The following is a 112,576-nucleotide window of genomic DNA, read 5'->3' as shown; positions in this document are numbered from 1 at the left end:
CGTGCTGGACACCGCCCCGGCCTACGGCACCGCCGAGCAGGTGCTGGGCGAGGTGCTGCCGGCGGCACACCGCTTCCGCATCGTCACCAAGACGCCGCATCTGGCCGGGCTGCGCGACCACGGCGACATCCGGCGCGCCGTGCTCAAGGCCTTTTCGGCGTCGCGGGCGAAGCTGCGCCGCGATCGGCTGGCCGGCCTCCTGACCCACAACGCCAACGACCTGCTGCGGCCCGGCGGCGCGGCGCTGTGGGCGGCGATGGAGGATCTGAAGCGGGCCGGCGAGGTCGAGCGGATCGGCGCCTCGGTCTACAGCGCCGGGCAGCTCGACGCCGTGCTGGCGCGCTATCCGCTCGACCTCGTACAGCTGCCCTGGAACGCGGTGGACGGGCGGATCGGCCCGCCGCTCCTCGCGGCGCTGGGCAAACGCGGCATCGAGCTGCACGCCCGCTCCGTGTTCCTGCAGGGGCTGCTGCTGGCCCCGCCCGGCCGTGCCGCCGGCGTCTCGCCCCGGGCCGAGGCCCTGGTCGGGCGCTGGCGCGGCGCCGTCGCCGCGGCGGGGGCCGAGCCGCTGGCCGCGGCGCTGGGCGCCGTGATCGGGCGGCCGGAGATCGGCACCGCCCTGGTCGGCGTGACCCGGCCGGAGGAGCTGGCCGGCATTCTGAAGGCCGTTGCCGCGGCCTCGCCGCCGGTCGCCGCGGTGCCGTCGACCGACGATCTGGTGCTGAACCCGGCGCTGTGGCCGTCCGGCGGCCGCCCGGCCGCGATTCTGACCGGCGCCGCCGTGGCGCTGCGGCCGACGGCATCCGGCGAGACCACGGTGCTGGCGGTGCTGGCGAAGGAGGGCGGCGCCCCGGTCGGCGCCGTCCGGCTCGGCCCGATCGACCGCGCCGCCGGCGAGGCCGCGATAACCTTGGAGAACGCGGAGACCATTCCTGCCGCCTGGCAGGACGAGGCGGTGGCGCTGACCGCGCGACTGGCCTTCGAGCAGCTGGGGCTGCGCCGCCTGATCGCGGCGGAGGCGGGTCCCTTCGCCCGCGCCGGCTGGACCGCGGCCGGAGGGCGCTTCATCCTGGACGACAAGAGCTACTGGGAGCGGACATGACGGTGCTGGCGATCCTGCAGGCGCGGATGTCCTCGTCGCGGCTGCCCGGCAAGGTGATGGCCGATCTGCTCGGCGAACCGATGCTGGCGCGGCAGGTCGAGCGGCTGCGGCGCTGCCGGAGGCTCGACACGCTGCTGGTCGCGACCAGCACCGAGGCCGCCGACGACGCCCTGGCGGATCTCGCCGCCCGGATCGGCGTCGGCTGCTTCCGCGGCAGCCTGGACGACGTGCTGGACCGCTTCCATGCCGCGGTCGCTGGACAGGGGGCCGGACCGGGGGCGGACCAGATCGTGCGGCTGACCGCCGACTGCCCACTGACCGATCCGGGGCTGATCGACGCCCTGGTCGAGCTGCATGTCGCCGGCGGCTACGACTATTCCTGCAACACGCTCACGCCCCGGTATCCGGACGGGCTGGACGCCGAGGTGATGCGCACCGAGGTGCTGGAGGCGGCGTGGCGCGAGGCGGCGCTGCCGTCGGAGCGCGAGCATGTCACCCGCTTCATCTACACCCGGCCGGAGCGGTTCCGCCTGGGCAGCCTGGTCGGCGAGGCGGACCTGTCCGACCAGCGCTGGACCGTCGATACGCCGGAGGACCTGGCCCTGGTGCGGGCGGTCTATGCCGGGCTGTACCCGAAGAACCCGGCCTTCGGCACCGAGGACATCCTGCAGTTCCTGGCGGCGCATCCGGAGATCGCCGCGCTCAACCGCGTCCACCGGCGGAACGAGGGCCTCGAGCGCTCGCTCGCCCAGGACGCCGCCGCCCAACAAGACTTGGCCAGATCGTGAGGACCAAAGTGTCAGAACGCTATGCGGCATCCGAGGCGATGCTCGACCGGGCCCGGCAGACCATCCCGCTGGGCGCCCAGACCTTCAGCAAGAGCATCACGCAATATCCGCTCGGCGTGTCGCCCTATTTCGCCGCCCGCGGCCAGGGCAGCCGGCTGTGGGACGTCGACGGCAACGAATACATCGACTTCATCAACGGCCTGGCGTCGGTGACGCTGGGCTACAACGACCCGGACGTCACCGCCGCGGTCAAGGCGCAGGTCGGGGACGGCACCATCTTCAGCCTGTCGAGCCCGCTGGAGGCCGAGGTGGCCGAGCGGCTGGTGGCGATCGTGCCCTCGGCCGAGATGGTGCGCTTCGGCAAGAACGGGTCGGACGCCACCGCCGGCGCCGTCCGCGTCGCCCGCGCCCATACCGGCCGCGACCATGTGCTGGTCTGCGGCTATCACGGCTGGCAGGACTGGTACATCGGCGCCACCGCCCGCAACCGCGGCGTGCCGGAAGCGACCCGGGCCCTGACCCACACCTTCCCCTACAACGATCTGGCGGCGCTGGACCGGCTGCTGGACGAGCATGCCGGCCAGGTGGCGGCGATCGTGATGGAGCCGATGAACGTCGCCTTCCCGGCGGCGGGCTATCTGGAAGGCGTGCGCGAGCGAGCGACAAGGCACGGCATCGTGCTGGTGTTCGACGAGACCATCACCGGCTTCCGCGTCGCCAATGGCGGGGCGCAGGAGCTGTTCGGCGTCACCCCCGACCTGACCACCCTGGGCAAGGGCATCGCCAACGGCTACCCGCTGTCGGCGGTGTGCGGCCGGCGCGACCTGATGATGGAGATGGAGGAGATCTTCTTCTCCTTCACCATGGGCGGCGAGACGCTGTCGCTGGCCGCGGCCCGGGCGACGCTGGACAAGGTGGTGCGCGAGCCGGTGACCCGGCACATGGCCGAGCTGGGCACCAACCTGCGCGACGGCACCGCGGCGCTGATCGAGCGGCATAAGCTGGGCGAGGTGCTGTCGCTGTCCGGCCACCCGTCCTGGACTTTCCTCCTGATCAAGGACCAGCCGGACGCCAGCGCCTTCGAGATCAAGACGCTGTGGCTGCAGGAGATCTTCGCCCGCGGCCTGCTCTCGCTCGGCAGCCACAACATGAGCTATGCCCACAGCCCGGCCGATGTCGACCGCGTGCTGACGATCTATGACGAGGTCTTCGCCCTGCTCTCGGCCGCGATCGGCCAGCAACGGGTGCGGGCGGAGCTTCGCTGCGAGCCCCTGGTGCCGCTGTTCCGGGTGCGATAGGGCCACGCAAAAACGAAACCACCCCGCCGGCCGGGACGTCCGGCCGCTCGGGGTGGTCCCTTTCGCCGCCCCTGCCGGCGGCGAATCAGCCGGGCTGTCAGCCGCCCGAACCGGTGGTGCCGGTGGTGCCCGTCGTGCCGGTGGCCGGCGCCGCCGGCGGCGGCTCCTCGGCCTTGCGGCCCTCGAAGGCGGGCAGCGCTTCCAGCTGCTCCTTGGTCATGGCGGTCTTCACGCCCTCGTCGGGCCGGGCGCCGATGGTCAGCTTGTCGAGCGGGATCGCCACGGATTTCGAGCCGATGCCGAGGAAGCCCCCGACATCGATGACCACGGCATCGACGGCCTTGCTGTCCTTGTCGACCAGCACGTCCGAGGTCTTGCCGATCGAATCGCCGTTGGCGTTGGTGACGCTGGCGCCGATCAGGTCCGAACCGAGGATATGCGTGTCCGGAAGCTGCTGCTGACCCTCCGGAACCGAGCTGCCCGGGGTCGCCGCCGAAGGAGCGGTCGTGGAGGGGGCGGTCGTGTCGGCGGGAGGTTGCTGCGTCGTCGTCTGCGCCATAGCCGGCAGGGCCAGCAGGGCGACGGCGGAAGCAGCCGCCATCAGGGTCTTGCGCATGATCGGTCCTCCTTTCGTCGAGGATCTCATGGAGATACCTGGGCAACAGGAGGTTCCGGGGCGCAGTTCCCCGAAACGACGAAAGCCCGGCGAAGCGCCGGGCTTTCGGTTCGGATCGGAAACTCTACTCGCCGCTCGACGGCTCGGTGGTCTCCTCCGCCGCCTTCACCTTGCGCGGCCGGCCGGGCCGGCGCTTCGGTGCGGGGGCCGGAGCCTCCTCCGCCGCGACGCCGGGCAGGCCCGGCTGCGCCGAGGCCTCGGGCTGGGGCGGCTGGGCGGGCGCGGGTGCCGGTGCGGCAGGCGCCGGCTGGTCCGGGGGCGCAGCCTCGGCCGGCGCGGCGGCCCGCGGCGGACGGCCGCGGCGCGGCCGGGCGATTATCGAAGCCGGCAGAGCGAGCTCGGTGTCGAGGCCGCTGTCCTCCTGGTCCCGCGGGTCGGCGCCGAAGCTGGCCGACGATGCGGCGAGATCGACCGGCGCCGGATCGAGCGGGCTCGGGATATGCGGCTGCGGCGCGTTCACATCCGGCGCCGCAGGCGGCTGCGGCCGCTCGTTGCGATAGTCCGGACGGCCGTCGCGCTGGCTGCCGAAGCGGTCGCGCTGGCCCTGATCGCGGTCGCGATTCTGGTCACGGGGGCCCTGGTCGCGCGGCGGGCGGTTGTCGCGGAACCCCGGGTCCCGGTCGCGGTATCCCTGGTCGCGGTTCTGGCGGTCGCCGTCGCCGCGGCCTTCGAACTCCCGGCGCGGCGGCCGGTCGCCGCCCTCGCCACGGCCCTCGAACTCCCGGCGCGGCCGGTCGCCGCCCTCGCGCGGTTCGTATTCGCGGCGCTGCTGCCGGTCACCGCCCTCGTTGCGCGCCTCGAAGTCGCGGCGCTGCGGCGGCGGGCTGGTCAGCGGGTCGTAATCGGCATCGACGCCCGGCTGCTCGCGGCTGCTGTCCTGGCCGCCGCCCGGCTGGTGCGGCTGGCCGCCATAGGCCTCGTTCATGGCGTTGATGATGCGGACGTAGTGCTCCGCATGCTGCTGGTAGTTCTCGGCCATGACGCGGTCGCCCGACGCCTGGGCGTCGCGCGCCAGCCCCATGTACTTGTCGTAGACCTGGAAGACATTGCCACGGATGCGGATGTCCGGCCCGTTGCTGTCGATGGTCTGGTTGCGGTTTGGCAGCGCGTTCGGCCGGCGCTGCTGGCTGCCGCCACCGCCGCCGCCACCCCCACCGCCGCCGTTCCTGCCGCGCGCACGCCGCGAATTCGGTCCTGGTCTCATCAGCCTTGCTTCTGCAGATCGCTGTTTCCGCGCTGCCGTCCCTCGCCGCCGCCTGATGCGGCCGGGCCCAGCGTCATCGTCGCTTCCAGCGCCGGAATGGCGGCCGCCTCAAGCGGTCAAGCCCGGAAATGACGGAATAAGGGGACCCTAACGGCAATCAGGCGTCGGGCCAAATGCTTTTTTCACCCGACGTCGCGATCACGCAACGCGGTATGTCTGCCAGATCGTGCGCCGTGCCGGCGATGTCAAGCCCCGCGCCGCGGAACAGCGCCGCGACGTCGGCCGCCTGGCCGATGCCGAGCTCGACCACCGCCGTGCCGCCCGGCGTCAGCAGGCCCGGCAGCGCCGCGGCCAGGGCGCGATAGGCGTCGAGCCCGTCGGCGCCGCCGGACAGGGCCAGGCGCGGGTCGTGATCGCGCACCTCGGGGTCCAGGGCCGCGATGTCGGCCTCCGGAATATAGGGCGGGTTGGACAGGACGAGGTCGAAGCGGCCGGCCAGCGCCGTCGCCCAGTCGCCGGCCAGGAAGGCGGCGCGGTCCGCCAGGCCCAGCGCGCGGGCATTGTCCCGCGCCGTCCGCGCCGCCGCCTCGCTGCGGTCGACGCCGATGCCGAAGGCGGTGGGCCGGTCGTGCAGCACCGCGAGCAGCAGGCAGCCGGTGCCGGTGCCGAGGTCGAGCACGCGCAGCGGCCGGTCGGAGGGGTCCGGCACGGCGGCCAGCGCCGCCTCGACCAGCGTCTCGCTGTCCGGCCGCGGGTCCAGCGTCGCCGGGCCGAGCGCGAAATCGAGGCTCCAGAACTCCCGCCGGCCAAGGATGCGCGACACCGGCTCATGCGCGGCGCGGCGGTCCAGGGACCCGGCATAGCGCGCGGCGGCCTCCGGCGGCAGCGGCTCGGCGGCGCGCGACAGCAGGCCGGTGCGGTCCCAGCCCAGCGCGTGCATCAGCAGGATGCGGGCGTCGGACAGGGCGCCGTCGATGCCGGCAGCCGCCAGACGCGCGGTGCCGTCGCGCAGGGCCTCGGCGATCCTGGGGGGGCGGAGGGTCATGGCCTGGCCCTCCCGCAACACCACCGAGTCCCCCCTCCCCTCGCGGGAGGGGGGTAGGGGGAGGGGGGCCCCTCGACCAGAGCCGAAGACAATGTTTCGCTGTTCAGGCTTCGAGGCCGGACCCATTCGCGCGCGGACGCGCGCAGCCCCCTCCCCCTGCCCCCCTCCCGCAGGGGGAGGGGGGACTCAAATTGGAAAGAACCGACGGACCTCAGGCTCACGGCTGGTCGGCGAGGGCGGCGAGGCGGGCGGCTTCGTCCTCCGCGATCAGCGCCTCGATCAGCTCGTCCAGCGCCTCGCCCGCCATCACCCGGTCGATCTTGTAGAGCGTCAGGTTGATGCGGTGATCGGTCACCCGCCCCTGCGGGAAGTTGTAGGTGCGGATCCGCTCCGACCGGTCGCCGCTGCCGACCTGGCTCTTGCGGTCGGCGGCGCGCACCGCGTCCTTGGCCGCGCGTTCGGCCTCGTAGAGGCGCGCGCGCAGGATCTTCATCGCCTTGGCGCGGTTCTTGTGCTGCGACTTCTCGTCCTGCATCACCACCACGATGCCGGTCGGCAGATGGGTGATGCGGACCGCGCTCTCGGTCTTGTTCACATGCTGGCCACCGGCGCCCTGGGCCCGGAACACGTCGACCCGCAGGTCCTTGTCGTCGATCTGGACGTCGACCTCCTCCGCCTCCGGCAGCACCGCGACGGTGGCGGCGGAGGTGTGGATGCGGCCCTGGGCCTCGGTCTCCGGCACCCGCTGGACGCGGTGGGCGCCGCTCTCGAACTTCAGCCGGGCGAAGACGCCGCGGCCGCTGATCTCGGCCGAGGCCTCCTTGGTGCCGCCCAGCGGCGTGTCGGCGATGTCCATCACCTCGAAGCGCCAGCCGCGGATCGCGGCGTAGCGCTGGTACATGCGGAACAGGTCGGCGGCGAACAGCGCCGCCTCGTCGCCGCCGGTGCCGGCGCGGACCTCGAGGATGGCGTTGCGGTCGTCGGCCTCGTTCTTCGGCAGCAGCTGCACCTGCACCCGCCGCTCCAGTGCCGGCAGGTGGTCGCGCAGCTCGACCAGCTCCTCCTGCGCCAGGGCCCGCATCTCGGGATCGGATTCGGCCGCGACCATGGCTTCGAGCTGGGCCAGCTCGGCCCGGCCGCGATGCAGCGCCGCGATCTCCTCGGCGAGCGGCTCGAGCTCGGAATATTCCTTGGAATAGGCGGTGAACTGGTCCGGCGACAGCTTGCCGGAGCCCATGCCGTCGCGCAGCTCGGCCACGCGGGACAGGACACGGTTCAGGTTTTCGTCGAGGTGCACGGAAGGCTCAAATCAAGGGAACGGGCCGGTCGGTCGATCGGGCGACAGGCTCGCTAGCGGCCGGACAGGCGGCTCATTCCGCTCATTCCGCCGCCTGGGCCGAGGCCGCCTCGGCGGCGGCGCGCTCGGCCTCGATCTGCTTGGCCTTGTCCTCGACCAGGGACACCAGGTGGTCGACGATGCCCTCGTCCTTCAGCCGGTGGTTCGGCAGGCCGTTGATGTAGACCTGATGCGTGCCCTTGCCGCCACCGGTGAAGCCGATATCGGTCATCGTCGCCTCGCCCGGGCCGTTGACCACGCAGCCGATCACCGAGACGGTCATCGGGGTGGTGATGTGGGCCAGGCGCTGTTCCAGCACCTCGACGGTCTTGATCACGTCGAACTGCTGCCGGGCGCAGGACGGGCAGGAGATGATGTTGACGCCGCGGTGGCGCAGGCCCAGCGACTTCAGCAGGTCGAAGCCGACCTTGACCTCCTCGACCGGATCGGCGGAGAGCGAGACGCGCACCGTGTCGCCGATGCCGGACCACAGCAGCATGCCGAGGCCGATCGAGGACTTCACCGTGCCGCTGCGCAGGCCGCCGGCCTCGGTGACGCCGATGTGCAGCGGGTAGTCGCAGGCCTCGGCCAGCGCCTGGTAGGCGGCGACGGCCAGGAACACGTCCGACGCCTTGCACGAGATCTTGAAGTCGAAGAAGTCGTGATCCTCGAGGATCCGGATGTGGTTGAGGGCCGACTCGACCATCGCCTCCGGGCAGGGCTCGCCGTACTTCTCCAGGAGCTCGCGTTCCAGCGACCCGGCGTTGACGCCGATCCGCATCGAGCAGCCATGGTCCTTGGCCGCCTTCACCACTTCGGCCACCCGCTCCTTCGAGCCGATGTTGCCGGGGTTGATGCGCAGGCAGGCGGCGCCGTTCTGGGCCGCCTCGATGCCGCGCTTGTAGTGGAAATGGATGTCCGCGACGAGCGGCACGGTCACTTCCGGCACGATGTGCTTCAGCGCCGCGCTCGACTCCTCGTCCGGGCAGGACACGCGGACGATGTCGGCGCCGGCGATCTCGAGCTGCCGGATCTGGTCGATCGTCCCCTGGATGTCCGTGGTCCGGGTGTTGGTCATCGACTGCACGGTGATCGGCGAATCGCCGCCGACCGGAACCTTGCCGACATGGATCAGGCGGGATTTCCGGCGTTGAATCTGGCGATAGGCGCGGACGGCGCTCATGACGGAACCTTAGGTGATGCGGCGTTCGTTGCGCGACAACATGGGCCTTTCGGGCCGTTCCCGCAATCCGGCAGGCGGCAATGCGACCATGTGCAGCCGGCCCCGCTCAATTCGCCCTCAATTCGACGCGGCCGGCGTGCCCCGCAGCTTCTGCGGGTCGAGCGCGATGTTGCGCACGACCTGGCCGGGACCGCCGAGCGCCGCCACCGGCTGGCCATCGACCTCGACCTGAAGCCCGCCGGCATTGCCGGTGGTGAGGCGCTGGCCTTCCTGCGGCGGCACGGCATAAGTCTCGCCCGCCGCCATCACCCGGGTCATCACCAGCCCGCCCTGGCGGTCGCGGATCTGGACCCAGCTGTCGGCGCTGGCGCGCAGCATGATGCGGCTGTCGCCGGGGCCCGGCACCTGCGGCGCCGGCGGCTCGTTCGCCAAAGCGGCGCCGAGCGGGCGGTCGGCCAGGGCCATGGTGGCCGGCAGCTGCGGCGGCACCGGCTGGGCCTGGGCGACCTGCGGCGCAGCCGGGGCGGCGGCGGGCGGTGCCGTGACCGCTGCGATCTCGGTCGGCGCGGCCGGGGCCGCGACCGATGGCAGGGCCGGGGTTCCGGCCGGCGCGGTCGGGCCCGGCACGATCGGGCCCGCGGTCATGCGCTCGCCGGGGCCGGGTTCGGCCACGGGGGCGGCCGACTGCAGGCTGGGGCCGCTGTTCGGGGCGGCCGGCTGCACCACCGGCCCGGGATTCGGCTCGGTCTGCGGGGCGCCGTCGAGCAGCGCCGCGAAGCGCGCCGGCAGGGCCGCGATCTCCGCCGCCACGTCGCGGTTGGCCGAGGACAGGTAGTACCAGCCGGCATATGCCAGGCCGCCGATCAGGACCGCGATCATCAGGATCGCGCCGCCCGGGACGCGGCTGCCTTCCGGCACCGGCGCCGGGAACACCAGGTCGGGCTTCTTCTCGACCGCGGTGGATTCGCGCTTGAAGCGGGCGACCATCTGGTCGCCGTCGAAGCCGAGGAGCTCGGCATAGGTGCGGACGAAGCCGATGGCGTAGACCGGACCGGGCAGGTCCTGGTTGCGGCCGTCCTCGATCGCCTGCAGCAGGCCGTGGCGGATGCGCAGCGCCGCAGCCACGTCGTAGAGGCTGTAGCCGGCGATCTCGCGCGCCTGCGCAAGGATGCGGCCGACCGGCGCGTTCATGTCGATCACGTGATCCACCGCCCCGGCATCGAGAGGGTTGTCTGGGGAGTCCGCGGTCTCGTGCACCACGGCGAGGTGTTTGCGATTGCTCTGGGCCATATCGTTCGAGCCGCTTTGTGCTGACCGAAAGTGTTACAGATGAAAGCCGGCACGTCGCCCTGTCATGATGTCGAGGCCCACTCCCCCACGACCGAGACGACTGTCTTTATTAAGACGATTCCGTGCGTACAGCAAAACGAATCCGAGATTCGTCACACTATATTGCAACATCATGGTCGCGGGCATAGGCGCGAATGGCGGGGCGAAGCGAACCGCGGGCATTGATCCGGACCTGGGACAACCAGCGCGAGAAATGGCCGAGATCCAGGCTGCGGACCATAGTCCTGACCGCGCCGATCGACGTCGCCGGCATCGACAGGGTGCGGAATCCCAGGCCCAGCAGGGTCATCGCCTCGATCGGCCGCGACGCCATCTCGCCGCACAGGCTGATGCTGCGGCCGGCGGAGTCGCAGCGCGCCGCCGCCTCGGCCAGGGCCGCGATCAGCCCCGGCGACAGGGTGTCGAAGCGCTGCGCCACCCGGGTGTTGGTGCGGTCGGCGGCGTAGAGGTACTGCATCAGGTCGTTCGAGCCGACAGAGACGAAATCGGCCGCGCGCAGCACCTGGTCGAGCTGCCACAGCAGCGACGGCACCTCGAGCATCACCCCGACGCGGATCTCGTCCGACACCGGCACGCCCTGGGCCGCGGCGCGCGCCACCTCGCGGTCGAACAGCGCCCGGGCGGCGTCCAGCTCGGTCACCTCGGACACCATCGGGAACATCACCCCGAAGGGCCGCCCGGCGGCGCCCTGGATCAGGGCGCGGATCTGCTGGCGCAGCATCGCCGGCCGGTCGAGGCCGATGCGGATGGCGCGCCAGCCCAGGGCCGGGTTGTCCTCGTCGATCTCGGCGAAATAGGGCAGCCGCTTGTCGCCGCCGACATCGAGGGTGCGGAACACCACCGGCCGGCCCTCGGCCAGGTCGATCACCCGGGCGTAGAGGTCGGTCTGGGTGGCGACGCTGGGATATTCCGACCGCACCATGAACGGGATCTCGGTGCGGTAGAGGCCGATGCCGTCGGCGCCGACCGCGTCGAGATGCGGCATGTCGGAGAGCAGGCCGGCGTTCAGCATCAGCGACACGGCGGTGCCGTCGCGCGTCACCGCCGGCAGCCGCGCCTCCTCGGCGTAGAGCTTGCGCTGCCCGGCCTGGACCTGGATCGCCTTGGTGATGGTCTCGATCACGTCCTCGGACGGGCGGACGAAGACATTGCCGTGGTCGCCGTCGACCACGATCGGGTCCAGCGGCTCGATCAGCCGCATCGCCTCGACGCAGCGGCCGACCACCGGGATGTCGAGGGCGCGGGCGATGATCGCGACATGGCTGGTGGCCGATCCCTCCTCCAGCACCAGGCCGCGCAGCTTGCGCCGGTCGTAGTCGAGCAGCTCGGCCGGGCCGATGGCGCGGGCCACCAGCACCATGTCGTCCGGCAGGGTGCCCAGCGCCGCGGCCGAGGTGCGGCCGGCCAGGTGCAGCAGCAGGCGGTTGGCGAGGTCGTCGAAATCGGCCAGGCGCTCGCGCAGATAGGGGTCGGTGACCCGGGCCATGCGCGCCGCCATGTCGTTCTGCACCCGCTGCACCGCCGCCTCGGCCGACAGGCCGGTGTCGATCGCTTCGTGGATCCGGCTGAGCCAGCCGCGGTCCTCGGCGAACATGCGGTAGGTCTCGAGGATCTCGCCGCCTTCGCCGATGCCGCCGGCGCGGTGGTCGGCCACCAGGTCGTCGATCGAGCGGTGCATATGCTCCACCGCCTGGCGGAAGCGCTCCAGCTCCACCGCCGGGTCGTCGGCGACCATCTGGCGGACGGTGATCTGGGTCCGGTGCAGCACCGCGAGGCCCTGGGCCAAGCCGCCGTTCAAGGCGATGCCGTGCAGCCGGGCCGGCAGCGACACGGCGGTCGGGCTCGCCACCTCCTCCGGCCGGGCGATCTCGCCGCCGACGATCAGCTCGGCCACCACCATGGCGATGGTCTCGAGCGTCTCGACCTCGTCCTCGGAGTAGTTGCGCTTCATCTGGTTCTGGATGATCAGCACGCCGCGCACCTTGCCGCCGCGCAGGATCGGCACGCCCATCCAGGATTCGTACGGGTCCTCCCCGGTCTCCGGCCGGTAGGCGAATTTCGGATGGGAGGGCGCATTGGCGATGGCCAAAGGCCGCGCGGTCGCCGCGACCTCGCCGACCAGGCCCTCGCCGACCCTGAGGCGGGTGCGGTGCACCGCGTCGGGGTTGAGGCCGATGGTGGCGAACAGCTCCAGCACGTCGCCCGGGCGGGAGACGTAGCAGGAGCAGACCTCGGCCACCATCTCGGCCGCGATCAGGGTGACGATCTTGTCGAGGCGCGACTGCGCGCTCCCCGACCCCGCCATGACGTCGCGCAGGCGGGCGAGGAGGCGACGCGACGGCCCGATGCCCGGGGCGGGCCCGCCCGCCGGCCGGGTCATCAGGCCTTCTCCATCAGGCCTTGTCCAGGCCGTAGGCGGTGTGCAGGGCGCGGACCGCCAGCTCGGTGTACTGCTCGGCCACCAGGACGCTGATCTTGATCTCCGAGGTCGAGATGACCTGGATGTTGATGCCGTTCTCGGCCAGCGCCTTGAACATGCGCTGGGCGACGCCGGCATGGCTGCGCATGCCGACGCCGATCACCGAGATCTTGACCACGTTCTCGTCCGGGATCAGGTGGCTGTAGCCCAGCGTCTCCTTGTGCTGGGACAGCACCTTGACCGCACGCTCCAGATCCGCCTTGCCGACGGTGAAGGTGAGATCCGTCGCCTGGCCGTCCTCGGAGATGTTCTGGACGATCATGTCGACGTTGATGTTGGCATCGGTCAGCGGGCCGAAGATCGCCGCCGCCACGCCCGGCCGGTCCGGCACGCGGACCACGGTGATCTTCGCTTCGTCCCGGCTGTACGCGATCCCGCTGACGACCTCTTTCTCCACGATCTCGTCCTCGTCCACCACCAGGGTCCCTGGCACATCCTCGAAGCTGGACAGCACCTGCACCCGGACCCGATGGTTCATCGCCATCTCGACCGAGCGGGTCTGCAGCACCTTGGCGCCGAGCGACGCCATCTCCAGCATCTCTTCGTAAGTGATCTTATCGAGCTTGCGCGCCTTGCGCACGATCCGCGGATCGCAGGTGTAGACGCCGTCGACATCGGTGTAGATGTCGCAGCGGTCCGCCTTCAGCGCCGCCGCCAGCGCCACCGCCGAGGTGTCGGAGCCGCCGCGGCCCAGCGTGGTGATGCGGCCGGACCCGGCGACGCCCTGGAAGCCGGCGATCACCGGCACCTCGCCGCGCGCCAGCGATTCCTCGAGCTGCTGCGGGTCGATGTCGAGGATGCGCGCCTTGGCATGCGAGCCGTCGGTGTGCACCGCGACCTGCCAGCCCTGGAACGACCGCGCCGGCAGGCCGATCTCCTGCAGCGCCAGCGCCAGGAGGCCGGAGGTGACCTGCTCGCCCGACGCGACCACGGCATCGTATTCGCGCGGATCATGCAGCGGCGAGATGTCGTTGCAGTGCTTCACCAGCTGGTTGGTGACGCCGGACATCGCCGACACCACGACCGAGACCTGGTTGCCGCGCGCGACCTCCGCCTGCACCCGACGGGCGACGTTCTTGATCCGCTCGACATCGGCGACCGACGTGCCGCCAAACTTCTGAACAATGCGCGCCATCGGCCGCCGCGGGTTTAAAGTGACAGGGGCGCCGCGGGCCGGAATGCCGGCATTGCGGCCGCGAGGCCCGCTACCCATACTGCGTCGCCGAGACCGACGCAATGTCCCCTGTACGGCGTCGCGCCTGCGACGCGAAGTTTGCCGCAACTCAGAGACGAGGACCCTTCTTCATGGCGCAAAGCCCGGCGGCGACGATCGATTCCGCCGAGATCGCCCGCTTCGAGGCGATGGCGGCGGACTGGTGGGACCCGGACGGCAAGTTCCGCCCGCTGCACCGGATGAATCCGCTGCGCATCGGCTATGTCCGCGACCGGATCTGCGCCCGGCTGGGCCGCGACCCGCTGGCGCCGAAGCCGCTGTCCGGCCTCAGGATCCTCGACATCGGCTGCGGCGGCGGTCTGCTGTCCGAGCCGATGGCCCGGCTGGGCGCCACGGTCACCGGGGTCGATGCCGGGGCCGAGGCGATCGGCGTCGCCCGCGCCCACGCCGCCGAGTCCGGTCTCGCCATCGATTACCGCTGCGCCAGCGCCGAGGACCTCGCCGCCTCCGGCATCCGCTTCGACGCGGTGCTGGCGCTGGAGATCGTCGAGCACGTCGCCGATGTCGAGGCCTTCTGCGGCGCCCTGGCGGGGCTGCTGCGGCCGGGCGGCACGCTGGTGATGTCGACCCTGAACCGCACCCGCCGCAGCTGGGCCGTCGCTATCCTCGGCGCCGAGCACCTGCTGCGCATCATTCCGCGCGGCACCCACGAGTGGCGCAAGTTCCTGAAGCCGCACGAGCTGGCGGCGGCCCTGCGCCGGGCCGGGCTGACGGTCGACGACGTCGCCGGCATGGTCCCCGACCCGAGCGGGGGGTGGCGCCTGGCGCCGCACCGGCTGGGGGTGAACTACATCCTCGCGGCGGCCGGGCCGGGCGCCGGATGATCGTCGTCACGGGCAGCGCCGGCTATCTCGGCTGCCGCATCGCCGCCTCGCTGCTCTGCGGATCAGCGACCGGGGCCGGGCCGGTGGCCGGGATCGACCGGATCGACGCGCCGACCGTGACCCACCGCGCCGACATCCTGGACGGCGTCACCCTGCGCCGCGCCTTCCGCGGCGCCCGCGCCGTCATCCACACCGCCGGGCTGAACGGCGGCCCCGGCACGCCGGTGCCGGCCGGGGAGATCCGGCGGGTCAATGTCGGCGGCACCGAGGCGGTGATCGCGGCGGCCTGCGACGCGGGGGTGCGGCGGCTGGTGCTGACCAGCACCACGGCGCTCTATGGCGGCGCGATCCGCGGCGCCGAGGCCGCGGTCTGGGTCACCGAGAGCCTGCCGGCGGCGCCGGAAACGCCGTATGAGGAGAGCAAGCGCGACGCCGAGGCCCTGGTCCTGGCGGCCGCGGGTTCATTCCCGGAGGGCTGCCTCATCCTGCGCTGCGGCCGGTTCTTCCCGGCGCCGCCGAACGACACGGTCAACGACCGGCTGTACCGCGGCGTCGATCTGCGCGACGTCGCCACGGCGCATGTCCTGGCGGCGGAGCGGCCGGGCAACGGCGCGCTTGTGCTGAACATCGCCGCCGCGAGCCCGTTCACGCCCGAGGAATGCGGACAGCTGCGGCGCGACCCGCTGCCGGCGCTGCGCCGCCACCATCCCTTCGTCGAAGGCGCCTACCGGCAGCTCGGCTGGCGGCTGCCGGCATCGGTCGACCGGGTGATCGCCATCGACGCGGCGCGCCGGGCCATCGGCTATGCCCCGCAGCACAATTTCCGCGAAGCCCTGGCCGAACAGCTCTGGCTCGATGCCTGGCCGCGCCGGTCCGGGAGCCCCCCGGGCCAGGGCTGAACCCGGACTGTCCAAGAATTTGTTCTTGCGGGCAGTCCGGGCCGTGCTATCTAATTTTCGTTACTGATACAAGAACATTGGCGCATCGTATATTATGCGCGCCTGTTGGTGAGCCGGGATGAACATCGGAATTTTTACCGAATTGTATCCTCCGAGCATCGGCGGGCAGGAAATTCGCTTTGCCGAACTCGCGCAAGTGTTTCGGGAGCGCGGACATAGTGTCTCAGTATATTGTATAGCCCATGAGAGAGATTTGCCGGGCCATGAAATCCTAGGTGGTATTGAGATCCATCGATTTCCCGTGGACGAGCATTACCAGAGGCCGCAATCGCGCCTGTTGCCTCGGAATCCGATTACCATACTAAAATATGCAACCTGGGTGCGAGGTGTGCTGAAGGCGCGCAGCTTCGATCTCAGCCTGTTCAACCAGTGGCCCTTGGCCCATATCGCCTTTGCCCCCCATGGTGCCCGGAAGCGCGCGGTCGTCGACTGGTGCGAGGTGCGCGACGCCCGCTTCTACCGGCTGATGCAGTGGATGCTGCCCCGCCTGAGCGGGCACAACATGGGTGTCGGCCCGGCGGTGTGCGAGCGGATCGGCACCGCCTCCGGACGGCCGGTCTTCTACCTGCCGAGCGGCATTCGCCGGTCCGTCTATCGCAGCCTGCCGGCCGCGGAGCGCCGCGACATCCTCTATCTCGGCCGCATCACCGCCCACAAGAACCTGGTCTTCCTGATCGATGCCTTCGCCCGGCTGAAGGCGGCCGGGCACAACCAGGTCGGATCGCTGGGCGGCGATGAGCTGGTGATCGCCGGGGACGGGCCGGAGCTGCCGGCGCTGCGCACCCATGCCGCCGGCTCGCCGGCCGCGGGTCAGATCCGGATCCTGGGGCCGGTCAGCGAGCAGCGGAAGATCGAGCTGCTGGGCGCGTCCAGGCTGCTGGCGATCACCAGCCGGCGCGAGGGTTTCCCCCGCATCGTCGCCGAAGCCATGGCCAGCGGCCTGCCGACGGTGACCGCGCGCTTTCCCGAGAACGGCACCCGCGACGTCGTCGACCATTACGGCTGCGGCGTCGTCACCGAGCCGGATGTCGATGCCTTCACCGGCGGCCTGGTCACCGCGGCCGACCGATGGGAGGAACTGTCCCGGCGCGGCCTGGAGCGCGCCGACGAACTGGATTGGCAGGCGCTCGCCGAACAGATCGAGGGCCGGGCGGTGACCGATATTTCGAAGATGAAGGTTCAGGATTCATGCGCATTTTAATGACGGGAGCGGCCGGCTTTATCGGCAGCCAGATCACCCGACGCCTGGCCCGGGACGGCCATGAGATTCTGGCGATCGACAACCTGTCCTTCGGCCGCGAGAGCTCGCTGCCCCAGGAGGCCGTGTTCCGGCGGCTCAACATCGGCACCTGCAGCGGCACCGAGCTCCTGGAGCTGGTCGAGGAGTTCCAGCCGGACGGCGCGATCCACTTCGCCGCGATCCACTTCATCCCCTATTGCATGGCCCATCCGGACGAGACCTTCGCCACCAATGTCCGGGGGACCGAGCTGGTGCTCCGCTCGCTCGAGCGGACGCCGGCGCGCAAGGTGGTCTTCGCCTCGACGATGGACGTCTACGCCCCGGTCGACCGGGTCCATCGCGAGACCGATCAGGCGGCCCCGGTCAACGCCTACGGCCTGTCGAAGCTGCTGGGCGAGGACCTGCTGGCCTATGCCATCCGCACCAACGACCGGCTGTCCGGCGTGGCCCTGCGCTTCGCCAACGCCTTCGGCCCGGGCGAGACCAACCCGCATCTGATCCCCGACGCCCTGAAGCGCATGCACGACCGGTCCCAGCCGGAGATCCGCATGGGCTATCTCGGCGCCACGCGCGACTTCATCCACGTCTCCGACATCGCCGACGCGGCCATCGCCGCCCTGTTCCGCGACACCGGGCGGTTCGAGGTGTTCAACGTCGCCTCCTCGGTGCCGACGCCGGTGCGCGACGTGGTCGAGACCATCCGGCACCTGGTCGGCGATCCGCGGCCGGTGGTCGAGGACGAGAAGCAGTTCCGGAAGTTCGACCGGCCGTCACTCTCGGCCGACACCGCCAAGATCCGCTCGGCGCTGGGCTGGGCCCCGAAATGGTCGCTCGAGGAGGGGTTGCGCGACCTGGTGCAGCGGAGCTTCGGAACCGAGTCCCGCCCCTTGTCCAAGATCGCCTGAATTCCCGCATCTGCCGTCGGGCTTGGCCGTCCTCGTCCATCGGTTGCGTGACTCCGGTGGACGGGGCGGACGGCGGCCCGCCGGTCTCAGCGCCGGCGCTTCCGGTCGAGGCGATAGGCGATGGCGCCGCCGATCAGGAGGCCGAGCAGCAGGGCCACGACGAGAATGCGGCCCTTCTTCGGCGAGCTCGGCTCGATCAGGATCTCCGGCTTCTCCAGCGCCTCCGCCGCGAAGGGCAGGTTCGGCTGGATCAGCATCAGGATCTTTTCCTGGTCCAGGATCAGCCCGATCAGGGTCTGGCGATAGTCGTTGACCGTGACGCTCTGCAGCCGCCGCTGCAGGTATTCGAGCTTGCTCTGGGTCTGCTGGTAGATCGCCTGCTTGATCTGGTCGTCGCTGTACTGGTGCAGATAGCCCAGCGTCTGCCGCGCCACCTCGGCATCTGTGGCGTCGAGCGACAGGGTGGTGATCGGCGAGTTCCGGTCCTGCTCCTGGATCAGGTTGCGGCGCAGGAACTCGGCCACAGCCTGGGCGCTGGTGTCGGCGCTGGTGTCGAGCCCGAGCGCCGCCTTGACCTGGGTCAGGACCGAATCCCCTTCCCAGATCTTCAGCTCGTCGTTCCAGCGGAGCCCCATCAGGCTTTCGACCAGGTTCGGATGATCCTTCAGCGCCGCCGCCGTGCTCACCGCGGTCAACTGTTTGGAAAAACGGTCGAAATAGGTGATCTGCTCGGTGCCCGTCAGGCCGCCGAGGGAGCTGGCGATCATCGAGGAGCCGGCGTTGCGCAGCAGGTCGGACAGCTGCTGCGACGCCTCGGTCGGCATGACCACGAGCCGTGAGGTGTAGCGCGTCGGCGACACCAGGATCCAGGCCACCCCGAGGGCCAGCGCCACCAGGACGACCAGGGCGACCAGCCAGCGGTGGCGCCAGCCGGACGCGATCAGATCCTGGGCGATGGTGGCGTCCGTGCGGTTCTCGATCACCGTCACCTCGGCGGTCTTCGGCACGGGGCCGAGGAGATGCTCGCCGGCGACGCTCATGCCGCGCTCACATTCGGTTGCCGGCGCGCCTCCAGGGTCCGGAGCAGCGTCATGAAGCCATCGACCACGGTCGCGATATTCTCCTCCGCCATGCAGTCCGGGTCATGGATCGGATCGGCGACCCGCCCCTGGAAGGACTGGGCGTAGAGCCAGCCCAGGAAGGCCGCCGGCTCGGCCCGGCCGTCGCGGTCGTCCCGCTGCAGCAGGCGCTCGAAGCCGGCGCGGGTCAGCGTCGCCGGGTCGATCGTGCCCGGCGACATCACCGGGGCGAAGTACATCGGCGCGAGGGTCCCGGCCTTGAGGCCGAGCAGGCCGGCTTCGAGACAGACGGTGCCGGAGGGCGACAGCACCAGCTTCGCCGCTTCCATCAACCGGAAGGTGTCGGCATGGGGGTCGATCAGGCGCACGCCCGGGATCCGCCGCAGCTCGTCATAGTAGCGCGGCGCGCGGACCCCGATCGCGTTGGAGTGCTCCTTGACGTAGATCTCCCAGCCGTGCGGGATCACCCGCGACAGGGCGCGGACATTCTCGATCTGGTTCGCCTTGCGATGGGCGAAGACGTCGATCGACGCCTCCGGCTGCATGTGCAGCGTCATCAGCACGAAGGGGCGCGTGCCCGGAATGCCGTCACGCTCGAACGGCTTCCGCCGGCGGACGCGGTAGGTGTTGACGATCCGGCCGAAGCGCCAGCGCGAGCGATGCGCGAGGGTCGGCAGGGTCTCGTCGCCGTCGGTGGCGTTGGACAGGGCCTGCACCACGGATTCGCCGAGCCAGTGGCGGCGGAAGAACCGGATCTTGTTGTTGAGATGAAAGTAGTAGGGCCGGTAGGCGCGGCCGCGCAATGCCTCGAGGATGGCGTCGGCAGCCTCGCGGTCCGACCGGTCCGGCTTGCGGATCTCGAAGATCTCGGCCTGGTTCAGGTCGGTGAAGAAGCCGAAGCGGTCGGACGGCACCCGGACGGTGGAGGGGGCGAAGTAGGACCGCCCCTGGGCCTTGCACAGCAGCGCCGTGGCCAGCTCGAACGCCCAGGTCTGCTCGCCGAAGGCGGCGCGGATGTCGTGGGCCCGGAGGAAGCGCGAGATTTCCCGCGCGGCCACGGCCAGATAGGCCTTGCCGTGGGCCCGCTTGCACAGCTCGCGATCCATCAGGATGACTTCGTTGGCGGCCAGCCCGCCGGCCTCCAGCTCGGTCAGTGCCGGATCGGCCGGGTCCGGCGGCGCACCCCGGCGCCACTCATCCTTGAAATCGGCGAGACAGAGGATCCTGTCGCGGCGCCAGCCTTCCTTGATCAGCGCGTCCGCCCATCGCCGGCTGGCCGCGATCCAGAAGACCCCGACCCCTTCCCGCTCGAGGCCACGCCCGATCCTTTCGAAGAACATCGTCCGGTAATTATTGGACAAAAGACATATATTCATTATTCCGCGCCATAGGATCGGGGGCACGCTGCCGGCGACGCGATGGTTTGATCGAATGGCCGCCGGCACATAACCCAGTAGCCGCAAAGCGGGGGCGGTGACAAGGCGAACCGCACGGATGACGAGAAGAAATCGACGCCCGGATCAACTGGGGCGGAAAGGCCGGCCGGCGGAACCGTCGAGCCGGGCGCCGTCAGGAATCGGTGCGCGAAACCCAGGGGATGCGGGCGACCCCGATCCCCTCTTCCTCCAGCTCGCGCGCCTCGGATTCCGTCGCCTCGCCATAGATGTCGCGATGCGCTGATTCCTCGTAGTGGATCTTGCGCGCCTCGTCGGCGAAACGGTCGCCGACATACTCGCAGTTTTCCTCGATCTTGCGGCGAAGCGCCTCGAGCTCGCGACGCGCTTCGGCCATGGTGGTGTGGGTCCGGCGGCCGTCCTCCGCTTGGACGCCCTTGGGCGGGCGCCTGGCGATCGCCGGCGCCATCAGCGCCTTCTCGACCGAGCTGCTGCCGCACACCGGGCAGTTGACCTCACCGGCCGCCACCTGCGTGTCATAGGTGCCGCTGTTCCGGAACCAAGCCTCGAAGCCGTGGCCGGCCTCGCATCGCAATTCGTACAGGATCATCGCATTCCGTGCTCCGCTTTCGTCATACGATGGTCCGTCACGGGCCGCAAAGAAAATGACGTCTCAGATTCCGCCGATGCCGCATATCCCCCCTGTGTCCGCGTGGGTCTCGCGATTCGGGCCGCTGGTGCCGAAGACCGGGCCGGTGCTCGACCTCGCCTGCGGCAGCGGCCGCCATCTGCGGCATTTCCGGTCCCGCGGCCACGCCGTCGTCGGCGTCGACATCGACCTGCAGGGCGTGGCGGACCTGGCGGCGGCCGACGGGGTCGAGATCCTGCGGGCGGACATCGAAGCCGGCCCCTGGCCCTTCGCCGGGCGCCGCTTCGCCGGCATCGTCGTCGCCAACTACCTGCACCGGCCGCTGCTGCCGGTCATCGTCGAGGCGCTGGCCCCGGGCGGCGTGCTGATCTACGAGACCTTCGCCCAGGGCAACCAGCGCTTCGGCCGTCCCTCCACCCCCGCCTATCTGCTGCAGGCCGGGGAGCTGCTGGAGGCGGTGGCGGGACGGCTGCAGGTCGTCGCCTATGAGCATGGCGAGATCGCCTCGCCCCGCGCCGCGGTGGTGCAGCGGATCTGCGCCACCGCCGACCGGACGCCGGTGCCGGCGCTGGGCGGGTCGCCCGAACCGCATCCCCTGCCCGCGCCCTGAGCCGGCCTCCAGCCGGCTCAGTTGACAAGGCAAGAGCGCGATTCACGTGTCCGGCGCAAAGCAACCTGCTTTCCGCCGGACACGATCGCGCTCTGAACGCTCCTCATCCGCGATCAAAGCCTCTAGGATCGCCGGGATTTGCGAAAACGTCCGGCTTTTGCAGTCAGGAGGAGACAGGCGTGGCCGAAGGAACGATCGTCTGGGGCGTGCTGGGCGCCGCCAAGATCAACGACAAGGTCGTCCCGCCGATGACCCGGGCCCGGCACTGCCGGGTCAAGGCCATCGCCTCGCGCTCGGCGGAGAAATCCGCGGCCGCGGCGGCGAAATACGGGCTGCCGGCGGCCTATGACAGCTACGAGGCGCTGCTGGCCGACCCGGAGATCGACGCGGTCTACATCCCGCTGCCGAACCATCTGCATGTCGAATGGACGCTGAAGGCGGTCGAGGCCGGCAAGCATGTGCTGTGCGAGAAGCCGATCGGGCTGAACGCCGAGGAGACGCGGCGGCTGATCGCGGCGCGCGACAAGGGCGGCCGACGCATCCAGGAAGCCTTCATGGTGCGCACCCACCCGCAATGGCTGAAGGTGCGGGAGCTGGTGCAGGACGGGACGATCGGCGAGCTGCGCGCCGTCACCGGCGCCTTCACCTATCGCAACATCGACCCGAACAACATCCGCAACAAGGCCGATATCGGCGGCGGCGGCCTCCTGGACATCGGCTGCTACCCGATCACCACCTCGCGCTTCGTCACCGGGCGCGAGCCGCGCCGGGTGGTGTCGCTGCTGGACCGCGACCCGGTGTTCAAGGTCGACCGGCTGGGCAGCGTCCTCCTGGACTATGACGGGGTCCAGGCCAGCTTCGTCTACTCGACCCAGATCCCCGGCTACCAGCGCATGCAGTTCCTGGGCACCAAGGCCCGGATCGAGGTGGAGATCCCGTTCAACGCCCCGAACGACCGGCCCTGCCGCCTGCTGCTGGACGACGGGTCGAGCCTGTTCGGCGAGGGCGTCAAGCCGATCGAGATCCCGGTCTGCGACCAGTACGGCGTCGCCGCCGCGGCCTTCGCCGAGGCGATCCTGAAGGGCGGCGAGCAGCCGGTGCCGCTGGAGAACACGCTGGCCAACATGCAGGTGATCGACGCCGTGTTCCGCTCCGCCCACACCGGCCGGTGGGAGACGCCGTGAGCGAGGTGCCGTCGGTCGCCGAGCCGGCCGCCATCACCCGCGAATCGCTGAAGAACGGCGTGCTGCAGCGCATGATCGCGGCCGGCGACCCGACCGCGAAGGTGCTGTCCTTCGAGGCGCTGGCAGAGTCGCGCCGGGCGCTGCTGGCAGCGGAGGGCACGGCCGGCGGCGACGTCTGGGTGTTCGGCTACGGCTCGCTGATCTGGAACCCGGCCTTCCATTTCGTCGAGCGGCGCACCGGCCTGATCCATGGCTGGCACCGCCGCTTCTGCCTGTGGACCTCGCTGGGCCGCGGCACGCCGGAGCGGCCGGGGCTGGTGCTGGGCCTCGACCGCGGCGGCACCTGCCGCGGCGTCGTGTTCCGCATCGCCGCCGCGGCGGTGGAGGAGGAGCTGGACCTGATCTGGCGGCGCGAGATGGTGACCGCCTCCTACACCCCGCGCTGGGTCACGGCGGCGACGCCGGAGGGCCCCGTGCGGACGATCGCCTTCACCATCAACCGCGGCCAGCCGCGCTATGCCGGCCGGCTGAGCGAGGAGGACACGGCGCGGGTGCTGGCCCGGGCCCGCGGCCAGCTGGGCAGTTGCCAGGAGTATTTCCGCTCGACCCTCGAGCATCTGGTCGCGCTCGGCATCCGCGACCACGGGCTGGAGGCGCTGCGACGCCGGATCACGACGATCGAGCCGGGCTGAGCCGGCCGATCCGCAGATATCGGGAATGAATGCGGGGCCTGGAACGTCTTGTCGTGTGAGCCGGGCGGCTTGACCGTCCGCATCACGACCCGGAGATCCCGATGCGCCGTTCTTCGCGCGCGACCCTTCCCTTCGCCCTGGCGCTCGGCCTGCTCTACGCGTCCGGCGCCACCGCAGCGACCTGGACACTGGCCGGCCCGTCGACGGCGGACCCGATGCTGATCACCGTCAAGGATGGGAACGGCGGCGGACGCGGCGGCGGCAACGGAGGTGGAAACGGCGGCGGCAATGGTGGCGGTAACGGCGGCAGGAGCGATGCCGGAGGCGACCGCGGCAGCAGCGCCGACAGCTCCCGCGGGCGGGCGTCCACGGCGGCGGGCGACACCGCTCTCGACGACGACACCGGCGTTGACGTGAGCCGCCCGGGCCGGGCCCATAAGGACGAGACCGGGGCATTCCCGAACCATGGCGCCCGGGTTTCCACCTCGGTCGCGCTGTCCAAGGAGCTGGGCTACGGCGCGCGTGTCGGCGCCATGCAGGCCAATTTCGGCACGCCACAGGAAACCGGCATTCGGGCCCTGGAGGACCGGATCGCGGCGCTCAGGGCGGACCCGACCACCGATCCGCGTGTCATCGACGCCCTGGAGGACGAGCTTGCCGAGCGGATCGCATCGGTGAAGCCCGGCGCGGGGCCGACCGGGGATTGGGAATCGACCAACCTGGACGTGGATGGCAACGGCGTGGTCGACGGGCACGACCTTGCCCTCGCCCGGCAGGGCTTCCGCCCGTTCGACTGACCGCGGGCGGTTCGATCGGGGCGCGACGGCACCGTCGCGCCCCGATGCCGTTCTAGAAGCTGGCCTGCACCCGGTAGAGGGCGGCATAGGCGCCGCCGGCGGCCAGCAGCTGCTCGTGCGTCCCCTGCTCGGCGATGCCCTGATCGGTCAGGACCAGGATGCGGTCGGCGTGGCGCACGGTCGACAGCCGGTGGGCGATCACCAGCGTCGTGCGGTCCCGCGCCAGATGCAGCAGCGCCTCCTGCACCGCCCGCTCGCTCTCGTTGTCGAGCGCGCTGGTGGCCTCGTCGAAGATCAGGATCGCCGGATCCTTCAGGAACGCGCGGGCGATGGTCAGGCGCTGCTTCTGGCCGCCGGACAGCTTGACGCCGCGCTGGCCGACATCGGTGTCGTAGCCGTCCGGCAGCGCCATGATGAAGTCATGCGCATTGGCCGCCCGGGCCGCCGCCACGATCTCCTCCCGCGTCGCGTCCGGCCGGCCGTAGCGCAGATTCTCCGCCACGGACCCGGCGAACAGATAGACGTCCTGCTGCACCACCCCGACGGCGCGCCGCAGCGACGCCAGGGTGACGTCGCGGATATCGACGCCGTCGATCAGAATCTGTCCGTCGGTCGCCTCGTAGAAGCGCGGGACCAGGGCGCAGAGCGTGCTCTTGCCGGCGCCCGAGGCGCCGACCAGCGCGACGAACTCGCCCGGCCGGATGTCCAGCGACAGGTCGCGGAACACCAGCGGCCGGTCGTCTTCGTAGCGGAAGCCGACGTCCCGGAAGCGGATCGCGCCGCGCGGCCGGGCCAGCTCGACGGCGCCGGGCCGGTCCCGGATGTCCGGCTCGACCTCCAGGATCTCCATCATCCGGGTGAAGCCGGTATAGCCCTCCTGCCAGAGCCGGGCGAAGTTCGCCAGCCGCTTCACCGGGTCGACCAGCGCCGCGACGCAGAGCAGGAAGGTCAGCATGTCGGCGACGGCGAGCTGCCCCTCGGCGACCCGGACCGCGCCGGCGACGATGATGATCACCGTGATCAATTGCGGGAAGGTTTCGGTCCCCAGCGAGAAGAAGGCCTCGCTGCGATAGCCGGCGCGGCGGCTGTCCAGGAAGGCGGCGTTCTGCGCCTCGAAGCGGCGGTTCTCGACATGCTCGTTGGCGAAGGACTGCACCACGCGGATGCCGGCGAGCGAATCCTCCACCCGCTCGTTGACCGCGGCGATCCGCTCGCGGCTGAGCAGGAGCGCCCGGTTCATCCGGCGGTTGAAGTGCAGCGCGTAGACGACCGTGAAGGGCAGGACCGCCAGGATCATCAGGGCCAGCGGCAGGTCGAGCCAGGCCAGGATGGCGATCGCCCCGGCGAATTTCAGCGCGGCGATCGCCAGGTCCTCCGGCCCGTGGTGGTAGAGCTCGCCCAGGGAGAACAGGTCGTTGGTGATCCGGCTCATCAGCTGGCCGGTGCGCTGGCGGTCGTAGAAGCCGAAGGACAGCTTCTGCAGGTGCTCGAACAGCTCGCGGCGCAGGGCGCTTTCCATCTTCGCGCCCATGACATGGCCCTGGTAGTCGACGAACAGGTTGCTGAGCGCCTGGAGCAGGACCACGGCGAGCATCGCCGCGCCCAGGGCATAGACCTCGCCCAGCGCCCCGGAGGCGTCGTCCAGGCCGGTGAGCCGCCTGGTGACGATGTTGGCGCCGAGCGGCAGGATCAGCGCCGTGGCGGAGACGACGACGGCGCAGAACAGGTCGGCCGCCAGCAGCGGGAGGTGCGGCCGGTAGGCGGACAGGAATTTGCGCAGCCGCGCCCGGGCCACCGCGCGCGGCACGTCTCGGCCGGCCCGTCGGGCCAACGGGGAGGGGGTCTGGAAGAGGGAAGGGTCGACCGCGGTTGCGGCGTCGGCCGGGCCGCGCGGTCGGAGAGCGAGGCCGCTAGAAGCGGCGTCTCGATGCGCCGGCGACCTCCGGATTCGGGACAACATGAAGCTTCATGTCCTTGCGATGGGCGGGAACTCCTTTCGTCTCGGACATGAAGGTCGTCATCTCGCTCTCCTGGATCGGTCGGCGACCGCACCATACGGCAGCCGCGGGCCTCGGGCAACCTGTCGCGCGGCCGGATCGCCAGACACCCGATGGATTCGACAAGTCGAAATTTCATCAAATCCAATGATCCCGGACCGGGAATCTGGACTAACTGAAGTATTGCAGTTTTGTGACGGCCGCCCCGCCCATCGGCTTCCGGTTCTGGGCCCGGCACCGCGTGCCCTGAACCGATGCGGAGAGATGGTGACGATGGTGGTCCGGATCGAGACCCTGTGGGCACGTTCCCAACGCCCGCTGACCCCGGCCGGCGGGCAGACCGCCCCGCAGGCCTTCAACCTGTCCGTCCAGCAGGCGAAGCAGGCGCCGAATGATCCGGCGACGCCAGCCGTCGGTCCTGCGTCCGAGGACGCCGCCGCGAATGTGTTCGGCGCCGACGAGCCGGCGGTCGGAATCGGCGTCTACTACCCGCTGCACCCCGGCGACAATCCCTACGACATCTACCGCCGCGCCGGCGTCGACCTGAGCAGGGATAACGACGACTCGCTGCTGAAGGCGAACCTGGCCGCGACCCCGTCCCTCGACCTGCAGGCGTTCGGCAACCGCCCGGCCAATCCGCCCTCCGCCTCGCACCACCTGCAGCCCGGCAAGGACGGCGATGCCGTCACGGTGCTCGACCCGACCCGGCTGGGCTTCCTGGAGCAGGAGCGCCGGCAGCTGGCCGCCGCCTCGATCGTGGTGCTGGCGCCGGAGAAGGCGGCGGAGCTGAAGGGCAACCTGGCCGCCACCATCGTGCAGGAGCTGCAATATGCCGGCACCGAACAGGCGGTGCCGGACGTCAAGGCGCTGACGGCGCCGATCGCCGCCCGCGCGCCGAACGACAGGGTGTTCCAGGACGCCGTCGCCTCCGCCGAGAACCTGTATTCGCGCCAGCTGATCGGCCAGGGCCGGACCGAGGACCAGCTCGGCAAGCTGCTGCAGGCGGCCAGGACCGACGCGCCCTACGATGCCGAGGCGGCCAAGAGAGGCGAGGACCCGACCTACAACGCCCTGCGCAAGGAGGCATCGGCGCAGCTGACCGCCGCGGCCGACGGTCAGATCGGCAGCACGGCGCTGGGCTCGATCTCCGGCCGCGCCGGCGTCACTATGACCTACACCAGGGACGATCCACGCCTGGCCGACGCGATCAGGCAGGGCACCCTGGACGCGCAGCATGAGGTGCTGGTCGGCCGGCCGGTCCAGGCCGTCGTCGACGCCTACCAGAAGGGCGGCGCCGAGGCCGCGACCAAGAAACTGCGCGAGGTCACCGACCGGCAGACGATGACGCCGGCGCAGGTGGTCGCGATCATGAACGACGACCGGCTGCAGTCGACCGTCAAGTCGGTGGTGCACGACGTGGCCGGCTACCGGCAGGGGATGACCGCGAATCCCGGCAACCCCGAGACCAAGCGCGCCGCCGCGGTAATGGAAGGGCTGGCCGCCGCCTGCCAGAACGCCACCTATGCCGACGGCGGCAAGGCGGGCGAGGGCCGCGCCGCGGTCGACCGCATTGCCGGCTATATCGCGGCGGAGGCGAAGCAGCCGGTCCGGCGCGGCCTGCAGGAGAACATGTTCCAGACCCCCTTCGGCTACAACCAGGCGATGCTGGGGGCGGTCGGCAACGGCGACATCGCCCTGTCGCTGTCGGTGGCCGCCGCGACCCGGACCAGCGATCCGGAGCTGTCGGTCGGGGCGCTGTACACCGCGACGGAAGGTGTCACCGAGTTCAACGACTCGGTCGATTCGCTGAAGAGCACGGCGATGGACCACGCCCAGTTCCTGGCAGTGCCGATCCGCGACTGGGGCGGCAACAGCACCGGGGCCGAGCTGGACCAGACCGTGCAGACGATCCTGGCCGACCCGAAGCACAAGGACGACGTCGCCCGGATCAACCAGGACGGCCAGAAGCTGCAGGACAAGGCGGAGACGGCCGAAGGCATCCGGGCCACCATCGCCGGTTACAAGGACGTGCTGGGCGGCACGCCGGGCTTCGACAGGCCGGGCAACACCGGCAAGGACGGCCCGGATTTCAGCCGTCTGAAGCAGAACAGCGTCCAGGCGGCGATCGATGCCACCCCGGCCGCCGACCTGACCGGCAGCGACGGCGCCACCACGCCGACCAACACGCTGTGGTTCCAGCGCTCCGCCCGCAACGTCGTCTACCAGTCGGCCAAGCTGTTCGCGACGATCAAGCTGGACGACACGAAGATCGCCGGCGACCCGGCCAAGCAGGCGCTGAAGGGGCTGGTGCTGGGCAAGGAGTTCACGGTGCAGCCCGACGGCAGCTACCGCGGCCCGAACGGCGAGCATTTCAACGCGCGGGCGCTGTCGCGGGTCTCGTCCGGCGTCAGCTCGGTGCTGTTCGGGCAGAACGCGGCCTTCGCCGCCACCTCCTTCGCCCAGAGCGGCAGCCTGTTGCAGGACGGCTCCTACGCCGTGGTGCACGGGCTGATGTCGCTGTCCCAGGCCGGCAATGCGGCGATGGGCGACGGCTGGCTCAAGGGCCGGTTCACGCCGGGCGGCGGCAACACCCTGATCAGCCAGAGCTATGACCGGCTGGCGCAGCAGGTCGACGGGCTGACGCTGAAGCAGGGAATCAAGGACGGGCTCAAGACATACGTGTTCAGCCCGGCGCTGCGCGACATCGCCGACATCGCCTATCTCGGCATCGACTCGGCCAATGCCGTCAACTTCTTCAACTCGGACAAGACCACCGACAAGGTCCGCGGCGTCGCCTACACGCTCAGCGCGGCCGGAGACCTCGCCTTCCTGATGGGGCCGGGGGCGCTGGAGGCCGGGGTGCTGACCGGGGTCGGCGCCGGCACGCTGTTCGGCCTCAGCGCCACCGCCTGGACCGGCATAGGCGCCGTGCTGATGCTGGTCGCCTCCGGCATCAACACCACGGTCAGCGCCTATGAGCATTCGCACGAGAATGACGGCGCCGACCGCGACTGGCTGCAGGCCATGGGGGTGAAGCCGGAGGTGGCGGAGCAGCTGGCCAAGCACGCCACCTCCTTCGACAACGACCCGCCGACGGGCGGCCCGTTCCTGACCAAGGCGTTCAAGCATCTCGGCCTGTCGCAGAAGGAGATGGTCGGCTGGCTGAACGCGCTGTCGCCGAAGGACGCCGACCGGGTGGCGACGCTGATCAAGCTGCATTACGAGCAGTGGGACCAGCACCCCATCGGGGAGAGCGTCAAGGCGCTGAACGACGCGCTGCTGCAGATGGGCATCCAGCCCTTCAGCCTGCAGCTGGCGAGCAACTGACCGGAGGTCAGACCTGCATCCGCCTCCGCCGGGCCTGCACCGGCTGGCGAGGGTGGCCGGTGGCGTCGTCGGTCCGCCAGGCCTGGGACTGGAACTTCAGGAACAGCGCCGCCCAGCGGCCTTGCGGGAAGGCGATCAGCAGGGCGCCGTCCTGGCCTGTCCCGTTGTCGCCGCGAAAGCGCTCCTCCGGGCTGCCCTGGTTCATGTGGATGTTGTGCATGCCGCGCGACGGCATGAAGCCGAAGCCGTGATCGGCCACCGGGTCCGGCCCGAAGGGCTCGCCGAAGGCGTAGAGCATCGCGGCCGGCTCCGTGATCGCGTGGCCGACGATGCGGTCGATCTTCTCGTTCAGGTCGTTGTCCGGCCCGGGGCGCGTGGCCGGCAGCGGCCGCATGTGCGACCGGTCGAAAAGCCCGTCGCGGACATAGTCCAGCCCCTGCCCCCGCGGGATCGCGGTGAGGCCGGGCGCCAGCGCCGCCAGGCGCGCGGTCACCGGGTGCTCAAAATCGGCGTCGAGCACATATTCCACCGCCGACGGCCAGGACGAACCCTGGACGTTGACCGCCACCCGGTGGTCGCGGCCGCCGTCATCGACGCGGATGTGATAATGGGTCGACCCCTCGGCGGCGAGGCGGCGGTCGGTCGGGCGCCCCTTGAGCACCACGTAGCGCTCGAGCGCCATTCTCCGCCGGCTATTCCCCGGCCGCGCGCAACGGCGGGCCGGGCGGCGTGACGCGGCGGTCGTGGCGCAGCGCCGGCACGGCGTTGCGCGCCTCCTCCACCCGCGCCAGGTCGATCTCGGCGGTGACGAAGCCGACCTCCTCGCCGGCATCGGCCAGGACCTCGCCCCAGGGCGCCACGATCAGCGAATGGCCGTAGGTCTGGCGGCCCCTGTCATGGGTGCCGGTCTGGGCGGGGGCGATGACGAAGCTGCCGGTCTCGATCGCCCGGGCGCGCTGCAGCACGTGCCAATGCGCCTGCCCGGTCTTGCGGGTGAAGGCGGCCGGCACGCTGAGGATGTCGGCGCCGGCCTGTGCCAGGGCGCGATACAGATAGGCGAAGCGCAGGTCGTAGCAGACGGTCAGGCCCAGCACGCCGCCCGTGGGCAGCGGCGCCACCACCGCCTGGTCGCCCGGACCGAAGGTCGCGCTCTCGCGGTAGCGCTCGCCGCCGGCCAGGTCGACGTCGAACATGTGGATCTTGTCGTAGCGCGCCAGGATCCCGCCCGACGGCGCGAACAGGTAGGAGCGGTTGGCGGCCTTGCCGTCGGGCAGGCCGATGGAGAGCGAGCCGATCAGCAGGGTCGCCCCGGTCTCGCGCGCCAGGTCGGCGAAGAAGGGAAGGCCCGGATGCCGCTCCTCCGGCAAGGCGCGCTCGAGGACGGCTTCGCGGCCCTGGACGATGAAGCCGGTGTTCTCCGGCGTGGCGATCAGTGTCGCCCCGGCGTCGCGGGCCCGCCGGATCAGCACCCCCGCGTCCCGCAGATTCGGCTCGATCTCGGTGCCGACATTGAGCTGGACGCAGGCGGCGGTGAAGCGGGTCATGCCATCGCCCTCAGACAGCGGAATGAGAGATCAGGCCGGCGCGGATTCGGCCAGGAGCGGATCGAGCCTGCCGGCGCGCTCCAGTGCCTGGAGGTCGTCATTGCCGCCGACATGGGTGGCGCCGATGAAGATCTGCGGCACGGTGTGGCGGCCGTTGGCGCGCTGCCGCATCTCCTCCCGCCGCGACGGCTCGGCCACCACATCGATCTCCTCGAAGCTGACGCCCTTCTGGGTCAGGAGCTTCTTGGCCATGTAGCAGTAGGGGCAGAACGGGCTGGAGTAGACGGTGACCGATGGCATGCGGATCCTCCGACGAGTTTTTCGAATATGAGGTCATTCCGCGGCCGATGCCAGGGGTCTGCGCCCATGGAATGGCGCCCATGTCCTGAGCGGGACCCGCGGCGCCTCAGCTTCCCGGCGGCGGCACCCGGGCCAGGGTGACGACGTCGACCCCGGCCGCCCCCTTGCGCCGCAGCGCCCGGGCGCATTCGTCGATGGTGGCGCCGGTGGTCAGCACGTCGTCGACCAGCAGCACGCGCCGGCCTTCGACCAGCGCCTCGCGGCCGGGCCGCACGGCGAAGGCGCCGGCGACGTTGCGGCGCCGCGCCTTGCGGTCCTGGCCGCCCTGGCTGGGCGTCGGCCGGCGGCGGACCAGCAGGTCCGGCGCCACCGGGCGGCCGGATTCGCGGCCGAGAGCGAGCGCGAGCAGCGCCGCCTGGTTGTAGCGCCGGCGCAGCAGGCGCCAGCGGTGCAGCGGCACCGGCGCGATCACGTCGGCCTCGGCCAGGAAGGGCGCCGCCGCCCGCTGCAGCAGGCGGCCGAAGGCCGGCGCCGCATGGGTCTGGTCGCCATGCTTGAAGGCCAGGATCAGCTTGCGGCTGAGATCGTCGTAGAGGAAGGCGGCACGGGCCCGGTCCCACAGCGGCGGGAAAGCCAGGCAGTTGCCGCAGACCGGGTCGTCGCCCGCCCCTGCCGCAGCCGCATGGTCGAAGGGCAGGCCGCAGCGGCGGCATTGCGGCGGGCCCAGGAAGGCGAGCCCGGCCCAGCAGGCGGCGCACAGCGCCCCCGGCGCCATGATCTCTGCGCCGCAGGACAGGCAGCGCAGCGGCAGCACGGCGTCGAGCAGAGCGGTGCCGGCGCGGCCGAACCAGGGGGCGAGGGCCGCGCGCATCGCAGCCGCCTATCGGCCGACGGCGACGCCTTCGCGTCGCGGGTCGCTGCCGCCGACCAGCCCGTCCGGGCCGATCTGGATGCCCTGCAGCGCGCTGGCCTGCTCCATCACCACCACGTCGTGGCCGCGCGCCGCCAGGGCGTCCCTCAACCCCGCGACCGCCGTCTCGGCCTCGAGCTCGGTCCGGCCGTTGCGGTTGACGACATGGCCCAGATCGATCGCCTGCTGCACGTTCAGCCCCCAGTCCAGCACGCCGATGATAGTCTGGGCGACATAGGGGATGATACGGGCACCGCCGGGCGAACCGATCACCAGCACCGGCTTGCCGTCCCGGTCCAGCACGATGGTCGGCGCCATTGAGCTGCGCGGCCGCTTGCCGGGCTCGACCCGGTTCGCCACCGGCCGGCCGGCGGCATGGGGCAGGAAGGAGAAGTCGGTCAGCTCGTTGTTGAGCATGAAGCCGCGCACCATCAGATGCGAGCCGAAGGCGCCTTCGATCGTCGTGGTCAGCGACACGGCGCTGCCATCGGCGTCGACGATCGAGACATGGCTGGTGTCGGACGGTTCGGCCGAGGTGTCGGAGCTCCACTCCTGCCCGATGCGTCGCGACGGATTGCCCGGCGGCGCCGGCACGGGCGCGGCCCGGCCGACCGAGATCGTCTGCGCCCGCGTGGTCAGGTAGGCGTTGTCGACCAGCCCCGATGCCGGGACCAGGACGAAGTCGGCATCGGCGAGGTAGCGGTCGCGATCGGCAGTGGCCAGCTTGCCGGCCTCGGCGAACAGGTGCCAGGCATCGGCCGCGTCGGGGCCCATCGCCGGCATGTCGAAATGCTCGAGCAGGCCGAGGATCTGGCCGACCCCGACGCCGCCGGAGCTCGGCGGCCCCATGCCGCAGACCCGCCAGTCGCGGTACGGGACACAGACCGGCTGGCGCTCGACCACCCGGTAGATCTCCAGGTCGATCGGCGCCAGCCGGCCGGGATTGCCGGCCGCGCCCTGCACCGCGCCGACGATGTCGGCACCGATCGGGCCCAGATAGAAGGCCTTCTCGCCGCTGCCCAGGATGAAGCGCAGGGTCTCGGCGAAGGCCGGGTTGCGCAGGGTCTCGCCGGCCTGCAGCGGCCGGCCGCCGGGAAAGAAATAGTCGCGTGCCCGCGGGTCCCGCTGCAGCCGCTCCGCCGTGTCGCCGGTCAGGATGCCGGCCAGCCGCGGCGACACGGCGAAGCCCTTCTGGGCCAGGTCGATGGCCGGCCGGAACAGCCGGTCGAGCGGCAGCCGGCCCCAGCGCCGATGCGCCTCGAGCAGCAGCTTCAGGGTGCCGGGCGTGCCGACCGAGCGGCCGCCGACGGCCGCGGCGTCCAGCGGGATCGGCCGGCCGGCCGGGCCGAGGAACATGCTGCCGTCGGCGGCCCGCGGCGCCGTCTCGAGCCCATCGAGAGAGGTCAGCCGGCCCGACCGCCCGTCATAGTGCAGCAGCAGCGCCCCGCCGCCGATGCCGCTCGACTGCGGCTCGACCAGGTTGAGCACCAGCTGCACCGCGATCATGGCGTCGACCGCGGTGCCGTTCTCCGCCAGCACGTCGTAGCCGGCCCAGGCCGCCAGCGGATTGGTGGCCGCCACCATGAACTGCTTGGCGCGGACCGCGGGTTCGGCCGGACGGCCGTGCGCAGCCTGGCCCGCAACGGCGGAGGCCGCGCCGGCGGGCGGCGGCGAATCCGACCGGACCGTGGCCGCCCCGAACAGCAGGCCGGCGCCGACCGTACCGCCCAGAAGCAAGGCCCACGCCGCGGTCCGCCGCATCCTCTTCCCCGGCAAATTTCGCAAAATTTGCATAAGGGAGTATTCCACGACGACGGCCGGTTCCCAATCCCCCGTCTGGGGGGTCGCCGCGCCGTCAGGTCAGGTTGAGGCCGCCGTCCAGCATCACGATCTCGCCGGTCACGTAGTCCGAGCGGATCAGTCCAAGCACGACCTCCGCCACATCCGCCGGCTGCGCCGGGCGACGCATCGGCGCCGCGGTGGCCCAGAGCTGCTGCGCCTCGGCCCAGCCGGCGGTCATCGGCGTGTCGACAAGGCCGGGGGCGACGGCATTCACCCGGATCGCCGGCGCCAGCGCCTTGGCCAGCAGGCGGGTGACGTGGTGCAGCGCCGCCTTGGTGGCGGCATAGGGCACCGAGGCGCCGCGCGGCCGGGCCCCGGCATGGGACCCGATATTGACCACCGCCGCCGGCCGGCCCCGCACCGATGCCGACTGCCGCAGCGCCGCCTCGGCCTCCGCCACCAGCAGCCAGGGGGCGATGACGTTGACCTGGTGCAGCCGGCGCCAGAGGTCGGGCGTCGCCGCCTTCAGGTCGGCATGCGGCACCATGGCGGTGATGCCGGCGCTGTTGACCAGCGCGTCGATCCGGCCGTGCCGCGCCAGCACCGCCTGCAGCAGGGCCGGCGGTCCGTCATCGGTCGCCAGGTCGGCGGCGGTGTAGCCAGCGCCGCCGCCCAGCTCCGCCGCCAGCGCCTCGCCGGCCTCGATCGAGGCGCGCGAATGCAGCGCCACGGCCCAGCCTTCGGCAGCCAGCCGCCGCGCCACTGCGGCGCCGATCCCGGAGGTCGATCCCGTCACCAGCGCCACCGGCCGGTCCGCTGCGGTCATGATCCCGTCCTTCGCTGTCGTCCTGCGCGCCACCAAGGGCGGTGCGGCGGTCCTCCGCAACCCCTATAGTGCGCGCCATGATGCAGTCCGACAGCATGATGGTGTTCGACCGGGCGCTGGTGCGCCGGCGGCGCGACCGCGCGGCGCCCGGCCTGGCCGGGCACGCCTTCCTGTTCGAGCACGTGGCGGCGCTGCTGGCCGACCGGCTGCTCGACGTCAGCCGCCGCTTCCCGGTGGCGCTCGACCTCGGCTGCCATGACGGCGCCCTGGCCCGGGCGCTGGCCGGCGGCGGCCGGGTCGACGCGCTGGTCCAGGCCGACCTGTCCCCGGCTCTCGCCCGGCGTGCCGCGGAGAACGGCCGGCCGACCCTGGCCTGCGACGAGGAGCTGCTGCCCTTCGGCGAAGGCTCGCTGGACCTGGTGCTGAGCAACCTGTCGCTGCACTGGGTCAACGACCTGCCCGGCGCCCTGCTGCAGATCCGCCGGGCACTGCGGCCGGACGGGCTGTTCCTGGCGGCGATGCTGGGCGCCGGCACGCTGGCCGAACTGCGCGCCGTCCTGGTCGAGGCGGAGACCGAGCTGATGGGCGGCGCCAGCCCGCGCCTGTCCCCCTTCGCCGACCTGCGCGACGCCGCCGGCCTGCTGCAGCGCGCCGGCTTCGCCTTGCCGGTGGCGGATGCCGAGACGGTGACGGTGACCTACGACAACGCCTTCCGCCTGTTCGCCGATCTGCGCGGCATGGGCGAGACCAATGCCGGGCTGAACCGCAACCCGGCACCGCCGCCGCGTGCCTTCTGGCCGACCGTCGCCGCCCGCTACGCCGAGCGATTCGGCGAGCCGGACGGGCGCATCCCCGCCAGCTTCGAGGTGCTGTTCCTGGCCGGCTGGGCGCCGCATGAGAGCCAGCAGCAGCCGCGCCCCCGCGGCAGCGCCACCCGCTCCCTGGCCGAGGCGCTGGGCACGGTGGAACGACCGGTGCGGCAGTAGCCGACGGTCACCGACGGTCACCCCGCCGCGCCCAGCGCCCGCTTCATGACGATGGCGTCGACCGCGGCGGGACCGACCTTGTAGTAGCCCTTGCGGATGCCGGCCTCGCAGAAGCCGGTGCCGCGGTAGAGCGCCAGTGCCGCCGCATTGTCCGTCGCCACCTCGAGGAACAGCGTCGCGGCACCGGCCGCCGTGCAGCGTTCGATCAGCGCGTCGAGCAGCAGGTGCCCGCCGCCCCGGCGGCGCTTGTCGGGCAAAAGGGCGATCGACAGCAGCTCCGCCTCGTCCGCCGCGACCCGGCCCAGGGCGTAGCCGGCCGGCTCTCCCGCCTCGTCCAGCGCGATCAGCGCCAACGCGCCGGGGCCGGCCAGAAGCTGCGCCAGCTGCTCCGGCGCCCAGGCCTCGCCGAAGGCGGATTCGTACAGGGCCGACAGCACCGCGGCCTCGGCCGGGCCCGCCGGGACGATGCGCAAAACGGTCACGGCTTAGGCGCCCGCTGGGCCAGCGGTACCGCGTCGGGTGGCCGGACATAGAGTGGCGGCGGCGGGCCCTCGCGCGCCTGGTCCGCCCGCTCCTCGGCCAGACGGGCCACGGTGGCCGGGTCGATCGCGGCGGGACCGGCCTGGCGGATATCCGGCCGGCCGGCCAGGGCCGGCAGCACCAGACCGGCACCGTCGCCGGCAACGGTCAGGGGGCCGGGCGGGACCCGCGCCACCAGTTCGGCGGCAGGCAGGCACAGCGGCTCGCCCAGCGGGGTGCCGGCGGCGTCGAACAACCGGGCGAAGGGCTCGGCCCGCCGCCCGTCCAGCGCCACCAGGATCGTGCCCGCGGCGACCGGTCCGAGATCGGCCAGCACCGCGTCGAAGCTGGGGATGCCGACGATCCTGCGGCCGGCGCCGAGCGCCAGACCGCCGACCGCGGCGAGCCCGACCCGGAGCCCGGTGAAGGAGCCGGGGCCGGTGGTGACGCCGAACAGGTCGATCTCCCCGGGCACGATGCCGGCCTCGGCCAGCACCTCCAGCACCAGCGGCATCAGCCGGGCCGCATGGCCCTGGACCATCGCCTCGGTCCGTGCCGCGACCACCCGCCCGTCACGCCGCACCGCCACGCCGCAACCGGCGCCGGCCGCATCGAGGCCGAGCACGATCATGCGGCGGGTTCCTATGCCGCATACCCGTGCGGCCGGCCTATCTCTCGCTGCTGTCCTCGGATCCATCATGGTGCTCGCAAACTCCCGGCGAACCCGCCCAGCGCACCATCTACCGTCCGAAGGCTATGATTCACCACTTCGAACGGCGGAGGCTGGACGGCTTTGCCGGATTATTAGATACTTCGGCGTCCGACTTCTAATCTTGAGCAGAGCAGCCATGGGAAGCGCCGCGGCACTTCCGGACATCGTCGATGGAAAGACGGCGGAACGCCTCGCCGAGGGCCAGGCTATCCAGGCCGCGACCATCCTCGGGCGACCGGGCGGCTGGGCCGTCCGCATCCGCTACGGCAGCACGGAGCGCGTGATCGCGGCGCAGCGGTCGCGGCGACCCCGTCTGTGGCGCAACCTGAACACCGCCGCCGCCTATGTCCGAGAGACGCTCGGCATGGCTCGTTTCGATGTCGACGCGACGGCGCATGATCCTGGCGCGGTCGACCGCAGCCGCCCCGACACGGCGGAGCGGCAGCGCCAAGCCCATGAGGCGGCTGAGCATGACCGCTGGTTCCGCGCGCAAGTACAGAAGACCCTGGATGGCATCGCCGCGGGCACGGTCAAGATGATCTCGCACGAGGAGCACACCGCCCGCTGGCAAAAACGCCGCGCCGAATTGCTGGCCCGCCTCACGCGCGATCAGTGATCCGCCGTGCCGCCGCACTTGCAGTGGTCGCTTGATGCCGAAGCCGATCTCGACGAGATCACCGAGTACATTGCGCGCGATGACGTGCTGGCAGCAGTGCAGGTGCGGGATGAGATCGAGCATCGGCTCGAGATCCTCACCAGCCACCCCGAAGGCTGGCGCCGCGGCAGACTTCCAGGCACGCGGGAAATGGTCCTGGCAGGCACGCCATTCATCGGGATCTATCGCGTCGACGACGGCCAAGTGACGATCCTGCGCGTCATCCACGGCGCCCGTCGGTGGCCGCCCTGACGATCACACGATCCGGCAGGCTTCCTCGAAGGCCAGGCGCGGGCGGCGCGGGAATTCCTTGCTGCGGTCGACATAGCCGATATCGACCAGCAGGCTGGAGCGCCAGCGGGTGCCGGAGAGGAAGGCGGCATCGACCTTGCCACGGTCGAACTCGCCCACCAGCCAGCAGCCGAGGCCGAGGCCGCGCGCCGCCATGATGAGATAGGCCGCCTGCATCGCCGCGTCGCGATGCGCCGTCTCCTGCGCCAGATCGGGCCGGGCGGCGAAGCGGATCGCCATCTCCGGCTCGTCCGGCAGCAGCTTCGGCAGGTGCTCGTGGAAGGCCGAATCATAGGCCACGATCGCGGTCACCGGGGCCTGCAGCGTCGCGCCCAGCACCTCCGGATCGACCGATGGCCGCAGCGCCGCCTTGCCCGGCTCGGAGGTGACGAAGACGATCCGCGCCGGACAGGAATTGGCGCTGGTCGGCCCCCGCTTCATCAGATCATAGACCGCGCGGAGAGTCGCCTCCGGGATCGCCTCGTCGAGGAAGGCGCAGCGGTTGCGTGCCTCCCGGAACAGCGTGTCGAGCGCGATCTTGTCGAGCGCCATGGCCGTCTGCCGCAGAAAGTCTCAGCTGGCGGCAGGTAAGCCCATCGCGCGATCCGCGGCAAGCCGCGCGGAATCGAGCTCGACGAGATCGTTCCCACGGATCATGGCCCGGACATCGCGGATATAGGCCGTCCCGCGCGTCGAATAGCGCAGGAGGGTCGACGCCAGGTCATAGCCGTCAAGCTCCTGCCGCGCAGCTCGCAGCGCCGCGCGGCGGGCGCGGAAGGCGGCATAGGCCGGATGGGTGTTGAGGTTGCGGGCGTAGGAGGCGACGCCGTCGATCAGCCGGTCGAAGGCGGCGTAGCGCACCGCCGACCCCGCAGTCTGGCCGAACAGGGCGTTGCGGCGCTGGGCGCTGTAGGACGTGCCCCAGCCCGATTCGACCGCGGCCTGGGCCAGGGCCAGGGACGGCGGCACCACGTCGACCCGCAGCAGCAGCGCGTCGATGTCGCCGTCGGCGACGTCGTAGCGCTCGCTCAGCTCGGCCAGCCAGGCCCGCGAGTCCGCGGAAGGCGCCAGGCCGAGATGCTGCAGCCCCTGCAGGGCCAGCAGCCGGTCGCGATCGTGGCGGATATCCTCGTTCACCCGCAGCACCAGCGGCAGCAGGGCGTTGAAGAACACGTCCTTGCGCAGATCGGTCGAGCCGAGCCGGCGCAGATCGCCCGGCATCGCCTCGACCAGCAGGCGCGGCACCTCGCCCTCGCCGTCCCGCACATCGGCCAGGGCGTAGTCGGCGCTGTCGAAGATCTCGCTGAGCTTGCCTGCGCTGTCGACCTTGAGGACGAGGTCCGAGGTCTTGTCGATCGGCGGCACCGCCGACATCGGCAGAACCTGTTCCTGCTGCGGCGGCAGATCCGCCACCTGCAGCTCGGTTTGATCGGTGGGGGCCGCCGGCTGGGCCAGGGCGGCGAGGGGCACGATCAGCAATAGGCCGGCCAAGGCGGCGGCCGGTCGAAACACACGAAACTGCATGGACCTCGTTCTTGGTTGCGCCCGGGCCAGCGACCCCGGGCGCCCCGCCTATCGGCACGACCGGATCCGCAGGCGCCCCTCGTCTCAGGGGCGCCGCCGGGGGGGAGCGCAGCCCGCCGTCAGGCGACGGCGCGCACCTCCGTCACTTCGGGGATGTAGTGGCGCAGCATGTTCTCGATGCCGGCCTTCAGCGTCATGGTCGAGCTGGGGCAGCCGGAGCAGGAACCCTGCATGTGCAGGTACACCACGCCGTGCTCGTAGCCCTGGAAGATGATGTCGCCCCCATCCTGGGCCACGGCGGGCCGGACGCGGGTGTCGATCAGCTCCCGGATCTGGGCTTCGATCTCGGATTCCTCGGCCGACTGGGGCCCCTCCGCCGCCGTCTCGGCCAGGATGACCGGCCGGCCTGCGGTGAAATGCTCCATGATCACGCCGAGGATCGAAGGCTTCAGCACGTACCAGTCGAGGGTGTCGGCCTTGCTCACGGTCACGAAATCGGTGCCGAGAAACACGCCGGTGACGCCCTCGATCTCGAACAGGCGCTGCGCCAAAGGCGACCGCGCCGCCGAGTCCGGCGACGGGAAGTTGGCGGTGCCCGCATCCATCACCGCGCGGCCCGGCAGGAACTTCAGGCTCGCCGGGTTGGGTGTCTGCTCGGTCTGGATGAACATGGACACGGTTCCTTCGATATGCCCGGCCGTCATGGCCGCGGCGCCGGCAGGGTGAAGACCACCGCCCGGGAGATCAAGACGAAACCGGTCGCGACAGAGTCGCGCGCCAGTTGCGGCCGACCGTCCGGACCGTTGCTTGCGCAACCTCACCGTCCCGACGAGGTCGGATAGGGGGCGGTGATTAAGGCTGATTTGAGGCGGCCGGGCCGGTCATTCAAGATGCCGCAGGGCGTGGCGGGCGATCTTCCACATCGCGGTCGGCAGCCCGGCCTCGCCCAACTGGTCCAGCGATATCAGGATTCCGCCCTCGACCGGCCCCACGAGGCGGCCGGCCGCCACCGTCAGCTCGAAATCGAAATGGGTGAAGCCGTGCCGCACCAGCCCGGGCAGCAGGCGCCAGCCGGTGCCGCCCGGCGCCTCGGCCAGCACCGCGGCGAGTTCCGGCATCGGCTGCTCGAGCCAGGCGGAGGACGGGAATTCCATCATGCCGCCCAGCATCCCCTTGGGCGGCCGGCGGCGCAGCAGCACATGGCCGCGCCCATCGGTCAGCCAGAAGGCCACGGCCCGGCGGGTCGGCTTGGCCGCCTTGGCCAGCTTGGCCGGCAGGTCCTCGGCGATGCCGCGCTTGCGGGCCCGGCAGGGGATGGACCAGGGGCACAGGATGCATTTCGGGCTGCGCGGCGTGCAGATGGTGGCGCCGAGATCCATCACAGCTTGAGCGTAGTCGCCCGGCCGGCGCCGCGGGGTCAGGGCGGCGGCGTGGGTCTTCAGGATCGGCTTCGCCGGCGGCAGCGGCGTCTCCACCGCGAAGATCCGGGCCATCACCCGTTCGACGTTGCCGTCCATCACCGCGGCCGGCCGGTCGAAGGCGATCGCCGCGATCGCCGCCGCGGTGTAGTCGCCGATCCCCGGCAGCTGCCGCAATTCCGCCTCGTCCGAGGGGAACACTCCGCCATGGCGTTCCACCACCAGGACAGCGCAGCGATGCATGTTCCGGGCCCGGGCGTAGTAGCCGAGCCCCGCCCAGGCGCCCAGGACCTCCTCCACCGGCGCCGCGGCCAGGTCGGCCACGGTCGGCCAGCGCCGGGTGAAGTCGAGGAAATAGTCCTTCACCGCCGCCACGGTGGTCTGCTGCAGCATGATCTCGCTGAGCCAGACCCGGTACGGGTCCGCCCGCTGGCCCGGCGGCGCGCGCCAGGGCAGGACACGGCGGTGCCGGTCGTACCAGGCCAGGAGCGCCGGGGCGAAGTCGGCAGGGGCAAATTCGGCGGACGTGGCTGTGTCGGGCATGGCTCGCGTTGCCGCTCGGGGGGTCGTTGCGCCACTATAGGGGGCCGAGTCCCGCAATTCGATCATGCAGTCGCGTCCCGCCGATGAGCCATCCGAGACCCATGGCCGCCCTGGTCCCCGCCCTCGCCCGCAAGGCGCTGGGCGGCGGGCGCAGCGCCATCGGCAGCCTGTTCGCCGACTGGCCGTCGGTGGTAGGCCCGCACTGGGCCGACCGGGCGGTGCCGGAGAAGCTGAGCTTCCCGGCCGGGAAGCGCGACGGCGGCACGCTGGCCTTCAGGGTCGACCCAGCGGACGCCCTCCTGCTGCAGCACGACCAGGACCGGCTGATCGAGCGGATCAACGGCCATTTCGGCTATGCCGCGATCACCCGGATCAAGCTGGTGCAGGCGCCGCTGGCCCGCCGGCCCGCGACACCGCGCCGCCGTTCCCTGACCCCGGCGGAAGAGGCGATGCTGGAGGCGCCGCTGGACGCGGTGGACGACCCCGAGTGGAAATCCCGACTTGCGGCCTTCGGCCGGGCGCTCTATGCCCGGACGCCACCGCGATGAAGTCGGGCGCGATGATGCTGAAATCGGTGCGACGAGGCCCGGATCCCATGGAGATCACCCGATGCTGAAGACCCTGCTCGCCGGCCTGGCCCTGGCCACCGCGACATTCATGGCCGGATCGGCCTCGGCCCAGGACTCCGGAAAGGCCTGGGATCCGAAGATCAGCGACACCGATTACGTGCTCGGCAAGGCCGACGCGCCGGTGACGATGCTGGAATTCGCCTCCTTCACCTGCCCGCACTGCGCCGCCTTCAGCAACGACGTGCTGCCGCAGATCGAGAAGGCCTATGTCGACGCCGGCAAGGTCAAGATCGTGTTCCGCCAGTTCCCGCTGAACGGCCTCGACCTGCGGGCCGGGATGATGGCGCGCTGCGCCCCGCGCGAGCAGTACTTCAACATCACCAAGGTGCTGTTCCAGACCCAGCAGAGCTGGGCCACCGCCGGCGACCCGATCGCGGCCCTGGCGCAGATCGGCGGCATGGCCGGGCTGCCGAAGGACAAGTTCGACGCCTGCCTGGCCGACAACAGCGTCGCCGACGCGATCATCAAGCTGAGCCAGGAGGCGCAGGCCGACTACAAGGTCAACGCCACCCCGACTTTCGTGGTCGAGGGCGAGACGCTGCAGGGCGAGAACAGCTTCGACTCCTTCAAGGCGATCTTCGACCGGAAGCTCGCCGAGAAGGGCGTCGCCACCAACTGACCGCCTGGAGCGCGCCGCCGTGCATTTCGCCCGGCTCCGCCTGTCGGGCTTCAAATCCTTCGTCGATCCGACGGACGTGGCGATCGAGCCCGGCCTGACCGGCGTGGTCGGGCCGAACGGCTGCGGCAAGTCCAACCTGGTCGAGGCGCTGCGCTGGGCGATGGGCGAGAACTCCGCCCGGCGCATGCGCGGCCAGGAGATGGACGACGTCATCTTCGGCGGCACCACCGGCCGGGCCGCGAGAAACCTGGCCGAGGTGACGATCACGCTGGACAACAGCGACCGCACCGCGCCCGGCTGGGACCACGCCGACATCATCGAGATCGTCCGCCGGATCGAGCGCGGCACCGGCTCCGAATACCGGGTCAACGGCAAGCCGGTGCGCGCCCGCGACGTGCAGCTGCTGTTCCAGGACAACGCCTCAGGCCCCGCCTCCCCCGCTTTGGTCAGCCAGGGCCGGATCGCGGCGATGATCTCCGCCCGGCCGGCGGAGCGGCGGCAGATCCTGGAGGAGGCGGCCGGCATCACCGGCCTGCACAGCCGCCGGCACGAGGCCGAGCTGCGGCTGCGCTCGGCCGATGAGAACCTGGTCCGCCTCGACGACGTGCTGGTGCAGCTCGACGCCCAGCTCGGGGGTCTGCGCAAGCAGGCGCGGCAGGCGGCGCGCTACCGCACGATCTCGGAGCAGATCCGCCAGGTCGAGGCGACGCTGCTGCACCTGCAATGGACCGCATCGGGGACGGCCCTGGCCGAGGCCCGGCGTGCCTACGACGCCAACGAGCAGGTGGTGCGCGAGCGCATGATCGCGGCGACCCGCGGCACCAGCGAGCAGGCCGAGGCCGCCGCCGCCCTGCCCGCCTTGCGCAAGGCCGATCTGGATTCGGCAACCGCATTGCAGCGCTTCCTGGTCGAGCGCGAGACGCTGGAGGCCGAGGCCGGCCGGCTGAGCCAGTCGATCCTGGACACCAACCGGCGGCTGGAGCAGGTGACGGGCGACCTGGTGCGCGAGCGCTCGCTGGGCGCCGATGCCGCCCAGGCCCTGGCCAAGCTGCAGGAGGAGCGCGAGCGGATCGAGCGCCAGAGCACCGGCGAGGCCGAGGCCGAAGCCGAGGCCCGCGCGGCGATCGACACACAGCGCGAGATCGTCGACGAGTTGGACGGCCGCCTGACCGCGCTGACCGAGGCCGCCGCCGGCGACGAGGCCCGGCGCCAGAGCCTGGCCAAGCGCCAGCGCGAGCTGGAGGGCCGCCTCTTGGACCTGGCCCGCCGGCACGAGGACGCGCTGCGCCAGATCGCCCAGGTCGAGACCGAGCTGGCCGGCGCCGACGGCGCCGAGGCGGCCGCCCTGGCCCTGGCCGAGACCGAGGCGCGGCTGGAGGCGGCGCAGGAGGCGGTCGAGGCGGCGGAAAGCCGCCGCCAGGCCGCCGATTCGGCCTTCTCCGGCGCCCGCGAGGCCGCCCAGGCGGCGGAGGGCGCCGCCACCCGGCTGAAGGCCGAGGCCGACGGCCTGCGTGCTGCCCTGGGCAGCGGCAAGGGCGGCGACGCCGCCCGCGCGCCGATCCTGGACCAGCTGCGGGTCGAACCCGGCTGGGAGGCGGCGCTGGGCGCCGCGCTCGGCGACGAGGCCTCGGTGCCGGCCGACCGCTCGGCGCCGCTGCACTGGGCCGAGCTGCCCGGCTATGACGACGCCGTGCCGCTGCCGGCCGGCGCCGTGCCGCTGGCCGCGCATGTCACCGCGCCGGCGGCCCTGACGCGCCGGCTGGCCCATATCGGCGTGGTCGAGGATGCGGCGGCGGCCCAAGCGCTGCAGCCGACCCTCAGGCCCGGCCAAGCGCTGGTGACCAGGGCCGGCGGCCGCTGGCGCTGGGACGGGCTGGTGGCCCGGCCGGGCGCCCCCTCCCCCGCTGCGGCGCGGCTGCAGCAGCGCAACCGGCTGGAGCAGCTGGAGGCGCAGCTCTCGACCGCGGCCGAGGCGGCCGAGACCGCGCGGCGGACGGCGGATGCGGCGCGCCAGGCCGCCCAGACAGCCCAGGATGCCGACCGGGCGGCACGGCGCGGCCAGCAGGATGCCGTCGCCGCGGTTGGCCGGGCCCGCGAGGCGCAGAGCAAGGCGGCCCAGGCCGAGGCGGCGCGGCGCAGCCGGCTGGCCGCGCTGGCCGCCCAGGGCGAGCGCCTGGCCGCCGACCGCGACGACGCGGCGCGTGAGCGCGAGGAGGTGGCGGCCGAGATCGCGGCGCTGCCCGACGGCGAGGACCAGCGCCGAGCCGTGAGCGAGATCCGCTCTTCCCTGGCCGAGGCGCGGTCCGGGCTGGGCGCCCGGCAATCCGCGCTGGAGCGGCTGCAGCGCGAGGCCGGCGGCCGGCGCGGCCGGCTGCGCGCGATCGAGAGCGAGGTCCAGGGCTGGGACAGCCGCGCGAGAGGCAGCGCCGACCGGCTGGCCGAGCTGGAGGCGCGGCTGGAGGAAGCGCAGGCGACGCTGCTGGAGCTGGACGCGAGGCCGGCCGAGATCGCCGCCCGGCGCGAGACGCTGATCGGCCGGATCGACGAGGCCGAGCGCCGCCGCCGGATGGCCGCCGACGCGCTGGCGGTGGGCGAGCAGCGCCAGGAGGCCGCGGACCGCGCCCTGCGCGCCGCCGAAGCCGCCCTGGCCGAATCGCGCGAGGCGCGGGTGCGCGGCGAGGCGGCGGTGATCGCGGCCCAGACCGCGGTCGAGGGGCTGCGCACCCGCATCGCCGAGCGGCTGGACTGCGCGCCCGAGGCGGTGGCCGGCCTGGCCGGGCTGACGCCGGACGCACCGCTGCCGGATCAGGAGGACACCGCCCGCAAGCTCGACCGGCTGAACCGCGAGCGCGAGGGCATGGGCCCGGTCAACCTGCGGGCCGAGGTCGAGATCGTCGAGATCGAATCCCAGCACACGCGGCTGTCGGCGGAGAAGGAGGACCTGACCGCCGCCATCGCCAAGCTGCGCCAGGGCATCGCCTCGCTGAACCGCGAGGCGCGGGAGCGGCTGGTGGCCAGCTTCGACGTGGTCGACGGCCATTTCCGGGCGCTGTTCACCCGGCTGTTCGGCGGCGGCAAGGCGCAGCTGGCGCTGACCGATACCGAGGACCCGCTGGAGGCGGGCCTCGAGATCTTCGCCAGCCCGCCGGGCAAGAAGCTGCAGCACCTGTCGCTGCTGTCGGGCGGCGAGCAGGCGCTGACGGCATCAGCGCTGATCTTCGCCGTGTTCCTGACCAACCCGGCGCCGATCTGCGTGCTGGACGAGGTCGACGCGCCGCTCGACGACGCCAATGTCGACCGCCTGTGCACCCTCTTGACCGAATTGGCGGAGGGCGGCCGCACCCGCTTCCTGATCATCACCCACCACCGCATGACGATGGCGCGGGTGAACCGTCTCTACGGCGTCACCATGATCGAGCGCGGGGTCAGCCAGCTGGTCTCGGTCGACCTGGAGCAGGCCATCCGCCACGCCCAGCCGCACCAGCAGGAGCTGGCGATCTGAGGGACGGCGATGTCGCCGCTACCTGCCGCCTTCCCAGGCTGAGAGGTCATTCTCGCCCATCGGTTCGAAGAAATTCGGCACCGAGCCGCTGAGCTGGTCGGACAGGAAGCCGATGCGGAACTTCCTGTGCGGAACCGGAATCAGCTTGGCCACCGGCCTGCCTCGCCTGGCAATCACCACATCCTCGCCCGACAATGCTGCGTCGATGAGCTTGGATAGATTGGCCCTGGCGGTGGAGACGGTCACTTGCATCGCATGCTCCATCGGCTGGTGCTTGGCCGGACTTGCATCCGCGGCAAGAGAGAGAGGACCACCTTTGTCCCTGTTTGTCATGCCCGGGCTTGACCCGGGCATCCAGAGACTGTCGACATTCTCTGGATTGCCGGGACAAGCCCGGCAATGACAGAAAGTGACTCTGAGGCTCCCTACGGCTCCGTCTGGTCCACCTTGACCAGCACCTTGTCGATGCGGTTGCCGTCGAGGTCGATGACCTCGTAGCGCACGCCGTTCTCGACGAAGCTCTCCGCCACCTTGGGCATGTGGCCGAGGTGCCAGAGCACGAAGCCGGCAAGGGTGTGGTAGTCGTCGTCCTCCGAGCGCAGGCCGCGCAGGCGCAGCAGCCGCTCGACCTCGTCGATCGGCGTCATCGCGTCGACCAGCCAGCTGCCGTCGTCGCGACGCACGATCGAGTAGCCGGCGGAATCGATGGTCAGGTCGCCGACCTCGCCGGCGATCGCCGACAGGATGTCGCTCGGCGTCACCAGCCCCTCGACGCTGCCGTATTCGTCGACCACCACGGCGAGGTGGATCGGCGCGCTGCGGAAGGTCTGCAGCAGCTTCAGGGCGGGCGTGCCGTCCGGCACCACCAGCGGCGGCCGCATGGTCTCGGCCACGTCGAACGGGCCGCCCTGCAGCAGGCGGTCGAGCAGGTCCTTGGTCTGGATCACGCCCTCGAGCTCGTCGAGCTCGCCGCGCGCCACCGGGAACCGGCTGCAGCCGCTTTCGGCGATGGTCCTGCGGATCTCGTCCGGGCTGTCCTCGAGGTCGACCCAGACCATCTCGTGCCGCGGCGTCATGATCGAGCGCACCGACCGGTCGGCCAGGCGCAGCACGCCGTCGATCATCTCGCGCTCGGCCTCGACGAAGACGCCGGCCTCGGTGCCCTCGGCGATCAGCGACTTCACCTCCTCCTCCGTCACCGTCTGGGCGGGGACGGAGGAGACGCCGAGCAGGCGCAGCACCAGCTCGGTCGAGCGCTGCAGCAGCCAGACGATGGGGGCGCCGACCGCGGCCACCATCTGCATCGGGCGGGCGACGCGGGCGGCGATGCCCTCGGCGTGGTTCAGCGCGATCCGCTTCGGCACCAGCTCGCCGACGATCAGCGAGAAATAGGTGATGGCGACCACCACCAGGGCGAAGGACAGCCCGTCGGCCCAGGGCCCGACCACCGGCAGGGTCGCGAGCCACTCGCGCACCGGCACCGACAGGGTGGCGCCGCCGAAGGCGCCGGCGAAGATGCCGACCAGGGTGATGCCGACCTGCACGGTGGACAGGAGGCGGTTCGGGTCCTCGGCCAGGGCGAGGGCGGCGCGGGCGCCGCGATGGCCCTGTTCGGCCATGCCCTGGAGCCGGACGCGGCGGGCGGAGACCAGCGCCAGTTCCGACATCGCGAAAAAGGCGTTGAGCAGGATGAGGGCCACGACGATGACGATTTCGACGATCATCGGCGGCTTCTAGACGGAGGTTCGTCCGTCTCTTCGCTATGGGAAGCTGGCATAATGCCGGTTGAGATAGCCGGTCGGGCGCCCCCGCGTCCACCTTCATGGCCGTCATGATTGGATGGGCCGCGGTCGGCGGGGGTCAAATCTGCCCGGATCAGCGTGGGTTACACCGGCATCCCGATCATCATCTGGAACTCGCGGCGCAGCTGCGGATCGTCGCGGAAGGCGCCGACCATGCAGCTGGTCACCATCTGGGTGCCGTGCTTGTGCACCCCGCGCGTGGTCATGCAATGGTGCTGCGACGACACCATCACCGCCACGCCGCGCGGCTTCAGCACCTGGTCGATCGCCGAGGCGATCTGCGCCGTCAGCCGCTCCTGGATCTGCAGCCGCTTGGCATAGGCGTCGACCACCCGCGCCAGCTTGGAGATGCCGACCACCCGGCGGTCCGGCAGATAGGCGACATGCGCCTTGCCGATGATCGGCACCATGTGGTGCTCGCAATGCGACTCGAAGTCGATGTCGCGCAGCAGCACCATCTCGTCGTAGCCCTCGACCTCCTCGAAGGTGCGGGACAGGAGCTCGACAGGATCCTGGTCGTAGCCGCGGAAGAATTCCTCATAGGCCTTCACCACCCGCTTCGGCGTGTCGCGCAGGCCCTCGCGGGCGACATCCTCGCCGGCCCAGCGCAGCAGCACGCGCACCGCTTCCTCGGCCTCGGAGCGGCTCGGGCGCTGCTCGACCGCGCGCGCATGCTGCTGCGCTGCGGCGTTGGCCGCCACGGGGGTGAAGGGGTTGCGGGTCATGATGCCGGCATCTCCGGGCGATTGTCGTTGGCGGTGCGATTCGGCGCTGCGGCCCGGACCGGGGCTGCGAATCTAGGAAAGTGGTCTGTCACGTCAGTTCAGCCGGATCGTACGATGCGGGCTGTCCAGCGAAAAGGCCGGGATCGCCACGTCGAAACGCTCACCCGACGGAGTCTCCATCTGATAGGTGCCGACCATGATGCCGGACGGCGTGGCGATCGGCGCCCCGCTGGTGTACCGGAAGTCCTTGCCGGGCTCGATCACCGGCTCGACCCCGACGACGCCGGGGCCGCGCACCTCCTGCACCCGGCCGTACTCGTCGGTGATCCGCCAGTAGCGGCTGCGCAGCTGCACCCGCTCGCGCCCGTGATTGGCGATGCGGACATGATAGGCCCAGACGTAGTGGTTCTCGTCGGGCGAGGACTGGTCCTCGAGATAGGTCGGTTCGACCGACACCTCGATCGCCCGGGTTTCCGCAGTGTACATCTCGTCGATCCGCTGGCGGGCGCCGTCGCGCCGGGACTCCCGATCAGACTATATGGGACGCTGCAGCGTCGCGTCCAATCGCGACGCCGTCGGGGATTCGAATCCGATTTCGACCCGGTCATTGGCCGGTTCCGCCTGCCCCGGCGGCGCCGGCAGCAGCGGATCGGCCGCGCCGGCGCCGGCGACCGTGATCCGCCCCGCCGCGATCCCGGCTGCCTTCAGCCGCTCCGCCACCAGCCTGGCCCGCCGCAGCGACAGGCGCTGCGCCGCCGCCGAGTCGCCGCCGGCATCGGCGTGGCCGGTGACGATCAGGCGCGGCGCCGGCCCCTTGGCGCGGCGCCGGGCGTCCTCGACCACCACGGCGGCGATGGCGGCCGTGCCGTCCGGGGCCAGCCCGGCCTTGCCGGGCAGGAAGAAGACATAGCGGATATCGGCCGAAAGCGCCCGGTCCACCGGCACCGAATCGGGCAGCTCGATCTTGTCGCGCGACGGCACGCACCCGGCCGCCAAGCCTGCCAGAGCCGCGCATATCAGCACCGCAACGAACCGCATCGTCCCCGTCGTCCCGTCTCCGTCCCGCCCGCAGCATAGGGCGAGGTGACGGCAACGGCGAGGCGGCATTCCCGCCTCGCTTCGATCCGGCGGTTGGCCGGAGCGGATGGAGGTGGCTACCATGCCGCCCGACGAAGCAGCGGCTGGAGGATCATGCGCATCGCCATCATCGGGGCCGGGTTCACCGGCTGCCTGCTCGCGGTCCAGCTCCTGCGCCGCTCGGCCGGGGCGGCGAAGGTCGTGCTGATCGAGCGCGGCGGCCCGCCCGGCCGCGGCATGGCCTATGGCACGCCGCATCCGGCGCATCTGCTGAATGTGCGGACCGCGAATATGAGTGCCTTCCCGGACCAGCCGGAGGATTTCCAGAGCTGGGCCCGGGCGCATGGCGCCGGCGACGAGCCCTACCTGCCGCGCCGGTTCTACGGCGACTATCTCGGCGAGACACTGGCTGCCGCCGGCCGCGACTTCCCCGGCGGCCTGACCATGCTGGCGGACGGCGCGGTGGGGCTGGACCGCGATCCGACCGGGGTGACGGTGCGCCTCGCCTCCGGCCGGACCGAGCCGGCCGACATCGCGGCGCTGTGCACCGGCAACGCGCCGCCTTCGGCCCCCGTGCCGCTGCCGGATGCGCCGGGACGGATCCTGGTCGGGCCGGAGGATGCCTGCCTGCCCTCGATCCTGCCGGACGAGACCGTGCTGATCCTCGGCACCGGCCTGACCATGATCGACATCGCCGCCGGCTTGGCGGCGCAGGAGCATCGCGGCCGTATCCTGGCGCTGTCACGGCGCGGCCTCCTGCCCCGGCCGCATCGCGACGTCGCCAGCAAGCCGGCGGCGCTCGACTCCGCCGAGTTCGTCGGCCGGCCGGCGCTGGCGGTGCTGCGCCGGATCCGCGCCCTCTGCCGGGAGGCGGAGGCCGCGGGCGGCGACTGGCGGGCGGTGATCGACGGGCTGCGGCCCTTCACCCAGGCGCTGTGGCGGGGCTGGGACGAGGTGGAGGCCGGACGCTTCCTGCGCCATCTGCGGCCCTGGTGGGACGTGCACCGGCACCGGGTGGCCCCGGCCATCGCCGACCGGGTCGGGGCGATGATCGCCTCGGGCCAGCTGCAGGTGCTGGCCGGGCGGCTGCGGACGGTCACGACGATCGGGGATGGGCTGGCGGTGACGCTGCGCCGGCGCGGCGCTGCGGCGGACGAGACCCGGGAGATCTGCCGCCTAGTCCTGGCCAGCGGACCGGAGACCGACCCGGCGCGCACCGACGACCCGCTGCTGCGGTCGCTGATCGCCGGCGGCGCGGCGCGGCCGGACCGGCTGCGCCTCGGCCTCGATGTCGACGCCGTGGGGCGTCTGATCGGCCATGACGGCCAGCCCTCGCCCCGGCTCTACGCGCTCGGCCCGCCGACCCGCGGCGCCTTCTGGGAGATCACGGCGGTGCCCGACATCCGCAAGCAATGCGCCGAGGTGGCGGCGGCGATCCTGAAGGGCGACACCGTCCCGCCCCCCGCCAAGCCGGGATTCGACCCGGGGATATAGCGTAGGTTGGGTTCGCGGAAGCGAACCCAACATCGTGCCGGCGTCGGGATGTTGGGTTCGCCTTGCGGCGAACCCAACCTACGACCGGCGGTGCCTTACCGCACCTTCCCTTCCTTCCAGGCCTGCAGCAGGCTGTCATAGGCCACGGTCTGGCCTTTCTCCTTCTCGTTCTCCAGCTTCGGCTTCGGCGCGCCGGGCTGGTCGTACCAGTACTGGGCGTCCTTCTCCTCGTTCAGCTTCGGCCCGCAATCGCCGAGATTGCCGGCCCGCTCCAGCCGCGCCAGCACCTGATCCTGCTGCTTGGCCAGGTTGTCCATCGCCTGCTGCGGCGTGACCTCGCCCGTGACCGCCTCGGCCACGTTCTGCCACCACAGCTGCGCCAGCCGCGGATAGTCGGGGACGTTGGTGCCCGTCGGGGTCCAGGCGACGCGCGCCGGGCTGCGGTAGAACTCGACCAGCCCGCCCAGCTTCGGCGCCATCTCGTCCATCGCCTTGGAGCGGATGTCGCTGTCGCGGATCGGGGTCAGGCCGACCTGCAGCTTCTTCAGCGACGTCGACTTGCAGATGCAGAACTGGGCGTACAGCCAGGCCGCCTGCTGCCGCTCCTTCGGGGTGCTCTTCAAGAGGGTCCAGGAGCCGCAATCCTGGTAGCCCAGCTTCATCCCCTCTTCCCAGTACGGGCCGTGCGGCGAAGGCGCCATGCGCCATTTCGGCGTGCCGTCCTCGTTCACCACCGGCAGGCCGGGCTTGGCCAGATCGGCGGTGAAGGCGGTGTACCAGAAGATCTGCTGGGCGATGTTGCCCTGGCCCGGCACCGGCCCGGCCTCGGAGAAGGTCATGCCGGCGGCCTCGGGCGGGGCGTACTTCTTCAGCCACTCGATGTACTTGGTCAGCGCGTACACCGCCGCCGGGCCGTTGACGTCGCCGCCGCGGGTGACGCTGGAGCCGGCGGGGCGGCAGCCCTCGACCCGGATGCCCCATTCGTCGACCGGCAGGCCGTTCGGGATGCCCTTGTCGCCGCCGCCGGCCATCGACAGCCAGGCATCGGTGAAGCGCCAGCCCAGCGACGGGTCCTTCTTGCCGTAATCCATATGGCCCCAGACGCGGACGCCGTTGATTTCCTTCACCTTGTTGGTGAAGAAGTCGGCGATGTCCTCATAGGCCGACCAGTTCAGCGGCACGCCCAGGTCGTAGCCGTACGCCGCCTTGAACTGCTCCTGCAGCTTCGGGTCGGTGAACCAGTCGTAGCGGAACCAGTACAGGTTCGCGAACTGCTGGTCCGGGATCTGGTACAGCTTGCCGTCCGGGCCGGTGGTGAAGCTCTTGCCCATGAAGTCGTCGACGTCGAGCGTCGGCAGGGTGAAATCCTTGCCGTCGCCGGACATGAAGTCGGACAGCGGCACCGCCTGGCCGTAGCGGAAATGCGTGCCGATCAGGTCGCTGTCGTTGACGTAGGCGTCGTAGATGTTCTGGCCGGACTGCATCTGGGTCTGCAGCTTCTCGATCACGTCGCCTTCCTGGATCAGGTCGTGCTTCAGGTTGATGCCGGTGATCTCGGAGAAGGCGCGGGCCAGCGTCTTGGCCTCGTATTCATGGGTGGTGATCGTCTCCGACACCACGTTGATGTCCATGCCGCGGAACGGCTCGGCCGCCTTGATGAAGAACTCCATCTCCTTCAGCTGCTCGTCCTTGGACAGCGTCGAAGGCTGGAACTCGGTGTCGATCCACTTCCTGGCGTTGGCCGTCAGCTGTTCGGCGCCCTGGGCGAAGGCCCGGCGGGCGAAGCCCGGCAGGGCGCCCGTCAAAGCGATACCGGCGCCGAGGGCGGAGGCGCCGCGCAGCAGGTCCCGGCGGTGGACCGGGAACCCGCCCGGCCCGTGCAGCATCTTGGTCATGATCTCTCCCCGTCTAGACAGATGTTGAAACCGCCCCGTTGGCCGGGGCCGGTCCGGACCTGCGTCAGCTCATCCGAACCGCATCACCGCGATCATCCAAGCCACGGCGATCGCGAAGCCGTACCAGAGGCTGCCCGAAGCCAGCCCGATCCAGGCGAGATGGATGTAGGCGGCGCCGAGCAGGCCGATGAACAGCCGGTCGCCGCGGGTGGTGACAAGCGGCAGGACGCCGCGCCGGGGCACCGAGGGCGACACGAACTGCCACAGCGTCATCGCCGCCAGCAGCGCCGCGATGCCGCAGAAGAACCAGGCGGTGGGCGGCGTCCAGGCCATCCAGTCCAAGGTCATGGCGCGGCCTCCTCACACCCGGCCCAGGGCGAAGCCCTTGGCGATGTAGTTGCGGACGAACCAGATCACGATCGCGCCGGGCACGATGGTCAGCACGCCGGCGGCGGCCAGGAGCGACCAGTCCATGCCGGCGGCGCTGACCGTGCGGGTCATGGTGGCGGCGATCGGCTTGGCCTCGACCGAGGTCAGGGTCCGGGCCAAGAGCAGCTCGACCCAGGAGAACATGAAGCAGAAGAAGGCGGTGACGCCGATGCCGCCGCGGATCAGCGGCACGAAGATGGTCAGGAAGAAGCGCGGGAAGGAGTAGCCGTCGATATAGGCGGTCTCGTCGATCTCCTTCGGCACGCCGGACATGAAGCCCTCGAGGATCCAGACCGCCAGCGGCACGTTGAACAGGCAGTGCGCCAGCGCCACGGCGTAGGGCGTGTCGATCAGCCCGAAGGCGGAATAGAGCTGGAAGAAGGGCAGCAGGAACACCGCCGGCGGCGACATCCGGTTCGACAGCAGCCAGAAGAACATGTGCCGGTCGCCGACGAAGCGGTACCGGCTGAACGCATAGGCCGCCGGCAGCGCCACCAGCACCGAGAGCGCCATGTTCATCAGCACATAGGTGATCGAATGGATGTAGCCGGAATACCAGGACTGGTCGGTGAAGATGGTGGCGTAGTTGGCGAAGGTCAGGGTCTGCGGGAACAGCGTGAACCCGGACAGGATCTCGCGGTTCTCCTTCAGCGACATGCTGACCAGCCAGTAGATCGGCAGCAGCAGGAACAGCATGTACAGGATCAGGATGACGGCCCGGGTGCGGCGGTTCATGACGCGTCGGCTTTCCCGATGTTGGTGATGACCGTGTAGAACAGCCAGGAGAACAACAGGATGATCAGGAAGTAGATGATCGAGAACGCCGCGGCGGGCCCCAGGTCGAACTGGCCGACCGCCATCTTGGTCAGCTCCTGGCTCAGGAAGGTGGTGGCGTTGCCGGGCCCGCCGCCGGTCAGGACGAAGGGCTCGGTGTAGATCATGAAGCTGTCCATGAAGCGCAGCAGCACCGCGATCAGCAGCACGCCCGACATCTTCGGCAGCTGGATGTAGCGGAACACCGCCCAGCGCGAGGCGCCGTCGATCCGCGCCGCCTGATAGAAGGCGTCGGGGATCGAGCGCAGCCCGGCATAGCCCAGCAGCGCGACCAGCGACGTCCAGTGCCAGATGTCCATCACCAGCACGGTGATCCAGGCGTCGAACGGGTCGCCGGTGTAGTTGTAGTCGAGGCCCAGGCGGTTGATCAGCACGCCGGCCAGGCCGATGTCGGGCCGGGCGAAGATCTGCCAGATGGTGCCGACCACGTTCCAGGGAATCAGCAGCGGCAGCGCCAGCACCACCAGGGTGACGGACACGGCCCAGCCCCGCGCGGGCATGCACAGCGCCACAAGCACGCCGAGCGGGATCTCGATCGCCAGCACGCAGAAGCTGAAGATCAGCTGGCGGCCGAGCGCCGCCTGCAGCCGATCGTCCTGCAGCACCTGCTCGAACCATTCGGTGCCGACGAAGACGCCCTGGCCGGGGCCGAAGATATCCTGCACCGAGTAGTTCACGACCGTCATCAGCGGGATGATGGCGCTGAACGCGACCAGCAGCACGACCGGGACGACCAGGAACCAGGCGGCGTTGTTGGGAGTCTTGTCCATGATCAGCCCACCAGCCTGCCGTCGGCGTAGAGAAGGGTGCGCTCCGGCGGGAAGCGCAGATGCGCGGTGTCGGCCGGGACGCCGCGGCCCTCGGCCAGCTTGGCCTTCACCGTCGCGGCGCCGAGGCGGAGCGTGACGATCAGATGGGTGCCGAGATCCTCGACCGCGGTCACCGCCGCCGGGACGCCGCTGTCGGCGATCTCCAGGAACTCCGGCCGGATGCCGAGCTCGAGCTTGCCCGTGGCCTTTTCGATCCCGGCGAGCGCCGAGTCCGACAGCGGGATCCGGGCGCCGTCGACCACCGCCGCGCCCTGGTCGACGGTGCAGGGCAGCAGGTTGATGCCCGGGCTGCCGATGAAGTAGCCGACGAAGGTGTGGGCCGGCCGCTCGAACAGCGCCTGCGGGGTGCCGAGCTGCACCACCTGGCCGTCATACATCACGATCACCTCGTCGGCGAAGGTCAGCGCCTCGAGCTGGTCGTGGGTGACGTAGATCAGGCTGGTCCGCACCTGCTCGTGCACCTGCTTCAGCTTGCGCCGGAGCTGCCATTTGAGGTGCGGGTCGATCACCGTCAGCGGCTCGTCGAACAGGATGGCGGCGACGTCCTTCCGCACCAGGCCGCGGCCGAGCGAGATCTTCTGCTTCTGGTCGGCATCCAGGCCGCGGGCGCGGCGCTTCAAGACCGGCGTCAGCTCCAGCATCGCCGCGACCTCGGCCACGCGGGCGTCGATCTCCTGCTTCGGCAGCTTGCGGTTGCGCAAGGGGAAGGCCAGGTTCTCCGCCACCGTCATGGTGTCGTAGACCACCGGGAACTGGAACACCTGGGCGATGTTGCGCTGCTCCGGCGACGCCTGGGTGACGTCGCGGCCGTCGAACAGGATCTGGCCCCGGCTCGGCGTCACCAGGCCCGAAATGATGTTCAGCAGCGTGGTCTTGCCGCAGCCGGACGGCCCCAGCAGGGCGTAGGCCCGGCCGCTCTGCCAGACCATGTCCATCGGCCGCAGCGCATAATCCGCCGGATCCGCCGGGTTCGGCCTGTAGCTGTGCGCCAGGGACTTGAGCTCGATGCGGGCCATGCTTCACCTGGTCCGGGCCGGGGCGGCGGCGAGCCGCCCGGCCGGGTCGAAGACGTAGATCCGGGCAGGGTCGACCGCGATCGTCACCGGCTCGCCCAGCGGATGCTTGTGCACCCCGGCCTGCTGCGCCACCCAGGGCCGGTCGCCGAAATGGAAATGGACATAGGTCTCGGAGCCGCTGATTTCCGCCAGCTCGACCCGGGTGGTCACCGAGGCCTCGCCCGCGCCTGCAGCGCCGAGGCGGATGTGGCCCGGCCGCACCCCGACGGTGCAGGGTCCCGCCGCCAGCCCGGCCAGGTGCCCGGCCAGCGGCACGGCGACGCCGTCGATCAGGCGCAAGGCCCCGTCCGTCACCTCGGCGGGGCCGAGATTCATCGGCGGGTCGCTGAACGCCTCGGCCACCCGGGTCGAGGCCGGGTGCTGGAACACCTCGACCGTCGGCCCTTCCTGCAGCAGCCGGCCCTCGTCCAGCACCGCGGTGCGGCCGCCCAGGATCAGCGCCTCCGCCGGCTCGGTGGTGGCGTAGACCACGATCGCCTTGCCGCGGCGGAAGATCTCCGACAGCTCGGCCCGCAGCTCCTCGCGCAGCTTGTAGTCGAGATTGACCAGCGGCTCGTCCAGCAGCAGCAGCCCGGCATCCTTGACCAGGGCGCGGGCGATCGCGGTGCGCTGCTGCTGGCCGCCCGACAGCTCGCCCGGCAGCCGCTCCAGGAACCGGTCGATCCGCAGCATCGCCGCGGTCTCGCGCACCCGGCGGTCGATCTCGGCCCGGCCGAGGCCCTTGAGGCGCAGCGGCGAGGCGATGTTGTCGTAGACCGTCTTCGACGGATAGTTGATGAACTGCTGGTAGACCATGGCGACGTCGCGGTTGCGCACCGAGACGCCGGTGACGTCGCGGCCGTCGGCCAGGACGCGGCCGCGGCTCGGCCGCTCCAGCCCCGCCATCAGCCGCATCAGCGTGGTCTTGCCGGCCTGGGTGCGGCCCAGCAGCACGGTCAGCGTGCCGGGCTCCAGCGCCAGGTCGAGCGGATGGATGTGGGTCTCCGCCCCGACGTCCCGGGTCACGCTTTCGAGCGCCAGCGTCACGATGCGGCCCTTTCCTCGGGGCGGGAGTTGCGGGCCCTGAGCCAGTCGGCGATCGCGTCCTGCGCCTCGGCCGGGATGTGCAGCCCCAGCTTGGACCGGCGCCACAGCACGTCCTCGGCGGTGCGCGCCCATTCCTGGTCGGCCAGGTAGTCGAGCTCGGCCTCGGTCAGCCCGGCGCCGAAGTCGCGGCCGAGATCCTCCAGGCTGGCGGCCTCGCCCAGCAGCCGGTCGACCCGGGTGCCGTAGGCGCGGGCCAGGCGTCGCGCCAACGGTTCCGGCAGCCAGGGCCGGGCGGCGCGCAGCTTGGCCAGGAAGCCCTCGAAATCTGCGTCCGGGATGTCGCCGCCGGGAAGATGCGCGGCCGCCGTCCAGGGCGCGCCCTTGATACCCATGACCGGCGCCAGCTTCTCCAGCGCATGCTCGGACAGGCGGCGGAAGGTGGTGATCTTGCCGCCGAACACCGACAGGGCCGGCGCCTGGCCCTCCGATGCGTCCAGCTCCAGCACGTAGTCGCGCGTCGCCTCGGACGCGCTGGACGAGCCGTCGTCGTACAGCGGCCGCACGCCGGCATAGCTCCAGACCACGTCGTCCGGGGTCGGGCCGTCGGCGAAGCAGCGGCCGACCGCCTCGCACAGATAGGCCGTCTCCTCCGGCGTGATGCCGACGCCGGCCGGGTCGCCCTGGTAGTCGAGGTCGGTGGTGCCGATCAGCGAGAACTTGCCCTCATAGGGAATGACGAAGACGATGCGCCGGTCGGCGTTCTGCAGGATGAAGGCCTCGGGCCCGTCATACAGCCGCGGCACGACGATATGGCTGCCCTTGACCAGCCGCACGCTGGAGGCGCCCGGCAGGCCGACGGTGTCGTTCAGCACATGCTTGACCCAGGGGCCGCCGGCATTGACCAGGCCGCGGGCCGCGACCTGCCGCTCGCTGCCGTCGGCGGCGCCCCCGTCGACACTACGGAGCGTCGCGGTCCAGCGGCCGGCCTCGCGCCTGGCCTCGACGCATTCGGTGCGGGTCAGGATCTCGGCGCCGCGCTCCTTCGCGTCCAGCGCCGCCAGCGCCACCATGCGGGCGTCGTCGACCCAGCAGTCGGAATATTCGAAACCGCGCGTCAGATGCGGCCGCAGCACCCGGCCGATGGCGCCGTCGCGCAGCTTGAGCCCGTGGCTGGCCGGCAGCGTCTTGCGGCCGCCGAGATGATCGTACAGGAACAGGCCCAGCCGGACCATCCAGGCCGGCCGCATCGACCGGTCGTGCGGCAGCACGAATCGCAGCGGCCAGATGATGTGCGGCGCCGCGCGCAGCAGCACCTCGCGCTCCATCAGCGCCTCGCGGACCAGGCGGAACTCGTAATATTCGAGATAGCGCAGGCCGCCATGGATCAGCTTGGTCGAGGCCGAGGAGGTGGCCCCGGCCAGGTCGGCCTTCTCGCAGAGCAGGACGGACAGGCCGCGCCCGGCCGCGTCGCGCGCGATGCCGACGCCGTTGACGCCGCCGCCGATGACCAGGAGGTCGTACAGCACCTCAGCCACGTTTCCTGCCTCTGTTTGCGGCCGCGCCGCTTTGATCTTCGAAAACGAAAATCTGCCTGCGGCCCCGTTCCGATGCAATCGGAATTCGCGGAGAATGCGCAGGATTTCGTCCGAGATCGCCCTTCGCATGTGCGAAAGCGAAGAAGACGAACGCCATATTGACAACTTTTGCATGTTCAAATTTGATCAGGATCTATTGATATTTTATGTGAAATAGAGATTGCGTTCGTCGCGGTTCCCCGCCTTACTGGGCGCGACGCCGCCACACCACCAACCAACCGGACATCGGAGGTCGAGTCATGCGGTTCATGACCACTCGGCTGCTGGCCGCGGCGGCCATCGCGCTGGCTGCGGCCACGGCGCATGCGGCCGACATCAAGCTGCTCAACGTCTCCTACGACCCGACGCGCGAGCTGTACAAGCAGGTCAACGCCGCCTTTGCCGAGCAGTGGAAGGCGAAGACCGGCGACACTCTCACCATCGAGGCTTCGCATGGCGGCTCCGGCGCCCAGGCGCGCTCGGTGATCGACGGGCTGCAGGCCGACGTCGTCACCCTGGCGCTGGCCTACGACGTCGACGCGATCGCCAACAGGGGGCTGATCGACAAGGCCTGGCAGACGCGGCTGCCCGACAACAGCGCGCCCTACACCTCGACCATCGTGTTCCTGGTGCGCAAGGGCAACCCGCTGGGGATCAAGGACTGGCCCGACCTGGCCAAGGAGGGCGTCCAGGTGATCACCCCGAACCCGAAGACCTCGGGCGGGGCGCGCTGGAACTACCTCGCCGCCTGGGGCTACGCCCTGAAGCAGCCCGGCGGCAGCGACCAGACGGCCAAGGACTTCGTGCAGAAGATCTTCGCCAATGTCCCGGTGCTGGACACCGGCGCCCGCGGCTCGACCACCACCTTCGTCCAGCGCGGCATCGGCGACGTGCTGATCGCCTGGGAGAACGAGGCCTTCCTGGCGGTGAAGGAGCTGGGCCCCGACGAGTTCGACATCGTCGTGCCCTCGGTCTCGATCCTGGCCGAGCCGACGGTCGCGGTGGTCGACAAGGTGGTCGACGCCCGCGGCACCCGCGCCGTGGCCCAGGCCTATCTCGAGTTCCTGTACTCGCCCGAGGGGCAGGAGCTGGCCGCCAGGAACTTCTACCGGCCGCGGTCGGCGGAGGTGGCGGCGAAGTACAAGGACACTTTCCCGGCCGTCAACCTGTTCACCATCGATGATGTCTTCGGTGGCTGGCAGAAGGCCCAGCAGGCACACTTCTCGGATGGCGGCACCTTCGATCAGATCTACCGAAAGGGCTAGAGACACCCCGCCCCCGGCGGCGCGCCATGTCGGCGTGCTGCCGGGATTCGGGCTGACCCTCGGCTTCTCCCTCACCTATCTGGCCCTGCTGGTCCTGCTGCCGCTGGCGGCGCTGGTGATCCGGCCCTGGGAGCTCGGGGTCGAGGGCGTCTGGCGGGTGATCTCGTCGGAACGCACCGTGGCGGCGCTCAAGGTCAGCTTCGGCCTGGCGCTGGCGGCGGCGGCGGTGAACGTCGTGTTCGGCACGCTGGTCGCCTGGGTGGTGACGCGCTACCGCTTCTGGGGCCGGCCGCTGATGAACGCGCTGATCGACCTGCCCTTCGCCCTGCCGACGGCGGTGGCGGGCATCGCGCTCGCCGCCCTCTACTCGCCCAAGGGATGGCTCGGCGGCCCCTTGATGCAGATCGGCATCAAGGCCGCCTTCGGGCCGCCCGGCATCTTCATCGCCCTGGTCTTCATCGGGCTGCCTTTCGTGGTGCGCACGGTCGAGCCGGTGCTGGAGGATCTGGACCGCGAGATCGAGGAGGCCGCCGCCACCCTCGGCGCCCGGCGGTGGCAGGTGGTGTGGCGGGTGGTGCTGCCGCTCTTGTCGCCGGCGATCCTGACCGGCTTCATCCTGGCCTTCGCCCGGGCGGTCGGCGAATACGGCTCGGTCATCTTCATCGCCGGCAACATTCCCGGCGTGTCCGAGATCGCGCCGCTGCTGATCGTGATCCGGCTGGAGGAGTACGACTATGCCGGCGCCGCCGCGATCGGCGCGGTGATGCTGCTGGCCGCCTTCGTCATCATCCTGGTGATCAACCTGCTGCAGCGCTGGAGCCGCAAATGGGCGGACTGACCCGCACGCTGGCGGCCGCGCGCACCCGGCTGAAGCCCGCCGACAGGCCGTGGGAGGAGCCGTTCGGCATCCGCCTGGCCCTGATCGCCATCGCCGTGGTCTTCCTCGGCCTGTTCCTGGTGCTGCCGCTGGCGGTGGTGCTGACCGAGGCGCTGCGCCGCGGCATCGACGCCTATCTCGAGGGCATCGGCAGCGAGGATTCGCTGGCGGCGATCCGCCTGACCCTGACGGTCGCCGCCATCGCCGTGCCGCTGAACACCGTGTTCGGCCTGGCCACCGCCTGGGCGATCGCCAAGTTCGAGTTCCCGGGCAAGAGCCTGCTGACCACCTTCGTCGACCTGCCCTTCTCGGTCTCGCCGGTGATCTCGGGCCTGATCTACGTGCTGCTGTTCGGGGCCAACGGCTGGTTCGGCCCGTTCCTGGAGGCGCACGGCATCCGGGTGATCTTCACCGTCACCGGCCTGGTCATCGCCACCATCTTCGTCACCCTGCCCTTCGTGGCGCGCGAGCTGATCCCGCTGATGCAGGAGCAGGGCACGGATGAGGAGGAGGCCGCGGTGCTGCTGGGCGCCAGCGGCTGGCAGACCTTCTTCCGGGTGACGCTGCCCAACGTCAAATGGGCGCTCTTGTACGGCGTGCTGTTGTGCAACGCCCGGGCGATGGGCGAGTTCGGCGCCGTCTCGGTCGTCTCCGGCCATATCCGCGGCCAGACCAACACCATGCCGCTGCAGGTCGAGATCCTCTACAACGAGTACAATTTCGTCGGCGCCTTCGCCGTCGCCTCGCTGCTGGCCGGCCTGGCCCTGGTGACGCTGGTGCTGAAGACCCTGCTCGAATGGCGGTTCCGCTCGGACCGCACAGAGTCCGCGGAGAGCTGATGCCGATCGCCATCCAAGGCCTGACCAAGCGCTTCGGCCCGGTCTACGCGCTCGACGGCATCGAGCTGGAGGTGCCGGACCGCGCCTTCGTCGCCCTGCTCGGCCCCTCCGGCTCGGGCAAGACCACGCTCTTGCGCATCGTGGCGGGGCTGGAGCGCGCGGATGCCGGCCAGATCCTGGTCGACGGCGCCGACATCGCCGCGGTCAAGCCGCGCCAGCGCCGCATCGGCTTCGTGTTCCAGCACTACGCCCTGTTCCGGCACATGACCGTGTTCGGCAACATCGCCTTCGGCCTGCAGGTGCGGCCCGGCGCCACCCGCCCGGCCAAGGCCGAGATCGCGCGCCGGGTCGAGGAGCTGCTGGAGCTGGTCCAGCTGCCCGGCCTGGGGCGGCGCTTCCCGCGCCAGCTGTCGGGCGGGCAGCGCCAGCGCGTCGCCCTGGCCCGGGCGCTGGCGATCGAGCCCAAGCTGCTGCTGCTCGACGAGCCGTTCGGCGCGCTCGACGCCAAGGTGCGGAAGGAGCTGCGGGTGTGGCTGCGCGAGCTGCACGACCGCACCGGCCTGACCAGCCTGTTCGTCACCCACGACCAGGAGGAGGCGCTGGAGCTGGCCGACCGGGTGGTGGTGCTGCGCGACGGCCGGATCGAGCAGCAGGGCGACCCGGCGGCGCTGGTCGACAACCCTGCCACCGCCTTCGTCTCCAGCTTCCTCGGCGACGTCAACCGCCTGCCCTGCACGATCACGGGGCCGGATGCGGTGGAGATCGCCGGCCTGCGCCTGCCGGCCGATACGCGCGGCCTGGCCGCCGGCAGCCGGGCCGTCGCCGACATCCGGCCGCGCGCCATCCGGCTGCTGCCGGCGGGGACGTCAGGCGACGGCTTGGTCGCCGGCACCGCCCGGCGGGTGCTGCACAGCGCCACCACGGTGACGGTGGAAGCGGAGACGCCGCTGTCGCCCGACCCGATCCGGATCGAGGCCGACCGCTACAGCCCGGACCTGCCGGCCCTGTCGATCGGCGATCCGGTGGCGCTGCGCCTGCCGCCGCCCTTCGTGTTCGCGGCGGAGCGGTAGTCCCTCAGCGCCGGTCCCGCGGCTCGACCGGCCGCGGCCGGCGGGCGGGGTCGCCGGGCAGCAGGCGCGCCCAGCTGGCGATACCGGCCAGGCCGGCGAAACCGGCGCCCAGCGCCAGGGCCAGGGCCGGCCCCTGCCCACCCGCCAGGCCGAAGCACAGCGCCACCAGCGCCGCGCCGATGGTCTGCCCCATCAGCCGGGCCTGGGCGACGATGCCGCTGGCGCCGCCGGCGCGGTGCGGCGGCGCGGAGGCCAGCAGCGCCTTCTGGTTCGGCGCCTGGAAGAAGCCGAAGCCCCAGCCGCACAGCGCCATGCGCCAGCAGATGTCGAACACCGTCGGGTCCGGCGGCAGCAGGGCCAGCAGCGCCAGGCCGAGGCAGAGGATGAACAGGCCGATGCCGCCCAGCAGGCCGGCGGAGTGGCGGTCGGACAGGCGGCCGGCGATCGGCGCCATGATCGCCACCACCACCGGCCAGGGGGTCATCAGGAGGCCGGTCTCGACCTCGCTGCGGCCCAGCGTGGTCTGGAAGTAGAAGGGCAGCGCCACGAAGGCCAGGCCCTGGGCGGCGAAGGAGCAGGCGGCGGTGACCGCCGACAGGGCGAAGATCGGCCGCCGGAACAGGTCGAGCGGCAGCATCGGCGCCGGATGGGCGGCCTGCCGGCGCACCAGCGCCACGCCGAAGCCGAGGGCGGCGGCGAGGGCCAGCCCGATCTGCAGCGGCCCGGCCTGGTGCGCGCCTTCGCCGATCGCGACGATCAGGAGGCCGAAGGCGCCGGCGTTGAGGATGGCGCTGACGGCGTCGAAGCGGTGGCCCGAGCGCGCAGTGTGCGGCAGGGTTGGCACCGCGACGATCAGCGCGACGATGCCGAGCGGCACGTTGACCGCGAACAGCCAGGGCCAGGGCGCGACCGACAGGATGCCGGCGGCGACCGTGGGGCCGAGGGCCGAGGACACGGCCACCACCAGGGTGTTGAAGCCGATGCCGCGGCCGAGCGAGCGGCTGGGATAGCTGAAGCGGATCAGCGCCGCGTTGACGCTCATGATGCCGCTGGCGCCGAAGCCCTGCAGCACCCGCGCCGCGGTCAGGCTGGGCAGCGACCAGGCGGCGGCGCAGACCAGCGAGGCCACGGTGAACAGGGCCAGGCCGGCGATGTAGATGGCGCGGTAGCCGACGATCTCGCCCAGCGCCGCCAGCGGCAGCAGCGACACCACCACCGCCAGCTGGTAGGCGTTGACCACCCAGACCGAGGCGGCCGGGCTGGCCTGCAGGTCGGCGGCGATGGTCGGCAAAGCGGTGTTGGCGATGGCGGTGTCCAGCACCGCCATGGCGATGGCGATCGACAGGGTCAGCACCGCGCCGTAGCGGCGCGGCACCGGCAGCCCGTCCGCCGGCGACACCGTCGCCCGTGCAGTCTTCGCGATCGCGTCCATCGGGATCCTCTTCGATGGGCGTCATCATCGCGGCCGGCGTCAGGCCGCACCAATGCAGCGGTGGCGTATCAGCCGGGACGACGCAATTGGTCGCAGGATCCGGACGCCGCCCTGCCCCGACCTCAGGACTGCCAGAAGGCGGGCACGAACTCGTAGCCCTCGCCGGCCCGGCCGACATGGCCGATGCCGGGGAAGGCGAGATGCGCGCCGGCGATCAGCACCCGGTCGGAAGCGACCTGGTCCAGCACCCGCTTGCGGCTGGCGATCGCGGCCTGCTGGTCGGTGTCGAAGTTGATCGCCCAGTCCGGCCTGGCGAATTGCAGCGACGCGGCGTGCACGATGTCGCCCCAGATCAGCAGCCGGTCGGTGCCGGACGTGACCTCGACCATGCTGTGGCCGGGGGTGTGGCCCGGCGCGGCCAGGACGCGGATGCCGGGGATGATCTCGGCCTCCTTGCCGAAGCGGCTGAGGCGATCCGGCCCGGCATAGGGCTTCACCGCCGCCCGGGCCATGTGGAAGAGGGGCTGCACCCCGGCCGGGGCCCGGGACAGGATGCCGTCATCGGTCCAGAAGGCGTATTCCGCCTCGGCCACCGCCAGATGCGCCTTGCCGAAGACGGCGGTGCCGGCGGGGTCGATCAGGCCGTTGACGTGGTCCGGGTGCATATGGGTCAGCACCACCAGGTCGATATCGGCGGGGTCGATGCCGGCGGCCTCGAGGTTGGCGCCGACCTTGCCGAGCGCCGGCCCCATCGCCGTGGCGGTGCCGGTGTCGATCAGCACCAGCCGGTCGCCGGTGTTGACCAGATAGGCGTTGACCGCGGTCGGGATCGCCGCGGGCGGCTGGAAGGCGCGCTGCAGCAGCGCCTCGGCCCCGGCACGGTCGGCGGCGGGGAACTGGTCGAGGGCGAGGTTCAGCATCCCGTCATTGATGCTGGTCACCTCGAAGGCGCCGACCTTGAACCGGTAGAGGCCGGGGACCGGCCCGGCGGCCGGAACCGCCCGGGCGAGGGCGGGGCGCGGCAGGGAACCGAGCAGCGGCACGGCCGGGGCGGCGAGGGCCGAGGCCAGGAAACGGCGGCGGTCGAGCGGCATGGCAGGGTCTCCGGGTGAGTCGCGATGGACTGGCGCCGGAGAGGCTAGCCGAAACGCAGCGCGAACGCAGCGGAAACAAATCGGGGCCGAGTCAGGGAAGCTTGCCGGTGGGCGGGTGCACCGTGCGGAAGGCGGCGACCAGCCCGGCGGCCTCGGTGCGTGTCGCCAGGCTGAGGCGCGGCTTGCCGGCGGCGATGTCGGCCTTGAGGTCCCTCAGCACCGCGTCGATCCGGCCGAGCAGCTCCTCGCGCTTCAGCCCTGCCCGCTCGTGCTCGACGCTGTGGTCGTCGGAGACGCCCTGGAACAGGGAACCGAGCCAGTCCACCAGCTCGTCGGCGCGGCTGAACAGCTTCTGCCGCCCGTCCTCCTCATAGACGATCACCGGCTCGATCTCGGTCGCCATGGCGGGCCCTCCCGGAGAGTTGCGGCGCGCATCGCGAGGGATGCCTGAATGCAACAGCGGGGCGGCAGAACGGTTCCGCCGAAAGGCCTTACTGATCGCCCATCTTCAGCGCGGCGATGAAGGCGCTCTGCGGGATCTCGACCTCGCCGAACTGGCGCATCCGCTTCTTGCCCTCCTTCTGCTTGTCCAGAAGCTTGCGCTTGCGGCTGACGTCGCCGCCATAGCACTTGGCCAGCACGTCCTTGCGCAGGGCGGAGATCGATTCGCGGGCGATCACCTTGCCGCCGATCGCCGCCTGGATGGCGATCTTGAACAGCTGCTTCGGGATCAGGTCCTTCAGCCGCTCGCACAGGTGCCGGCCGCGCCGGTCGGCCTGGCTGCGGTGGACGATCATCGCCAGCGCGTCGACCGGCTCCTGGTTCACCAGGATCGACAGCTTCACCAGGTCGCCTTCGCGGTAGCTGTCGATCTGGTAGTCGAAGCTGGCGTAGCCGCGGCTGATCGACTTGAGGCGGTCGTAGAAGTCGAACACCACCTCGTTCAGCGGCAGGCGGTAGACCAGCATGGCCCGGCCGCCGACATAGGTCATCTCGATCTGCTCGCCGCGCCGCTCGGTGCACAGCTGCAGGATGCCGCCGAGATACTCGTCCGGCAGCATGATCGTGGCCTTGATCCAGGGCTCGTCGATCCGCTCGATCTTCATCACGTCCGGCATGTCGGCCGGGTTGTGCAGGTCCATCACCGACCCGTCGGTCAGGTGCAGCTTGTAGACCACCGACGGCGCGGTGGTGATCAGGTCGAGGTCGAACTCGCGCTCCAGCCGCTCCTGGATGATCTCGAGATGCAGGAGGCCCAGGAAGCCGCAGCGGAAGCCGAAGCCCAGCGCGGCCGAGGTCTCGGCCTCGAAATGGAAGCTGGCGTCGTTCAGGGCGAGCTTGCCCAGGCTGTCGCGCAGCCGCTCGAAATCGCCGGAATCGGTCGGGAACAGGCCGCACCAGACCACCGGGACCGAGGGCTTGAAGCCCGGCAGCGGCGCCGCGGCCGGGCGGCGATCCTCGGTGATGGTGTCGCCGACCTTGGTCTCGACGATCTCCTTGATCCCGGCGGTGACGAAGCCGACCTCGCCGGGCCCGAGCTCGCGCACCTGCACCGCCTTGGGCGTGAAGTAGCCGACGCGGTCCAGCTCGCGCGCCGCGCCCGTGGCCATGAAGCGGACCTTCTGGCCGACCTTCAGCGTGCCCTCGACCACCCGCACCAGGATGACGACGCCGAGATAGGGGTCGTACCAGCTGTCGATCAGCAGCGCCTTGAGCGGCGCGGCCGGGTCGGCCTGCTTCGGCGGCGGCAGGCGGTGGACGATCGCCTCCAGCACCTCGTCGATGCCGAGGCCGGTCTTGGCCGAGATCGGCACGGCGTCGGACGCGTCGAGGCCGATCACGTCCTCGATCTGCTGCTTCACCCGGTCGGGCTCGGCCGCGGGCAGGTCGATCTTGTTGAGGACCGGCACCACCTCGTGGTTGGCGTCGATCGCCTGATAGACGTTGGCGAGCGTCTGCGCCTCGACACCCTGCGAGGCGTCGACCACCAGGAGCGAGCCCTCGCAGGCGGCGAGCGACCGGCTGACCTCATAGGCGAAGTCGACATGGCCGGGCGTGTCCATCAGGTTCAGCTGATAGGTCCCGCCGTTCCGGGCCGCATAGGTCAGGCGCACGGTCTGCGCCTTGATGGTGATGCCGCGCTCCCGCTCGATGTCCATCGAATCGAGCAGCTGCGCCTTCATCTCGCGCTGCTCGATGCCGCCGCAGCGCTCGATCAGCCGGTCCGCCAGGGTCGATTTGCCGTGGTCGATATGGGCGATGATCGAGAAGTTGCGGATATGGTCCTGGGAAGTGCTCATCGGGTGCGCCTGGAGACGTGATCGGCCCGGACCATAAGGGCAGCGGGCCCAAAGCGAAAGGGCCCGGTCGAAACCGGGCCCGTCCGTATCGGTTCAACGGCAGGGATCAGTGCAGCTTGCCGCCGAGATCCGCGATCGCGTCGTCGAGCAGCGCCGAGCCCTTGGCCGGGTCGGCGGCGAGCTGCCGGCCGACCAGGTCGCGGGCCGCCGAGACGGCGACGTTGACGGCGGTCGACCGCACCTCGGCCACGGCCTGGGCCTCGGCCTGGGCGATGCGCTCCAGCGCCATGGCCTCGCGCCGCTTCATCGCCTCCTCGATGTCCACCGCCGCCTTCTCGCGATGGCGCTGGGCATCGTGCCTGGCGCGCTCGATGATCGCCGCGGCCTCGGCCGCCGCCTCGCGCTGGCGTGCCTGCGCCTGGGCGAGAAAGCCCTCGGCCTCGCTGCGCAGCCGCTCCGCCTCGGCCAGATCCTCGCGGGCCTTCTCGGTGCGCTTGTCCAGCACGCCGAGGACGGCCCCGCGGGCCTTGACCGCCAGCAGGACGATCAGGACGATCAGCGCCGCGGCCAGCACCCATTCGACCGCGCCGTGCGAATCCGCCTCGGCATGCTCGACATGCTCGAGCGCGGCGTCGGTATGGGCCGCGTCCTGGGCGTGGGCGGCGCCGATGAAGACCTCGTTCGCGATGATGTCGAGAACGCTCATCGGGCCCCTCCCAGCGCACCGTCGACCGCGGCGGTCACCGCGGCCTGATCCGGCGCCGCGCCGGTCAGCTTGGCGGCCAGCACCCCGGCCACCTCGGCGGCGATGTCGCGGGCGTCGGCCTTGAGGTCGGCGCGGATCTTGCCGATCCGGGCCTCGGCCTCGGCGGTCCGCGTCGCCAGCTCGGCGGCGAAGGCGGCCTGACGGCGCGCCGTCAGCTCCGCGATCTCCTGATTCGCCGCGGCCATCGCGGCCTGGGCCTCGCCGCGGGCCTTGGCCAGCGCGGCTTCATAGGCCTGGCTGACAGCCTCGGTCTCGCCGCGCGCAGCCTCGGCCCGCTCCAGGTCGCCGGCGATCTTCGCGGCGCGCTGGTCGATCGTCTCCGCCAGGCGCGGCAGCAGCCGGCGCGACAAGAGCCAGTACAGAGCGATGAAGACGACCGCGAGCCAGAACAGCTGCGACGCAAACCACTCGGGATTGAACTGTGGCATCCGACTCCCCCTGCCGGGCCAGGCCGCTCAAGGCTGCGGCCGGCCCATGACGTTAGGCAGCGAGATCGTCAGGCGAACAGCGCGATCAGCGCGACGATCAGCGCGAACAGCGCGATGGCTTCCGTCACGGCGAAGCCGATCCAGATGCTGGCGCCGATCTCTTCCTTGGCCGCCGGGTTGCGGGCGAGCGCGCCGATGTAGCTGGCCCACACGTTGCCCACGCCGATGCCGGCGCCGATCATGCCGATCGCAGCGAGGCCCGCGCCGATGAACTTGGCAGCTTCGAGTTCCATTTTCTCTTCCTTCGTGGAGTGGGTTCTGGATGGTTGGACCGGAACGGTTCGCGGGCTGCGATCCGTCAGTGGAGATGCAGCGCGTCGTGCAGGTAGACGCAGCTGAGAATGGCGAAGATGTAGGCCTGCAGCACGGCGATGAAGAGCTCGAGCATCGTCAGCGGGATCAGGAAGGCGAAGGGCACGATGCCGCCGACGCCGAGCGCGATGACGAAGCCGCCGATGACCTTCAGCAGCACGTGGCCGACCGTCATGTTGGCGAACAGTCGGACGGAGAGGCTGATCGGCCGCGACAGGTAGGAGATCAGCTCGACCGGCACCAGGATCACCGCGGTCCACAGGGGGGCGCCATGCGGGAAGAACATCCGCAGGTAGCCGGCGCCGTGCCGCGCGAAGCCGATCACCGTCACGCCCACGAACACCACGAAGGCCAGGGCGAAGGTGACGATGATGTGGCTGGTGAAGGTGAAGGTGCCGGGAATGATCCCGATCACGTTGCCGAACAGGATGAAGATGAACAGCGTGAAGATGAAGGGGAAGTACTTCAACCCTTCCTTGCCGGCATTGTCGCGTATCATGTTGGCGACAAGCTCGTACAACATCTCCGCGAAGGATTGCAGCCGGCCCGGCACCAGGGCGCCGCGGCTGCCGCCGAGGAACAGCACCGCCGACGCGACGGCCGCGGCGATCACCATGAAGAGCGACGAGTTGGTGAAGGAGAGATCCAGGCCGCCGATGTCGACGTGCAGGATCTTTTCGATCTGGAATTGCTCGGTTGGCGACGCCACGCCTTATCTCCCGCCCCGGTTTCGCTCCGCCTGCTCGGCGGCCCGCTTCGCCTTCGCCGCCCGGTCCAGCTCCATGCCGGTCCGGTAGACATTCATCAAGCCGGCCACCGCACCCAGGATGAAGAACAGAATCAACAACCAGGGCCGCGTGCCGAGCCATTGGTCGAGACCCCAGCCGATTCCGGCGCCGACCACGATCGCGGCGAGCAGCTCGACCGCGATGCGGAAGCCGGCGGCCATGCCAGCACGGCCGACATCGCGCCCATCATCTCCGCCCTTCGCCTCGCGCCCCGCCCCCGGAAGCTTCGCCTTCGCCTCTCTCAAGCGACGGTCGAAATCCGAATGCGGCAGCGGGTTCTGGTCGTTCTGAGTCACGTTGTCGGACACCCTTTCGGGCGGCGGCCACCCCCACCTCAAGCGGCGCGCACCTTAGTGACGCCCCGGGGTCCCGTCAAGGCGACAAAACCGGCCGCCGCCGCGGTATTCGCGCCCGGCGTCCGGTCCGGCCTCCGGAACCGCGCCGGCGGCGCTGGCGGCGGCCCGCTCCGCCGGGCTAGACTCGGCCATGCTCAGCCCGCTCCTGGCCGTCGCGGCGATCCTCGCCGGCATCACCATCGTCTCGCTCGGCCAGGGCGTCTTCGCCACGCTGGTGCCGATCCGGCTGACCGAGGCCGGGCTGTCGGCCGACCGGGTCGGGCTGGTGGTCGCGGCCAGCGCCGTCGGCTTCCTGGCCGGCTGCCTGGTGGTCGGCCGGCTGATCCGGCTGGTCGGCCATATCCGTGCCTTCTCCGCCTTCGCCGCCGCCTCCTGCCTGGCCGGGCTGGCGCTGCCCTGGACCGTCGGCCTGCCGGGCTGGTTCCTGCTGCGCCTGGCCATGGGCTTCTGCTCCGCCGGCCTGTTCATGATCACCGAGAGCTGGCTGAACGAGCTGACGCCGCGGCACCTGCGCGGCCGCATCCTGACCAGCTACGTCGTCGTGGTGATGCTGGCGCTGGGCGCCGGCCAAGCCCTCTTGACCGTGCTCGACACGCGCGACGTGCTGCCCTTCGTGCTGGCCTCGGCCGCCTTCACCCTGGCGCTGATCCCGGTGACGCTGACCCGGTCGCGCCACCCCAGCGTGCCGCACCGGATCCGTCCGATCCTGCGCAAGGCCTACCGCAACTCGCCGGTCGGCGCGGTCGGCTGCGTCGTGGTCGGGCTGGTGGCGGCGACGCTGCAGGGCGTGGCCCCGGTCTGGGGCGTGCATCGCGGCTTCTCCACCGCCGAGATCGCGACGCTGATGGCGGCGACCCAGATCGGCGGCCTGCTGTGCCAGTGGCCGCTGGGCTGGTTGTCGGACCGGATCGACCGGCGCTGGGTGATCCTGGGCGCGGCCGCCTGCACCATCGTCGCCGCGGTCGGCAGCATCGGCGCGGGCAGCTTCGGCCTGCTGATCGTGCTGTTCGCCCTGTGGGGCGGCATGGCCGAGGCGATCTACCCGCTGTCGGTCGCCCATGCCAACGACCACGCCAAGCCGCAGGACTACGTGCCGCTGGCGGGGACGCTCCTGATCCTGTGGTCGGTCGGCTCCTCCGCCGGGCCGCTGGCGGCGACGGTGGCGATGGAGCGGTTCGGGCCGGACGCGCTGTTCGTCTATGTCGCCCTGCTGGTCGGGGCCTTCGCCGGCTTCGTGCTGTGGCGCATGGCCCGGCGCGGCCGGGTCGCCGCCGGGGAGGCCGAGCACTTCGTTGGCCTCGCCGCCGGATCGAGCCCCGCCCCGGCCGAGCTGGACCCCCGCATCCGCCCCGAGGACGAGGTCGAGGCCGAGCCGGGCTATGACGACTGCGAGGACGTGCCGGCGCGCTAGGCAACCCCGGCGGGCTTCGCTAGGGTCGCGGGCCGCATCGCAGAGAGGGCCCATGCGCATCGCCACCTGGAACATCAACTCCGTCCGCCTGCGCCAGGAGCTGGTGCTGCGCCTGATCGACGAGACCGCGGCCGACATCATCTGCCTGCAGGAGACCAAGACCCCGGACCACCACTTCCCGCACCAGCCCTTCGTCGACCTCGGCTACCGCCACATCGCGATCGCCGGCATGAAGGGCTACAACGGCGTCGCCGTGATCTCGCGCCTGCCCTTCGAGAGCCATGAGATCCGCCACTGGTGCGGCAAGGAGGATTGCCGCCACATCGCCATCCGCCTGCCGGACGGCCTCGAGGTGCACAACCTGTACATCCCGGCCGGCGGCGACGTTCCGGACCCGGCGGTGAACGAGAAGTTCGCCCACAAGCTGCAGTTCCTGGACGAGATGACGGCCTGGTGGCCGCAGAACCGGACTCGCGACCAGAAGATGATCCTGGTCGGCGACCTGAACATCGCGCCGCTGGAGCACGACGTCTGGTCGCACAAGCAGCTCTTGGACGTGGTCAGCCACACCCCGATCGAGGTCGAGAAGCTGGCGGCGATGCAGTCGACGCTGGGCTGGGTCGACAGCGCCCGCACCTTCGTGCCGCCCGACCAGAAGCTGTACACGTGGTGGAGCTACCGCGCCGCCGACTGGCAGCTGTCCGACCGCGGCCGGCGCCTCGACCACATCTGGGTCACCCCGCCGCTGGCCGGCGGCCTGAAGGCGCACCGCACCCTGCGCGAGGCCCGCGGCTGGGAGCCGAAGCCGAGCGACCACGTGCCGGTGGTGGTCGACGTCGAGGTGTGAGGGGGCAAAGGCATCGTAGGTTGAGTTCGCGAATGCGAACCCAACACCTCGCCGGATGATCGATGACGACGTTGGGTTCGCTCTCGCGAACCCAACCTACGATGTCACCCGGTGACCGGCCGCCGGTACAGGTAGTAGCGCCCGGGCGAGACGCCATCGGGCTCGGGCAGCTCCTCCCAGCCGGTGCCGGCGAAGCCGATATTCGCCACGACCACGCCGCCCGGGGCCAGCACCGGGCCGAGCAGCGGGGCCAGCGCCGCCGCCAGCGCCCGGTTGGCGAGGTCGTCGCCGGTGCCGAGATCGGCGTGGATCAGCGCCATCCCCCCGCGATGCGCCGCGGCGAAGCCGGGCATGGTCTCCAGGACCTCGCCCAGCACCATGCGGTCGCGCGGCGGGATGCAGCCGGGATGCGCCGCGATGTGGCGGTCGAACACCCAGATGGCGCGGTCCGGCAGCGCCTCGCGCAGATGGTCGTAGGTGCGGCCGTTGCCGAGGCCGAGTTCCATGACGTCGCCGGGCAGGCCGGCGATGGCCCGCGCGGCCCAGTCGAGGCAGGCGCGCTGCGCCTGCATCCGGCGGATGAAGCTGTCGAGGCGGCTCACGATCCGTTCAGGCCGTCTGGCGGGCGCGGGCCGCTTCCTTGGTGGTCCGTTCGAGGCGCAGCGCCAGCACGCGCATGATCTCGATCGCCATCTGCGGGAATTCGGTGATCATGCGGAAGAACTGGTCCTTGGCGATGACGAGGGCGGTGACGTCGGTGCGCGCCTGCACCGTGGCGGTGCGCGGCACGTCGCAGAGAATGGCGATCTCGCCGACGAAGTCGTTGCGGCCGACCGAGGCCACGGTCAGGGGGCCGGTCTCGGCGTCCACGATCACGTCGGCCTCACCGTCGATGATGATGAAGGCAGCGCGGCCGATCTCCCCCTGCCGGCACAGCACCTGCCCCGCGGGGAAGCGGACGCGCTCGCTGGTGAAGGCCAGCAGCTTCAGCTTCGACGTGTCGATATTGGCGAAAAGCGGGATCCGCTTCAGCAACTCGACTTCTTCCGCAAGGCTCACCGATCCGTCCTCCAGCTCCCTGTTCGCATTCTACTCCGCTTCCAGCAATTCGTGCAGCACGCTGCCGTTGCGGTTCAGCGTCTGGAAGTCGCCGCGCTCGACGATGCGGCCATGCCGCACCACGACGATGTCGGCGAACTCCCGGGCCATGCTGGGCCGATGTACGCCCCAGATCAAGCCGCGGCCGAGCCTGAGTTCGCGGATGGTGCGATGGACCCGGCTCTGCGCCACCCCGTCGAGCGTGGAGGTGGCCTCGTTCAGAAGCAGGAGGTCGGCGTTCTTGAGCAAGGCGCGGCCGAGCCCGACCTTCTGCCGCTGCACCGCGGACAGCCGGCTGCCGGCGACGCCGACCGAGAAGTCGAGCCCGACCGCGATCACGCTGTCGCGCAGGTCGACCTCGTCGACCACGGTCTGGATCAGGGTCTGCACCCGTTCCGCCGCATCCGGCCGGCCGTAGCGGATCTTGCCGAACAGGATGTTGTCCTGCAGCGACGCCGCCTCGTTGAACCGCTCGGCGTCGAAGAACTCGATGAAGGGGCGCAGATCCTCCGGCAGCTCGGCCGCGAACACCTTGCGGGCGCCGAGCAGCCGCTGCTGCAGGTCGGCCTCGAACACGCCCAGGCGGTGGCGGGACGGCACCAGCTTGAACGGCAGCGACAAGAGGCGGGTGCGGTCGGCCGGCCGCAGCACCGCCGTGCCCTCCTTCTTCGCCCGCATCACGATCGGCTGGAATTCGGGCAGGTCCTCCGAGCCGATGAAGCTGAACTGCTCGAAGAATTCGTGGCCGGGCGGCAGGTCGGCGAACAGCTCGACCATGGTCTCGGCCATCTGGGCGCCGACCTGGATGAACTCCTCCATCAGGCCCGTGCGCTCCAGGACCGACAGCACATACTCGTTCTCGGCCAGCGCGTCATAGGCGAAGACCGGGCCGACCGGGGTGCCGAACAAGAGGTTCTCGGCCACCGAGGCGGAGCTGTTGAAGCGGTCGGAATCGTACAGCTCGACCAGGTCACCGAGATCGGTCTCGGCCAGGGTCTTGCGCACCGACACGCGCGCCGCCAGCACCCGGTCGGCGATCTCGGGCGCCTTGTCCGCGTCGATCGTGCCGTTCAGGCCGATGCGGTAGACGTCCTGCTCCATGTCGATCGCCTGCAGGATCTCCAGCGCCTTGTCCTGCAGCGCCTCCGGCCCGTCCACCCCGGCCGCCTGGTAGTCGATCCAGTCGGCGTTGATGTCGAAATCGGTGTTGCCGGCCACCTGCGCCTCCGACGCCCGGCGGGCCTGGCGGCGCCTGGCCGCGTCGTCGTCGTACTGCGCCTCGCGCAGCGGCCGGTGGCACAGGCCGTAATACAGATTCTGGCGCAGCGTGCCGGTGAACATGTAGCTGTGCGCGCTGACATAGGCGATGCGGCGGCCGATCACCGCCTCGCCCAGGGTTTCGTAGTCGTGCTCGCCGAGCCGGATCTTGCCGCTGGTCGGCGAGATCAGCCGGGCCATCATCAGCATCAGCTCGTCCTTGCCGACCCCGGCGCCGACCACCGCGACGTGGCCGTCGGTCGGGAAGACGGCGGTCAGCCCCTCGATCACCGTCATGCCGCTGTCGTCGACCAGCGAGACGGCGGAGAAGCTGAGCTCCTTCGGCAGCGGGCCGTCGATCACCTGGTCGCCGGTGATGCGCTCGACCGGCAGCAGCTCGGGCGGCTGGAACTGCTCCACCACCTGCTCGTACTTGATCCGGGTGTCGGCCTGGGTCTGGTAGTAGTCGAGCAGGTCCTTCCACGGCGAGGCCAGGTCCTTGTAGGCGGCGAGCACCGCCACCAGCGCGCCGAGCTGGATGTCGCCGCGGATCACCAGCCAGCCGCCGATCGCATAGAAGAAGAACGGCGTCAGCTGGTTGATGAAGTTGTTCAGGAACTTGATGAAGAACTTGCGGTTGTAGATCTCGAACCGGATGTCGTAGATCGTCCCCAGCCGGTCGGAGAAATCCGCCAGGTGCACCGCGGTGGCGTCGTTGGCATGCATGTCGGTGATGCCGGAGACGGATTCGCCGATGCGGTCGGCCAGCTTGCGCACGGTGCGCACCCGTTCCTTGCCCAGCTGGTTCACCCGCTTCTGCAGCCGCGGGATCAGCCAGCCCTGCAGCGGGTACAGCGACACCGCCGCCGCGCCCAGGATCGGATCCTGGACAAAGATGAAGTAGATGTAGACCAGGAGCGTCCCGGTCGACCAGATCGGCTGGACGAAGGCGTCGCCGATGAAGCCGCCCAGCGGCTCGACCTCCGAGGTGATCATCGGGATCATCTCGCCCTGCGAGGTCTTGCGGAAATGCGGCAGCGGGAAGCGCAGGATCCGGCAGTACAGCTCGTAGCGCAGCCGGCGCAGCATCCGTTCGCCCAGCTTGCCCTTGTAGATGTTGATGTAGAGCTTGAAGCCGCCGTTGACGAACACCAGCGCCAGGAACAGGAACGACAGCAGTAGCAGGTATTCGATCCGGTCGAACTGGAATCCGAAGAACACCTTCGGGAAATCACCCGCGGCCTTGTCGTCGATGGCGCCGTTGACGATCTGCTTCGGCAGATCCAACGAATAATAGACAAAAGGAAACGAAATCAGCGTGACGATGAGGATATAGATCTGCTCGCGGCTGCTGTGCCGCAAGATAAACTTGAAGATGTTGGAATCCATCGCGATCCAGGTCCAGCCTCGCCGGGCACGGGCAGGACCATAGCGTGAACTTTGCATGGCGCAAAGCATGTGACGGCGGTCACGGCCCGCCGCGCGAAGGGTGCGGGTGACGGGTCCGGAGCCTTCGTGCTAAAAGCGCGCCGGGCGGCAGGGGCCGTCCGTGTCGGCCCGTCCCGGGTCTCCAGGCGGCAAGGCTGCATGGCGAAGCGCACCGCTCAGGCCAGGATCCTGATCTACAGCCACGACAGCTTCGGGCTCGGCCATCTGCGCCGCTGCCGCACCATCGCGCATGCGCTGGTGGCCCGGCACAGCGACCTGTCGGTGATGATCCTGTCCGGCTCGCCGATCATCGGCAGCTTCGACTTCCGCAGCCGGGTCGACTTCGTCCGCATCCCCGGCGTGATCAAGCTGCGCAACGGCGACTACACCTCGCTGTCGCTGCACATCGACATCGAGGAGACGCTGGCCATGCGCGCCTCGATCATCGAGCACACGGCCGCGATCTTCGACCCCGACCTGTTCATCGTCGACAAGGAGCCGCTGGGCCTGCGCGGCGAGGTCAAGCAGACGCTGGAGATGCTGCGCGACCGCGGCACCCGCACCGTGCTGGGCCTGCGCGACGTGATGGACGAGCCGTCGCTGCTGGCGCCGGAATGGGAGCGCAAGAACGTCGTCCCGGCGCTGGAGCATCTGTACGACCAGCTGTGGATCTACGGCCTGCCGGAGATCTGCGATCCGCTGGCCGACATCGAGCTGCCGGATTCGGTGCGCGCCCGCATGACCTATACCGGCTATCTGCGCCGCCGCGCCCCGACCAACGTCCCGGCCGAGGCGGCGCCGCTGCGCGACCCCTACATCCTGGTCACGCCCGGCGGCGGCGGCGACGGCGAGGACCTGGTCGACTGGGTGCTGTCGGCCTATGAGCTGGACCGATCCATGCCCTGCGCCGCGCTGATCGTGCTGGGCCCGTTCATGCAGCGCGAGCGCCAGGCCGAGTTCATGGCCCGCGCCGCCCGGCTGGACGATGTCGAGGTCATCACCTTCGACGCCCGGATCGAGCACCTGATGGTCCGCGCCGCCGGCGTCGTCGCCATGGGCGGCTACAACACCTTCTGCGAGATCCTGTCCTTCGACAAGCGGGCGCTCCTGGTGCCGCGGGTAAGACCGCGGCTGGAACAACATATCCGGGCCTCGCGCGCCGCCGAGCTCGGCCTGGTCAGCATGCTCGACCAGGACGGGCCGGGGGACCCCGCCGTGATGGTGCGGGCGCTGCGGGCCCTGCCCGACCAGCCGCTGCCCTCGACCCGCTTCCCGCCCGGGCTGCTCGACGGGCTCGACGCCGTCGACCGGCTGGCGATGGATGCGATCGACCCGCCCTCCTCGATCCGCGCCACGGCCTGAGCCCCGCATGACCGAGAGAGCGCAGACCGACGGCCTGACCGCCATCGTGGTCAAGGGCTATCCGAGACTGTCGGAGACCTTCATCGCGCAGGAGATCCTGGGGCTGCAGCAGCTCGGCCAGCGCCAGTTGATCGTATCGCTGCGGCACCCGACCGACACCCAGGTGCACGAGCTGAACCGCCGCATCGCCGCGCCGGTCCTGTACCTGCCGGAGTACCTGTACCAGGAGCAGCCGCGGGTGGCGGCGGCGCGCGACTGGGCCCGGCGCCAGCCGGGATACGCGGCGGCCCATGCCGCCTTCCGCCGCGACTATCGGCGCGACCCGACGCCGAACCGCTGGCGCCGCTTCGGCCAGGCCTGCGTGCTGGCGCGGGAGCTGCCGCCGGAGACGTCCTGGATCTACGTCCACTACCTGCACACCCCGGCCTCGGTCGGCCGCTACGCCGCGCTGATCCGCGGCCTGCCCTGGAGCGTCTCGGCCCACGCCAAGGACATCTGGACGACGCCGGAGTGGGAGCTGCGCGAGAAGCTGGCCGAAGCCCGCTGGGCCGCCACCTGCACCGCGGTCAACCACGGTCATCTGGCGAAGCTGGCGCCGGAGCCGGGGCGGGTGTCGCTGGTGCATCACGGCCTCGATTTCGGCCGCTTCCCCGACCCGATCGCCCGGCCCCGCCGCGACGGCCGCGACCCGGCCGATCCGGTGCGACTGATCTCGGTCGGCCGCGCGGTCGAGAAGAAGGGCTTCGACCGGCTGCTCGACGCCTTCGCGGCGTTGCCGCGCGGCCAGGCCTGGCACTGGACCCATATCGGCGGCGGCGCCCGGTTGTCGGAGCTGCGGGCCCAGGCGATCCGGCTCGGCCTCGCCGACCGGATCGAGTGGCGCGGCGCCCTGACCCAGGATGCGGTGCTGGCGGCACTGCTGGAGTCCGACCTGTTCGTGCTGACCGCGCGCATCGCCGCCGACGGCGACCGCGACGGGCTGCCGAACGTGCTGATGGAGGCGCAGGCCACCGGCCTGTGCTGCCTCGCCTCCTCGGTCTCGGCGATCCCGGAGCTGATCCTGCACGGCGAGACCGGCATCCTGGTGCCGCCGGACGACGTGCCGGCGGCGGCCGACGCGCTGTCCGGGCTGATCGCCGACCCGGCGCGCCGCGCCAAGCTGGGCGCCGCCGGCGCCGCGCGGGTGCGGCGCGACTTCGGCTTCGCCGCCGGCCTGGCCAAGCTGGCCCGCCGCTTCGGCCTGCCGGCCCCCGGATGAGGATCGCCTTCTACGCGCCGATGAAGCCGCCCGGCCATCCGGTGCCGTCCGGCGACCGGCGCATGGCGCGGCTGCTGATCGAGGCGCTACGGCGCGGCGGGCACGAGGTCCGCCTGGCCAGCCGGCTGCGCAGCTGGGACCCCGGACTGGACCCGGCCCGGCCGGCCCGGATCGAGGCGCTGGGCGCCCGCATCGCCGACCGGCTGGTCCGGCGCTGGCGGGGGGCGGACCGGCCCGACATCTGGTTCACCTACCACCTGTACCACAAGGCGCCGGACTGGCTCGGGCCCCCGGTGGCCGCCGCGCTCGGCATCCCCTATGTCGCGGCCGAGGCCTCGCATGCGCCGCGCCGGGCGGAGGGGCCCTGGGCCGCCGGGCACCGGGCCGCGGAAGCGGCGATCCGCAGGGCCGCGGCGCTGTTCACCTTCAGCGACAAGGACGCAGCCGGCCTGTCCGCCCTGGTGCCGGCGGAGCGGATCGTGCGCCTGCCGCCCTTCCTCGACGCCGCCCCCTTCGCCGCGATCACCCGCCGGCCGGCCGACCCGCCGCGCCTCCTCGCCATCGGCATGATGCGGGAGGGCGACAAGGAACGGTCCTATGGTCTGCTCGCGGACGCCCTGCGGCAGCTCGGCGACCGGTCCTGGACCTTGATGGTGATCGGCGACGGCCCGGCCCGGCCGCGGATCGAGCCGCTCTTCGACCCCGCCCGAACCGTGTTCCGCGGCGCAGTGCCGCCCGAATCGCTGCCGGAGGTGCTGGCGGAGGCCGACCTGTTCGTCTGGCCCGCGATCAATGAGGCCTTCGGCATGGCGCTGCTGGAGGCGCAGGCCGCCGGCCTGCCGGCGGTGGCCGGGGCGGCCGGGGGCGAGAGCGGCGGCGTCGCCCAGATCCTGCGTGACGGCGAGACCGGGTTGCTGGTACCGCCGGGCGATGCCGGCGCCTTCGCCGAGGCCGTCGCGGCCCTGCTGGACGATTCCGCCCGCCGCCGGGCGATGGGCGAGGCCGCCCGCGCCAACATCCTGGCCCGCCACGACATCGCCGCCGCCGCCATCCTGGACCGGACGCTGCAGGCGGTGGTCCGGCAGGGGACGAAATGATCGGGCCCGGTCAGAGGCCGGCGGCCTTGCGCAGCGCGTCGTTCATGCGCCGCTGCCAGCCCGCCCCCTTGGCCCGGAAGGCCTCCACCACATCCGGGTCCAGGCGCAGGGTCACCATCTGCTTGGTCGGCGCCTTCTGCTGGCCGCGGTACCGGCGCTGCAGTTCGATGAGTTCCGGATGCACCTCGGCGGCCGGGCGCATGCGCTTCATGAATTCATCAGTCAGGGGCGGGGAATCGACCGCATCCCATGCCTCCTGGCTGATATCGTCAGGCTTTCGCTTGCTCATAGTTCCTTCTCTCCCGGCTATTCGCCCGGCGCAGACTGATGATGCGGAAGCGAGCCTCTCGCTCCGTGTAGACCAGGACGTGCAGGCGGCGACCGATGAGCCCGACGGCCACCCAGCGCGGCTCGCCATAGTCAACGCGGTTGTCCAGCCGAATAACGGAGGTCGCGAAATCAAAGCCCTCGGCGGCCTCGAAAGCCACGCCATGCTTGGTAAGATTGGCCTTGGCCTTATCCGCGTCCCAGTCGAGCACGATCGGAGTGTAACCACGATTTGGTCGCAGAGCCAGGCAAATCGTAACTACGGATCCCGGGATCCTCTCCGGGCATGACCCGCCTCCTCGTCCTGCGCCACGCGCCGACCGATTGGAACGCCGGGCGCCGCATCCAGGGCCGGGCCGATATCCCGCTGTCGGAGGCCGGGCGCGAAGCGACGGCGCAATGGCGCCTGCCGGACTGGACCGCCGGCTGGCAGGTGCTGGCCAGCCCGCTGTCCCGGGCGCTGGAGACGGCGCGGCTGCTGGGCCTGGACCCGGTGCCGGAGCCGGCGCTGACCGAGCTGGACTGGGGCGGCTGGGAAGGGCTGCGCCTGTCCGACAGGACCCGGATCGACCCGGCGGAGCTGGCCCGGCGCGAGGCGCTGGGCCTGGACTTCCGCGCCCCGGGCGGCGAGTCCTACCGCGAGTTGCAGGCCCGGCTGGCGCCGCTCTTGCTGCGGCTGGCCGCCGCGGGGCGCGACACCGTGGCCGTTTGTCATCGCGGCGTCATCCTGGCGCTCTATGCCTGCGCCGCCGATTGGACCATGATCGGCGACGCGCCGGACGGGCTGCAGTGGGGCTGCGCACACCTGTTCCGGCTGGACGATTCGGGGGCGCCGGTGATCGAGCGGCTGAACATCGCTTTGGCAGCATGAAGGTCCTGTTCCACGTTCAGCATCTGCTCGGCATCGGCCATGTCCGGCGGGCCGCGGCGATCGCCCGCGCCCTGACCGAGGCCGGCTTCGCCGTGACCGTGGCCCAGGGCGGCTTCGCCGTGCCCGGCACCGACTGGGGCGGCGCCGAGGTGGTGAAGCTGCCGCCGGTGCGGTCGGCCGACACCGGCTTCCGCACCCTGCTCGACGCCGAGGACAGGCCGATCGACGCCGGCTGGAAGAAGCGCCGCGCCGCCGAGCTGCTGGCCCTGCTGGCCCGGGCGCAGCCCGACATCCTGCTGGTCGAGACCTTTCCCTTCGGCCGCCGCGCCTTCGCCTTCGAGCTGGTGCCGATGCTGGAGATCGCGCGCCGCGCCAGCCCGCGGCCGCTGATCGCCTGCTCGGTCCGCGACATCCTGGTGGACAAGCAGGACCCGGCCAAGGTCGAGGCCATGGCCGACACCGCGCTGGCCCTGTTCGACCTGGTGCTGGTGCATGGCGACCCGGCGGTGATCCCGTTCGAGGCCAGCTTCCCGCCCGCCCCGCGGGTGGCCCGGCTGATCCGCTACACCGGCTATGTCGGCGCGCCCACGACCCGCGAGGCGCCGCCCGGCGACGGCGTCGACGAGGTGATCGTCTCGGTCGGCGGCGGTGCGGTCGGCGCCGAACTGCTGCGCACCGCCCTCGCCGCCCGCGCCCTCTCAGGCCAGGCCCGGACGCGCTGGCGCCTGCTGGCCGGGCCGGACCTGCCCGCGGGCACCGTCGCGGACCTCACCGCGGCAGCGCCGGAGGGCATGATCGTCGAGCCGGCACGGCCGGATTTCCCGAGCCTGCTGGCGCGCTGCCGCCTGTCGGTCAGCCAGGCCGGCTACAACACGGTGATGGATGTGGTGCGGGCCGGCTGCCGCGCCGTCTTCGTGCCCTTCGCCGCGGCCGGCGAGACCGAGCAGACCCGGCGGGCGGAACTGCTGGCCGCCCGCGGCCATTGTCTCGTGGTGCCGGAGGCCGGGCTGACGCCGGAGCGGCTGGCCCGGGCGGTGGACGACGCCATGGCCGCGCCCCCGCCGCCCCGCGCGGCGCTGGCGCTGGACGGCGCCCGGACCGCGGCGGCCCTCCTGCGCGACGCCGCGGAGAGACGGAGCGCCGCGTGAGGAGGATGACGGACCAGGACATCGGGGATGCGGAGCTTGCCGCGCGGGCGCGGGCTGCGGCTATAGTGCCGCTTTCGTCCGGACCGTCCCGATCCATGCCTGTGCCGACCGAGCCCCCTGCCCCGCCCCTGCCCGATTCCTGGACCAAGCTGCGGGCCGAGCTGGACCTGTGGGCCGCGTCCGGCCGCGGCGCGACGTTCTGGTGGCGCGACGACGACGCGGTGGCGCCGAGCCCGGCGCTGGACCGGCTCTTGTCCCTGGCCGCGCGCCATCGCCGATGGGTCGCGCTCGCGGTCATCCCCGCCGGGGCCGAGCCGGCGCTGGCCGTTCGCCTGGCCGGCACGCCCGCCGTGGTGATCCAGCACGGCTGGGCGCACCGGTCGCACGCGCCGGCGGGCGAGAAGAATGCCGAGCTGGGCGACCATCGCCCGGCGGAGGCCGCCCTGGCCGAGCTGGTTGCCGGCCGCAAGCGGCTGCAGGCGCTGTTCGGCGACCGCTTCCGCCCGGTGCTGGCACCGCCCTGGAACCGCATCGGCCCGCGGGTCCGCGCCCGGCTGGGCGAGGCCGGGCTGACGGTGCTGTCCGGCTTCGGCGCCCGCGACGCGGCGCCCGGCCCGGCACAGCTCAACACCCATGCCGATCCGATCGACTGGCGCGGCGGCCACGGCTTTGCCGGCATCGACCGGACGCTGGCACCGATCCTGCGCCACCTGGCCGACCGCCGCGGCGGCGCCGCCGACCCGGGGGAGCCGACCGGCCTCCTGACCCACCACCTGGCGCATGACGACGAAGGATGGATCTTTCTCGACGGCCTGCTCTCGGTCCTGAGCCGGCACCCGGCCGTGGCCTGGCCGGACCCCGACAGCCTGTTCGGAGCCCGGACATGACCGCCCACCGCTATGACATGACCGAGCTGGGGGGCGACTACGCGCGCGGCGCGGCCGGGCTGGCGCTGACCGCGCTGCCGCTGATCCTGCTGCCGATGCACTGGATCGTCGCCGTCGCCTTCGCCGCCGCGGCGCTGGTGTTCCTGGCCTTCCTGCTGCGCACCTGGCTGCGGCACCGGAGCGTGATCGAGGTCGACGACCAGGGCATCGTCGCCCACGGACCGCTCGGCACCCGCATCGCCTGGCACGACCTGTCCGGCTTCCGGCTGCGCTACTTCTCGGTCCGGCGCGACCGCCAGCGCGGCTGGATGCAGCTGGACCTGCGCGGCGGCGGCCGGCGCCTCAGGGTCGAATCCACCATCAGCGGCTTCGACGAGATCGTGTCGCGGGCGCATGACGCGGCGGTGGCCAAGGGGCTGCCGGTCGACGATTCCAGCCAGGCCAACCTGATGTCACTCGGCGTCGTCACGCCCCAGGCCGGGCTGGCCGAGCGCTGGGGCGTCCGCCCTGCCACGAATGATGGGCCCGAGGAATGAGGGCGCGGTGACCGACATCCTGCGCCTGGATGATCTGCGGATCGGCTTCGCCGTGCCCGGCGGCACGCTCGAGGCCGTGCGCGGCGTGTCGCTGCGGGTGCCGGCCGGCAAGACCGTCGCCGTGGTCGGCGAGAGCGGCTCCGGCAAGTCGGTGCTGGCCCAGTCGGTGATGGGCATCCTGCCCAGCAACGGCTGGGTCACGGGCGGCAGGATCCTGTTCAGCGACCCGGACAGGCCGGGGACGGTCGTCGACCTGGCGAAGCTGCCGCAGGAAAGCGCGGAGTACCGCGACATCCGCGGCGGCCGGATCTCGATGATCTTCCAGGAGCCGATGACCTCGCTGTCGCCGCTGCACACGGTCGGCAACCAGATCGTCGAGGCGGTGCGGCTGCACCGGCCGGTCGGACCCGCCGAGGCGCGCGATCTGGCCCGCGAGATGCTGCGGCTGACCGGATTCCCCAACCCCGCCCGGGCGCTGAAGACCTATCCGTTCGAGCTGTCCGGCGGCCTGCGCCAGCGCGCCATGATCGCGATGGCGCTGGTCTGCCGCCCCGCCCTGCTGATCGCCGACGAGCCGACCACCGCGCTGGACGTCACCATCCAGGCCCAGATCCTGAAGCTGATGCAGGACCTGCAGAGCGAGCTGGGGATGGCGATCATGATCATCACCCACGACCTCGGCATCGTCGCCAACATCGCCGACGAGGTGGTGGTGATGTACCGCGGCGAAGTGATGGAATCCGGCCCGATCGGGCCGATCTTCACCAATCCCGGCCACCCCTATCTGAAGGCGCTGCTGAGGGCGGTGCCGCGCTTCGACATGGGGCATGAGCGGCTGATGCCGATCCGCGAGATCCGGCAGGCCGACGGCCACATGCTGGGGACCGGCAAGAAGGCCTGGACCGAGGCGGCCGAGGCGGCCGGCCCGCTGCTCAAGGTCGAGGGCGTGTCGAAGACCTTCGCCATCCGCAACAGCGGCCTGTTCGGCGGCGGCCAGGAGGAGCGGATCAAGGCGGTCGACGACGTCTCCTTCGCCATCCGCCGGGGCGAGTGCCTGGGCCTCGTCGGCGAATCCGGCTGCGGCAAGACCACCCTGTCGAAGATCCTGATGCGGGCGCTGACCCCGGATGAGGGCGGCATCCGCTTCAACGACCACGGCAAGCCGGTCGACGTGCTGGCGCTGGAGGGCGAGGAGCTGAAGGCCTTCCGCCCGCGCATGCAGTTCATCTTCCAGGACCCGTTCAGCTCGCTGAACCCGCGGATGACGGTGTTCGACATCCTGACCGAGCCCCTGACCATCCACGGCATCGGCACCCCGGCCAAACGCAAGGCGATCGCCAAGGAGCTGATGGGCCTGGTCGGGCTCGACATCCGCCACCTGCAGCGCTATCCGCACAGCTTCTCCGGCGGCCAGCGGCAGCGCATCGGCATCGCCCGGGCGTTGGCGCTGCGCCCCGACCTGATCATCTGCGACGAGCCGGTCTCGGCCCTCGACGTCTCGATCCAGGCCCAGATCCTGAACCTGCTGAAGGACCTGAAGGCCCGGCTGGGCCTGACCTATCTGTTCATCAGCCACAACCTGGCGGTGGTCGACTACATCGCCGACCGGATCATGGTGATGTGCCGCGGCCGGGTGGTGGAGATGGCGCCGCGCGCCCTGCTGTTCGCCCGGCCGATGCATCCCTACACCAAGGCGCTGCTGGCCGCGGTGCCCGCCCCGGACCCGGCGCGCCGCCTGGATTTCGCGGCGCTGATGGGCGGCCGCGCCTCCGACCCCGGGGCATGGCCGGCGCCGTTCACCCTGGGGCCCGACCGGCCCGGGCGCCTGGTCGAGGTCGACAAGGGCCATTTCGTCCGCGCCACCGAGGCGCCGGCGCTGGAGCTGGTGGCATCATGACCCGCTGGCCCGGTCTTCTCCTCGCGATCCTGCTGGGCCACGCCCTGCCCGCGGCCGCCGGCCCGGCGCTGGTCGAGACGCCGCTCTACGCACAGGACGTCGCCGCCGGCAAGCTGCCGCCGGTGGCCGAGCGCGTGCCGCAGGTGCCGTCGGTGGTCGACATGGCGGCGGAGGGCAAGGAGCCGGGCCGCCAGGGCGGTGAGATATCCTGGATGGTCGCCCGCGCCCGCGACATCCGGATCATGAACACCTACGCCTATGCCCGGCTGGTCGGCTACGGCCCGGACTTCAAGCTGCATCCGGACATCCTGCAGTCGGTCGATGTCGACGGCGAGAAGGTGTTCACCCTGCACCTGCGGCCGGGCCACAGATGGTCGGACGGCCAGCCCTTCACCAGCGAGGATTTCCGCTTCTCCTGGGAAGACATGGAGCTGGACAAGGAGCTGTCGCCCTACGGCCCGGACACCCGGCTGCTGGTCGAGGGCGAGCTGCCGAAGGTCGAGTATCCGGACGCGCGGACCGTCCGCTTCTCCTGGTCCAGGCCGAACCCGGAATTCCTGCCGGCGCTCGCCGGGCCCGCGCCGCTCTACCTGTTCGCACCGGCGCATTACCTGAAGCAGTTCCACAAGAAATATGCCGATCCCAAGGTCCTGGAGACGCTGGTCAAACAGTCCGGCATGCGCAACTGGGTGGCACTGTTCAACCTGCGCAGCAAGCTGATCGACGCCGCCAATCCGGACCTGCCGCAGCTGGAGCCCTGGGTCAACACCACCAAGGCCCCGGCCGACCGCTTCGTCTTCGTCCGCAACCCCTATTACCATCGGGTCGACAGCCAGGGCCGGCAGCTGCCCTATCTCGACCGCGTCATCGTCAACGTGGTCGAAGGCTCGCTGATCCCGGCCAAGGCCGGCGCCGGCGACGCCGACCTGCAGCAGCGCGGCCTGCGCTTCGACAACATCAGCTTCCTCAAGGCCGGCCAGGCCGCCGGCCAGTACAAGGTGCGGCTGTGGACCACGGCGCTGGGGTCCGAGGTCGCCCTCTATCCGAACCTGAACTGCAACGACAAGGACTGGCGGGCGCTGAACCGGGACGTCCGCTTCCGCCGCGCGCTGTCGCTGGCGATCAACCGCGACGAGATCAACCAGGTGGTGTTCTTCGGCCTGGCCCGGCCGAGCCAGAACACGGTGCTGCCGGAATCGCCCTTCTACGACCCGGCGCTGGCGACGGAGTGGACCCGGTTCGACCTGGCCGAGGCCAACGCCCTGCTCGACGAGGCCGGCCTGTCCCGGCGCGACGGCGACGGCATCCGGCTGATGCCGAACGGCAGGCGGCTGGAGGTCGTCATCGAAAGCAACGGCGAGCGCAGCCTCGAGGCCGACATCCTGCAGCTGATCCGGGACACATGGGCCAAGATCGGCGTCGCCCTGTACACCACCCAGTCGCAGCGCGACGTGTTCCTGCAGCGGATCTTCTCCGGCGACACGGTGATGTCGGTGTGGACCGGCATCGACAACGCGCTGGTGACGCCGACGACGGTGCCGTCGGGTCTGGCGCCGGTCGACCAGAACTGGCTGCAATACCCGAAATGGGGCCAGTACGAGCAGACCCGGGGAACCGCCGGGGAGAAGCCGGACGAACCCTTCGCCGAGCAGCTGATGGCGCTGTACGAGGAATGGCGCGCCACCGCCGACAAGGACCGCCGCGACGCCATCATCCGCGACATGATCCGGATCCAATCGGACCAGGTCACCTCGATCGGCACGGTTCAGGGCGTGCTGGCCCCGGTGGTGGTCAAGAACCGGCTGCACAACGTGCCGGAGAAGGGGATCCTGTCCTGGGACCCGGGCGCCCATTTCGGCATCTATCACCCCGACAGCTTCTGGGTGGACCCGTGATGGCGGGGACGGAGATGGTCCGGGGGCGGATGCCATGCTGAGCTACATCGCCCGGCGCATCCTGGTGATGATCCCGACGCTGCTCGCGATCAGCTTCATCAGCTTCGCCATCATCCAGCTGCCGCCCGGCGACTACCTGACCACCATGGTCAACGAGCTGCGCAGCCGCGGCGAGTCGCTGGACCCCAACCAGCTGCAGTTCCTGCGGCAGAACTACGGGCTCGACCAGCCCTTCCTGCTGCAGTACCTGGCCTGGCTGGGCAACTGCCTGCGCGGCGATTTCGGCTGGTCGTTCGAATACAACATGCCGGTGACCGCGGTGGTCGGCGACCGCATGTTCCTGACCATCCTCCTGACCGTCGCCACCACGATCTTCATCTGGGTGGTGTCGTTCCCGATCGGGATCTATTCGGCGACCCACCAGTACAGCATCGGCGACTACGGGCTGACCTTCCTGGGATTCCTCGGCCTGGCGACGCCGAACTTCCTGCTGGCGCTGGTGCTGCTGTACCTGGCCAACCAGTGGTTCGGCATCTCGATCGGCGGCCTGATGGACCCGAAATACCTGGACCAGCCGATGAGCTGGGCCAAGTTCGTCTCGGTGCTGGGCCATCTCTGGGTGCCGGTGATCGTGATCGGCACCGCCGGCACCGCGGCGATGATCCGGCGGCTGCGCGCCAATCTGCTCGACGAGCTGCAGAAGCAGTACTACGTCACCGCGCTGGCCAAGGGCATGAAGCGGAACCGGGCGCTGCTGAAATACCCGCTGCGCATGGCGCTGAACCCGTTCATCGCCGATATCGGCAACATCCTGCCGCACCTGATCTCCGGCGCCACCATCGTCTCGGTGGTGCTGAACCTGCCCACTGCCGGCCCGCTGCTGCTGTCGGCGCTGCAGAGCCAGGACATGTATCTCGCCGGCTCCTTCGTGCTGTGGCTGGCGGTGCTGACGGTGATCGGCACGCTGGTCTCGGACCTGGCGCTGGCGGTGCTCGACCCCCGCATCCGCCTGTCGGGAGGGGCCGTGAAATGAGCGACGTGCCCCGCGAGCCCCGGCACTACGTCAACCCGGCGCCCTGGGACCCCTATCTCGAGGCGCCGCTGACGGCACAGCAGGAGCGCTGGTTCCTGGCGTCGCAGTGGCGGATCATGTGGTGGAAGCTGAAGCGCCACCGCCTGGCCGCGATCTCCGGCGTGGTGCTGCTGCTGGCCTATCTCTCGATCCTGGTCAGCGAGGTCCTGGCGCCCTATGGGCTGGACAGCCGCCACACCGGCCACATCTATGCGCCGCCGCAGCAGGTGCGGTTCTTCCACGAGGGCAGCTTCGTCGGCCCCTATGTCTACGGCTACCAGTACTCGCTCGACATGGAATCGATGCGGCGGGTCTACACCGAGGACCGGTCGCAGCCGCAGAAGCTGCGCTTCTTCTGCCGCGGCGACGGCTACCGGTTCTGGGGAATGGTCGAGGCCGACCTGCACCTGGTCTGCCCGCCCGAGCACGGCACCTTCTTCCTGCTCGGCACCGACCGGCTGGGCCGCGACATGCTGAGCCGCATCCTCTACGGTGCCCGCATCTCGCTGACCGTCGGGCTGCTCGGCATCACCGTCAGCTTCGTGCTCGGCATCGTCATCGGCGGCCTGGCCGGCTATTACGGCGGCTGGATCGACAATGTCGTCAACCGGCTGATCGAGGTGATCCAGAGCTTCCCGCAACTGCCGCTATGGATGGCGCTGTCGGCGGCCCTGCCCGTGACCTGGAGCCCGATCCTGGTGTTCCTGGGCATCACCATCATCCTCGGCCTGGTGGAATGGACCGGCCTGGCCCGGTCGGTGCGGTCGAAGCTGCTGGCGTTGCGCGAGGAGGATTTCTGCGTCGCCGCCCAGCTGATGGGCGCCCGGCCGCGGCGGATCATCTTCCGCCACCTGCTGCCCAGCTTCATGAGCCACCTGATCGCCTCGGCCACGCTGACCATTCCGGGCATGATCCTGGGCGAGACGGCGCTCAGCTTCCTCAATCTCGGCCTCCGGCCGCCGGTCACCAGCTGGGGCGTGCTGCTGAACGAGGCCCAGAACATCAACGTCGTGGCGCTCTATCCCTGGCTGCTGATGCCGGTGCTGCCGGTGATCATCGTGGTGCTGGCCTTCCAGTTCTTCGGCGACGGCCTGCGCGACGCCGCGGATCCCTATCGGTAGGGCGGCGCCGCCGCGCGGGACGCGCCCTGCTTACTTCAGCTCGGCATAGAGAAAGTCGATGTCGTCCTTCACCTGCTCCTTCGAGCCTACGATCACATAGATCGTATATGAATATTCTCCCTGCCCGGGATTCTGCCGGACGGACGCTACGTTCCACTTCAGAATGCCGTCATTGCTGATGATGGTGTAGTGACTGGTGGAATTGCGGTCGTAGTCTTCCGTGTATTTGATATCCGGCGTGTAGACGCCCATGGCGTATTCGCCGTCCGGCGAGGAGACGATGATGGGCCGCGTCTGCGCCCGACCCTTCGGCATCTTGTCCGGAAAGCGGCACATCTCCGGCCAGGCGCATTCGCCCTTGCCGTCATAGCCGGCCGGGGAATAGGCGAAGGATTGAGAGACCGTGCTCGTGGGCATGTAGGCCGTCAGCGGCTCGAACACCGCTTCGGTGAAGCGGAAGCTGTCCGGCACCCCGAACGTCACCTTGTACACGATGATGTTGGGGTGGCCGCGAAACCCGATGGTGATGTCCTTCGAGAAGGTGTGGTCCGACGCCTTCGAGCGGTCGCGGCTGCCGCCCACGCTCTGGAGCAATGGCTGGCCCGCCTGGTCGTTGGCGGCACGGGCACTGCTGGGCCTGTTGCTGTCGCGGAGGCAGTTTCTCCAATAGGCCGGGTGATTGGTGCTGGTCAGCCGGTTCCCCTCGGCCGAGAACGCGGTCAGCCGGCTGCTCGACTTCCCGCGCGCGTCATAGGCCGAGCCGGCCTCGGTGGGATTGTAGCACTCGCCCAGCCGGTTGAAGCTCGAGGCCGATTGCATCAGTCGGCCATGATCCGAGCTGTTGATGAACTCCTTGCCCTTCCAGGTCAGGGATTCGATCGCGCCGCCCATCCGCGTCGACGTCTTGATTTCCAGAACCGAACCGGAAACATCCGCCTTTATCGTGCCGTCGCCGCAAACGGATGCTTCGGTGCCGTCGGCACATCGCACAGGATCTTTTGCCAAAGCACTTCCGCCGGCGGCCGACAGCAGGGCCGCGCAACACGCCAGCAACAGCTTATCCCATACCATGTGCCCCTCCTCGTTTCCTGATGTCTGCTTCGAAGAGAATCGAGAGATGGTCGGTCACGATCGCGAACGATGACGGCGCGGATGCGGCATGACCGGCATCACCCGCGGCCGGCAGAGGCGGCGACGCAGGCTGCACCAACCAAGCAACGCCCGGGAACGAGGGATGGTGACTGAGGTGAAAGGCCGCAGGCCCGGCCCGCTCGATATCGGCGGCAAGCCGGGCTTTCAGAGATAGGCCAGCGGCTGGGCGGCCTTCTCCAGCCACAGGCTGGTCTCGGGGGTGCCGTCGCGCAGCGGCAGCCGGCCGACCACCGTGGCCGCCACCTTCTCGGCCATCCGCGTCGCCGCGTAGTGGCTGGCGAAGACCGGCTTGAAGCCGCCGCCGGTCAGGAGCGCCGCCACCACCTGCTGCTCGTTGTAGCCGCGCCAGCCCCATTCCTCGGGATAGGGGTCGGGCAGGCAGATGTCGTGGATGTGCACGAGCACCCCCGGCGCCAGGCAGGGCAGCACCTGGTTGACCAGGAAGTCCACATCGGTGCCGGGCATGGCGATGTGGCTCGAATCGATGAACAGGATGTCGCCTTCGGCCAGGTCGCGATACGGCTCGGTCCCCGCCTCCTGCACCGTCTGCTCGAGATGGGTGATGCCGAGATCGGCGATGCTGGCCCGTGGGGCGGGGTCGATGGCGGTGAACTCCAGCGCCAGGTCGCCGTCGACCGCCGCCCGGATCATGAAGCGGGTGGAGTGGCCGGAGCCGACCTCGACGATCCGGGCCGGCTGCCGCGCCCGCACCATGGCATAGGCCGTGGCGGCGTCGAGCCGGGCGAACCAGCCCTGGTTCCAGCGCGGCTGCGGCGGCGGCGATTCACGCTCGGTCGCGCCGATCGCGAGCAGGGCGTCGCGATAGCCTTCGATGACGTCGAGCACGGCCTGGAACACCGGCTCGGAGGAGCGGAACAGCGCCTCGTGCCCGGCATAGGGCAGGAGCGTGTCCGGCACCTCGTCGGCATAGCTGCAGGGGATGAAGAAGCCCTTCGGCTGACGGCCGAACAGCGTGGCGAGGCCCAGGCGCCAGCGTCGCAGGCGGCGGCCGAAATCGGGTGGTACTGTGTTCGGGCTCAAGGGTGCAACGTCATGCCTTCGTGCGCGACCAGCGTCCCGGGACGCCGGCGGTCGGCGGCATCCGCGATCCGGTCCAGGAACGCGTCATCGTGATTGGGATCGTGGTGGAACAGCACGACCCGGCCGACATCCGCCGCATCCGCGAGCTTGAGTGCCTCCTGCCAGGTCGAATGGCCCCAGCCGACAAATCTCGGATACTCCTCATCCGTGAACATGGCGTCATACACCATGATGTCGGCGCCGCGAACGAAATCGGCGATGACCTGGTCCACCCCGTCCGGCCGGTGCTCGGTGTCGGTGATGATGCAGATGCTCTTGCCCCCGACATCGATGCGGTAGCCGCAGGCGAGGTTCGGGTGGTTGAGCCAGCAGGTGCTGAGCTTGATGCCCGGGAAGGGCTCCATCGGGGTGCCGCAGTCGAAATCGTGATACTCGCAATCCTGGAAAACGCCGATCGGCACCGGGAACAGCGGCGCCATCATCGTCTCGCACAACACCGAATAGATTGATTTGTTCTGCGGTTTCAGGTGGCCGGCCCAGAAACGCACCTTGCGGCCCTTGGCGTAGGCCGGCTTGAAGAACGGCACGCCGCAGACATGGTCCCAATGGGTGTGGGTGAAGAACACGTCGACATCCGGCCGACCCTCCTCCATCAGCCGGTGGCCGAGGTCGCGCAGGCCCGTGCCGCCATCGATGACCAGGAGGTCGTCGCCGCGACGGATCTCGATGCAGCTCGTGTTCCCGCCGTAGCGCATGTTGCAGGAGGCCGGGCAGGCGATGCTGCCGCGAACACCCCAGAACCGGAGCATAAGGTCGCTCGTCTTCGCCATAGGCGCGTCAGTCTGACTCTCGGCGCGCGGGAAACCATCCGTCACGTCCGAGGACGCCGGCGGAGGAAACTGTCGCGCACCGAGTCGCACGAGTCGAGAAAAAAGGTCTTTTCGACATATTGATGATGAAACACGGCCGAGGCCCCGTGTCTGTGTCGCCCGTCACAGGATGCGGCGCCGGCCTCACTGCCCCTTCTCCTCGCCCGGCGCCGGGCCGCCCAGGGCGTATCCGCCGGGGACGGTCAGCAGCAGCGCCGGCCGTGCCGGGTCGGCCTCGATCTTGCGCCGCAGGCGATAGATATGGGTCTCCACCGTGTGGGTGGCGACCCCCGAGGCATAGCCCCAGACGGCGTCGAGCAGGGCGTCGCGCGACACCGTCGCGCCGTCCTGCCGCCGCAGGTGGCGCAGGATCTCCGCCTCCTTGGCGGTCAGCCGGATCTCCCGGCCGTCGCCCGCGTGGATCAGGCGCAGGCCGGTGGGGTCGAAGCGGTAGGGGCCGAGATCCGGATCCGGCCGCGCCTGGCCGCGCCGCGCCAGGGCGGCCCGCAGGCTGGTCAGCAGCACGCCGATCCGGATCGGCGGGCGCAGCGTCGCATCGGCGTCGGCGAAGCGGTCGGCCCGGTCGCCGATGGCCAGGATCGGCCCGGCCAGGCCGAACCCGCGCAGCCGGCCGCACAGCGTCTCCGGCGCCGGCCCGCCGCCGTCCTCCGCCCCGTCGAGGATGGCGTCATCGATGATCGCGGCGGCGAACCCGCCGCCGCTGGCCGCCGCCCGGGCAACCGCCGCCTCGGCCGCCGCCGCCTCCGCCACCGCCGTGGCGGCGAAATCGGCCGACGCCGCGAACTGCTCGCCGAGGAGCGCACGCAACGCGCTGTTGCCGCAGGCGAGAAGAAGCCGTTTTCTGGCGTCGCCGGTGTCGGGTGCGTCGGTGTCGGATGCGGTGGCCATGGGCGGGCAATCTAGCACGACCGCCGGAGATGGCGACCGAGAGGAGGCGAAGCGGTGGAGGTTGTGGTCTTGCCGGAGGGATGGATCGACTGGGGGGCCGGCCGGCGGGCCTGCGCCCTGGGCAAGGGCGGCGTGCGGACGGACAAGCGCGAGGGCGACGGGGCGACGCCGGCCGGACGGTTCCCGCTGCGCCGGGTGCTGTACCGGCCGGACCGCGGCCCCGCCCCGGCGACCGCCCTGCCCTGCGCCGCGATCGCCCCCGGGGACGGCTGGTGCGACGACCCGGCGGACGCGGCCTACAACCGGCCGGTCCGCCTGCCCTGCCCCGCCCGGCACGAGCGGATGTGGCGGGACGACGCGCTCTACGACCTGGTGATCGTGATCGGCCACAACGACGACCCGCCGGTCGCCGGCCTGGGCAGCGCCGTCTTCATCCATCTGGCGCGGCCGGACCGGAGCCCCACCGAGGGCTGCGTCGCCCTGTCCCGGGCCGACATGCTCGAGCTGCTGGCCGCCGCAGCGCCCGGCGACGTGCTGGTGGTCAGGGGGCCGGCGGCCGCTCCGGGTTGACCCGGGAACCGAACAGGGCGGTGCCGACCCGGACATGGGTGGCGCCGTAGCGCACCGCCGTCTCGAAATCGTCGCTCATGCCCATGCTCAGCACCGGCAGGCCCAGCCGCGCGGCCAGGTCGGCCAGCAGCGCGAAATGCAGGGCCGGCGGCTCCTCCACCGGCGGGATGCACATCAGGCCGCGGACCGCGAGGCCGCATTCCTCGGCGCACAGGCGGTAGAAGCCCTCGGTCTCGCGCGGCGCCACGCCGGCCTTCTGCGGCTCCTCGCCGGTGTTGACCTGGATCAGGCAGTCGAGCGCGCGGCCGGCCGCCGCCATCGCCTCGGCCAGGCTGCGCGCCAGCTTCGGCCGGTCGACCGTCTCGATCACGTCGAACAGCCGCACCGCATCCTTGGCCTTGTTGGTCTGCAAGGGCCCGATCAGCCGCAGCTGCAGGTCCGGCCGGGCTGCGCGGCGCTCGGCCCAGCGAGCCTGCGCCTCCTGCACCCGGTTCTCGCCGAACACGCGCTGGCCGGCGGCGAGCGCGGCCTCGATGCGGTCCTCCGGCTGGATCTTGGAGACGGCGACGAGGGTGACCGCGGCGGGGTCGCCGCCGGCGGCCCGGGCGGCGGCCTCGATCCGCGATCGGAGCGAGGCGATGGAGTCGGCGAGCGTGGTCATGCCGCGAGAATCCCGCACGACGAGGTCGGATTGCAACGCCCGCGGCACGGGTGCCGTCCGACGCCATGGCCCGTGGCCCGGCTTCGCAGCCGGCGCGAGGCGGCGGACCCGGCAGGTGTGACGGCCGTCATAGTGCGACAATCCGGCACAACGATGCGGGATTGCAACGCCCGTGCCCGGCGGCGCCGTTGATACCGCTCCTCGCCGGCCGGGCGATACGGCGGGAAAGCCGTCCGGCATGCACCGATTTGTCCGCCTTCGCGGCCGTCGGGATCCCGACCGGAAAACCCGCTCCGGCAGCATGTTGCAATTGCGGCACACGTCCGAGCTTTTGTGACTTCTGTGCAACTTGCGCATTGTCGGCTGGCATGGCTGCCCCGTATAACCTGCAGATCGATGCCATTCGCACCCTGGCTGGTGGTGTCGTCTTCGAGGGGACTTCTAAGGGACATCCGGCCGCTCGGCCGCGTTAGGAGGTTAGGAATGAAGAAGATTCTGCTGGGTGGGACGGCGTTGGTCGCCGCCGCGCTCGCGGCCGCGGCGCCGGCGTCTGCGGAAGACGCGGCGGTGACGTCCGGCCTGAGCCTGAAGATCAGCGGCTTCGTCGCCTGGGAGGCCGGGCTGATCATCGGTTCGACCGACGACGACCGCGACCGCGAGTACGACTTCAACTCGAACGGCCGTCTGCAGTTCGACATCAAGAACGTCACGGATTCCGGCCTGGAATACGGCGCCCGCATCCGTATGAACAACGTCAACCGTCGCCAGGACGTCACGGTCGACCGCCAGTACGTCTATTTGAAGGGTGAGTTTGGTACCCTCACCCTCGGTGATTCGCCACAGGTGGCCGGGGATTTCGGCTATTTCTTCGCGCCCGACGACATGCTGAACGCGCAGGGCGGCTACGGCGACAACCTGGACGGCAACTACCGCTACGGCGGCGGTGACTTCTTCTCGCTCGACCCGACCTATCATTCGGGCCTGGATAAGAGCACCAGCATCAAGTACTCCTCGCCGAGCATCGGCGGCTTCATCTTCGCCGTCGGCTTCACCCCGGTGATCTCCGACAGCAAAGATCTCAGCAACGGCACCCAGGGCCGGAACGACCTGTTCAACGGCGGCCAGGTCTACGAGAACGCGATCAGCGGCGGCGTAGGCTACGAGGGCGAGTTCGACGGCACCAGCGTCAAGGTCCGCGGCACCGCCAGCTATGCCAACGGCATCGACAACCACTTCGACCTCGAGACCTACAGCGCCGGCGCCCAGGTCGGCTTCGGCGGCATCGTCGGCAGCCTCGTCTGGGTCGGCACGCCGAGCGGCTTCGGCGTGGGTGTAACCGACAAGAATGTCGACACCATCGGTCTCGGCCTGGGTTACAGTTGGGGCGCCCTCAACTTCGGTCTCGGCTATGCCTACACCTGGGCCGCCAAGAACAACGATTTGTCCGGCACCGGCGGTGACGACAAGTTCGACCTGAAGGACAACCACGTCGCGGTCGCGACCGTGAACTATACCCTGGCGCCGGGCCTGAACACCTACGCCGAGGTGATCTACGAGATCCAGAACTTCCGCAAGCAGGAGGTCAACGGCGTCGTCACGAACGACAAGACCGAGTGGGAGCAGGCGACGTTCCTGACCGGCGTCTCTGTCTCGTTCTGATCGAACCGATAAAAAGCTAGCCTTCGAGAGGGGAGCGGCTATCATGCCGCTCCCTTTTTCTATCTGGCCCCGCCCATGCCGCCGAGAGTCCTGATCGCCCTGACGACGGTTGCCCTTTCGCTTGCCGCCTGTTCCGACGACGGCGTCAAGGTCGGACCGAGCCCGGAGCTGGGTCCATCCCGCGAGCGCACCCCGACCCAGAGCGTCTTCGGCGAAGGCGGCCTGAGCTTCGGGGCCGGCGCCGACCAGAAGAAGGATCTCGGCGAGGGGGCCGTCCTCGGCGTCAACGCCTATCTGTGGCGGGCCAGCCTGGACACCGTGTCCTTCATGCCGATCACCAGCGCCGACCCGTTCGGCGGCACCATCGTGACCGACTGGTACACGGCGCCGAACGCGCCCAACGAGCGCTACAAGCTGAACGTCTACATCCTCGGCCGCGAGCTGCGCTCCGACGGCGTGCGGGTCAGCGTGTTCCGCCAGGTCCAGGGCCGGGGCGGCTGGGCGGATTCGCCGGCCCCCACGACCATGGCCAGCGCGCTCGAGGACACCATCCTGACCAAGGCCCGCCAGCTGCGCATCACCGGGCTCGAGCAATCGCCCCCGCAGTGATCCCGGCCTCGCCGGCCTGACCTGCTGTCTTCTGGGCGCCGCGGGATTGATCCCCGGCGCCCTTTCCCTGTAAATGCCTGGGTTCGCAGGCACAGAGACCGAGATGTCCCGCTACAACCACCGAGAGACTGAAGCGCAGTGGCAGGCCGTGTGGCGGGACCGCGGCACCTTCCGGCTCGAGACGCTCGGCGACCGGCCGAAATACTATGTGCTGGAGATGTTCCCCTATCCCTCGGGGCGCATCCATATGGGCCATGTCCGCAACTACACGCTGGGCGACGTGGTGGCGCGGCATCGCCGGGCCCTGGGCTTCGACGTGCTGCACCCGATGGGCTGGGACGCCTTCGGCCTGCCGGCGGAGAACGCGGCGATCGAGCGCGGCGCCCATCCGGCCGCCTGGACCTACGAGAACATCGCGGCGATGCGCGGCCAACTGCAGTCGATGGGGCTGTCGCTGGACTGGGACCGCGAGATCGCGACCTGCCATCCGGACTATTACCGCCACGAACAGAAGATGTTCCTGGACTTCCTGGCGGCGGGCCTGGCCTACCGCAAGGAATCCTGGGTCAACTGGGACCCGGTCGAGAACACCGTCCTGGCCAATGAGCAGGTGATCGACGGCCGCGGCTGGCGCTCCGGCGCCCTGGTCGAGCGCCGCCGCCTGAACCAGTGGTTCCTGCGCATCACCGAATACGCCGACGACCTGCTGGCGGCGCTGCCGACGCTGGAGCGCTGGCCCGAGCGCGTGCGGCTGATGCAGGAGAACTGGATCGGCCGGTCGGTCGGCGCCCGCGTCACCTTCCCGCTGCAGGGGCGAGACGACGGGCTGGAGATCTTCACCACCCGGCCGGACACGCTGTTCGGCGCCAGCTTCTGCGCCGTGTCGCCCGACCACCCGCTGGCCGACGAGATCGGCCGCGCCGACCCGGCCGTCGCCGAGTTCGTCGCCGAATGCCGCCGCAGCGGCACCAGCGAGGCGGCGATCGAGACGCAGGAGAAGCGCGGCATCGACACCGGGCTGCGCGCCGTCCATCCGCTGGACCCGAGCGTCACCGTGCCGGTCTATGTCGCCAATTTCGTGCTGATGGAATACGGCACCGGCGCCATCTTCGGCTGCCCGGCCCACGACCAGCGCGACTTCGACTTCGCCCGCGCCTACGGCCTGCCGATCACGCCGGTGCTGTGGCCGGCCGGCGGCGACCGGCCGGACGGCGCCGCCCTGGCCGAGGCGATGGTGCTGGCCGACGGCATTTTCGCCTACGACCTGGGCCCGCTGACGCCGGACCGCCCGGTGTCGGTGGACGAGGCCAAGGACATCGCCATCGCCGCCCTGCAGCAGCGCAAGGCGGGGGAGGGCACGGTGCGCTACCGGCTGCGCGACTGGGGCGTGTCGCGCCAGCGCTACTGGGGCTGCCCGATCCCGATCATCCATTGCGAGAAATGCGGCATCGTGCCGGTGCCGGAGGACCAGTTGCCGGTGACGCTGCCGGAGGACGTGACCTTCGACCAGCCGGGCAACCCGCTGGACCGGCACCCGACCTGGAAGCATGTCGCCTGCCCGACCTGCGGCGGTGCTGCGCGGCGCGAGACCGACACCTTCGACACCTTCTTCGAATCCTCCTGGTACTTCGCGCGCTTCTGCTCGCCGCGGGCCGAGGGCGCCTTCGACCGGGCCGCGGTCGACCGCTGGCTGCCGGTGGACCAGTATGTCGGCGGCATCGAGCATGCGGTGCTGCACCTGCTGTACTCGCGCTTCTTCGTCCGGGCGCTGAAGCGCTGCGGCTATCTGGGCATCGACGAGCCCTTCGCCGGGCTGTTCACCCAGGGCATGGTCACGCATCAGACCTATCGCGACGCCCATGGCGCCTGGCTGTACCCGACCGAGGTCGGCCGCGACGACCAGGGCGTGTGGACGACGCTGGCCGGCGGCGCGGCGGTCACCGCCGGCCGCATCGAGAAGATGTCGAAGTCCAAGCGCAACACGGTCGACCCGCAGCTGATCATCGACACCTACGGCGCCGATGCGGCGCGGCTGTTCATCCTGTCGGACAGCCCGCCGGACCGCGACATGGAGTGGACCGAGGCCGGCATCGAAGGCGCCTGGCGCTATCTGCAGCAGCTGTGGCGCCTGATCACCGAGACCCCGGCGGCGCTGCCCGCCGCCGGGTCGCCGCCGCCGAACGGCTTCAGCCCCGCGGCCGAAGGGCTGCGCCGGGCGCTGCACAAGACCATCGCCGGCGTCGGCGAGGACCTGGAGCGGTTCCACTTCAACAAGGCCGTGGCCCGGATCCGCGAACTGACCAACCTGATCGGCAAGATCGCCGGAGAGTCGGGGGGCGCGGGGCAGGGCGAGGCCTGGGCGCTGCGAGAGGCCTTCGACGGCGTGGTCCGGCTGATCGGCCCGATGGTGCCGCATATCGGCGAAGCGCTGTGGCAGCATCTGGGCCATGACGGCCTCCTGGCCGACGCGCCCTGGCCGGAGGCCGACCCGGCGCTGCTGGTCGAGGACACGGCCAAGGTCGCGGTCCAGGTCAACGGCAAGCTGCGCGCCACCGTCGTGCTGCCGCGCGACGCCGACGAGGCGACCGCGCGCGAGGCCGCGCTGGCCGACGCCAATGTCGCCCGGGCCCTGGAGGGCCGCACCGTCCGCAAGGTCATCGTCATCCCGAACAGGATCGTCAATGTCGTCGGCTAAGTCCTGGGCTAAACGCGCAGCGCCGCTGCTGCTGATCCTCGCGCTCGGGGCCTGCGGGCTGCGGCCGCTCTACGGCACCAACTCGGTCGGCACGGCCATGTCCGACCGGCTGGGGCAGGTCAATGTCGGCATCATCGGCGACCGGTCGGGCCAGATCCTGCGCACCGAGCTGATCCGGACGCTCAATCCGCAGGGCCGTCCGGCCCAGCCGGCCTACGACCTCGGCGTGGCGCTCGCCGAATCGCAGCAGGACGTGAACCTGATCAGCGACCTGACCACGACCCGCAAGAACCTGACGATGACGGCCAGCTTCGTGCTGACCGACCGCAAGACCGGCCAGCCGGTCTTCTCCGATTCGGTCAGCGAGATCACCAGCTTCAACGTCCTGGCCGACCAGTACACGACCCTGGTCGGCGAGCGCGATGCCCGCGAGCGGGCGCTGCGCTCGCTCGGCGAGGACATCCGCACCCGCCTCGCGCTCTATTTCGACCGGCATCCGTGAAGCTGCCGCCGAACCGGATCGACAGCTTCGTCCGGCGGCCCGATCCCGGCATCCGCGCGGTGCTGCTGTACGGCCCGGATGCCGGCGCCGTACGCGACCATGCCGACACGCTGGCGCGCGGCGTGATCGACCCGCCGACCGACCCGTTCCGCGTCGCCGAACTGGCCTCGGCCGAGATCGGCCGCGACCCGGCCCGGCTGGTCGACGAGGTCTTCGCCCTGTCGCTGATCGGCGGCCGCCGCCTGGTGCGGGTGCGAGACGCGTCCGATGCGGTGGCGCCGGCGCTGGAGGCCGTCCTGAAGGGCGGCGAGACCGACACGCTGGTGGTGCTGGAGGCGGATGAGCTGACGCCGCGCTCGGCCCTGCGCAAGCTCGCGGAAGGGGCGGAGGGCGCGGCCGCCATCGCCTGCTACATGCCGGACGAGGAGGCGATCGGCCGCTTCATCCATCGCCTGCTGGCCGAGGCCAAGGTCTCGGCCGATGGCGAGGCCGAGCAGCTGCTGGCCGCGTCGCTGGTGGGCGACCGCCAGATCGCCCGGCGCGAGGTCGAGAAGCTGATCGCCTATGTCGGGGAGAGGGGGCGCGTCGATCTCGAGGCGGTGCGCGCCTGCATCGGCGACGCCACCGAACGGTCGCTGGACGACCTGGCCATGGCGGTGGCCGACGGCGACTTGGCCGGCCTCGACCGCGCGCTGAACCGGCTGCTGTCGGAGGGCGGCGAGGCGATCGGAATCTTGCGCGCGGTGCAGCGCCACTTCCTGCGGCTGCACCAGCTGGCGGTGATGATCGACAGCGGCGACGCGCCGGATGCGGCGATGGCGTCGCTGCGGCCGCCGGTGTTCTTCAAGGCCAAGGCGGCGATCCGCGGCCAGGTGCGACGCTGGAACCAGGGCCAGATCGGGGAGGCGCTGCGCCGCCTGATCGAGGCCGAGGCCGAGTGCAAGCGCACCGGCCGCCCGCCGGAGACCGTCTGCGCCGCCACCCTGCTGCGCATCGCGCGGGCCGTGGCGCGGAAAGGGTAGAGTAGCCGAGCCTCGGTTGGCCTTGGTCAGAACGAAGGGTTAGGCGGCTGCCGACTGTTGTGGGGCAAGACCGAGATCCTCAAGAAGCGTAATAGCTTTCTCCAAGCGCCCGCCTTCGGTCTTTACGCCCTTGCGCTTCTTGATCTCATCCTTCCAGTCGGCTCGACCTTCAGTATGCCAGAGCCAATGTGCGGTCGCCGCGAGTTCCAAGACAGTGAGATTTGTCTTTGCGAACCGATCGACCAGACCCTTCACGCGCTCTCTTCCGAGGGATCCATACGCCTTTTCATCGACCGTCGCCTTTCCGTTTTCGGTCGGCTTGAAAATGCTGAACGGCGCACCATCGCTCGCCCGTCGACCATACTCCTCGCCGATCAGGTCGAACGCCTTCGCGTCCTCCATAGCGTTGTCCAGATCACGGGAATACGGACCATAGTGATGATAGGCATAGCCGAAGCCGCTTCCCAGGCCCAGCTGTTCCAGCAGATAGACCGTCTTCTGAAAACGGATTCGGCTGACGAGCTTCTCATCATTCGCCGCCGTGATCACGGCGACGGGCACTTTCTCGCGGTCGATACTCATGACGCTTGCCCCTTCTCGCCCCGGGCGCGATCGCGATCGAACACCGATTCGAAATAATAGCGCGTAAACTGAATCTTGTAATTGGAAACGTCAATCCGCTTGGATAGAGCCGTGATTTCCCTCGGTTCTCCACGTCCGTCCAGGACGTGCAGTTTCTTATGTGCCTTCTCGTCGTCTCCACCGATTTCAGTGTAAATCCCGACAGCCGCCTTTTGATCTTTCAAAACCGTTCTGGCCTTCAACTGGTCGGCAAACTCTCTATCGATCTTGCGAGTTTGGCGTGCTTGCCGTCCTTCATCGCCAAAAATGCGGACATCGAGCGTCTTGTACAGATCCCGGTTGCGTAGACGGGTTGCCAAGCCCGAGATTTCCGGATCGGCTGCATGTGCCATTCGCTCGATCCCCGCCATGACCACCGTGTCATCCAACGCCAGATATTCCTGGACAGAAGGGGCTGACCTCCCGAAGAACCGCAACAGCGGATGGTCCTCCTCCAATCCCGTCCTGTCGGAGGAATCGGACTTCTCGGCTGCCTCGGCCACTCGCTTCAGCAGCTCCGCGATCATGTGCTCAATGCATCTAGTGGTTTTATGCAAATAAACTTGTTCATGCAGTGTATAGCGAGCGAGTAGAAACTGTTCAGCCGCTGGCAAGGCTTTGGCGTCCAGGCAAAACGTGGGAACTTGGATCAGGCCATCCTCGCTATCTGAAATATCGTCTGGAGCCTCGATTGAAATAGGTCGGACGCGAACATGTTCCATCAACCAATCAAAGTCGATTGCCCCGGCCCCGCTACCGGTCATTAGCCGGTCTCGACGAAGATAATCTAGTCTGTCGGCGTCGAAAGAACTGGAGACGATGGCGTGATAAATATCTATTGGATCTTCTGCATCGAGTAGAGCCGCAACATCTTGGGACAACCCTCTTCTATAGTCTTCTAATTCTTTCCTAATGCGTCCGTCGGGATCTCGAACGATTTCGGCAGACCACTTCTCGTGACGTTTGGTGACGCCTCGGCCCTCCTGCACACCTTCAAACGTATGACTGAACGGCCCGTGGCCGATATCGTGCAGCAAAGCGGCGATGACGGCGACATCGGCCCGCTCCGGCTTCTCCTCCGCTTCTCGTTTGATGATCTCAACCAGCTTGCGAGCGATATGAAAGACGCCGATCGAATGGGCAAACCGTGTGTGAGTCGCGCTTGGAAACACGAATTCCGACACGCCGAGTTGTTTGATTCTACGCAGACGCTGAAACTCGGGCGTGTCGATCAATCTCCAGGCAAGCTGATCGAGCTCCCCTCTCCCAAAGACGATCAGTCCATGGACAGGATCACGAAGTCGTTGGGTTCTTGGAGATGCCATAGTATCGATCAAGATGTCTTTGAAAATTCATGCCGGTTCGTGTCACGAACCCGGCCAACATTCCGCTACCATTTCTCCTTCGTGCCCTGCAGCCGCATCAGCACGGCGCTGAACTGGTCGAGGTTGCTGTACTGGATGTGGATCGTGCCGCTGGTGTTGTCGCGGGTATCGATCTTCACCTTGAAGCCCAGCCGGGTCTCGATGTCCTGCTCCATCGCCACGATGTTGGGATCGCGCGCCACCGGCCGGGACGGGGCAGGGGGCTGCTCGCGGGCGTCGCGGGCCAGCTGCTCGGTCTGGCGGACGTTCAGCCCCTTGGCGATCACCATCCGCGCCGCCGCCTCCGGGTCCGGGCAGCCCAGCAGCGCCCGGGCGTGGCCGGCCGTCAGCAGGCCTTCCTGCAGCTGCGCCCGCACCGTGTCCGGCAGGTCCAGCAGGCGCAGCGTGTTGGCGATGTGGCTGCGGCTCTTGCCCACCGCCTGGGCCACATCCTCCTGGGTCAGGCTGAACTCGGCCAGCAGCCGCTGATAGCCCTCGGCCTCCTCCAGCGCCGTCAAGTCCTGGCGCTGGACGTTCTCGATGATCGCGATCTGCAGCGCATCGCGGTCCGACATCGGCCGGACCACCACCGGCACCTCGTGCAGCTTGGCCTTCTGCGCCGCCCGCCAGCGGCGCTCGCCGGCGATGATGTGGTAGCGGTCGGCCTTGCCCTCGACCGGACGCACCAGGATCGGCTGCAGCACGCCCTGGGTGCGGATCGACTCGACCAGCCGGTCCATTTCGCCCTCGTCGAACTTCCGCCGCGGCTGGAACGGGCCGGGGCTCAGGAACTCGACCGGCAGGCTGCGCGGCGCCCGCGGCTCGCCGCCTTCGCTGGCGGCGATGTCGGCCTCCTCGGCCTCGCCGAACAGGGCGTCGAGGCCGCGGCCCAGGCTGGGGCGGCGGCGATGGCTGCTCTCGGCCGCGCTCATGCAGCACTCCTCTGCTCTTCGCGCTTCAGCATCTCGGAGGCGAGATGGACATAGGCCTGGGCGCCGGAGGAGGCGAGGTCGTAGACCAGGACCGGCTTGCCATGCGACGGCGCCTCGGAGACGCGGACGTTCCGCGGGATCACCGTCTCGTACACCTTGGCCCCGAGATGCTGGCGCACGTCGCGCGCCACCATGTCGGAGAGGTTGTTCCGCCGGTCATACATGGTCAGCACGATCCCCTGCATCTCGAGCGCCGGGTTGAAGGCCTTGCGGACGCGCTCGATCGTCCGCATCAGGTGGCTGAGCCCCTCCAGCGCATAGAACTCGCACTGCAGCGGCACCAGCACGGCGTCGGCCGCGGTCAGCGCGTTGAGGGTGAGGAGGCCGAGCGACGGCGGGCAGTCGATCAGCACATAGTCGTAGCCGTCGGCATGGGGCCTGAGGGCGCTGCGCAGCCGGTATTCGCGCCGCACCGCCTCGACCAGCTGCAGCTCGGCGCCGGCGAGGTCGACCGAGGCGGGGATCAGGTCGAGGCCCGGCACCTCGGTCGTCACCGCCGAATCGACGACGGTGGTGGTGCCGAACAGCAGGTCGTAGGAGCCGACGCCGCGCTTGGCCCGCGGCAGGCCGAAGCCGGTCGAGGCGTTGCCCTGCGGATCGAGGTCGATCACCAGCACCCGCTTGCGCACGGCGGCGAGCGCCGTCGCCAGGTTGATCGCCGTCGTGGTCTTGCCGACGCCGCCCTTCTGGTTGGCGATGGCGATGGTGCGGGTGAGGCGGGGCGCGTCGGCCTCCACGGGCGGCAATAGTTGGGTGTCGTCAGCCACGGGCGAACCCCTCGATGCGGATGAGCACGGCGTCGGGATCGGTCCGGCTCGGATGGAGGTCGATGGTCATCTTCGGTGATGCTGGCAGGGTGGTCAATTCGGCCTCGGCGGACCGGCCCTTGGGAAGGAGCGCGACGGTGTGCGGGCCGGCGAATCGGGCGGCGTGGCCGAGCAGGACGGGCAGGGCGGCGAGGGCGCGGGCCGTCACCACATCGGCGGGGAAGGGCGCCACCTCCTCGATCCGCCTGGCATGCACCGTCACCGGAGCCCGTGTTTCACGTGAAACAGCGCGCAGGAATTCGGCCTTGCGCTGGTCGCTCTCGATCAGATGGGTCTCCAACCCGGTCGCCAGCGCCAGCACCAGCCCGGGGAAGCCGGCGCCGCTGCCGAGATCGACCAGCACCTTGGCGCCGGCCGGAATCAGCGGCACCAGCTGCAGCGAATCCTCGAAATGCCGCCGCCGCAGCTCCGGCAGGGTGGAGGGCGCGACCAGGTTGATCGCCCCCTGCCACTTCCGCAGCAGCGCCTCGTAGCGATCCAGCTTGTCGGCGAGATCCGCCGGCGGCGGGAAGGCCGCCTCAGGCGATGGCACGCGCGCCCCCGTCTCCTTCACGACGGACATGCTTGAGCAGCGCGACCAGCGCCGCCGGGGTCACGCCCGGCAGGCGCGCCGCGGCGCCCAGGGTCGGCGGCCGCGACCGCTTCAGGATCTGGCGGATCTCGGCCGACAGGCTGCCGACCGCGTCGAAATCGAGCTCCGCCGGCAGGGCCAGCCCCTCGTCGCGGCGAAAGGCCCGGATGTCGGCCTCCTGTCGGTCGAGATAGCCGGCGTATTTCGCCTCGGTCTCGACCTGCTCCGCCACCGCCTCCGGCCACGCCGCCAGCTCCGGCCAGATGCGGGCGAGGGCGGCCAGGTCGACCCCGGGATAGCGCAGCAGGTCCATGCCGTCGCGCCGCACGCCGTCCTGGTTGACCGCCAGGCCGTGGCGCCGCGCCTCGGTCGGGGTCAGCGACAGCGCCCGGATCCGCTGCCGCGCCGCCTCCAGCGCCGCGGCCTTGCGGGCGAACAGGTCCTGCCGGTCCGCCCCGACGCAGCCGGCGGCGATGCCGCGGGCGGTCAGGCGCCCGTCGGCGTTGTCGGCGCGCAGCACCAGCCGGTACTCGGCGCGCGAGGTGAACATCCGATAGGGCTCGGGCGCGCCGCGAGTGACCAGATCGTCGATCATCACGCCGGCATAGGCCTCGGCCCGGTCGAGCAGCAGTGGGTCGTCGCCGGCCACGGCGCGGGCGGCGTTCAGCCCGGCGATCAGCCCCTGGGCCGCCGCCTCCTCATAGCCGGTGGTGCCGTTGATCTGCCCAGCCAGGAACAGCCGCGGCACGGCCCGCAGCATCAACGACCGGTCGAGCTGCCGCGGATCGACGAAGTCGTATTCGATGGCATAGCCGGGGCGCAGGATCGTGGCCTTCTCCAGCCCCGGAATGCCGCGCACCAGCCCCTCCTGCACGTCGCGGGGCAGGGAGGTGGAGATGCCGTTGGGGTAAACCGTCGGATCGTCCAGCCCCTCCGGCTCCAGAAAGATCTGGTGCCGCTCCTTGTCGGCGAAGCGCACCACCTTGTCCTCGATCGAGGGACAATAGCGCGGGCCGACGCTGTCGATCTGGCCGGAATACATCGGCGCCCGGTGCAGATTGGCGCGGATCAGCGCATGCGCTGCCGGGGTGGTGTAGGTGATGAAGCAGGAGACCTGCGGCACCGTGATGCGGTCGGTGAGGTCGGAGAAGGGGACCGGCGGGTCGTCGCCCTTCTGCTCCTCCAGCGCCGCCCAGTCGATGGTGCGGCCGTCGAGCCGCGGCGGCGTGCCCGTCTTCAGCCGGCCGAGGGTGAGGCCGAGCCGATGCAGCGTCCCGGCCAGGCCGATCGACGGCGCGTCGCCGACCCGGCCGGCCGGCCGCTTCTCCTCGCCGATATGGATCAGCCCGTTGAGGAAGGTGCCGGTGGTCAGCACCACAGCCCCTGCCTGCAGCGTGCGGCCGTCGGCAAGGACGACGCCGGAGACGGCGCCGGCCGAATCGAAGGCCAGATCCTCGACGGAGCCGGCGACGAGGTCGAGGTCGGACTGCTCGGCCAGCACCGCCTGCATCGCCAGGCGATACAGCTTCCGGTCCGCCTGGGCGCGCGGGCCGCGCACCGCCGGCCCCTTGCTGCGGTTGAGGATGCGGAACTGGATGCCGGCGCGGTCGATCACCCGGCCCATGATGCCGTCCAGGGCATCGATCTCGCGCACCAGATGGCCCTTGCCCAGGCCGCCGATGGCCGGGTTGCAGGACATCTCGCCGATCGAGTCGAGCCGCTGGGTGACCAGCGCCGTGCGCGCGCCGAACCGCGCCGCGGCCGCCGCCGCCTCGCATCCGGCATGGCCGCCGCCGACCACGATGACGTCGTACTGTTCCATGGCGGCGGACTTTACGGAGGCGAAGGGGCAGGGTCAAATGCCGGCACGCGCAATCCGGTGTTTCACGTGAAACACTGCGGGCCAGGGGGAGTGTCGTCCCGTGTTCTCCATCGTCTCCACCCTGGCTGTCACTGCTGCAGTTCTGGCTGCTGCGCTGACGATGCCGACCAAGCCGCCGGCGGCGGCTCGGACCGCCCCACCGGATGTGCAGCTGCGCTTCGCCGAGACCCGGCCGGAGCCGGGCCTGACCCGAATCGAGAGCAACGGGCGGATTCTCTACCTGCAACCGGACGCCGTGCTGTCGACTCCCGACATCGTCTCGGCTGCGGCCCGATTCGATCCTATCTCGGCAAGCCCGGTCGTCGAGCTGACGCTGACCCCGACCGGCCGCGACCATCTGGCCCGGGCGACCACCGACAATGTCGGACGCATTCTGGCGGTGCTGATCGACGAAGCGTTGATCACGGCCCCGATCATCCGCGAGCCCATTCTCGGCGGCCGGGTCCAGATCAGCGGTCTCATGACCATGGCGGAGGCCACCGACCTCGCCCGCCTGCTGGGTGTCGCGGTCGGCGGATCCGGCCGGTCGTTGGCGAGCGCGCTGCAAGATCAGCTGTTCCGATAAGCCACGCGACAAAGGGGGAGGTTTCACGTGAAACAGGACATTCGGCTGACGCGGCGCGCGGCGATCCGGACCGTCGTCGGGCTTTCCGCCGTCATGGCGACCGGCGCCTGCGTCCAAGGCAGCCCGTCCAGCGGAACGCAGGCAGGCCTGTCGGTCCATCTTGCCGAACGGAGCGCCGGATCCGGCCTGCAGCCTGTGTCGGCGCCCGAGGGGACGATCTATCTCCATCCGGAGCCGCTGGTCACCAGCACCGACACGTCCTTGAGCCGGGTCCTCGTGTCGCCCTCCGGCGGCTACCAAGTCGTCGTCCAGCTCAGGAACGGTGTTCCCGACCGGATCGCGCCCGTCCTGCGGGATCACCGCGGCGGCGTGCTGGCCTTCCTCGTCGATGGCCGGCTGGTGTCGACGCAGACCATCGGCGATTCCTCTTTCCGCGGCCGCCTGACTGTTGCCGACACTTCCTCGAAGGAAGACGCAGACGCTATCGCCGAGGCGATCTGACGCGCGGGCCCGATCGCCGCTCACTTGCCGATGCAGAAGCTGCCGAACAGCAGATCCAGCATGTCCTCGACATCAACCCGGCCGGTGATCCGGCCGATCGCGCGCAGGGCCAGGCGCAGATCCTCCGCCGCCAGCTCGGGCAGCGGCGCGGACGGGACCCTGGCGAGGGCGTCGCGCGCATCCTCCAGCGCCACGCGGTGGCGGGCGCGGGTGAGGGCGGGGGAACCGTCGCCGGTCAGCCGCCGCTCCACCGCTTCGGCCAGCATATCGAGCAGCCGGTCGAGGCCGGCGCCGGTTCGCACCGAGATGGCGATCTCGTCGTCGGCTCGTGGTGCGTCGGGCGCCTGATCGATCTTGTTGAGCACGCGGATCGTGTCCGGCCCGGGGCCGAGCGACGGATCGGCCGGCGCCAGCTCGCCGGCGTCGCGGATGACCAGGCGCAGGTCGGCCTCGGCGGCGCGGCGGTGGGAGCGCCGGATGCCCTCGGCCTCGATCTCGTCGGCCGCCTCGCGCAACCCGGCCGTATCGGCCAGCACCACGGGAAAACCGCGCAGGTCGAGCGCGACCTCGACCACGTCCCGGGTCGTGCCCGGCCGGTCGGAGACGATGGCCGCGTCGCGCCGCGCCAAGGCGTTCAGCAGGCTGGACTTGCCGGCATTGACCGGGCCGAGGATGGCGATGTGCACGCCCTCGCGCAGCCGCTCGCCGCGGCCGGAATCGTCGAGATGGGCGGCGATCGCGGCCGAGACCCCGGCCACGATCCGCTCCGCCTCCGCCGCCAGGTCCGGCGGCAGGCCTTCGTCCGGAAAATCGAGCGCCGCCTCGGTCATCGCCAGCGCCCGCATCAGGGCGGAGCGCCAGCCTTCATAGAGCGCGCCGAGGGCGCCGCCGAGCTGGCGCAGCGCCTGCAGCCGCTGGGCCTTGGTCTCGGCGTCGACCAAGTCCACCACCGCCTCGGCCTCGGTCAGGTCGAGCTTGCCGGCCAGGAAGGCGCGCCTGGTGAACTCGCCGGGCTCGGCCGGGCGCATCCCCCCGATCCGGGACAGCGCCTCGACCAGGCCGCGGGTCACAGCCCGGCCGCCGTGGAGATGCAGCTCCACCACATCCTCGCCGGTGTAGCTGGCCGGCCCGGGGAACCAGAGGACGAGGCCGCGATCCAGCGGCGTGGCGTCGGCCGGGTCGCGCAGCTCCGCCAAGGTCGCAAGGCGAGGGGCGGGAAGGGGGCGCCCGGTCAGCGCCTGCAGCGCCGCCCCGGCGCCGGGACCGGAGATCCGCAGCACCGCCACCCCGCCGCGCCCGGCGGGGGTCGCCGGGGCGAAGATGGTGTCGCGGGTGGTCATGGGGCAGCGATCCGGGAGACCGGTGTTTCACGTGAAACAGATACGCTCAGGACTTGCCTCCCTTGCCGCCAGTCATGCCCTGCCAGAAGGCGCGCTGCAGCGTCTCGAAACCCTCCATACTGGCCGGCAGCCAGGTCTTGAACAGCGCCTCCGGCTCCATCGCCGCCAGGTTGGCGCGCATCCGGCCCTCCAGATCCTTCAGCAGGGCCTGCTGCATCGGGCCGACATCCGGCAGGCCGAAGAAGGCGCGCGCCTCCTCCGGCGTGCAGTCGATATCGATCGAGACTTTCATCGGGATCCTCCGAGGGCGTTGGCGGCGTTATCGTGACAGGACAGTATAGCGTCCGGCGCCAGCGCCATTACAGACCGGGATATCGAGATGCCGAACCGCCTCGCCCCCAATCGCCTCGCCGAGGAGACGAGCCCCTATCTGCTGCAGCACGCCGACAATCCGGTGGACTGGCAGCCCTGGGGCCCGGAGGCCTTCGCCCGCGCCCGGGCCGAGAACAAGCCGGTGCTGCTGTCGGTCGGCTATGCCGCCTGCCACTGGTGCCATGTGATGGCACATGAGAGCTTCGAGGACCCCGCCATCGCCGCGGTGATGAACGAGCTGTTCGTGTCGATCAAGGTCGACCGCGAGGAGCGGCCGGATGTCGATACCATCTACCAGTCGGCGCTGGCGATGCTGGGGCAGCAGGGCGGCTGGCCGCTGACCATGTTCCTGACCCCGGACGGCGCGCCGTTCTGGGGCGGCACCTATTTCCCGCCGACCAGCCGCTGGGGCCGTCCCGGCTTCACCGACGTGCTGCGCGCCCTGTCCACCGCCTATGCCACCGAGCCGGAGAAGGTGACCAGCAATGTTGCCGCCCTCGCCGAGGCCCTGGCCAAGCAGTCCGAGAACCAGCCGGGCGCCGGGCTGAGCCTGGGGGTGCTGGACCAGGTGGCGACGCAGCTGGCCGGGCAGTTCGACCCGGTCTGGGGCGGGCTGCGCGGCGCGCCGAAATTCCCGCAGCCGGGACTCCTGGAGCTGCTGTGGCGCGGCTGGCGACGGTCGCGCCAGCCCGCCTGGCGCGATGCGGTGCTGCGCACCCTGACGGCGATGAGCCAGGGCGGCATCTACGATCATCTCGGCGGCGGCTTCGCCCGCTACTCCACCGACGAGGAGTGGCTGGCGCCGCATTTCGAGAAGATGCTGTACGACAACGCCCAGCTGATCGACCTGCTGACCGCGGCCTGGCAGGAGACGCGCGATCCCCTGTACGCCGCCCGGGTCGAGGAGACGGTCGCCTGGATCGAGCGCGAGATGATCGCCGAGGGCGGGGCCTTCGCCGCGACGCTGGATGCCGACAGCGAGGGCGAGGAGGGCCGCTTCTACGTCTGGAGCGAGGCCGAGATCGACGCCGCTCTGGGTGAACGCTCGGCCGTGTTCAAGCAGGCGTACGACGTGACGCCGGGCGGCAACTGGGAAGGCAAGACCATCCTCAACCGCCGCCACGAGCCGGTGCTGCGCGATGCCGGAACCGAGGCGGCGCTCGCGGCGGACCGGGGCGTACTCCTGGAACGCCGGGCCGTACGCGTACGGCCCGGCTGGGACGACAAGGTGCTGGCCGACTGGAACGGGCTGATGATCTCGGCCCTGGCCCGCGCGGCTGAAGCCTTCGACCGGCCGGAATGGATCGGGCTGGCCGAGACCGCCTTCGCCGCCGTGGTCCGGCAGCTCGGGCACGGCGACCGGCTGGCGCATGCCTGGCGCCGCGGCAAGGCGACCGCGCCCGGGCTGCTCGAGGACTATGCCGACATGACGGCGGCTGCGTTGGCGCTGCACGAGGTGACCGAGACCACGGCCTATCTCGAGCACGCCAAGCTCTGGACCGCGGTGCTGGACGCCCATTTCTGGGACGGCGGCCGCGGCGGCTACTTCCTGACCGCGGATGACGGCGAGGCCCTGATCGTCCGCACCAAGAGCGCCTATGACGCCGCGGTCCCGTCCGGCAACGGCACCATGCTCGGGGTGCTGACGCGGCTGCACCACCTGACCGGCGACCGGCTGTACGCGCTGCGCGCCGATTCCCTGATCGCCGCCTTCACCGGCGAGCTGCAGCGCAACTTCATTCCGCTCGCCACCTGGCTGAACCTGGCCGAGGACCGGATGGAGCCGCTGCAGATCGTGGTCATCGGGCGCAAGGACGATCCCGCCACCCGGGCGCTGCTGCGGGCGGTGCACGGCCGCTCCCTGCCCGGCCGGATGCTG

The 112,576-nt window shown here is 70.5% G+C and carries 108 protein-coding genes (2 of these 108 running past the window's edge); 45 read left to right on the top strand and 63 right to left on the bottom strand.

All coding sequences use genetic code 11. The features are described from left to right. The 3 genes in view from ACFW16_RS02560 to ACFW16_RS02550 are tightly spaced (at most 8 nt apart) and all read left to right on the top strand, a layout consistent with a single transcriptional unit that may run on beyond the window. On the top strand, positions 1-1,102 hold the 3' portion of the coding sequence (locus ACFW16_RS02560) for an aldo/keto reductase (RefSeq protein ID WP_380301546.1). The gene continues 167 nt to the left of window position 1, outside the view; only the last 1,102 of its 1,269 coding nucleotides appear in the window; the start codon falls outside the window, past its left edge; its stop codon occupies positions 1,100-1,102. Then, positions 1,099-1,890 (top strand): cytidylyltransferase domain-containing protein, encoded by a 792-nt coding sequence (locus tag ACFW16_RS02555; RefSeq protein ID WP_380301544.1) that lies wholly within the window; start codon positions 1,099-1,101, stop codon positions 1,888-1,890. Before ACFW16_RS02560 ends, ACFW16_RS02555 begins: the two co-directional genes overlap by 4 nt. Positions 1,891-1,898: 8 nt before the next feature. Beyond that, positions 1,899-3,188, top strand: a complete 1,290-nt coding sequence (locus ACFW16_RS02550; protein WP_380301542.1) for an aminotransferase class III-fold pyridoxal phosphate-dependent enzyme — start codon at positions 1,899-1,901, stop codon at positions 3,186-3,188. A gap of 97 nt (positions 3,189-3,285) precedes the next feature. Here ACFW16_RS02550 and ACFW16_RS02545 read toward each other — a convergent pair whose 3' ends face one another. The 8 genes from ACFW16_RS02545 to ACFW16_RS02510 all read right to left on the bottom strand — a co-directional run bounded on the left by ACFW16_RS02545 (position 3,286) and on the right by ACFW16_RS02510 (position 13,596). After that, the gene (locus tag ACFW16_RS02545; protein ID WP_380301540.1) at positions 3,286-3,804 is read right to left on the bottom strand and encodes a PRC-barrel domain-containing protein; all 519 of its coding nucleotides are present in this window, start codon (positions 3,802-3,804) and stop codon (positions 3,286-3,288) included. A gap of 124 nt (positions 3,805-3,928) precedes the next feature. Continuing rightward, complete coding sequence (locus ACFW16_RS02540; RefSeq protein ID WP_380301538.1) at positions 3,929-5,068, bottom strand: DUF4167 domain-containing protein; 1,140 nt, start codon at positions 5,066-5,068, stop codon at positions 3,929-3,931. A 157-nt stretch (positions 5,069-5,225) separates the two neighbouring features. Further along, complete coding sequence (gene prmC, locus ACFW16_RS02535; protein WP_380301536.1) at positions 5,226-6,113, bottom strand: peptide chain release factor N(5)-glutamine methyltransferase; 888 nt, start codon at positions 6,111-6,113, stop codon at positions 5,226-5,228. 217 nt (positions 6,114-6,330) lie between these two features. Then, positions 6,331-7,410 (bottom strand): peptide chain release factor 1, encoded by a 1,080-nt coding sequence (gene prfA / locus ACFW16_RS02530; protein ID WP_380301534.1) that lies wholly within the window; start codon positions 7,408-7,410, stop codon positions 6,331-6,333. Positions 7,411-7,492: 82 nt separating this feature from the next. Next, complete coding sequence (ispG, locus tag ACFW16_RS02525) at positions 7,493-8,632, bottom strand: flavodoxin-dependent (E)-4-hydroxy-3-methylbut-2-enyl-diphosphate synthase (protein ID WP_380301532.1); 1,140 nt, start codon at positions 8,630-8,632, stop codon at positions 7,493-7,495. A gap of 117 nt (positions 8,633-8,749) precedes the next feature. Continuing rightward, the gene (locus ACFW16_RS02520) at positions 8,750-9,922 is read right to left on the bottom strand and encodes a RodZ domain-containing protein (RefSeq protein WP_380301530.1); all 1,173 of its coding nucleotides are present in this window, start codon (positions 9,920-9,922) and stop codon (positions 8,750-8,752) included. Between the two features lie 157 nt (positions 9,923-10,079). Beyond that, positions 10,080-12,362 carry a phosphoenolpyruvate--protein phosphotransferase gene (gene ptsP, locus ACFW16_RS02515; RefSeq protein ID WP_380301528.1) on the bottom strand — a complete coding sequence of 761 codons (2,283 nt, stop codon included), beginning with the start codon at positions 12,360-12,362 and terminating at the stop codon, positions 10,080-10,082. 13 nt (positions 12,363-12,375) lie between these two features. Continuing rightward, positions 12,376-13,596, bottom strand: coding sequence for an aspartate kinase (locus ACFW16_RS02510; RefSeq protein WP_380301526.1), 1,221 nt, complete (start codon positions 13,594-13,596; stop codon positions 12,376-12,378). Between the two features lie 170 nt (positions 13,597-13,766). Here ACFW16_RS02510 and ubiG point away from each other — a divergent pair, with 170 nt between their 5' ends. The 4 genes from ubiG to ACFW16_RS02490 all read left to right on the top strand — a co-directional run bounded on the left by ubiG (position 13,767) and on the right by ACFW16_RS02490 (position 17,623). Beyond that, on the top strand, positions 13,767-14,519 hold the full coding sequence (gene ubiG / locus ACFW16_RS02505; RefSeq protein ID WP_380301524.1) for a bifunctional 2-polyprenyl-6-hydroxyphenol methylase/3-demethylubiquinol 3-O-methyltransferase UbiG: 753 nt from the start codon (positions 13,767-13,769) through the stop codon (positions 14,517-14,519). After that, positions 14,516-15,418, top strand: coding sequence for an NAD-dependent epimerase/dehydratase family protein (locus ACFW16_RS02500; protein WP_380301522.1), 903 nt, complete (start codon positions 14,516-14,518; stop codon positions 15,416-15,418). Before ubiG ends, ACFW16_RS02500 begins: the two co-directional genes overlap by 4 nt. Before the next feature lie 118 nt (positions 15,419-15,536). Next, positions 15,537-16,679: a glycosyltransferase family 4 protein gene (locus tag ACFW16_RS02495; RefSeq protein WP_380301520.1), complete on the top strand. Its 1,143-nt coding sequence runs from the start codon at positions 15,537-15,539 to the stop codon at positions 16,677-16,679. Continuing rightward, positions 16,679-17,623, top strand: coding sequence for an NAD-dependent epimerase/dehydratase family protein (locus ACFW16_RS02490; protein ID WP_380301518.1), 945 nt, complete (start codon positions 16,679-16,681; stop codon positions 17,621-17,623). Before ACFW16_RS02495 ends, ACFW16_RS02490 begins: the two co-directional genes overlap by 1 nt. A gap of 86 nt (positions 17,624-17,709) precedes the next feature. Here ACFW16_RS02490 and ACFW16_RS02485 read toward each other — a convergent pair whose 3' ends face one another. The 3 genes from ACFW16_RS02485 to ACFW16_RS02475 all read right to left on the bottom strand — a co-directional run bounded on the left by ACFW16_RS02485 (position 17,710) and on the right by ACFW16_RS02475 (position 20,706). Then, positions 17,710-18,663: a Wzz/FepE/Etk N-terminal domain-containing protein gene (locus ACFW16_RS02485; RefSeq protein ID WP_380301516.1), complete on the bottom strand. Its 954-nt coding sequence runs from the start codon at positions 18,661-18,663 to the stop codon at positions 17,710-17,712. Then, positions 18,660-20,042: a hypothetical protein gene (locus ACFW16_RS02480; protein WP_380301514.1), complete on the bottom strand. Its 1,383-nt coding sequence runs from the start codon at positions 20,040-20,042 to the stop codon at positions 18,660-18,662. Before ACFW16_RS02480 ends, ACFW16_RS02485 begins: the two co-directional genes overlap by 4 nt. A 229-nt stretch (positions 20,043-20,271) precedes the next feature. After that, positions 20,272-20,706 (bottom strand): DUF1178 family protein, encoded by a 435-nt coding sequence (locus ACFW16_RS02475; RefSeq protein ID WP_380301512.1) that lies wholly within the window; start codon positions 20,704-20,706, stop codon positions 20,272-20,274. A 94-nt stretch (positions 20,707-20,800) separates the two neighbouring features. On the opposite strand from ACFW16_RS02475, the gene ACFW16_RS02470 reads away from it, so the two are divergent. The 4 genes from ACFW16_RS02470 to ACFW16_RS02455 all read left to right on the top strand — a co-directional run bounded on the left by ACFW16_RS02470 (position 20,801) and on the right by ACFW16_RS02455 (position 24,028). Continuing rightward, complete coding sequence (locus tag ACFW16_RS02470; RefSeq protein ID WP_380301510.1) at positions 20,801-21,355, top strand: class I SAM-dependent methyltransferase; 555 nt, start codon at positions 20,801-20,803, stop codon at positions 21,353-21,355. A gap of 179 nt (positions 21,356-21,534) precedes the next feature. After that, positions 21,535-22,539 carry a Gfo/Idh/MocA family protein gene (locus tag ACFW16_RS02465; protein WP_380301508.1) on the top strand — a complete coding sequence of 335 codons (1,005 nt, stop codon included), beginning with the start codon at positions 21,535-21,537 and terminating at the stop codon, positions 22,537-22,539. After that, positions 22,536-23,231, top strand: a complete 696-nt coding sequence (locus ACFW16_RS02460) for a gamma-glutamylcyclotransferase (protein ID WP_380301506.1) — start codon at positions 22,536-22,538, stop codon at positions 23,229-23,231. Before ACFW16_RS02465 ends, ACFW16_RS02460 begins: the two co-directional genes overlap by 4 nt. A 101-nt stretch (positions 23,232-23,332) precedes the next feature. Next, entirely contained in the window at positions 23,333-24,028 is a 696-nt protein-coding gene (locus tag ACFW16_RS02455; protein ID WP_380301504.1) for a hypothetical protein, read from the top strand. Between the two features lie 52 nt (positions 24,029-24,080). On the opposite strand, the gene ACFW16_RS02450 is transcribed toward ACFW16_RS02455, so the two are convergent. Next, entirely contained in the window at positions 24,081-25,835 is a 1,755-nt protein-coding gene (locus ACFW16_RS02450; RefSeq protein WP_380301502.1) for an ABC transporter ATP-binding protein, read from the bottom strand. 454 nt (positions 25,836-26,289) lie between these two features. Between ACFW16_RS02450 and ACFW16_RS02445 the strand changes: the two genes are divergently transcribed. Then, entirely contained in the window at positions 26,290-29,352 is a 3,063-nt protein-coding gene (locus ACFW16_RS02445; protein WP_380301500.1) for a hypothetical protein, read from the top strand. Positions 29,353-29,359: 7 nt separating this feature from the next. Here the strand turns inward: ACFW16_RS02445 and ACFW16_RS02440 are convergent, their stop codons facing one another. The 6 genes from ACFW16_RS02440 to ACFW16_RS02415 form a co-directional block, all read right to left on the bottom strand. Next, complete coding sequence (locus tag ACFW16_RS02440) at positions 29,360-30,034, bottom strand: DUF2278 family protein (RefSeq protein WP_380301498.1); 675 nt, start codon at positions 30,032-30,034, stop codon at positions 29,360-29,362. 10 nt (positions 30,035-30,044) lie between these two features. Next, positions 30,045-30,896 (bottom strand): carbon-nitrogen hydrolase family protein, encoded by an 852-nt coding sequence (locus tag ACFW16_RS02435; protein ID WP_380301496.1) that lies wholly within the window; start codon positions 30,894-30,896, stop codon positions 30,045-30,047. Positions 30,897-30,926: 30 nt separating this feature from the next. Next, positions 30,927-31,196, bottom strand: a complete 270-nt coding sequence (grxC, locus tag ACFW16_RS02430) for a glutaredoxin 3 (RefSeq protein WP_380301494.1) — start codon at positions 31,194-31,196, stop codon at positions 30,927-30,929. A 106-nt stretch (positions 31,197-31,302) separates the two neighbouring features. Next, a complete protein-coding gene (locus tag ACFW16_RS02425) occupies positions 31,303-32,067 on the bottom strand; it encodes a double zinc ribbon domain-containing protein (RefSeq protein ID WP_380301492.1) in 765 nt (254 codons plus the stop codon). 9 nt (positions 32,068-32,076) lie between these two features. Continuing rightward, the gene (gene ggt / locus ACFW16_RS02420; RefSeq protein WP_380301490.1) at positions 32,077-33,867 is read right to left on the bottom strand and encodes a gamma-glutamyltransferase; all 1,791 of its coding nucleotides are present in this window, start codon (positions 33,865-33,867) and stop codon (positions 32,077-32,079) included. A gap of 94 nt (positions 33,868-33,961) precedes the next feature. Next, the gene (locus ACFW16_RS02415; protein ID WP_380301488.1) at positions 33,962-34,714 is read right to left on the bottom strand and encodes an SDR family NAD(P)-dependent oxidoreductase; all 753 of its coding nucleotides are present in this window, start codon (positions 34,712-34,714) and stop codon (positions 33,962-33,964) included. Between the two features lie 77 nt (positions 34,715-34,791). Here ACFW16_RS02415 and ACFW16_RS02410 point away from each other — a divergent pair, with 77 nt between their 5' ends. Next, positions 34,792-35,700, top strand: coding sequence for a methyltransferase domain-containing protein (locus tag ACFW16_RS02410; protein WP_380301486.1), 909 nt, complete (start codon positions 34,792-34,794; stop codon positions 35,698-35,700). 17 nt (positions 35,701-35,717) lie between these two features. On the opposite strand, the gene rimI is transcribed toward ACFW16_RS02410, so the two are convergent. Continuing rightward, on the bottom strand, positions 35,718-36,182 hold the full coding sequence (gene rimI / locus ACFW16_RS02405; RefSeq protein WP_380301484.1) for a ribosomal protein S18-alanine N-acetyltransferase: 465 nt from the start codon (positions 36,180-36,182) through the stop codon (positions 35,718-35,720). Beyond that, a complete protein-coding gene (gene tsaB / locus ACFW16_RS02400) occupies positions 36,179-36,850 on the bottom strand; it encodes a tRNA (adenosine(37)-N6)-threonylcarbamoyltransferase complex dimerization subunit type 1 TsaB (RefSeq protein ID WP_380301482.1) in 672 nt (223 codons plus the stop codon). The genes rimI and tsaB overlap by 4 nt, the downstream gene beginning before the upstream one ends. 217 nt (positions 36,851-37,067) lie before the next feature. Between tsaB and ACFW16_RS02395 the strand changes: the two genes are divergently transcribed. Together ACFW16_RS02395 and ACFW16_RS02390 are read left to right on the top strand one after the other, a co-directional pair. After that, the gene (locus tag ACFW16_RS02395) at positions 37,068-37,547 is read left to right on the top strand and encodes a hypothetical protein (RefSeq protein ID WP_380301480.1); all 480 of its coding nucleotides are present in this window, start codon (positions 37,068-37,070) and stop codon (positions 37,545-37,547) included. A gap of 6 nt (positions 37,548-37,553) precedes the next feature. Next, on the top strand, positions 37,554-37,838 hold the full coding sequence (locus ACFW16_RS02390; protein WP_380301478.1) for a type II toxin-antitoxin system RelE/ParE family toxin: 285 nt from the start codon (positions 37,554-37,556) through the stop codon (positions 37,836-37,838). Positions 37,839-37,841: 3 nt separating this feature from the next. Here ACFW16_RS02390 and ACFW16_RS02385 read toward each other — a convergent pair whose 3' ends face one another. The 4 genes from ACFW16_RS02385 to mutY form a co-directional block, all read right to left on the bottom strand. Then, entirely contained in the window at positions 37,842-38,429 is a 588-nt protein-coding gene (locus ACFW16_RS02385; RefSeq protein WP_380301476.1) for a malonic semialdehyde reductase, read from the bottom strand. Between the two features lie 21 nt (positions 38,430-38,450). Then, positions 38,451-39,401, bottom strand: coding sequence for a glucosaminidase domain-containing protein (locus tag ACFW16_RS02380; RefSeq protein WP_380301474.1), 951 nt, complete (start codon positions 39,399-39,401; stop codon positions 38,451-38,453). Between the two features lie 119 nt (positions 39,402-39,520). Continuing rightward, positions 39,521-40,072 (bottom strand): NifU family protein, encoded by a 552-nt coding sequence (locus ACFW16_RS02375; RefSeq protein WP_380301472.1) that lies wholly within the window; start codon positions 40,070-40,072, stop codon positions 39,521-39,523. 210 nt (positions 40,073-40,282) lie between these two features. Continuing rightward, positions 40,283-41,362 (bottom strand): A/G-specific adenine glycosylase, encoded by a 1,080-nt coding sequence (mutY, locus tag ACFW16_RS02370; RefSeq protein WP_380301470.1) that lies wholly within the window; start codon positions 41,360-41,362, stop codon positions 40,283-40,285. Positions 41,363-41,463: 101 nt separating this feature from the next. Between mutY and ACFW16_RS02365 the strand changes: the two genes are divergently transcribed. From ACFW16_RS02365 to ACFW16_RS02355, 3 genes are all read left to right on the top strand, one after another. Beyond that, positions 41,464-41,910 (top strand): DUF721 domain-containing protein, encoded by a 447-nt coding sequence (locus tag ACFW16_RS02365; protein WP_380301468.1) that lies wholly within the window; start codon positions 41,464-41,466, stop codon positions 41,908-41,910. A gap of 61 nt (positions 41,911-41,971) precedes the next feature. Continuing rightward, positions 41,972-42,610: a DsbA family protein gene (locus tag ACFW16_RS02360; RefSeq protein ID WP_380301466.1), complete on the top strand. Its 639-nt coding sequence runs from the start codon at positions 41,972-41,974 to the stop codon at positions 42,608-42,610. A gap of 19 nt (positions 42,611-42,629) precedes the next feature. Then, entirely contained in the window at positions 42,630-46,112 is a 3,483-nt protein-coding gene (locus ACFW16_RS02355) for an AAA family ATPase (RefSeq protein ID WP_380301464.1), read from the top strand. An 18-nt stretch (positions 46,113-46,130) separates the two neighbouring features. Here the strand turns inward: ACFW16_RS02355 and ACFW16_RS02350 are convergent, their stop codons facing one another. The 5 genes from ACFW16_RS02350 to ACFW16_RS02330 all read right to left on the bottom strand — a co-directional run bounded on the left by ACFW16_RS02350 (position 46,131) and on the right by ACFW16_RS02330 (position 49,620). After that, positions 46,131-46,364 (bottom strand): type II toxin-antitoxin system Phd/YefM family antitoxin, encoded by a 234-nt coding sequence (locus ACFW16_RS02350; RefSeq protein ID WP_380301462.1) that lies wholly within the window; start codon positions 46,362-46,364, stop codon positions 46,131-46,133. 173 nt (positions 46,365-46,537) lie between these two features. Then, positions 46,538-47,836, bottom strand: a complete 1,299-nt coding sequence (locus tag ACFW16_RS02345; protein WP_380301460.1) for a hemolysin family protein — start codon at positions 47,834-47,836, stop codon at positions 46,538-46,540. A gap of 161 nt (positions 47,837-47,997) precedes the next feature. Then, positions 47,998-48,639 carry a GTP cyclohydrolase I FolE gene (gene folE / locus ACFW16_RS02340; RefSeq protein WP_380301458.1) on the bottom strand — a complete coding sequence of 214 codons (642 nt, stop codon included), beginning with the start codon at positions 48,637-48,639 and terminating at the stop codon, positions 47,998-48,000. 93 nt (positions 48,640-48,732) lie between these two features. Beyond that, positions 48,733-49,125 carry a Co2+/Mg2+ efflux protein ApaG gene (apaG, locus tag ACFW16_RS02335; RefSeq protein WP_380301456.1) on the bottom strand — a complete coding sequence of 131 codons (393 nt, stop codon included), beginning with the start codon at positions 49,123-49,125 and terminating at the stop codon, positions 48,733-48,735. A 48-nt stretch (positions 49,126-49,173) separates the two neighbouring features. Continuing rightward, the gene (locus ACFW16_RS02330) at positions 49,174-49,620 is read right to left on the bottom strand and encodes an OmpA family protein (protein ID WP_380301454.1); all 447 of its coding nucleotides are present in this window, start codon (positions 49,618-49,620) and stop codon (positions 49,174-49,176) included. 210 nt (positions 49,621-49,830) lie between these two features. Here ACFW16_RS02330 and ACFW16_RS02325 point away from each other — a divergent pair, with 210 nt between their 5' ends. Further along, complete coding sequence (locus ACFW16_RS02325) at positions 49,831-51,210, top strand: FAD/NAD(P)-binding protein (protein WP_380301453.1); 1,380 nt, start codon at positions 49,831-49,833, stop codon at positions 51,208-51,210. Positions 51,211-51,305: 95 nt separating this feature from the next. Here ACFW16_RS02325 and ACFW16_RS02320 read toward each other — a convergent pair whose 3' ends face one another. The 7 genes from ACFW16_RS02320 to glpD all read right to left on the bottom strand — a co-directional run bounded on the left by ACFW16_RS02320 (position 51,306) and on the right by glpD (position 58,835). Beyond that, positions 51,306-53,105 (bottom strand): extracellular solute-binding protein, encoded by a 1,800-nt coding sequence (locus ACFW16_RS02320; protein WP_380301451.1) that lies wholly within the window; start codon positions 53,103-53,105, stop codon positions 51,306-51,308. A 69-nt stretch (positions 53,106-53,174) separates the two neighbouring features. After that, positions 53,175-53,453 (bottom strand): DUF2160 domain-containing protein, encoded by a 279-nt coding sequence (locus ACFW16_RS02315; RefSeq protein WP_380301449.1) that lies wholly within the window; start codon positions 53,451-53,453, stop codon positions 53,175-53,177. A gap of 12 nt (positions 53,454-53,465) precedes the next feature. After that, complete coding sequence (locus ACFW16_RS02310; protein WP_380301447.1) at positions 53,466-54,269, bottom strand: carbohydrate ABC transporter permease; 804 nt, start codon at positions 54,267-54,269, stop codon at positions 53,466-53,468. Further along, on the bottom strand, positions 54,266-55,138 hold the full coding sequence (locus ACFW16_RS02305; RefSeq protein WP_380301445.1) for a carbohydrate ABC transporter permease: 873 nt from the start codon (positions 55,136-55,138) through the stop codon (positions 54,266-54,268). The genes ACFW16_RS02310 and ACFW16_RS02305 overlap by 4 nt, the downstream gene beginning before the upstream one ends. Positions 55,139-55,140: 2 nt before the next feature. After that, positions 55,141-56,214, bottom strand: coding sequence for an ABC transporter ATP-binding protein (locus ACFW16_RS02300; RefSeq protein ID WP_380301443.1), 1,074 nt, complete (start codon positions 56,212-56,214; stop codon positions 55,141-55,143). Positions 56,215-56,217: 3 nt separating this feature from the next. After that, a complete protein-coding gene (locus ACFW16_RS02295) occupies positions 56,218-57,300 on the bottom strand; it encodes an ABC transporter ATP-binding protein (RefSeq protein WP_380301441.1) in 1,083 nt (360 codons plus the stop codon). Then, positions 57,297-58,835: a glycerol-3-phosphate dehydrogenase gene (gene glpD, locus ACFW16_RS02290; RefSeq protein ID WP_380301440.1), complete on the bottom strand. Its 1,539-nt coding sequence runs from the start codon at positions 58,833-58,835 to the stop codon at positions 57,297-57,299. The genes ACFW16_RS02295 and glpD overlap by 4 nt, the downstream gene beginning before the upstream one ends. A 299-nt stretch (positions 58,836-59,134) precedes the next feature. Here glpD and ACFW16_RS02285 point away from each other — a divergent pair, with 299 nt between their 5' ends. Genes ACFW16_RS02285 through ACFW16_RS02270 form a run of 4 tightly spaced genes read left to right on the top strand, consistent with a single transcriptional unit; the run spans position 59,135 to position 62,925 of the window. Then, entirely contained in the window at positions 59,135-60,139 is a 1,005-nt protein-coding gene (locus ACFW16_RS02285; RefSeq protein ID WP_380301438.1) for a sulfate ABC transporter substrate-binding protein, read from the top strand. Further along, on the top strand, positions 60,102-60,977 hold the full coding sequence (gene cysT / locus ACFW16_RS02280) for a sulfate ABC transporter permease subunit CysT (protein ID WP_380301436.1): 876 nt from the start codon (positions 60,102-60,104) through the stop codon (positions 60,975-60,977). Before ACFW16_RS02285 ends, cysT begins: the two co-directional genes overlap by 38 nt. Then, on the top strand, positions 60,965-61,855 hold the full coding sequence (gene cysW / locus ACFW16_RS02275; RefSeq protein WP_380301434.1) for a sulfate ABC transporter permease subunit CysW: 891 nt from the start codon (positions 60,965-60,967) through the stop codon (positions 61,853-61,855). Before cysT ends, cysW begins: the two co-directional genes overlap by 13 nt. Then, positions 61,855-62,925 (top strand): sulfate/molybdate ABC transporter ATP-binding protein, encoded by a 1,071-nt coding sequence (locus ACFW16_RS02270; RefSeq protein ID WP_380301432.1) that lies wholly within the window; start codon positions 61,855-61,857, stop codon positions 62,923-62,925. Before cysW ends, ACFW16_RS02270 begins: the two co-directional genes overlap by 1 nt. A gap of 4 nt (positions 62,926-62,929) precedes the next feature. On the opposite strand, the gene ACFW16_RS02265 is transcribed toward ACFW16_RS02270, so the two are convergent. The 9 genes from ACFW16_RS02265 to ACFW16_RS02225 form a co-directional block, all read right to left on the bottom strand. Beyond that, a complete protein-coding gene (locus tag ACFW16_RS02265) occupies positions 62,930-64,357 on the bottom strand; it encodes an MFS transporter (RefSeq protein ID WP_380301430.1) in 1,428 nt (475 codons plus the stop codon). A gap of 122 nt (positions 64,358-64,479) precedes the next feature. Then, positions 64,480-65,451: an MBL fold metallo-hydrolase gene (locus tag ACFW16_RS02260; protein ID WP_380301428.1), complete on the bottom strand. Its 972-nt coding sequence runs from the start codon at positions 65,449-65,451 to the stop codon at positions 64,480-64,482. A gap of 91 nt (positions 65,452-65,542) precedes the next feature. Further along, positions 65,543-65,854, bottom strand: coding sequence for a hypothetical protein (locus tag ACFW16_RS02255; RefSeq protein WP_380301426.1), 312 nt, complete (start codon positions 65,852-65,854; stop codon positions 65,543-65,545). A gap of 88 nt (positions 65,855-65,942) precedes the next feature. Further along, entirely contained in the window at positions 65,943-67,751 is a 1,809-nt protein-coding gene (lepA, locus tag ACFW16_RS02250) for a translation elongation factor 4 (RefSeq protein WP_380301424.1), read from the bottom strand. Between the two features lie 106 nt (positions 67,752-67,857). After that, the gene (locus ACFW16_RS02245) at positions 67,858-68,457 is read right to left on the bottom strand and encodes a F0F1 ATP synthase subunit B (protein ID WP_380301422.1); all 600 of its coding nucleotides are present in this window, start codon (positions 68,455-68,457) and stop codon (positions 67,858-67,860) included. After that, entirely contained in the window at positions 68,454-68,945 is a 492-nt protein-coding gene (locus tag ACFW16_RS02240) for a F0F1 ATP synthase subunit B' (RefSeq protein ID WP_380301420.1), read from the bottom strand. The genes ACFW16_RS02245 and ACFW16_RS02240 overlap by 4 nt, the downstream gene beginning before the upstream one ends. Positions 68,946-69,013: 68 nt before the next feature. Further along, positions 69,014-69,238, bottom strand: coding sequence for a F0F1 ATP synthase subunit C (locus tag ACFW16_RS02235; RefSeq protein WP_026873218.1), 225 nt, complete (start codon positions 69,236-69,238; stop codon positions 69,014-69,016). Positions 69,239-69,303: 65 nt separating this feature from the next. Next, complete coding sequence (locus ACFW16_RS02230; RefSeq protein WP_380301417.1) at positions 69,304-70,026, bottom strand: F0F1 ATP synthase subunit A; 723 nt, start codon at positions 70,024-70,026, stop codon at positions 69,304-69,306. A 3-nt stretch (positions 70,027-70,029) separates the two neighbouring features. Further along, positions 70,030-70,413, bottom strand: coding sequence for an AtpZ/AtpI family protein (locus ACFW16_RS02225; RefSeq protein ID WP_380301415.1), 384 nt, complete (start codon positions 70,411-70,413; stop codon positions 70,030-70,032). Positions 70,414-70,591: 178 nt separating this feature from the next. Here ACFW16_RS02225 and ACFW16_RS02220 point away from each other — a divergent pair, with 178 nt between their 5' ends. Together ACFW16_RS02220 and ACFW16_RS02215 are read left to right on the top strand one after the other, a co-directional pair. After that, complete coding sequence (locus ACFW16_RS02220) at positions 70,592-71,872, top strand: MFS transporter (RefSeq protein ID WP_380301413.1); 1,281 nt, start codon at positions 70,592-70,594, stop codon at positions 71,870-71,872. Positions 71,873-71,924: 52 nt separating this feature from the next. Further along, positions 71,925-72,719: an exodeoxyribonuclease III gene (locus tag ACFW16_RS02215; RefSeq protein ID WP_380301411.1), complete on the top strand. Its 795-nt coding sequence runs from the start codon at positions 71,925-71,927 to the stop codon at positions 72,717-72,719. Positions 72,720-72,823: 104 nt separating this feature from the next. On the opposite strand, the gene ACFW16_RS02210 is transcribed toward ACFW16_RS02215, so the two are convergent. Genes ACFW16_RS02210 through ACFW16_RS02200 form a run of 3 tightly spaced genes read right to left on the bottom strand, consistent with a single transcriptional unit; the run spans position 72,824 to position 76,436 of the window. Next, positions 72,824-73,321 carry a class I SAM-dependent methyltransferase gene (locus ACFW16_RS02210; RefSeq protein WP_380301409.1) on the bottom strand — a complete coding sequence of 166 codons (498 nt, stop codon included), beginning with the start codon at positions 73,319-73,321 and terminating at the stop codon, positions 72,824-72,826. A gap of 7 nt (positions 73,322-73,328) precedes the next feature. After that, complete coding sequence (locus ACFW16_RS02205) at positions 73,329-73,778, bottom strand: cyclic nucleotide-binding domain-containing protein (protein WP_026873225.1); 450 nt, start codon at positions 73,776-73,778, stop codon at positions 73,329-73,331. Between the two features lie 30 nt (positions 73,779-73,808). Further along, the gene (locus tag ACFW16_RS02200; protein ID WP_380301406.1) at positions 73,809-76,436 is read right to left on the bottom strand and encodes an ABC transporter transmembrane domain-containing protein; all 2,628 of its coding nucleotides are present in this window, start codon (positions 76,434-76,436) and stop codon (positions 73,809-73,811) included. 225 nt (positions 76,437-76,661) lie between these two features. On the opposite strand from ACFW16_RS02200, the gene ACFW16_RS02195 reads away from it, so the two are divergent. From ACFW16_RS02195 to ACFW16_RS02185, 3 genes are read left to right on the top strand one after another with little or no spacing between them, the layout of a single operon-like run. After that, entirely contained in the window at positions 76,662-77,864 is a 1,203-nt protein-coding gene (locus ACFW16_RS02195; RefSeq protein WP_380301404.1) for a glycosyltransferase family protein, read from the top strand. Between the two features lie 7 nt (positions 77,865-77,871). After that, entirely contained in the window at positions 77,872-79,122 is a 1,251-nt protein-coding gene (locus ACFW16_RS02190; protein WP_380301402.1) for a glycosyltransferase family 4 protein, read from the top strand. Next, positions 79,119-80,219 carry a glycosyltransferase family 4 protein gene (locus ACFW16_RS02185; protein ID WP_380301400.1) on the top strand — a complete coding sequence of 367 codons (1,101 nt, stop codon included), beginning with the start codon at positions 79,119-79,121 and terminating at the stop codon, positions 80,217-80,219. The genes ACFW16_RS02190 and ACFW16_RS02185 overlap by 4 nt, the downstream gene beginning before the upstream one ends. A 10-nt stretch (positions 80,220-80,229) precedes the next feature. Here ACFW16_RS02185 and ACFW16_RS02180 read toward each other — a convergent pair whose 3' ends face one another. Continuing rightward, complete coding sequence (locus tag ACFW16_RS02180) at positions 80,230-80,508, bottom strand: BrnA antitoxin family protein (RefSeq protein ID WP_380301398.1); 279 nt, start codon at positions 80,506-80,508, stop codon at positions 80,230-80,232. Then, positions 80,489-80,758 carry a BrnT family toxin gene (locus tag ACFW16_RS02175; protein ID WP_380301396.1) on the bottom strand — a complete coding sequence of 90 codons (270 nt, stop codon included), beginning with the start codon at positions 80,756-80,758 and terminating at the stop codon, positions 80,489-80,491. Before ACFW16_RS02175 ends, ACFW16_RS02180 begins: the two co-directional genes overlap by 20 nt. A 74-nt stretch (positions 80,759-80,832) precedes the next feature. Between ACFW16_RS02175 and ACFW16_RS02170 the strand changes: the two genes are divergently transcribed. The 8 genes from ACFW16_RS02170 to ACFW16_RS02135 all read left to right on the top strand — a co-directional run bounded on the left by ACFW16_RS02170 (position 80,833) and on the right by ACFW16_RS02135 (position 89,973). Continuing rightward, on the top strand, positions 80,833-81,417 hold the full coding sequence (locus ACFW16_RS02170; protein ID WP_380301394.1) for a histidine phosphatase family protein: 585 nt from the start codon (positions 80,833-80,835) through the stop codon (positions 81,415-81,417). After that, a complete protein-coding gene (locus ACFW16_RS02165; protein WP_380301392.1) occupies positions 81,414-82,565 on the top strand; it encodes a glycosyltransferase family protein in 1,152 nt (383 codons plus the stop codon). Before ACFW16_RS02170 ends, ACFW16_RS02165 begins: the two co-directional genes overlap by 4 nt. Before the next feature lie 95 nt (positions 82,566-82,660). Then, positions 82,661-83,452, top strand: a complete 792-nt coding sequence (locus tag ACFW16_RS02160; protein ID WP_380301390.1) for a polysaccharide deacetylase family protein — start codon at positions 82,661-82,663, stop codon at positions 83,450-83,452. Continuing rightward, positions 83,449-83,988 carry a hypothetical protein gene (locus ACFW16_RS02155; RefSeq protein WP_380301388.1) on the top strand — a complete coding sequence of 180 codons (540 nt, stop codon included), beginning with the start codon at positions 83,449-83,451 and terminating at the stop codon, positions 83,986-83,988. Before ACFW16_RS02160 ends, ACFW16_RS02155 begins: the two co-directional genes overlap by 4 nt. 7 nt (positions 83,989-83,995) lie before the next feature. Then, positions 83,996-85,885 carry a dipeptide ABC transporter ATP-binding protein gene (locus tag ACFW16_RS02150; RefSeq protein ID WP_380301386.1) on the top strand — a complete coding sequence of 630 codons (1,890 nt, stop codon included), beginning with the start codon at positions 83,996-83,998 and terminating at the stop codon, positions 85,883-85,885. Then, positions 85,882-87,780, top strand: coding sequence for an ABC transporter substrate-binding protein (locus ACFW16_RS02145; protein ID WP_380301384.1), 1,899 nt, complete (start codon positions 85,882-85,884; stop codon positions 87,778-87,780). Before ACFW16_RS02150 ends, ACFW16_RS02145 begins: the two co-directional genes overlap by 4 nt. Positions 87,781-87,814: 34 nt before the next feature. After that, complete coding sequence (locus ACFW16_RS02140; protein ID WP_380301382.1) at positions 87,815-88,813, top strand: ABC transporter permease; 999 nt, start codon at positions 87,815-87,817, stop codon at positions 88,811-88,813. Next, entirely contained in the window at positions 88,810-89,973 is a 1,164-nt protein-coding gene (locus tag ACFW16_RS02135; protein WP_380301380.1) for an ABC transporter permease, read from the top strand. The genes ACFW16_RS02140 and ACFW16_RS02135 overlap by 4 nt, the downstream gene beginning before the upstream one ends. A 30-nt stretch (positions 89,974-90,003) precedes the next feature. On the opposite strand, the gene ACFW16_RS02130 is transcribed toward ACFW16_RS02135, so the two are convergent. The 4 genes from ACFW16_RS02130 to ACFW16_RS02115 all read right to left on the bottom strand — a co-directional run bounded on the left by ACFW16_RS02130 (position 90,004) and on the right by ACFW16_RS02115 (position 93,944). Continuing rightward, positions 90,004-91,044: a hypothetical protein gene (locus tag ACFW16_RS02130; protein WP_380301378.1), complete on the bottom strand. Its 1,041-nt coding sequence runs from the start codon at positions 91,042-91,044 to the stop codon at positions 90,004-90,006. A gap of 225 nt (positions 91,045-91,269) precedes the next feature. After that, complete coding sequence (locus tag ACFW16_RS02125) at positions 91,270-92,166, bottom strand: class I SAM-dependent methyltransferase (RefSeq protein ID WP_380301376.1); 897 nt, start codon at positions 92,164-92,166, stop codon at positions 91,270-91,272. Beyond that, on the bottom strand, positions 92,163-92,975 hold the full coding sequence (locus tag ACFW16_RS02120; RefSeq protein ID WP_380301374.1) for an MBL fold metallo-hydrolase: 813 nt from the start codon (positions 92,973-92,975) through the stop codon (positions 92,163-92,165). Before ACFW16_RS02120 ends, ACFW16_RS02125 begins: the two co-directional genes overlap by 4 nt. Positions 92,976-93,179: 204 nt before the next feature. After that, positions 93,180-93,944: a winged helix-turn-helix domain-containing protein gene (locus ACFW16_RS02115; protein WP_380301372.1), complete on the bottom strand. Its 765-nt coding sequence runs from the start codon at positions 93,942-93,944 to the stop codon at positions 93,180-93,182. A 54-nt stretch (positions 93,945-93,998) separates the two neighbouring features. Between ACFW16_RS02115 and ACFW16_RS02110 the strand changes: the two genes are divergently transcribed. Further along, complete coding sequence (locus ACFW16_RS02110; RefSeq protein WP_380301370.1) at positions 93,999-94,514, top strand: L,D-transpeptidase; 516 nt, start codon at positions 93,999-94,001, stop codon at positions 94,512-94,514. Here the strand turns inward: ACFW16_RS02110 and ACFW16_RS02105 are convergent. Further along, positions 94,486-95,175, bottom strand: a complete 690-nt coding sequence (locus ACFW16_RS02105) for a YggS family pyridoxal phosphate-dependent enzyme (protein WP_380301368.1) — start codon at positions 95,173-95,175, stop codon at positions 94,486-94,488. The two genes, ACFW16_RS02110 and ACFW16_RS02105, sit on opposite strands and share 29 nt — an antisense overlap. 483 nt (positions 95,176-95,658) lie before the next feature. On the opposite strand from ACFW16_RS02105, the gene ACFW16_RS02100 reads away from it, so the two are divergent. The 5 genes from ACFW16_RS02100 to holA all read left to right on the top strand — a co-directional run bounded on the left by ACFW16_RS02100 (position 95,659) and on the right by holA (position 101,662). Then, entirely contained in the window at positions 95,659-96,834 is a 1,176-nt protein-coding gene (locus tag ACFW16_RS02100) for a porin (RefSeq protein WP_380301366.1), read from the top strand. A gap of 75 nt (positions 96,835-96,909) precedes the next feature. Continuing rightward, positions 96,910-97,443 (top strand): DUF3576 domain-containing protein, encoded by a 534-nt coding sequence (locus ACFW16_RS02095; RefSeq protein WP_380301364.1) that lies wholly within the window; start codon positions 96,910-96,912, stop codon positions 97,441-97,443. A 103-nt stretch (positions 97,444-97,546) separates the two neighbouring features. After that, on the top strand, positions 97,547-100,138 hold the full coding sequence (leuS, locus tag ACFW16_RS02090; RefSeq protein ID WP_380301362.1) for a leucine--tRNA ligase: 2,592 nt from the start codon (positions 97,547-97,549) through the stop codon (positions 100,136-100,138). Continuing rightward, positions 100,125-100,640 (top strand): LPS assembly lipoprotein LptE, encoded by a 516-nt coding sequence (lptE, locus tag ACFW16_RS02085; RefSeq protein ID WP_380301361.1) that lies wholly within the window; start codon positions 100,125-100,127, stop codon positions 100,638-100,640. The genes leuS and lptE overlap by 14 nt, the downstream gene beginning before the upstream one ends. Beyond that, a complete protein-coding gene (holA, locus tag ACFW16_RS02080; RefSeq protein WP_380301359.1) occupies positions 100,637-101,662 on the top strand; it encodes a DNA polymerase III subunit delta in 1,026 nt (341 codons plus the stop codon). The genes lptE and holA overlap by 4 nt, the downstream gene beginning before the upstream one ends. 39 nt (positions 101,663-101,701) lie before the next feature. On the opposite strand, the gene ACFW16_RS02075 is transcribed toward holA, so the two are convergent. From ACFW16_RS02075 to mnmG, 6 genes are all read right to left on the bottom strand, one after another. Beyond that, positions 101,702-102,244, bottom strand: coding sequence for a hypothetical protein (locus tag ACFW16_RS02075; RefSeq protein WP_380301357.1), 543 nt, complete (start codon positions 102,242-102,244; stop codon positions 101,702-101,704). Next, a complete protein-coding gene (locus ACFW16_RS02070) occupies positions 102,241-103,518 on the bottom strand; it encodes an HD domain-containing protein (RefSeq protein ID WP_380301355.1) in 1,278 nt (425 codons plus the stop codon). Before ACFW16_RS02070 ends, ACFW16_RS02075 begins: the two co-directional genes overlap by 4 nt. A 155-nt stretch (positions 103,519-103,673) precedes the next feature. Further along, entirely contained in the window at positions 103,674-104,579 is a 906-nt protein-coding gene (locus tag ACFW16_RS02065) for a ParB/RepB/Spo0J family partition protein (RefSeq protein WP_380301353.1), read from the bottom strand. Then, on the bottom strand, positions 104,576-105,406 hold the full coding sequence (locus tag ACFW16_RS02060) for a ParA family protein (RefSeq protein ID WP_380301351.1): 831 nt from the start codon (positions 105,404-105,406) through the stop codon (positions 104,576-104,578). The genes ACFW16_RS02065 and ACFW16_RS02060 overlap by 4 nt, the downstream gene beginning before the upstream one ends. Next, entirely contained in the window at positions 105,399-105,998 is a 600-nt protein-coding gene (gene rsmG, locus ACFW16_RS02055; protein ID WP_380301349.1) for a 16S rRNA (guanine(527)-N(7))-methyltransferase RsmG, read from the bottom strand. Before rsmG ends, ACFW16_RS02060 begins: the two co-directional genes overlap by 8 nt. Beyond that, positions 105,985-107,859, bottom strand: coding sequence for a tRNA uridine-5-carboxymethylaminomethyl(34) synthesis enzyme MnmG (mnmG, locus tag ACFW16_RS02050; protein WP_380301347.1), 1,875 nt, complete (start codon positions 107,857-107,859; stop codon positions 105,985-105,987). The genes rsmG and mnmG overlap by 14 nt, the downstream gene beginning before the upstream one ends. A 100-nt stretch (positions 107,860-107,959) precedes the next feature. Here mnmG and ACFW16_RS02045 point away from each other — a divergent pair, with 100 nt between their 5' ends. Together ACFW16_RS02045 and ACFW16_RS02040 are read left to right on the top strand one after the other, a co-directional pair. Next, complete coding sequence (locus tag ACFW16_RS02045) at positions 107,960-108,484, top strand: hypothetical protein (RefSeq protein WP_380301345.1); 525 nt, start codon at positions 107,960-107,962, stop codon at positions 108,482-108,484. 27 nt (positions 108,485-108,511) lie between these two features. Then, entirely contained in the window at positions 108,512-108,985 is a 474-nt protein-coding gene (locus tag ACFW16_RS02040; RefSeq protein ID WP_380301343.1) for a hypothetical protein, read from the top strand. Between the two features lie 20 nt (positions 108,986-109,005). Here ACFW16_RS02040 and mnmE read toward each other — a convergent pair whose 3' ends face one another. Together mnmE and ACFW16_RS02030 are read right to left on the bottom strand one after the other, a co-directional pair. Next, positions 109,006-110,325: a tRNA uridine-5-carboxymethylaminomethyl(34) synthesis GTPase MnmE gene (mnmE, locus tag ACFW16_RS02035; protein ID WP_380301341.1), complete on the bottom strand. Its 1,320-nt coding sequence runs from the start codon at positions 110,323-110,325 to the stop codon at positions 109,006-109,008. 46 nt (positions 110,326-110,371) lie between these two features. Next, positions 110,372-110,617: a DUF6489 family protein gene (locus ACFW16_RS02030; protein ID WP_380301339.1), complete on the bottom strand. Its 246-nt coding sequence runs from the start codon at positions 110,615-110,617 to the stop codon at positions 110,372-110,374. Between the two features lie 87 nt (positions 110,618-110,704). Here ACFW16_RS02030 and ACFW16_RS02025 point away from each other — a divergent pair, with 87 nt between their 5' ends. Next, positions 110,705-112,576 carry the 5' portion of a thioredoxin domain-containing protein gene (locus tag ACFW16_RS02025; protein WP_380301338.1) on the top strand. The gene runs 156 nt beyond the window's last position, so the window shows 1,872 of its 2,028 coding nt (coding positions 1-1,872); its start codon is at positions 110,705-110,707; its stop codon lies beyond the right edge, outside the window.

This window comes from Inquilinus sp. NPDC058860 (assembly GCF_042743185.1).
Classification (GTDB): Bacteria; Pseudomonadota; Alphaproteobacteria; order DSM-16000; family Inquilinaceae; genus Inquilinus.
This window is presented reverse-complemented; position numbering and strand designations above follow the sequence as displayed.

Coding starts and splice junctions, on each gene's coding strand:
- ACFW16_RS02555 (WP_380301544.1), top strand. CDS start 1,099: ATGACGGTGCTGGCGATCCTGCAGGCGCGGATGTCCTCGTCGCGGCTG.
- ACFW16_RS02545 (WP_380301540.1), bottom strand. CDS start 3,804: ATGCGCAAGACCCTGATGGCGGCTGCTTCCGCCGTCGCCCTGCTGGCC.
- ACFW16_RS02540 (WP_380301538.1), bottom strand. CDS start 5,068: ATGAGACCAGGACCGAATTCGCGGCGTGCGCGCGGCAGGAACGGCGGC.
- prmC (WP_380301536.1), bottom strand. CDS start 6,113: ATGACCCTCCGCCCCCCCAGGATCGCCGAGGCCCTGCGCGACGGCACC.
- ispG (WP_380301532.1), bottom strand. CDS start 8,632: ATGAGCGCCGTCCGCGCCTATCGCCAGATTCAACGCCGGAAATCCCGC.
- ACFW16_RS02520 (WP_380301530.1), bottom strand. CDS start 9,922: ATGGCCCAGAGCAATCGCAAACACCTCGCCGTGGTGCACGAGACCGCG.
- ptsP (WP_380301528.1), bottom strand. CDS start 12,362: ATGACCCGGCCGGCGGGCGGGCCCGCCCCGGGCATCGGGCCGTCGCGT.
- ACFW16_RS02510 (WP_380301526.1), bottom strand. CDS start 13,596: ATGGCGCGCATTGTTCAGAAGTTTGGCGGCACGTCGGTCGCCGATGTC.
- ubiG (WP_380301524.1), top strand. CDS start 13,767: ATGGCGCAAAGCCCGGCGGCGACGATCGATTCCGCCGAGATCGCCCGC.
- ACFW16_RS02500 (WP_380301522.1), top strand. CDS start 14,516: ATGATCGTCGTCACGGGCAGCGCCGGCTATCTCGGCTGCCGCATCGCC.
- ACFW16_RS02495 (WP_380301520.1), top strand. CDS start 15,537: ATGAACATCGGAATTTTTACCGAATTGTATCCTCCGAGCATCGGCGGG.
- ACFW16_RS02490 (WP_380301518.1), top strand. CDS start 16,679: ATGACGGGAGCGGCCGGCTTTATCGGCAGCCAGATCACCCGACGCCTG.
- ACFW16_RS02485 (WP_380301516.1), bottom strand. CDS start 18,663: ATGAGCGTCGCCGGCGAGCATCTCCTCGGCCCCGTGCCGAAGACCGCC.
- ACFW16_RS02480 (WP_380301514.1), bottom strand. CDS start 20,042: ATGTTCTTCGAAAGGATCGGGCGTGGCCTCGAGCGGGAAGGGGTCGGG.
- ACFW16_RS02475 (WP_380301512.1), bottom strand. CDS start 20,706: ATGATCCTGTACGAATTGCGATGCGAGGCCGGCCACGGCTTCGAGGCT.
- ACFW16_RS02455 (WP_380301504.1), top strand. CDS start 23,333: ATGCGCCGTTCTTCGCGCGCGACCCTTCCCTTCGCCCTGGCGCTCGGC.
- ACFW16_RS02445 (WP_380301500.1), top strand. CDS start 26,290: ATGGTGACGATGGTGGTCCGGATCGAGACCCTGTGGGCACGTTCCCAA.
- ACFW16_RS02440 (WP_380301498.1), bottom strand. CDS start 30,034: ATGGCGCTCGAGCGCTACGTGGTGCTCAAGGGGCGCCCGACCGACCGC.
- ACFW16_RS02435 (WP_380301496.1), bottom strand. CDS start 30,896: ATGACCCGCTTCACCGCCGCCTGCGTCCAGCTCAATGTCGGCACCGAG.
- grxC (WP_380301494.1), bottom strand. CDS start 31,196: ATGCCATCGGTCACCGTCTACTCCAGCCCGTTCTGCCCCTACTGCTAC.
- ACFW16_RS02425 (WP_380301492.1), bottom strand. CDS start 32,067: ATGCGCGCGGCCCTCGCCCCCTGGTTCGGCCGCGCCGGCACCGCTCTG.
- ggt (WP_380301490.1), bottom strand. CDS start 33,867: ATGCGGCGGACCGCGGCGTGGGCCTTGCTTCTGGGCGGTACGGTCGGC.
- ACFW16_RS02415 (WP_380301488.1), bottom strand. CDS start 34,714: ATGACCGCAGCGGACCGGCCGGTGGCGCTGGTGACGGGATCGACCTCC.
- ACFW16_RS02410 (WP_380301486.1), top strand. CDS start 34,792: ATGATGCAGTCCGACAGCATGATGGTGTTCGACCGGGCGCTGGTGCGC.
- tsaB (WP_380301482.1), bottom strand. CDS start 36,850: ATGATCGTGCTCGGCCTCGATGCGGCCGGCGCCGGTTGCGGCGTGGCG.
- ACFW16_RS02395 (WP_380301480.1), top strand. CDS start 37,068: ATGGGAAGCGCCGCGGCACTTCCGGACATCGTCGATGGAAAGACGGCG.
- ACFW16_RS02385 (WP_380301476.1), bottom strand. CDS start 38,429: ATGGCGCTCGACAAGATCGCGCTCGACACGCTGTTCCGGGAGGCACGC.
- ACFW16_RS02380 (WP_380301474.1), bottom strand. CDS start 39,401: ATGCAGTTTCGTGTGTTTCGACCGGCCGCCGCCTTGGCCGGCCTATTG.
- ACFW16_RS02375 (WP_380301472.1), bottom strand. CDS start 40,072: ATGTTCATCCAGACCGAGCAGACACCCAACCCGGCGAGCCTGAAGTTC.
- mutY (WP_380301470.1), bottom strand. CDS start 41,362: ATGCCCGACACAGCCACGTCCGCCGAATTTGCCCCTGCCGACTTCGCC.
- ACFW16_RS02365 (WP_380301468.1), top strand. CDS start 41,464: ATGGCCGCCCTGGTCCCCGCCCTCGCCCGCAAGGCGCTGGGCGGCGGG.
- ACFW16_RS02360 (WP_380301466.1), top strand. CDS start 41,972: ATGCTGAAGACCCTGCTCGCCGGCCTGGCCCTGGCCACCGCGACATTC.
- ACFW16_RS02350 (WP_380301462.1), bottom strand. CDS start 46,364: ATGCAAGTGACCGTCTCCACCGCCAGGGCCAATCTATCCAAGCTCATC.
- ACFW16_RS02345 (WP_380301460.1), bottom strand. CDS start 47,836: ATGATCGTCGAAATCGTCATCGTCGTGGCCCTCATCCTGCTCAACGCC.
- folE (WP_380301458.1), bottom strand. CDS start 48,639: ATGACCCGCAACCCCTTCACCCCCGTGGCGGCCAACGCCGCAGCGCAG.
- apaG (WP_380301456.1), bottom strand. CDS start 49,125: ATGTACACTGCGGAAACCCGGGCGATCGAGGTGTCGGTCGAACCGACC.
- ACFW16_RS02325 (WP_380301453.1), top strand. CDS start 49,831: ATGCGCATCGCCATCATCGGGGCCGGGTTCACCGGCTGCCTGCTCGCG.
- ACFW16_RS02320 (WP_380301451.1), bottom strand. CDS start 53,105: ATGACCAAGATGCTGCACGGGCCGGGCGGGTTCCCGGTCCACCGCCGG.
- ACFW16_RS02315 (WP_380301449.1), bottom strand. CDS start 53,453: ATGACCTTGGACTGGATGGCCTGGACGCCGCCCACCGCCTGGTTCTTC.
- ACFW16_RS02310 (WP_380301447.1), bottom strand. CDS start 54,269: ATGAACCGCCGCACCCGGGCCGTCATCCTGATCCTGTACATGCTGTTC.
- ACFW16_RS02305 (WP_380301445.1), bottom strand. CDS start 55,138: ATGGACAAGACTCCCAACAACGCCGCCTGGTTCCTGGTCGTCCCGGTC.
- ACFW16_RS02300 (WP_380301443.1), bottom strand. CDS start 56,214: ATGGCCCGCATCGAGCTCAAGTCCCTGGCGCACAGCTACAGGCCGAAC.
- ACFW16_RS02285 (WP_380301438.1), top strand. CDS start 59,135: ATGCGGTTCATGACCACTCGGCTGCTGGCCGCGGCGGCCATCGCGCTG.
- cysT (WP_380301436.1), top strand. CDS start 60,102: ATGGCGGCACCTTCGATCAGATCTACCGAAAGGGCTAGAGACACCCCG.
- cysW (WP_380301434.1), top strand. CDS start 60,965: ATGGGCGGACTGACCCGCACGCTGGCGGCCGCGCGCACCCGGCTGAAG.
- ACFW16_RS02270 (WP_380301432.1), top strand. CDS start 61,855: ATGCCGATCGCCATCCAAGGCCTGACCAAGCGCTTCGGCCCGGTCTAC.
- ACFW16_RS02265 (WP_380301430.1), bottom strand. CDS start 64,357: ATGGACGCGATCGCGAAGACTGCACGGGCGACGGTGTCGCCGGCGGAC.
- ACFW16_RS02260 (WP_380301428.1), bottom strand. CDS start 65,451: ATGCCGCTCGACCGCCGCCGTTTCCTGGCCTCGGCCCTCGCCGCCCCG.
- ACFW16_RS02255 (WP_380301426.1), bottom strand. CDS start 65,854: ATGGCGACCGAGATCGAGCCGGTGATCGTCTATGAGGAGGACGGGCGG.
- lepA (WP_380301424.1), bottom strand. CDS start 67,751: ATGAGCACTTCCCAGGACCATATCCGCAACTTCTCGATCATCGCCCAT.
- ACFW16_RS02245 (WP_380301422.1), bottom strand. CDS start 68,457: ATGAGCGTTCTCGACATCATCGCGAACGAGGTCTTCATCGGCGCCGCC.
- ACFW16_RS02240 (WP_380301420.1), bottom strand. CDS start 68,945: ATGCCACAGTTCAATCCCGAGTGGTTTGCGTCGCAGCTGTTCTGGCTC.
- ACFW16_RS02235 (WP_026873218.1), bottom strand. CDS start 69,238: ATGGAACTCGAAGCTGCCAAGTTCATCGGCGCGGGCCTCGCTGCGATC.
- ACFW16_RS02220 (WP_380301413.1), top strand. CDS start 70,592: ATGCTCAGCCCGCTCCTGGCCGTCGCGGCGATCCTCGCCGGCATCACC.
- ACFW16_RS02215 (WP_380301411.1), top strand. CDS start 71,925: ATGCGCATCGCCACCTGGAACATCAACTCCGTCCGCCTGCGCCAGGAG.
- ACFW16_RS02195 (WP_380301404.1), top strand. CDS start 76,662: ATGGCGAAGCGCACCGCTCAGGCCAGGATCCTGATCTACAGCCACGAC.
- ACFW16_RS02190 (WP_380301402.1), top strand. CDS start 77,872: ATGACCGAGAGAGCGCAGACCGACGGCCTGACCGCCATCGTGGTCAAG.
- ACFW16_RS02185 (WP_380301400.1), top strand. CDS start 79,119: ATGAGGATCGCCTTCTACGCGCCGATGAAGCCGCCCGGCCATCCGGTG.
- ACFW16_RS02180 (WP_380301398.1), bottom strand. CDS start 80,508: ATGAGCAAGCGAAAGCCTGACGATATCAGCCAGGAGGCATGGGATGCG.
- ACFW16_RS02170 (WP_380301394.1), top strand. CDS start 80,833: ATGACCCGCCTCCTCGTCCTGCGCCACGCGCCGACCGATTGGAACGCC.
- ACFW16_RS02165 (WP_380301392.1), top strand. CDS start 81,414: ATGAAGGTCCTGTTCCACGTTCAGCATCTGCTCGGCATCGGCCATGTC.
- ACFW16_RS02160 (WP_380301390.1), top strand. CDS start 82,661: ATGCCTGTGCCGACCGAGCCCCCTGCCCCGCCCCTGCCCGATTCCTGG.
- ACFW16_RS02155 (WP_380301388.1), top strand. CDS start 83,449: ATGACCGCCCACCGCTATGACATGACCGAGCTGGGGGGCGACTACGCG.
- ACFW16_RS02145 (WP_380301384.1), top strand. CDS start 85,882: ATGACCCGCTGGCCCGGTCTTCTCCTCGCGATCCTGCTGGGCCACGCC.
- ACFW16_RS02140 (WP_380301382.1), top strand. CDS start 87,815: ATGCTGAGCTACATCGCCCGGCGCATCCTGGTGATGATCCCGACGCTG.
- ACFW16_RS02135 (WP_380301380.1), top strand. CDS start 88,810: ATGAGCGACGTGCCCCGCGAGCCCCGGCACTACGTCAACCCGGCGCCC.
- ACFW16_RS02130 (WP_380301378.1), bottom strand. CDS start 91,044: ATGGTATGGGATAAGCTGTTGCTGGCGTGTTGCGCGGCCCTGCTGTCG.
- ACFW16_RS02120 (WP_380301374.1), bottom strand. CDS start 92,975: ATGCTCCGGTTCTGGGGTGTTCGCGGCAGCATCGCCTGCCCGGCCTCC.
- ACFW16_RS02115 (WP_380301372.1), bottom strand. CDS start 93,944: ATGGCCACCGCATCCGACACCGACGCACCCGACACCGGCGACGCCAGA.
- ACFW16_RS02105 (WP_380301368.1), bottom strand. CDS start 95,175: ATGACCACGCTCGCCGACTCCATCGCCTCGCTCCGATCGCGGATCGAG.
- ACFW16_RS02100 (WP_380301366.1), top strand. CDS start 95,659: ATGAAGAAGATTCTGCTGGGTGGGACGGCGTTGGTCGCCGCCGCGCTC.
- ACFW16_RS02095 (WP_380301364.1), top strand. CDS start 96,910: ATGCCGCCGAGAGTCCTGATCGCCCTGACGACGGTTGCCCTTTCGCTT.
- leuS (WP_380301362.1), top strand. CDS start 97,547: ATGTCCCGCTACAACCACCGAGAGACTGAAGCGCAGTGGCAGGCCGTG.
- lptE (WP_380301361.1), top strand. CDS start 100,125: ATGTCGTCGGCTAAGTCCTGGGCTAAACGCGCAGCGCCGCTGCTGCTG.
- ACFW16_RS02075 (WP_380301357.1), bottom strand. CDS start 102,244: ATGAGTATCGACCGCGAGAAAGTGCCCGTCGCCGTGATCACGGCGGCG.
- ACFW16_RS02065 (WP_380301353.1), bottom strand. CDS start 104,579: ATGAGCGCGGCCGAGAGCAGCCATCGCCGCCGCCCCAGCCTGGGCCGC.
- mnmG (WP_380301347.1), bottom strand. CDS start 107,859: ATGGAACAGTACGACGTCATCGTGGTCGGCGGCGGCCATGCCGGATGC.
- mnmE (WP_380301341.1), bottom strand. CDS start 110,325: ATGACCACCCGCGACACCATCTTCGCCCCGGCGACCCCCGCCGGGCGC.
- ACFW16_RS02030 (WP_380301339.1), bottom strand. CDS start 110,617: ATGAAAGTCTCGATCGATATCGACTGCACGCCGGAGGAGGCGCGCGCC.